83 protein-coding genes and 2 tRNA genes are annotated in these 100913 nt (G+C 53.4%); 21 read left to right on the top strand and 64 right to left on the bottom strand.

Going from position 1 to position 100913, the window contains the following annotated elements; all coding sequences use genetic code 11:
- Nucleotides 1-9: 9 nt before the first annotated feature.
- The 4 genes from INT21_RS01220 to guaB form a co-directional block, all read right to left on the bottom strand.
- Nucleotides 10-2553, bottom strand: coding sequence for a hypothetical protein (locus INT21_RS01220; RefSeq protein ID WP_226930557.1), 2544 nt, complete (start codon nucleotides 2551-2553; stop codon nucleotides 10-12).
- 74 nt (nucleotides 2554-2627) lie between these two features.
- Nucleotides 2628-3368: a hypothetical protein gene (locus INT21_RS20290; protein ID WP_226912859.1), complete on the bottom strand. Its 741-nt coding sequence runs from the start codon at nucleotides 3366-3368 to the stop codon at nucleotides 2628-2630.
- Between the two features lie 317 nt (nucleotides 3369-3685).
- Entirely contained in the window at nucleotides 3686-5263 is a 1578-nt protein-coding gene (gene guaA, locus INT21_RS01215) for a glutamine-hydrolyzing GMP synthase (RefSeq protein WP_120387289.1), read from the bottom strand.
- A gap of 96 nt (nucleotides 5264-5359) precedes the next feature.
- Nucleotides 5360-6829, bottom strand: a complete 1470-nt coding sequence (gene guaB / locus INT21_RS01210; RefSeq protein ID WP_038481789.1) for an IMP dehydrogenase — start codon at nucleotides 6827-6829, stop codon at nucleotides 5360-5362.
- Nucleotides 6830-7004: 175 nt separating this feature from the next.
- On the opposite strand from guaB, the gene xseA reads away from it, so the two are divergent.
- A complete protein-coding gene (gene xseA, locus INT21_RS01205; protein WP_193061484.1) occupies nucleotides 7005-8345 on the top strand; it encodes an exodeoxyribonuclease VII large subunit in 1341 nt (446 codons plus the stop codon).
- A gap of 3 nt (nucleotides 8346-8348) precedes the next feature.
- Here xseA and INT21_RS01200 read toward each other — a convergent pair whose 3' ends face one another.
- From INT21_RS01200 to INT21_RS01165, 8 genes are all read right to left on the bottom strand, one after another.
- Nucleotides 8349-9302 carry a MurR/RpiR family transcriptional regulator gene (locus INT21_RS01200; RefSeq protein WP_193061485.1) on the bottom strand — a complete coding sequence of 318 codons (954 nt, stop codon included), beginning with the start codon at nucleotides 9300-9302 and terminating at the stop codon, nucleotides 8349-8351.
- A complete protein-coding gene (locus tag INT21_RS01195) occupies nucleotides 9274-10305 on the bottom strand; it encodes a C45 family autoproteolytic acyltransferase/hydolase (protein ID WP_193061486.1) in 1032 nt (343 codons plus the stop codon). Before INT21_RS01195 ends, INT21_RS01200 begins: the two co-directional genes overlap by 29 nt.
- Nucleotides 10298-11026: a glutamine ABC transporter ATP-binding protein GlnQ gene (glnQ, locus tag INT21_RS01190; RefSeq protein WP_193061487.1), complete on the bottom strand. Its 729-nt coding sequence runs from the start codon at nucleotides 11024-11026 to the stop codon at nucleotides 10298-10300. Before glnQ ends, INT21_RS01195 begins: the two co-directional genes overlap by 8 nt.
- Nucleotides 11023-11679 carry a glutamine ABC transporter permease GlnP gene (gene glnP, locus INT21_RS01185; RefSeq protein ID WP_193061488.1) on the bottom strand — a complete coding sequence of 219 codons (657 nt, stop codon included), beginning with the start codon at nucleotides 11677-11679 and terminating at the stop codon, nucleotides 11023-11025. The genes glnQ and glnP overlap by 4 nt, the downstream gene beginning before the upstream one ends.
- Nucleotides 11680-11746: 67 nt before the next feature.
- On the bottom strand, nucleotides 11747-12484 hold the full coding sequence (gene glnH / locus INT21_RS01180) for a glutamine ABC transporter substrate-binding protein GlnH (RefSeq protein ID WP_193061489.1): 738 nt from the start codon (nucleotides 12482-12484) through the stop codon (nucleotides 11747-11749).
- A gap of 254 nt (nucleotides 12485-12738) precedes the next feature.
- Nucleotides 12739-14052: an amino-acid N-acetyltransferase gene (gene argA, locus INT21_RS01175; RefSeq protein ID WP_193061490.1), complete on the bottom strand. Its 1314-nt coding sequence runs from the start codon at nucleotides 14050-14052 to the stop codon at nucleotides 12739-12741.
- 146 nt (nucleotides 14053-14198) lie between these two features.
- Entirely contained in the window at nucleotides 14199-15464 is a 1266-nt protein-coding gene (locus INT21_RS01170; RefSeq protein ID WP_193061491.1) for an inorganic phosphate transporter, read from the bottom strand.
- A gap of 9 nt (nucleotides 15465-15473) precedes the next feature.
- The gene (locus tag INT21_RS01165) at nucleotides 15474-16154 is read right to left on the bottom strand and encodes a TIGR00153 family protein (RefSeq protein ID WP_089039040.1); all 681 of its coding nucleotides are present in this window, start codon (nucleotides 16152-16154) and stop codon (nucleotides 15474-15476) included.
- A gap of 135 nt (nucleotides 16155-16289) precedes the next feature.
- On the opposite strand from INT21_RS01165, the gene INT21_RS01160 reads away from it, so the two are divergent.
- Nucleotides 16290-17198, top strand: a complete 909-nt coding sequence (locus INT21_RS01160) for a CYTH domain-containing protein (protein WP_193084751.1) — start codon at nucleotides 16290-16292, stop codon at nucleotides 17196-17198.
- 29 nt (nucleotides 17199-17227) lie between these two features.
- The gene (locus INT21_RS01155; RefSeq protein WP_193084750.1) at nucleotides 17228-18151 is read left to right on the top strand and encodes an ion transporter; all 924 of its coding nucleotides are present in this window, start codon (nucleotides 17228-17230) and stop codon (nucleotides 18149-18151) included.
- 73 nt (nucleotides 18152-18224) lie between these two features.
- On the opposite strand, the gene INT21_RS01150 is transcribed toward INT21_RS01155, so the two are convergent.
- The 4 genes from INT21_RS01150 to INT21_RS01135 all read right to left on the bottom strand — a co-directional run bounded on the left by INT21_RS01150 (nucleotide 18225) and on the right by INT21_RS01135 (nucleotide 22696).
- Nucleotides 18225-19649, bottom strand: coding sequence for an esterase-like activity of phytase family protein (locus INT21_RS01150; protein ID WP_193084749.1), 1425 nt, complete (start codon nucleotides 19647-19649; stop codon nucleotides 18225-18227).
- 367 nt (nucleotides 19650-20016) lie between these two features.
- Nucleotides 20017-20793, bottom strand: a complete 777-nt coding sequence (locus INT21_RS01145; RefSeq protein ID WP_089039044.1) for a 5'-nucleotidase, lipoprotein e(P4) family — start codon at nucleotides 20791-20793, stop codon at nucleotides 20017-20019.
- A gap of 271 nt (nucleotides 20794-21064) precedes the next feature.
- On the bottom strand, nucleotides 21065-21688 hold the full coding sequence (locus INT21_RS01140) for an L-threonylcarbamoyladenylate synthase (RefSeq protein ID WP_193061495.1): 624 nt from the start codon (nucleotides 21686-21688) through the stop codon (nucleotides 21065-21067).
- Between the two features lie 63 nt (nucleotides 21689-21751).
- Entirely contained in the window at nucleotides 21752-22696 is a 945-nt protein-coding gene (locus INT21_RS01135) for a PHP domain-containing protein (protein WP_193061496.1), read from the bottom strand.
- 164 nt (nucleotides 22697-22860) lie between these two features.
- Between INT21_RS01135 and INT21_RS01130 the strand changes: the two genes are divergently transcribed.
- Both INT21_RS01130 and mnmC read left to right on the top strand, forming a co-directional pair.
- Nucleotides 22861-23160, top strand: coding sequence for a YciI family protein (locus INT21_RS01130; protein WP_038481742.1), 300 nt, complete (start codon nucleotides 22861-22863; stop codon nucleotides 23158-23160).
- 171 nt (nucleotides 23161-23331) lie between these two features.
- Nucleotides 23332-25350, top strand: coding sequence for a bifunctional tRNA (5-methylaminomethyl-2-thiouridine)(34)-methyltransferase MnmD/FAD-dependent 5-carboxymethylaminomethyl-2-thiouridine(34) oxidoreductase MnmC (gene mnmC, locus INT21_RS01125; protein ID WP_193061497.1), 2019 nt, complete (start codon nucleotides 23332-23334; stop codon nucleotides 25348-25350).
- Here mnmC and INT21_RS01120 read toward each other — a convergent pair.
- From INT21_RS01120 to ccmA, 13 genes are all read right to left on the bottom strand, one after another.
- Nucleotides 25344-25616: a YheU family protein gene (locus INT21_RS01120; RefSeq protein WP_193061498.1), complete on the bottom strand. Its 273-nt coding sequence runs from the start codon at nucleotides 25614-25616 to the stop codon at nucleotides 25344-25346. The genes mnmC and INT21_RS01120 overlap by 7 nt on opposite strands.
- Nucleotides 25613-27676, bottom strand: a complete 2064-nt coding sequence (gene ligA, locus INT21_RS01115) for an NAD-dependent DNA ligase LigA (protein WP_193061499.1) — start codon at nucleotides 27674-27676, stop codon at nucleotides 25613-25615. Before ligA ends, INT21_RS01120 begins: the two co-directional genes overlap by 4 nt.
- An 87-nt stretch (nucleotides 27677-27763) precedes the next feature.
- Entirely contained in the window at nucleotides 27764-29692 is a 1929-nt protein-coding gene (locus INT21_RS01110) for a cell division protein ZipA C-terminal FtsZ-binding domain-containing protein (RefSeq protein ID WP_193061500.1), read from the bottom strand.
- Nucleotides 29693-30575: 883 nt separating this feature from the next.
- Entirely contained in the window at nucleotides 30576-34067 is a 3492-nt protein-coding gene (gene smc, locus INT21_RS01105) for a chromosome segregation protein SMC (protein ID WP_193061501.1), read from the bottom strand.
- A gap of 33 nt (nucleotides 34068-34100) precedes the next feature.
- Nucleotides 34101-35348 (bottom strand): c-type cytochrome biogenesis protein CcmI, encoded by a 1248-nt coding sequence (gene ccmI, locus INT21_RS01100; protein ID WP_193061502.1) that lies wholly within the window; start codon nucleotides 35346-35348, stop codon nucleotides 34101-34103.
- Nucleotides 35345-35815 carry a cytochrome c-type biogenesis protein gene (locus tag INT21_RS01095; RefSeq protein WP_193061503.1) on the bottom strand — a complete coding sequence of 157 codons (471 nt, stop codon included), beginning with the start codon at nucleotides 35813-35815 and terminating at the stop codon, nucleotides 35345-35347. Before INT21_RS01095 ends, ccmI begins: the two co-directional genes overlap by 4 nt.
- Nucleotides 35806-36333 (bottom strand): DsbE family thiol:disulfide interchange protein, encoded by a 528-nt coding sequence (locus INT21_RS01090; RefSeq protein ID WP_038481718.1) that lies wholly within the window; start codon nucleotides 36331-36333, stop codon nucleotides 35806-35808. The genes INT21_RS01095 and INT21_RS01090 overlap by 10 nt, the downstream gene beginning before the upstream one ends.
- Complete coding sequence (locus INT21_RS01085) at nucleotides 36330-38348, bottom strand: heme lyase CcmF/NrfE family subunit (RefSeq protein WP_319022199.1); 2019 nt, start codon at nucleotides 38346-38348, stop codon at nucleotides 36330-36332. Before INT21_RS01085 ends, INT21_RS01090 begins: the two co-directional genes overlap by 4 nt.
- A gap of 52 nt (nucleotides 38349-38400) precedes the next feature.
- Complete coding sequence (gene ccmE, locus INT21_RS01080; protein ID WP_038481712.1) at nucleotides 38401-38910, bottom strand: cytochrome c maturation protein CcmE; 510 nt, start codon at nucleotides 38908-38910, stop codon at nucleotides 38401-38403.
- Complete coding sequence (gene ccmD / locus INT21_RS01075) at nucleotides 38900-39133, bottom strand: heme exporter protein CcmD (protein WP_193061504.1); 234 nt, start codon at nucleotides 39131-39133, stop codon at nucleotides 38900-38902. Before ccmD ends, ccmE begins: the two co-directional genes overlap by 11 nt.
- On the bottom strand, nucleotides 39133-39873 hold the full coding sequence (locus INT21_RS01070; protein ID WP_038481706.1) for a heme ABC transporter permease: 741 nt from the start codon (nucleotides 39871-39873) through the stop codon (nucleotides 39133-39135). The genes ccmD and INT21_RS01070 overlap by 1 nt, the downstream gene beginning before the upstream one ends.
- Nucleotides 39874-39887: 14 nt before the next feature.
- Complete coding sequence (ccmB, locus tag INT21_RS01065; protein WP_172422509.1) at nucleotides 39888-40586, bottom strand: heme exporter protein CcmB; 699 nt, start codon at nucleotides 40584-40586, stop codon at nucleotides 39888-39890.
- 48 nt (nucleotides 40587-40634) lie between these two features.
- Complete coding sequence (gene ccmA, locus INT21_RS01060) at nucleotides 40635-41255, bottom strand: cytochrome c biogenesis heme-transporting ATPase CcmA (protein ID WP_089039059.1); 621 nt, start codon at nucleotides 41253-41255, stop codon at nucleotides 40635-40637.
- Between the two features lie 260 nt (nucleotides 41256-41515).
- Here ccmA and INT21_RS01055 point away from each other — a divergent pair, with 260 nt between their 5' ends.
- Nucleotides 41516-41914: a LexA family protein gene (locus INT21_RS01055; protein WP_193061505.1), complete on the top strand. Its 399-nt coding sequence runs from the start codon at nucleotides 41516-41518 to the stop codon at nucleotides 41912-41914.
- Between the two features lie 27 nt (nucleotides 41915-41941).
- On the top strand, nucleotides 41942-42568 hold the full coding sequence (locus INT21_RS01050) for an IMPACT family protein (RefSeq protein ID WP_193061506.1): 627 nt from the start codon (nucleotides 41942-41944) through the stop codon (nucleotides 42566-42568).
- Nucleotides 42569-42684: 116 nt separating this feature from the next.
- Here the strand turns inward: INT21_RS01050 and INT21_RS01045 are convergent, their stop codons facing one another.
- The 3 genes from INT21_RS01045 to INT21_RS01035 form a co-directional block, all read right to left on the bottom strand.
- On the bottom strand, nucleotides 42685-44007 hold the full coding sequence (locus INT21_RS01045; protein WP_038481690.1) for a sodium ion-translocating decarboxylase subunit beta: 1323 nt from the start codon (nucleotides 44005-44007) through the stop codon (nucleotides 42685-42687).
- Between the two features lie 12 nt (nucleotides 44008-44019).
- A complete protein-coding gene (oadA, locus tag INT21_RS01040) occupies nucleotides 44020-45834 on the bottom strand; it encodes a sodium-extruding oxaloacetate decarboxylase subunit alpha (protein ID WP_193061507.1) in 1815 nt (604 codons plus the stop codon).
- A gap of 93 nt (nucleotides 45835-45927) precedes the next feature.
- Nucleotides 45928-46185: an OadG family protein gene (locus INT21_RS01035; protein WP_089039064.1), complete on the bottom strand. Its 258-nt coding sequence runs from the start codon at nucleotides 46183-46185 to the stop codon at nucleotides 45928-45930.
- A 127-nt stretch (nucleotides 46186-46312) separates the two neighbouring features.
- On the opposite strand from INT21_RS01035, the gene INT21_RS01030 reads away from it, so the two are divergent.
- Nucleotides 46313-47311, top strand: coding sequence for a tRNA dihydrouridine synthase (locus tag INT21_RS01030; protein ID WP_226912853.1), 999 nt, complete (start codon nucleotides 46313-46315; stop codon nucleotides 47309-47311).
- Nucleotides 47312-47462: 151 nt separating this feature from the next.
- Here the strand turns inward: INT21_RS01030 and INT21_RS01025 are convergent.
- From INT21_RS01025 to INT21_RS00990, 8 genes are all read right to left on the bottom strand, one after another.
- A tRNA-Arg gene (locus tag INT21_RS01025) sits at nucleotides 47463-47539 on the bottom strand.
- Between the two features lie 29 nt (nucleotides 47540-47568).
- Nucleotides 47569-47661: transfer RNA gene (locus INT21_RS01020), tRNA-Ser, on the bottom strand.
- A 124-nt stretch (nucleotides 47662-47785) separates the two neighbouring features.
- A complete protein-coding gene (gene csrA / locus INT21_RS01015; protein ID WP_009722197.1) occupies nucleotides 47786-47974 on the bottom strand; it encodes a carbon storage regulator CsrA in 189 nt (62 codons plus the stop codon).
- Between the two features lie 194 nt (nucleotides 47975-48168).
- Nucleotides 48169-49419, bottom strand: coding sequence for an aspartate kinase (locus INT21_RS01010; RefSeq protein WP_193061508.1), 1251 nt, complete (start codon nucleotides 49417-49419; stop codon nucleotides 48169-48171).
- A 97-nt stretch (nucleotides 49420-49516) separates the two neighbouring features.
- Nucleotides 49517-52126 carry an alanine--tRNA ligase gene (alaS, locus tag INT21_RS01005; protein ID WP_193068643.1) on the bottom strand — a complete coding sequence of 870 codons (2610 nt, stop codon included), beginning with the start codon at nucleotides 52124-52126 and terminating at the stop codon, nucleotides 49517-49519.
- A gap of 169 nt (nucleotides 52127-52295) precedes the next feature.
- Complete coding sequence (locus INT21_RS01000) at nucleotides 52296-52757, bottom strand: regulatory protein RecX (protein WP_193061510.1); 462 nt, start codon at nucleotides 52755-52757, stop codon at nucleotides 52296-52298.
- 42 nt (nucleotides 52758-52799) lie between these two features.
- Nucleotides 52800-53861 (bottom strand): recombinase RecA, encoded by a 1062-nt coding sequence (recA, locus tag INT21_RS00995; protein WP_193061511.1) that lies wholly within the window; start codon nucleotides 53859-53861, stop codon nucleotides 52800-52802.
- 89 nt (nucleotides 53862-53950) lie between these two features.
- A complete protein-coding gene (locus INT21_RS00990) occupies nucleotides 53951-54484 on the bottom strand; it encodes a CinA family protein (RefSeq protein ID WP_193061512.1) in 534 nt (177 codons plus the stop codon).
- 161 nt (nucleotides 54485-54645) lie between these two features.
- Between INT21_RS00990 and mutS the strand changes: the two genes are divergently transcribed.
- A complete protein-coding gene (gene mutS, locus INT21_RS00985; protein WP_193061513.1) occupies nucleotides 54646-57213 on the top strand; it encodes a DNA mismatch repair protein MutS in 2568 nt (855 codons plus the stop codon).
- Nucleotides 57214-57368: 155 nt separating this feature from the next.
- Nucleotides 57369-57692: a ferredoxin FdxA gene (fdxA, locus tag INT21_RS00980; protein WP_009722190.1), complete on the top strand. Its 324-nt coding sequence runs from the start codon at nucleotides 57369-57371 to the stop codon at nucleotides 57690-57692.
- A gap of 445 nt (nucleotides 57693-58137) precedes the next feature.
- Here the strand turns inward: fdxA and eno are convergent, their stop codons facing one another.
- The 12 genes from eno to pilM form a co-directional block, all read right to left on the bottom strand.
- Nucleotides 58138-59427, bottom strand: coding sequence for a phosphopyruvate hydratase (eno, locus tag INT21_RS00975; protein ID WP_193061514.1), 1290 nt, complete (start codon nucleotides 59425-59427; stop codon nucleotides 58138-58140).
- A gap of 70 nt (nucleotides 59428-59497) precedes the next feature.
- Nucleotides 59498-60367, bottom strand: a complete 870-nt coding sequence (gene kdsA, locus INT21_RS00970; protein WP_038481648.1) for a 3-deoxy-8-phosphooctulonate synthase — start codon at nucleotides 60365-60367, stop codon at nucleotides 59498-59500.
- A gap of 17 nt (nucleotides 60368-60384) precedes the next feature.
- Nucleotides 60385-62040, bottom strand: a complete 1656-nt coding sequence (locus INT21_RS00965; RefSeq protein WP_089039078.1) for a CTP synthase — start codon at nucleotides 62038-62040, stop codon at nucleotides 60385-60387.
- A 138-nt stretch (nucleotides 62041-62178) separates the two neighbouring features.
- A complete protein-coding gene (locus INT21_RS00960) occupies nucleotides 62179-63597 on the bottom strand; it encodes an FAD-dependent oxidoreductase (protein WP_193068642.1) in 1419 nt (472 codons plus the stop codon).
- 33 nt (nucleotides 63598-63630) lie between these two features.
- A complete protein-coding gene (gltB, locus tag INT21_RS00955) occupies nucleotides 63631-68088 on the bottom strand; it encodes a glutamate synthase large subunit (protein WP_193068641.1) in 4458 nt (1485 codons plus the stop codon).
- Between the two features lie 553 nt (nucleotides 68089-68641).
- Complete coding sequence (gene aroB / locus INT21_RS00950) at nucleotides 68642-69748, bottom strand: 3-dehydroquinate synthase (RefSeq protein WP_193084748.1); 1107 nt, start codon at nucleotides 69746-69748, stop codon at nucleotides 68642-68644.
- Nucleotides 69745-70311, bottom strand: coding sequence for a shikimate kinase AroK (gene aroK / locus INT21_RS00945; protein WP_193084747.1), 567 nt, complete (start codon nucleotides 70309-70311; stop codon nucleotides 69745-69747). Before aroK ends, aroB begins: the two co-directional genes overlap by 4 nt.
- Nucleotides 70311-72353, bottom strand: coding sequence for a type IV pilus secretin PilQ (pilQ, locus tag INT21_RS00940; RefSeq protein ID WP_193084746.1), 2043 nt, complete (start codon nucleotides 72351-72353; stop codon nucleotides 70311-70313). Before pilQ ends, aroK begins: the two co-directional genes overlap by 1 nt.
- Nucleotides 72354-72387: 34 nt before the next feature.
- A complete protein-coding gene (locus INT21_RS00935; RefSeq protein WP_193084745.1) occupies nucleotides 72388-72909 on the bottom strand; it encodes a pilus assembly protein PilP in 522 nt (173 codons plus the stop codon).
- On the bottom strand, nucleotides 72906-73532 hold the full coding sequence (locus INT21_RS00930) for a type 4a pilus biogenesis protein PilO (protein WP_193084744.1): 627 nt from the start codon (nucleotides 73530-73532) through the stop codon (nucleotides 72906-72908). Before INT21_RS00930 ends, INT21_RS00935 begins: the two co-directional genes overlap by 4 nt.
- Nucleotides 73529-74098: a PilN domain-containing protein gene (locus tag INT21_RS00925; protein WP_193084743.1), complete on the bottom strand. Its 570-nt coding sequence runs from the start codon at nucleotides 74096-74098 to the stop codon at nucleotides 73529-73531. The genes INT21_RS00930 and INT21_RS00925 overlap by 4 nt, the downstream gene beginning before the upstream one ends.
- On the bottom strand, nucleotides 74095-75156 hold the full coding sequence (pilM, locus tag INT21_RS00920; RefSeq protein WP_193061523.1) for a type IV pilus assembly protein PilM: 1062 nt from the start codon (nucleotides 75154-75156) through the stop codon (nucleotides 74095-74097). The genes INT21_RS00925 and pilM overlap by 4 nt, the downstream gene beginning before the upstream one ends.
- Before the next feature lie 193 nt (nucleotides 75157-75349).
- On the opposite strand from pilM, the gene INT21_RS00915 reads away from it, so the two are divergent.
- A complete protein-coding gene (locus tag INT21_RS00915) occupies nucleotides 75350-77878 on the top strand; it encodes a penicillin-binding protein 1A (protein WP_193061524.1) in 2529 nt (842 codons plus the stop codon).
- Nucleotides 77879-77957: 79 nt separating this feature from the next.
- Here INT21_RS00915 and INT21_RS00910 read toward each other — a convergent pair whose 3' ends face one another.
- The 3 genes from INT21_RS00910 to INT21_RS00900 are packed head-to-tail and all read right to left on the bottom strand — an operon-like array spanning nucleotide 77958 to nucleotide 81520.
- Nucleotides 77958-79970 (bottom strand): TRAP transporter permease, encoded by a 2013-nt coding sequence (locus INT21_RS00910; protein ID WP_193068640.1) that lies wholly within the window; start codon nucleotides 79968-79970, stop codon nucleotides 77958-77960.
- Nucleotides 79971-80003: 33 nt separating this feature from the next.
- Complete coding sequence (locus tag INT21_RS00905; protein ID WP_089039089.1) at nucleotides 80004-80516, bottom strand: DUF1850 domain-containing protein; 513 nt, start codon at nucleotides 80514-80516, stop codon at nucleotides 80004-80006.
- A 44-nt stretch (nucleotides 80517-80560) separates the two neighbouring features.
- A complete protein-coding gene (locus INT21_RS00900) occupies nucleotides 80561-81520 on the bottom strand; it encodes a TAXI family TRAP transporter solute-binding subunit (RefSeq protein ID WP_089039090.1) in 960 nt (319 codons plus the stop codon).
- A gap of 262 nt (nucleotides 81521-81782) precedes the next feature.
- Between INT21_RS00900 and csiR the strand changes: the two genes are divergently transcribed.
- From csiR to INT21_RS00860, 8 genes are all read left to right on the top strand, one after another.
- A complete protein-coding gene (gene csiR / locus INT21_RS00895; protein ID WP_089039091.1) occupies nucleotides 81783-82472 on the top strand; it encodes a DNA-binding transcriptional regulator CsiR in 690 nt (229 codons plus the stop codon).
- Nucleotides 82473-82555: 83 nt separating this feature from the next.
- The gene (locus INT21_RS00890; protein ID WP_083001338.1) at nucleotides 82556-83734 is read left to right on the top strand and encodes an acyl-CoA dehydrogenase; all 1179 of its coding nucleotides are present in this window, start codon (nucleotides 82556-82558) and stop codon (nucleotides 83732-83734) included.
- Nucleotides 83735-83756: 22 nt separating this feature from the next.
- Complete coding sequence (locus INT21_RS00885; protein ID WP_193068639.1) at nucleotides 83757-84971, top strand: CaiB/BaiF CoA transferase family protein; 1215 nt, start codon at nucleotides 83757-83759, stop codon at nucleotides 84969-84971.
- Nucleotides 84972-85210: 239 nt separating this feature from the next.
- Nucleotides 85211-86014, top strand: a complete 804-nt coding sequence (locus INT21_RS00880) for an EAL domain-containing protein (protein WP_193068638.1) — start codon at nucleotides 85211-85213, stop codon at nucleotides 86012-86014.
- Nucleotides 86015-86245: 231 nt separating this feature from the next.
- The gene (gabT, locus tag INT21_RS00875; protein WP_193084742.1) at nucleotides 86246-87520 is read left to right on the top strand and encodes a 4-aminobutyrate--2-oxoglutarate transaminase; all 1275 of its coding nucleotides are present in this window, start codon (nucleotides 86246-86248) and stop codon (nucleotides 87518-87520) included.
- 234 nt (nucleotides 87521-87754) lie between these two features.
- Nucleotides 87755-88774, top strand: a complete 1020-nt coding sequence (locus tag INT21_RS00870) for a TRAP transporter substrate-binding protein (protein WP_193068637.1) — start codon at nucleotides 87755-87757, stop codon at nucleotides 88772-88774.
- On the top strand, nucleotides 88771-89283 hold the full coding sequence (locus INT21_RS00865) for a TRAP transporter small permease (RefSeq protein ID WP_193068636.1): 513 nt from the start codon (nucleotides 88771-88773) through the stop codon (nucleotides 89281-89283). The genes INT21_RS00870 and INT21_RS00865 overlap by 4 nt, the downstream gene beginning before the upstream one ends.
- Before the next feature lie 24 nt (nucleotides 89284-89307).
- Complete coding sequence (locus tag INT21_RS00860; RefSeq protein ID WP_193068635.1) at nucleotides 89308-90612, top strand: TRAP transporter large permease; 1305 nt, start codon at nucleotides 89308-89310, stop codon at nucleotides 90610-90612.
- A 51-nt stretch (nucleotides 90613-90663) separates the two neighbouring features.
- Here the strand turns inward: INT21_RS00860 and INT21_RS00855 are convergent, their stop codons facing one another.
- From INT21_RS00855 to INT21_RS00835, 5 genes are all read right to left on the bottom strand, one after another.
- The gene (locus tag INT21_RS00855) at nucleotides 90664-90912 is read right to left on the bottom strand and encodes a YkoF family thiamine/hydroxymethylpyrimidine-binding protein (RefSeq protein WP_030069625.1); all 249 of its coding nucleotides are present in this window, start codon (nucleotides 90910-90912) and stop codon (nucleotides 90664-90666) included.
- 18 nt (nucleotides 90913-90930) lie between these two features.
- Nucleotides 90931-91752 carry an alpha/beta fold hydrolase gene (locus INT21_RS00850; RefSeq protein WP_193084741.1) on the bottom strand — a complete coding sequence of 274 codons (822 nt, stop codon included), beginning with the start codon at nucleotides 91750-91752 and terminating at the stop codon, nucleotides 90931-90933.
- Nucleotides 91753-91894: 142 nt separating this feature from the next.
- Complete coding sequence (gene dinB, locus INT21_RS00845; protein ID WP_193068633.1) at nucleotides 91895-92941, bottom strand: DNA polymerase IV; 1047 nt, start codon at nucleotides 92939-92941, stop codon at nucleotides 91895-91897.
- A gap of 262 nt (nucleotides 92942-93203) precedes the next feature.
- A complete protein-coding gene (locus INT21_RS00840; RefSeq protein WP_193068632.1) occupies nucleotides 93204-94679 on the bottom strand; it encodes a protein adenylyltransferase SelO in 1476 nt (491 codons plus the stop codon).
- 47 nt (nucleotides 94680-94726) lie between these two features.
- Nucleotides 94727-95575, bottom strand: a complete 849-nt coding sequence (locus tag INT21_RS00835; protein ID WP_193068631.1) for an NAD-dependent protein deacetylase — start codon at nucleotides 95573-95575, stop codon at nucleotides 94727-94729.
- 115 nt (nucleotides 95576-95690) lie between these two features.
- Between INT21_RS00835 and INT21_RS00830 the strand changes: the two genes are divergently transcribed.
- Both INT21_RS00830 and INT21_RS00825 read left to right on the top strand, forming a co-directional pair.
- Entirely contained in the window at nucleotides 95691-96863 is a 1173-nt protein-coding gene (locus INT21_RS00830) for a UbiH/UbiF/VisC/COQ6 family ubiquinone biosynthesis hydroxylase (RefSeq protein WP_193084740.1), read from the top strand.
- Between the two features lie 77 nt (nucleotides 96864-96940).
- On the top strand, nucleotides 96941-98137 hold the full coding sequence (locus INT21_RS00825) for an E22 family MetX-like putative esterase (RefSeq protein WP_089039100.1): 1197 nt from the start codon (nucleotides 96941-96943) through the stop codon (nucleotides 98135-98137).
- Nucleotides 98138-98249: 112 nt separating this feature from the next.
- Here the strand turns inward: INT21_RS00825 and INT21_RS00820 are convergent, their stop codons facing one another.
- From INT21_RS00820 to INT21_RS00805, 4 genes are all read right to left on the bottom strand, one after another.
- Nucleotides 98250-99212, bottom strand: coding sequence for a ribonuclease Z (locus tag INT21_RS00820; protein WP_193068630.1), 963 nt, complete (start codon nucleotides 99210-99212; stop codon nucleotides 98250-98252).
- A gap of 117 nt (nucleotides 99213-99329) precedes the next feature.
- Nucleotides 99330-99623 carry a HigA family addiction module antitoxin gene (locus INT21_RS00815; RefSeq protein WP_009722157.1) on the bottom strand — a complete coding sequence of 98 codons (294 nt, stop codon included), beginning with the start codon at nucleotides 99621-99623 and terminating at the stop codon, nucleotides 99330-99332.
- On the bottom strand, nucleotides 99623-99901 hold the full coding sequence (locus INT21_RS00810; protein WP_193068629.1) for a type II toxin-antitoxin system RelE/ParE family toxin: 279 nt from the start codon (nucleotides 99899-99901) through the stop codon (nucleotides 99623-99625). The genes INT21_RS00815 and INT21_RS00810 overlap by 1 nt, the downstream gene beginning before the upstream one ends.
- 161 nt (nucleotides 99902-100062) lie before the next feature.
- Complete coding sequence (locus INT21_RS00805; protein WP_193068628.1) at nucleotides 100063-100605, bottom strand: DinB family protein; 543 nt, start codon at nucleotides 100603-100605, stop codon at nucleotides 100063-100065.
- Nucleotides 100606-100913: the final 308 nt, after the last annotated feature.

Below are 100913 nucleotides of genomic sequence, written 5' to 3'. Positions count from 1 at the left end.
TGCAGCCGCTTAAAAAAGTGTCCGGAAAACTGTTGCCAGATCAATCTGATCAGCCAGCTTTTCGACACCCGCCTGCGGATCAATTCGCATCAAGGTCGACAACCAAAGAATACGCAGCGCAAACGGCAATTGTTGCTCCAATCTTTGGAGTGCCCGTTCTCGAAGTCTCTCAATTTCCGACGCATCCCCATGCTTCAAGATAATCCGTGTGACCTGCCGAAGCCTTTCGGTCATCCCAGTCGCGTTGTCGGCGCCATTGATCTGCTCCCCGCCGGCATCTAACCAAGATTCCAGCCGTGGAAGAAATAGTCTCGCTACTCTCTCAGGCGCGTAACCAATTCCTTGAAGCAGGCCTGAATGTCCATGCTCACCTAGCGGCTGGCTCAGTTCCCACGACAGTTCATTTCCAAGCGCCCGCTCCACAGCGTTTGGATGCGTGTCTACGAGACTTTCTATCCACTGAGGCAAGCCGTTCAGTTCAATCGGAGCGTACCGCGCGGCCAGCTCGGCTTCGGCATCGTTGAGTTTAGTTGCCCAGTCAGGGTCCTCCGCTTCGGCGTAGATCGAGGCCAGACCAAGCTGCCAACGTACAAGAAATGTATTGCGTTTTCCTTCGGGCCTTTCGCTAGGAAAAGTTGGGTGGTCATCACGCCAGATTTTCATCAACGCCCGGCGAAGCTTGTCGGCCGTTTCTTGATTGAATTGCTCTTCAATGAATCGCCGGTTCCAGCCTGACGATCGACTGTCCTCACCATCGTGACTCATTGTGCGCCACAAGTTCCAAGCAGTGTTCCAGCTCTGCTCTGTCGAAAATGCGTTTTCAGGCTGATTGGCAACCTCTCGCCAGAACTGAACCCAGCTCGCGTGGTTCTTTGCCTTTCGCCGCTCTTCTTGCTTATTTCTTTCAGCCTGCCTCTTTTCCCTGCGACGATGTTCTTTGTCGTGCTTCGATGGCTTCAGCCAGTCGTCAAGCCTTTGCACGAATGAAGGTTCATCCTCTATGAGAGGCCTCAGTCCCTCAACGTGTTCTTTCCATGTATCACGATCCGGCGACAGGCTGATGGCTGCCTCCAAGAGCATTGCGCGTTCACCCGCATCCCGGGTCGTGTCTCCAAGCGCCTCGCTCACCCAAGTCAGATCCCGGTCTGGTCTTAGCTGAACTGGTCCATCATAAACAGTTATCTCTGCGAACCGTCTCCAAGGATCTTTGATTTCATGGAGCGACTGCAGCAAACCATCCATAACCCAGAAAAGACGCGCACTGTCTACTGCATTCAGATTACTTAGCTTTTCGCGAAGCGGTTTGATCGGATCATCGTCACCATAGTCCCTTTGGTGTAATCGCAATGCGATTACACCAGCATATAGCCACTGCTCGTCTTGGCTTATATTGAGGCCGCGCTCACAGGTTGCGGCAAGTGACCCGATGAGATCCGGTCGATCGCTCGTGATATGTGGCCACTCCTTTTTCCATTTTAGCCCCTCTGAGATTAGAGCAAGAAGGCCATCACGAAGCTCCTCGAGGACAGAGGGCTCAAAGGCCGATGCAGCTATTAGGCGCGGAAGTTGCCAGTTAAGGCTTCCTGCCCTCCGCTTCTCTCGCTTTAGCCATCGAAGCGCCCGAAAAAGCTCTTCAACCGACATATATTTTGGGAAAAGACTCAGCACGGCACCACGCGATATTCTATCGGGCCAGAGATCGTCAGCATCCGCTATACGTGCGGCAATTGTGCCTAATCTCTCGTCATCAAGGGCTATTAAGGCGTCGATAGCCATTATGCGCTCGACCGTAGTTGCTGCAATGTCCTGAGTGATCTCGAATACGATGTCAGCACAAGCTTCTATGCGACCCGCCTCGATGAGGCTGATGAGGACTTTTCGCACATCCGGATTCTCTACCACTCCACTGCGCCAAATCCTGTCGATTTCTCCTGCCAACTCGTTAGATGTAAAGCGGTGGACCTGAATGTGAGGCACCTTAAGGCCTCTCCATCCACCAAGGCCGTAGCGCTCTGCGTAGGCGTGAAGAGCTTGATTTCGCTGAGTTTGCGTTAGCGACTCAGGGTCACCTTCATCTAGAAGCACAGCAGGTTCATTGTCCCGCAACAGTTCAAATATCTCGTGTACTTGTAAGGCCAACCATCCCACCACTGGCCGTTTGGACAGGCGAACGATTGTGCTACCTTTCGTCTCCGCAAAGAGAAGACGTTTAAGGGCTCGAAACGGCATACCTTGCCTTCGAAAAGCTATTAGCCGTTCCGCGGCAAGATACTCGGCAACAGAACGATGATGGAAGCGCACTCGGCCATAAGAAGCGAAGCCAAATAACGGACGCTCCAGCAGTGCTTTTCGTTCGTTCGGTTGCCAATCGGAGAGGATGATCGCGGGGTCGAGAGCAGCCTCATTGTCAACAGCGTCGGACGCGGCACTATGACGAATGGTTAGACGACGCGTCATCTGAACTGCGAGCGCGAGCCGGCTAGCTCCCTCAATCGCCCTGTCGACAGACAATTCCGCCGGCTCAGGCCTGTCTTCACGAGGAAGCAACTTCACGCGAACATTCGTAGCAACCTGATCGCGATGTGTTCGAATACGTTTATGCTCACGCCAGTCTGCGCACAACTCAATTAAGTCCTGAGGCCTGCGTGCAAACTCAAGGGCATTGCGACGTCGTAAGTCCTCAAAAGAAGATCAGGATCGCTCACTCCCTGGTGTCGACAAAAATCGACGATCTGTTCGTCCGATAGCGGCATTAAAGCTACAGACCGCCAATCGGGCGATTGATTTTTGCTTCTGTTGTCGTGTTGCTCCTGATGCTCTCGCATTGCGATCTTCGCAAATGCCTCTTCACCGGAGTCGTAAGTCGGCGCCAGAGGAACAGGCAGCACATTTCGGACCAACTGTTCGTCGAAGGGGATCGGCCGTGTCGTGATGACAACCCGCACCCGATGAAGCTGACCTCCGATACACTTTTTCAGACGTTTGAGCGCGCGCTCAAACGAACCCATCGTCAATTTCAGCTCATCAATCGAGTCCAAAAAAAATGTCGCCACCTCAGACTGTGAGGCAAGCCAAGCGTCCAGCCGGGCTTCTTCATCTGCATCTAACAGACTGCGAAGGTCTTCTGTTGCCAACGCCGCCAATTCAACGAAGAATGCAGGTTCTCCAGCAGCCCGAAGGCTCTCGGACTGTTTACGGCATTCGTAGGTTTTTCCTGCCCCTGCCTCTGAAATTATCAGTACACGTTTTGAATGCAGCAGCTCATCCCATGTAACGCCTCGGGCCCAGCCCAAGCCTACCAAGAATGATTGCTGGTCAGCCTCAGTAATTTTCCCATCAGGAATGTTTTTAAAGGTTCTTTTTATCATTATTGCTAATGCCACCTCTGAACTGTGTACTGATCAGTCTCGTATCTAATATCCTCTGTTACAGCCTCGGCCTCTTTAAAACCCAACTCATTGAAACGCATTAACTATATAGAAAGCCACTCAATGACGCGGAGTAACGACACCTACAAGTTTATAAATCGTTGTACAGGATCATTGAGCACTACAGACACAGACACATCCTTCTTGGTTATTCAGAGCGCTCCGAATTTACCAGCGCCAAAACACAAAAGCCCGCATATACACGGGCTTCCGGAGTGTTTATTGCCAATCACTACTGGTCTATGCCGAACGCGGGATCACTCCCACTCAATAGTAGCAGGCGGCTTGCTGCTCACGTCATAAGTAACCCGCGAAACGCCTTCCAACTCATTGATAATCCGGTTGGATACCTTCTCCAGCAGCTCGTAGGGCAGGTGCGCCCAGCGGGCGGTCATGAAGTCGATGGTTTCGACCGCGCGTAGCGCGATGACCCATTCGTAGCGGCGGCCATCGCCGACGACACCTACCGATTTAACTGGTAGGAACACGGCGAAGGCTTGGCTGGTCTTTTCGTACCAACCGGCGGCGCGCAGTTCTTCGATGTAGATGGCGTCGGCATCACGCAGGATGTCGGCGTACTCTTTCTTCACTTCACCCAGAATGCGCACGCCCAGGCCGGGGCCAGGGAACGGGTGGCGGTAGACCATATCGTAGGGCAAGCCAAGTTCGAGGCCGAGTTTGCGCACTTCGTCTTTAAACAGTTCGCGCAGCGGCTCGACCAGCTTGAGCTTCATGGTTTCCGGCAGGCCACCGACGTTGTGATGGGATTTGATCACGTGCGCTTTGCCGGTTTTAGAGGCGGCGGATTCAATCACGTCCGGGTAGATGGTGCCCTGGGCCAGGAAGTCGACGCCGTCGATTTTGCTGGCTTCTTCATCGAACACGTCGATAAAGGTGTTGCCGATAATCTTGCGCTTGGCTTCCGGGTCGTTTTCGCCCTTCAGCTTGCCGAGGAACAGCTCTTCGGCGTCGACACGGATCACCTTCACGCCCATGTGCTTGGCGAAGGTTTCCATCACTTGGTCGCCTTCGTTTTTGCGCAGCAGGCCGTTATCGACGAATACGCAGGTCAACTGGTCGCCAATGGCTTTGTGCAGCAACGCCGCCACAACCGAGGAGTCGACACCACCGGAAAGGCCAAGCAGTACATGGCGGTCACCCACTTGCTCGCGTACGCGCTGCACTTGGTCTTCGATGATTTGTGCAGGCGTCCAGAGTTTTTCAGCGCCGCAAATATCCAGCACGAAGTGCTCAAGAATGCGCTGACCTTGCAGGGTGTGGGTCACTTCGGGGTGGAACTGCACGCCGTAGAACTGCTTCTCTTCCCAGGCCATGGCGGCAATCGGGCAGCTCGGCGTGGAAGCGGTCACGGTGAAGGTGTCAGGCACCTGAGAGACCTTGTCGCCGTGGCTCATCCATACGTCTAGCAGGCCTTTGCCGCTGTCGGTATCGATGTGGTCTTTGATGTCTTTGAACAGCGGGGTGTCGCCGTCGATTTGAATCTGGGCGTAGCCAAATTCGCGCTGGTTAGAGCCTTCCACTTTGCCGCCAAGCTGCTCGGCCATGGTCTGCATGCCGTAGCAGATACCAAACACCGGCAAGCCCATTTCGAACACGCACGCCGGTGCTCGCGGGGAATCCAACTCGGTCACCGATTCCGGGCCACCGGCCAGGATGATGCCGTTCGGGTTGTATTCGCGAATTTCTTCTTCGGTGATGTCGAAGGCGCGGATTTCGGAGAATACACCGATCTCACGCACACGGCGGGCGATCAGTTGGGTGTACTGGGAGCCGAAGTCGAGAATCAGGATCTTATGGGCGTGAATGTCACTCATGGCGGGGTCTCGGTTAAGCGGTGTGGGTGCCGCTGTTAAGGCCAAAAAGCAAGCGGCGGGGCAATGCCCGCCGCGCCATTTAACTAAACGTGCTGGTTAGCTCACCCGGTAGTTGGGGGCTTCTTTGGTGATCTGCACGTTGTGAACGTGGGATTCGTTAAAGCCAGCGCTGGTAATTTGTACAAATTCCGGCTTGGTGCGCATTTCTTCAACACTGCGGCAGCCGGTGTAACCCATGGAAGCGCGCAGGCCGCCCATCAGTTGGTGAACGATAGCGCCCATCATGCCTTTATAGGGTACGCGGCCTTCAATGCCTTCCGGCACCAGCTTCTCGGCACCTTCGCTCTTATCTTGGAAGTAGCGGTCGGCGCTGCCCTGGTTCTGAGACATGGCACCCATGGAGCCCATGCCACGGTAGGCTTTGTAGGTACGGCCTTGGTAAAGCTCAACTTCACCCGGCGCTTCTTCGGTACCGGCCAGCAGGCCACCGACCATCACGGCGCTTGCGCCAGCGGCGATGGCTTTGGCTAAGTCACCCGAGAAGCGAATGCCGCCGTCGGCGATCAGCGGAATATCGAACTCTTTGAGCGCTTCTGCCACGTTAGACACCGCGGTGATTTGCGGAACACCAACGCCTGCCACAATACGTGTGGTACAGATAGAACCGGGGCCAATGCCCACTTTAACGGCGTCTGCGCCCGCTTCAGCCAGCGCTTTGGCGGCAGCGCCGGTGGCGATGTTGCCGCCAATCACTTGAATGTTCGGGAAGTTCTCTTTAATCCAGCGCACGCGGTCGATAACGCCTTTAGAGTGACCGTGGGCAGTATCAACAATGATCACATCGACACCGGCTTCGGCCAGCGCAGCAACGCGATCCGGCGTTTCCGGGCCAGTGCCAACGGCTGCACCTACCAACAAGCGGCCATCGCTATCTTTGGCAGCCATCGGATACGTGCGGGCTTTTTCGATGTCTTGGAAAGTTACCAAACCGCGCAGATGAAACTCGTCATCGACGATCAGCATTTTCTCGATGCGGTGTTCGCGCATTTTGGCTTTGCTGGTTTCAAGGTCGGTGCCTTCCTTGACGGTAACCAACCGCTCGCGGGGGGTCATGATGTCCGCTACGCTGTCGCCGTGGTTGGGCTGGAAGCGCATATCACGCTCGGTCACAATACCTACCAGGGTTTCGCCTTCTACGACGGGGAAGCCAGAAAACCCGTTCTCACGCGCCATCGCCAGCAGGTCATCCAGCTTCGCCTTAGGGCTAACGGTGACTGGATCTTTTACAATCACGCTTTCGTGCTTTTTAACCTTACGCACTTCAGCGGCTTGCTGACTCATGGTCATGCTCTTATGGATAATGCCGATGCCGCCTTCCTGAGCCATCGCAATTGCTAGACGCGCTTCGGTAACGGTATCCATTGCAGCGGAAAGCAGCGGGATATTGAGTGAAATATTGCGGGTCAGGCGGGTTTTGAGGCTGACATCCTTGGGCAGAATATCGGAGAAGCCGGGAACGAGGAGTACGTCATCGAACGTAAGTGCTTCTTGGGCCATACGTAGCATAGCGGCAACACCCTGATAGAAGAGGAAGTGGGGCGTGGAAAGTTAATCCCCTATTATAGCGTTTTGAGGGCCTTTCCAGCAATGTGAAGAAGGTTTTCAATCCAGACCAATGGCTAATAAGCTAGGATTCTTGCGAAAACTACCCACTCGCTCACTCTCTTTTTAAGGTTGCTCTATGCCCGATACACCACAAGCGCTTTCTGTTAGTCAGTTGAATCAGCGTGCCAAACAGACCCTTGAGCGCGATGTGGGCGAAGTGTGGGTAGAGGGCGAGCTTTCCAATGTTTCCCGCCCGGCGTCTGGGCATATTTACTTCACCTTGAAGGATGACCGGGCACAAATTCGCTGTGCGCTATTTCGCCAACGGGCGCGTTTTGTATCGGCGCCTATGCGTGATGGCGATCAGGTAAAACTACGCGGCCGGGTCTCGCTGTTCGAACCGCGCGGCGATTATCAGTTGATTGCTGACGCCGTACAGGCGGCGGGCTTGGGGGAACTGCTGGCAGCGTTTGAGCGCCTAAAAGCGCAGTTGGAAGGCGAAGGTGTGTTTGCCAATACGCGCCCCCTGCCCTTTCCTCCCCGCAAAATTTTGATATTGAGTTCCGCCAGCGGCGCAGCCATTCGCGATGTATTGGCGGTACTGGCGGCGCGCTGGCCACTGGCAGATGTCACGCTGATTCCGGTGCCTGTACAAGGCAACGAGGCCGCCCCTGCGATGATTTCGGCACTGGGGTTACTGAACCGACAGGCGCGCTTAGACCCTGACCAGGATGTGGTGCTGATCACCCGCGGCGGCGGTAGCTTAGAAGACCTGTGGGCGTTTAATAACGAGCATCTAGCACGGGCGATTTTTCACTCCCGCTTGCCGGTGATGTCGGCAGTGGGTCACGAAGTGGATGTCACCCTGGCGGATTTCGCCGCCGATATGCGCGCCCCTACCCCATCAGCAGCGGCCGAGCGTTTGGTGCCTGACCAACATGCGCTTAAGCAACAATTAATCCAGGCAGAAAACCGCTTACAGCGTGCCATGCAGGCACGCTTAGAGCGGGATAGCCAACGGCTGGATACCCTGCGCGCCCGCCTTCGCCACCCAGGCGAGCAACTTGAACGTCAACGCCAGCACGTTACCGCCCTTTGTCAACGGCTGCAGCGCGCCATACAGCAAACCGTTCAGCAGCAGCAAGTGCGGGTCACCCAGTTAAGCAAACGCTTAGCCAGCCAAGACATGGTGCGCCTGCACCGAACAGAGCAAGAGCGTGTTAGTCAGCTCCAGCGCCGTTTAGCCAGCGCTATGCAGCGAGCGCTGGAAGTGCGTCAGGCACGCTTGAGTAGCGCCGCCCGTGAACTAAATGCCATCAGCCCACTGGCGGTGTTGGGGCGCGGCTATGCCATTGCCCAGGATGAAAAGGGCCATGTCATTCGCCGGGCAGAGGACACCGCGCCAGGCCAGAAGCTCTCGCTACGGCTGGGAGAAGGCAGGCTAAACGTAGAAGTAAAGCGGCGCTACAAGCAGTAGCGCTCAGCGCATCTCAATATCCAGCTCGGTGATAAAGCGGTCCCGCCGCGAAATTGCCTTACCTGCGTCATCTCCTGACAGCGTGGCACAGGCATTAATCAGGCACTCCATGGCGGCAAAATAAGCCACCATGCTGTTGGAAATAAAGCTGCTTTCATGGGGCACCAGGATAGATACCTGGGCATACTCAACCAGTGCGGAGCTGGCGTAGTCGGTTACGGCCAAGGTTTGAATGCCATGAGCCTGCGCCATCCGGCACACATCCACCACTTGGCGCGTATAGGGCTGGCAACTGGCGGCAATCAGTACGTCACCTTCGGACATCGACGCCAGCCCTTCCGCAACCCCATTGGTAGCGTCGCTAAGCAGCGCTACATCAGGGCGCAACATGCCTAACCCGTAGGCTGAGAAACTGCACAGCGCATGAAACTGACGCACTCCGTACAACCGAACCCTGGGCGCATTGATCACTGTTCGGGCGAAAGTTTCAATATCATCATGCTTCACCCCTTGCAGAAAGCGGTCGATATTGTGCTTATTTTCAGCGCATAGCTGCTCCGCCTGGACATGCAAACTGCGCTTGTCGGCAGCCAACGCGCTGGCAGCATGGTCGCGGTAAAAAGAGGCAGAAGAGGTAAAGCTCGCGCTCAGCAGAACTCTTTGTAGATCGCTGAAACGGGCATAACCGAGAGAGCGTGCCAAACGAGAAATACTCGATGGGTTGACCTCTAGCCGACGAGCTGCCGAAGAAATAGACAGCAGCACCTGATCCCCCTGAAGGTCGATCAGGCGTGCCAGCACTTCTCGCGATTTGGGGCCAAGACGTAGCTCGCTCTCGCCCCGGGCAATGCTAAGCGCCAGTTCACGCAGACCGTCAACGGTTTCCGGGGGCTGGCGCTCAGCTATCGAGTGTTTAGAGGGCGAAGAGTCAACTTGCGAAGAAGAGTTTTCCGTCATAAGCGGGTGGCGCTCCAGGGCGATCATAAAGTTGCCATGCTACACCATCCACTTCAAGACGCATGACCGCCGTGACCAGAGTATTCTCGTGATCAGGGTCGTCAGCACTCAGTCGCAGAATGGGCAGGCCGCTGGCTTGTTGATCATGCAGGATAGCCAGCGGCGCAGTCTCTCCTTCCGCTAGCAGCTGATCTCCACGCTGCTGTCGGTCTCGTGAGGAATCAGTAACCCATTGCGATGCCAGACCACTGGGGTGATACAGCGCATGATTAGCATGCACGCTGGGGGCATTTAGCGCTATCTGGGCAGCATCCCCACCACCAAACTCAATACTCATCACCTCTCGCTGCCCGCATTCGGCAAGCGAAAAATGAAAGCCGCCGCACTCATTGTAATGCTGCAGCAGTGCCACGACACCGGCCACATTGGGTTGGCTTAAAGCCGCCCGGCCTAACACCATTCTTGGCACCCTGGGCGTCACATTGAGCAAGCGCAAATTATTGACCGCCTGCACCCAGCCCTGGCGGGTAAACGCCAGCGTGTGGCCCGGTATCGAGCCGGGATAGCAGAAAGCGGTAAACCCCTCTCCCATTGCTGATGTCACTTCAGCCATAAAACAGTGGCCACGGAAGAATGGCAGGCCATCCTCATTATGCGCCACCAGCGGCGTTTCTCCGGGGAGAACCAAGGTCGTGCAGCCGTCCGGTGCATGGGCCAACAGGTCACCCCGGCAGTTCCAGGCAAATACCGCTTCAATAGGTAGGCTAAGACCTTCCGCAAGCCCCTCTAGCTCTTCCCACACTTGAGGAAAATCACGCTGCGTATTGGCTGCCATGATAGCAACAGCGTTCCGGTGAATCGGGTCGTTAATTTCAGCCCAGATAGCGCTTGGCAGCAAAAAGCGATGCACCGCATCACGCCCTGCGCGCCCAAGGGCAACGCCGATGTCGCGTGGCTGCCCATTGATAATCTGCCAGCCAATAGAGCTCGTTTGTTTAGACATGGCGCAGAAAGTCCTTCATCCGGTCATTAGGCGGGTTATCAATGACATCAACAGGGTTGGCATCAACCGCAATTTTACCGTGTTCCATAAAAATCAAGCGCGTGCCAACCTGTTTGGCGAAGGACATCTCATGGGTCACCACCACCATGGTCATCTGCTCTTCTGCCAATTTCTGCATAACATTCAGTACTTCCTGCTTAAGCTCAGGGTCAAGCGCTGAGGTAGGCTCATCAAACAGCATTACTTTGGGTTTGATCGCCAACGCCCGAGCAATAGCGACCCGCTGCTGCTGCCCACCAGAAAGCTCATGAGGATAGTGTTTCGATTTATCCCCCAGGCCGACTTTTTCCAATAGCCCCTGGGCACTATTATCAGCCGCCTTACGTCCCATTTTGCGCACATGGCGTTGGCCAAAGGCCACATTTTCCAGCGCTGTCATTTGTGGAAATAGGTTGAATTGCTGGAAGACCATGCCCGCTTCCTGGCGAATTTCGCGCAGCGTTTTGTTGCCTCCCTTAACGCTCATGCCATCAACGAGAAGGTCACCCGAGGTGATCATTTCCAGCCCGTTAATACAGCGCAACAAGGTGGATTTTCCAGAACCGGATGGTCCTATGAGCACGACCACTTCGCCACGATTGATATCCAGATCAACCTTATCAAGTACCTTAAGCGGGCCAAAGTGCTTGGACACATTCTTGAATTCTATGATGGCGCTCATAAGATCCTCATCCGCTTCTCAACGATACGCAGCAGCAGCGACAACGTGCCGGTCATAATCAGGTAGAACACGGCAACCGCCGTCCATATTTCGACTGCACGGAAGTTAGCCGCCATGATTTCCTGGCCGGTGCGCGTCAGTTCGCCGACACCGATCACAATAAACAAGGAAGTATCTTTCAGGCTGACAATGCACTGGTTACCCAGCGGTGGAATCAAGCGGCGAAAGGCGAGCGGTCCAACGATATAGACCACCACTTTCCAGCGCGGCAAACCGATAGCACGTCCTGCCTCGGTTAATCCTTTTGAAATCGACAGCACTGCGCCACGCACAATCTCAGCAACGTACGCCCCAGCATTAATGACAATCGCAAGGATTGCTGTCGTCATCGGGTCAATGCGGATATCCACCAGCACCGGCAAGGCGAAATACAGAAACATCACCTGTACAACAATCGGCGTACCTCGAATAATTTCGACGTAGATAAACGCCAGTGTATTGAGGATATAGCCGCCGTAGGCGCGCATCAGGCCAATAACAGCCCCCAGCGTAATACCACCGATCAACCCCGTTACGGTGATATACAGCGTGATTTTTGCGCCATTGAGCAACGCGGGCAAAAACCCTATAACAATCGACCAATCGATATTCATCTAGACTCTCCTGACAATCCAACGTCAGCGGAGGAAGCCCTCCGCTAGTAAATAAAATTTCAGGAGATTATTCGTTGGGCGATTCGCCGAACCACTTCGCATAAATTTCGTCGTAGCGGCCATCTTCCCGCATAGCCGCTAATGCTTGGTTAACTGGCTCGACCAGCTCGCTTCCCTTGGGAAACGCAATGCCATACTCGTGCGCCATCATCTGCTCACCCACGGCTTTTACTTGGCCGTCACCAGCGGTGGCAATGTAGTAGAGAACATTGGGCGTATCATGCATCGCGGCATCAACGCGGCCGGTGCGTAACTCCAGGTAGGCATTGTCGATATTGGGGAACTGGCGTAGCTCGGTGTCGGTGAAGTTTTCCCGTGCATAGTCAGCAGCAGAGGTGCCGGTGCGAACGGCCAGCATTTTACCTGCTAAGTCTTCAGCACTTTCGATATCACTATCAATTGGCACCATGATGCGGAAGCCGCTTTCGTAGTAGCCATCTGAAAAATCAATCACCTCGGCACGGTCTTCACGGATAGTAATCCCCGCCAGGGCAACATCTAACTGGCCAGTCTGCAGGCCGGGAATAATGCCATTGAAATCCATTGGCCTTAGTTCGAACTCCAGCTCAAGCTCTTCGGCAATCATTGTCCACATATCGATATCAAAACCGACATATTCACCGTCTTGAGCAAACTCAAAGGGCACAAAGGCAGTATCAGTGGCAACCACTAGCTTGTCTGCGGCGGCAGTCGCTGCAGTGAGAGAAAATGCAGTAGCAGCCATTAACGTGGTTAGTGTTTTCATGGAGAAGTCCTCGTGACGTCGATGTTATTGGTTATGTGTGAGTGACGTAGCGTGTAGATAACGGTGTTGTTATTGGTTTGGTTTAGATGGGCTTGGATTGGCTTTGCTGGTTTTATCTACAAGCATATCTGCAAATATAATTGCACAAATACATAAAATGACCAAATATTTTCATTTATTTTTTACACGCATACGAAACCGGGTGTCGCAAAGACACCCGGCTCATCTAGATATTTCTCTTTAAGTAAGCGTTTTTAGGCTAGATTTTTCACCAACACCTTGGATTTTCGGGCGTGGTTGTAGGCTTCGCGTTTTAGCGGCGGCAGATCATCTAAGCTTGCAGCACGGAAGCCGTGTTCGACAAACCAGTGAGCCGTGTGGGTAGTTAACACAAACATTTCGGAAAGCCCACGCTGCCGGGCGCGGCGTTCTAACGCTTCCACTAAGCGCTCGCCGCGCTCACCGCCGCGATAGTTACCGTGCACCGCGACACAGGCCATTTCCCCCACCGTGGTGTCTGGAAAAACATGCAATGCTGCACAGCCAATCACCATGCCATCACGTTCGATGACCATGTAGTCGTCGATTTCGTGCTCTAGGCGTTCCCGCGAACGAGCCACCAACATGCCACGTCGCTCCAGTGGCTCCAGCAGCTCTAGCAGGCCAGCGACGTCGTTCAACGTGGCTGGGCGCAGTTGCTCGTAGCGGTGTTGGGTGATCATGGTGCCAACGCCGTCACGGGTGAACAGTTCCCCTAACAGCGCATCGTGGTTGCGCCAGGAAAGCAGGTGGGTGCGCGCCACCCCTTCTCTGGCGGCGGTGCAGGCGGCGTTCAAGTGGCGTGCCAGCTCACTGCCCGGTAACGCCTGTTGCAGGCGCGGCTCGGCCTCTGCCGGGGAAAGCTGGCGCAATAGTGCACCGTGTTCGTCTTCAAGCCCTTCCGACTCGCCTAATAGAATCAGCTTATCCGCTTTCAGCGCGACGGCAGCCTGTTGTGCGACTTCCGAGGCATCTAAATCAAACACTTCACCTGTGCTGGAGAAGCCCAGCGGCGGCAGCAGCACCAGTGAGCCTTTTTCCAACAGCCCTTCAATAGCGCTCGAACGCACTCGGCGGACTTCACCACTGTGATCAAAATCGATGCCTTCACGCACCCCTAATGGCTTAGCGGTCACCAAGTTACCGGAAATCACGCTAAGCTCTACACCGTGTAGCGGCGTGCTAGGCAGCCCCAAGGAAAGACGAGCTTCTAGCCATAAGCGCTGGTGTGCGGCCACCTGTTCCACGTGAGCCATCACCGCTCGATCAGCTACCCAGCGACCATCCACCCGTGTTGGCTCGACACCGGCAGCCGTCAATGCGTCATGCACTTGTGGGCGAATACCAAACACCACAACTAGCCGCACCCCCAGGGTGTGTAGCAGCGCTAAATCTTGAATCAGTTGCTCTCCTCGGCCAGACGCCATGGCTTCGCCCTCAATTAAGATGACAAAGGTTCGTCCCCGGTGCGCATTAATGTAGGGCGAAGCATTACGAAACCAATCAACAAAAGGGAAGCGTGTGTCCAAGGGCCGCTCTCCGGCAGCAGGTGAATGAAAGTATCAGCGTTTACTTTAACAGAGCATAAAAAACAGCGGCACCTTCTTGTGTAAAAGAAGATGCCGCTGTGCGTTTGGCCAAGCAGTCACGTATAGGGCGGAGTTACCCCTTGCTGTTAACCAAACATGCCTTTGAACATAAAGAAGAACAGAATAGCCAAACCAGCCCCGGCAGGTAGCGTAATCAGCCAGGACATGGCGATGGTGCCAATAACACGCAGGTTAAGCGCCGCCATACCCCGGGCAAGCCCTACGCCTAATATCGCCCCCACCAGTGTGTGGGTGGTTGAAATTGGCAGACCCGTGCCGGAAGCTAATACCACTGTGGTCGCGGCTGCCAGCGTGGCAGCAAAGCCACGGCTGGGAGTGAGTTCAGTAATACCGGTTCCCACGGTGGCAATGACTTTGTGGCCGTAAGTTACTAAGCCCACCACGATGCCAGCACCGCCCAGTACCAATACCCACCAGGGCACCAACGCAGAGCCTTCAATTTGGCCGCCAGTTTGTACCACGCTAATGACCGCCGCTAGCGGGCCAACCGCGTTCGCAACGTCGTTAGAGCCGTGAGCAAACGCCATGGCGCACGCAGTAAAGATCATTAATACGCCGAAGACCCGCTCAACATTGGCGTATCCAAAGTGATCGTTGGCATTTTTCTCAAACTTGATACGACGCTGCATCAACAGGCCTACACCCATGATCACAAGTCCTAACAAGATAGACAGCAGCAGGCTTTGACTAAAGGTCAGGTCTAGCCCAACGTGAGACAGACCTTTGGTTAGCGTGACCATCGCCACAATAAAACCAACCAAAAATACGTAGCCCGGCACATAGCGTTTGGCAGCCATAAAGGGATTATCATTTTCAAAAATCAGGTGGTGCACTGATTTGAACAGCACGAAGCCGATAGTACCCGCTAAAAGAGGAGAAACGACCCAGCTTGCTGCAATGGTGCCAACAGCGCCCCAATCAACCGTAGAGGCACCCAATCCCGCTACGGCAAAGCCCACAATGGCGCCTACAATGGAATGCGTCGTGGAAACCGGCCAACCTTTCATCGATGCTGCCAGTAACCAAGTACCCGCTGCTAGCAGCGCTGATAACATACCGTACACTAGTAACTGTGGATCTTCCTGGAGCAATTCTGGGTCAATAATGCCTTTACGAATGGTGTTGGTCACCTCACCACCCGCCAGCCATGCGCCTAAAAATTCAAAGACTACCGCAATCAAAATTGCTTGTTTGATGGTGATCGCTTTCGACCCCACCGAGGTCCCCATCGCATTGGCAACATCATTCGCGCCAACGCCCCAAGCCATAAAAAAGCCAAACAAACAGGCCAGGATGATAAAAATTTCACCGTGCTGGGCAATAATCTGCATGGGTACCCCTTAGCGTGCGGTCAAAATCTGTAGGCGGCTGCCCACGCGTTCAGCGCGATCAGAAACTTCACCGACCCACTCAATGATTTTGTAAAGGAAAATCACATCAACAGGCGGAAGTTGGCTTTCAAGCTCAAACAGTTGGCGACGTATCGCGATCTGCTGGCTGTCGGCTTGGTGCTCAAGTGTGTGCAGCTCACGGATCATATTCTGGATAACATCGGAAACATTGCGTCCAAAACCGGACTCAAGCAGCTCTTTCAGCTCTTCAAGCGCTTGGCGAGCCTGGGACACACACGCCACGCTGGTACGCATATAATCGCGCATGGGATCGGCCAGCTCATTGGGCACACGCATTTTACGCCCCAGCATAATGCCGGTAATGTCGCGCACCTTGTTGGCGATTTTATCCTGCACGCTGATAAGGTCGAGCAAGTCGGACCGCGAGACGGGAAGGAACATCGTATTGGGCAGGTTAAGCCGAAGCTCTGTTTTCAACGTGTCGGCGTCATGCTCTAAGCGGGTAACGTTTTCACGCAGTACAGCTGCGGTATCCCAATCACCGGCAAGCGATGCTTCGAAGAACGGCAACAGTTGGTCGGCACATTCATTGGCCTTGACGATGTGGGCCAGCAGCGGCTGGAATGGCGAGCGGCCAAACATCGCGGAAAAAGGGTTGGAGGTAACCATATAGCCTTTAGCCTGTTTTCGGGGAGCCTGGAAATGGCGGCGCCAGTATAAAGAGTGCGCTCGCCGCCGTCATGAAAAGTTCACAATGTCATGAAAAATTAATTGAAACGTCACAATACAAAGGTGGCTAATGTCATGAAAAATTCAACATCTACTGCTGATTCTGTTTCAGCGCCTACCGAAATAGAGCTTAAACTCGCCCTTGCGCCAGCTCAACTAAACACGCTGCTGTGCCACGCAGCACTAGCCGAAACACCCCAACGTCAACATCTGTCGAACACCTATTTCGATACCCCTGCGGGAGATATGGCGAATGCACGGATTGCCGTGCGCTTACGCCAAGTTGATGATCGCGTGCTGCAAACGGTGAAAACCGCCGGCCATGGTGGTGGCGGCCTTTCTACCCGACAAGAGTGGGAGTGGCAAGTTCCTAGCCCACAGCTTGACCAGCATGGCTTGGCCGCCCTTCCGCCGTTCAACGGTTCACTAGGCACCGTCATTTCCGCGCTACAACCTGCGCTGCGCACCGACTTTACCCGGCGCAGCTGGCAAATCGACTGGCAGGGCAGCCATATCGAGCTAGTGCTGGACGAAGGAGAAATTGTCAGCGGTGGTGCTCAAGCGGCTATTTGCGAGGTCGAGCTGGAACTCAAAGCGGGCGAACCAGAGGCGCTTTGGGCGCTAGCATTAACGCTCGCGGAAAGCGTACCGCTGCGCCCTTCGGATACCAGCAAAGCCGCTCGCGGCAATGCGTTAGGCGTGCAGCAGTGGGCGTTACCTGAAGCTGATGCACCGGCTGAATGGCTACACAGAGCCACAGTGGCGCTGGACGCCTACCACGACAGTGGTCTTGCGGAACACTTAACTATCGCACAGCAGGCATTAGCCACACTGGCGGCCCACCCGCAGTTGGATGATAGCTCCCGCCGCGATGCTCAGACACTGACCACAGCACTGACTGAAAATGGCCATCCAACGTCCGCTTATGGCGCTGCTGCGTTAACTCTGGCGCATCGCTTCGCCTATCAAACCACGTTACGCTAGAAACATTCAGCCCACTTCAGGATGTCGCGATGAGTTTTCAATTAACTCCCGGTGCAGAAGGACTGCGTGCTCGGCTTTTCCATATTATTTTCGAGTCCGATACGCCGGTAGCCAAAGGGTTTGATATTGCGCTGATTATCGCCATTCTAATCAGCGTGGCGGTCATTTTGCTGGACAGCGTAGATAGTTATTCCGAACGCTACGGGCACATTTTTTACTATGCAGAGTGGCTATTTACGCTACTTTTTAGCATTGAACTGGCGGTGCGGATTTACTGTTTAGAGCGCCCAACGATTTACCTCAAAAGCTTTTACGGTATTGTCGATGTGATTGCGATTATGCCAGCCTGGTTAGTCCTGCTGGTGCCTGGTGCGCACGGACTCGTCATCGTACGGGTACTGCGGGTGCTACGCATTTTCCGGATTTTGAGATTGATGGAGTTTATCGGCGAGGGGCGTTTACTACTCGATGCGCTTAAACGCAGTGTTCGTCAAATCCTGCTGTTTTTTAGCAGCATCATGATGGTCGTCATACTGTTTGCTGCACTGATGTACACCATCGAGTCACCAGAAGCCGGTTTTACCAGCATTCCTATGTCGATGTATTGGGCGATCGTGAGTATGACCACGGTAGGCTACGGCGATATTGTTCCCGCCACGTCGATAGGCAAAGCGATCACGATGATTCTGATGCTGTTGGGGTATTCGATTATTGCTGTGCCTACCGGGGTGTTTTCCGCCCAGGTTATCCGCTCTATTCGCGAAGACCGCTATTCAGAAGAAGCCTGCCCCGGCTGTGGCCATGACCGCCATGAAAAGCGCGCTCGTTACTGCCTGCGCTGTGGCACCTGGCTGGATGAAGACAGCGAAGACCCGCGTAAGAAAGCAGCAGACCAAAAAGAAAAAGATAGCCACGGGGGAGACGAAGACACAAACACGCCCCAGGACAGCTAACCCAAATAGCCAAACCCAGGGCGCGCAGTAATTCATTTAGGGAGATTATGTGATTGCTAGGCCGTTACGTTGATCAATCGGCGCTCAGATCGGCCTCGATAATAAACAGGCGGCCGCCATCCACAGTGTTGGCGTCCAGCATCTTCTGCTCAAGCTGACCATCGGTGGACCAGGTGGCGAAATCATCATCGTTCAGCACCCCCAGGCGTTGGTCATCAATCACCCATAGACCTTCCATTTTATCGTGGGGATAGTTGACTTCCGCCACCATATCCACCGCCAGAGACTTGCTCACTGGCTCAATTCCAGCGCTGGCCAGAGCGCCCCACCCCTGCTCTAGAACCACTTCTTCCAAGGTTTTGCCTGCCAAGGTTAGCCCCAGCTCGGCATCCTGTTTCAGGTCGCCGTTGGCTGAGACCGTTTCAAGATTGGTGCCCGAGGCAAGGTCAATGCGATAAACCTGCTTCTGAGCATCGGGCGCCGCAGCCTCAGCACCGTCGGGGCCACCGCTTAGAAAACGGCCATCTCGTTCAAGCACCAAAAACTCAGTGGCGCTCAGCGCAACAAGCTCCGAGTTGGAATTCTGGTTTTGCTCTTGGCGGTAGAGGTACTGTCCAGTCTCGCCCGAGTCCAGGTCCACTGTAACGATACGGGTGATATCCAGGTCTTTCACCGTACTGCCCGGGTTGTACAGAGTGGACTGCATAATACCTACCAGCGTTTTCTCATCCGGCGTGATAGCCAGCCCTTCCATACCTCGGTTGGCACGCCGATTGGCAAACTCTGCCGGCAGGTTCATCTCGACCCGGTCATCGTCGGCAAAGGGGTTGATACGACCGATTTCACGACCTTCGGCATCGAAGTGGACCATGTGCGGGCCATACTCATCGCTAACCCAGAAGGTGCCGTCCGATAGTGCCACCAGCCCTTCGCCATCCAGACCATAATCATCCAAGCGGATCGGATTAGTAACTTCATTATAGGGCTGGCTATCGTCCACTAGGATCGGTTGACCATTGGCATGGTAAGGGGTTTCACCCGTTCCACCGAGTGCCAAGCTGTTAGGCAGACCACTGATCTCGCTGCCATCAGGGCGCTTGAGCAGAGTGGTAGTAACCTGTTCGATCACACCGTTCGCTTGAAGCTCAAACAAGCCGATACGGGGCGTATAGTCCGGTGTCGGAAATATTTTCCCCTTGCCATAGTCACCAACAAAATTGGCATTGGGGCCGCGGTCAGTCAATGCATAGAAGCGCGTTGAATCCGTGGGATGAGCGGTCATTGCCGACCCAAAACCGCCATTACGGATCTCAAAAGCCTGCTGAGATTTGCCATCTAGTAGATCATCCCGTAATACGCTATGGGGAAGAAACACACCAGCGGCGGGGAAGCTGTCGAACACGGAGACATTGGCATCATCAGCGTTAGCGTTATCAGCACAGCCCACCAGTAGGGAGGACGTCAGTAAGGATGCCATAAAGAGCTTATGACGGTTCATTGGTTAGTTTCCTTATCGAATACAAGTTGACGCCCGTTGGCGTCTCAGCCGCCTCCACAGGCACAATTTCCAGCGTGACCCAGGGCAAGGCAAGTTACGAAAAGTCTAGTGGCAGGAATATCTAATGGGGGTAGCGCCGTCACAGCTGTCTAACTGAAACGCGCTCACACCGACAAGGTTCGATTTGTTATGGCATATCGCTATTGTTCACGGCCACCACGATAATTTAGTGACAACCAATGACAGGTGAATGACATGTTAGTGACTAGCGGCACGGGGACAACTTACGGGGTTAATAAGGAAAACGCCCTGGCTATTAACCAGGGCGTCTCCTCTATAGTAACGGCACGATGGAAGTGGTTACATTTTATTCGCTTTCAAACGGAGCTTCCCACGCGTTAAGCTCCGCGTCGCTCCAGCTTCCGTAACTGGCATTGGGGAAAACAATCCAGTCTTGACCAAAGCGCTCAGCGTGGTCGTTAACTAGGTCGCGCTGCTCTTCAAGACTTGCGTCGACAAAATCACCCGAGAAGTCATGCAGCGTATCGCCCAACTGCATCACCAACGTATGACTGTCTTCGACGATAGCGCGACGCTCAGTCTTGGGTGGGCCAAGTAGCATGACGCGCTCGTCAGATACCTGGGGAAGCTCTAATGCTTCCATAGTGGCCAGCGTATCCGCTTTATTTTCTTGGTAGCGATCCGACACATAGTAGATCGACACACCTTGCTCATCGGCAAATTCGAGAAAGTCTTTCGCGCCTGGGATCAAACGTGGCTCGCCCTCGCGCTCCCAATGCAACCAAGTATCCCAAGTAGTGAAGTCGTGGCAGGCCTGCATATCGCGCACTAGCAAAGCGCTATTATCGATGAGCGTCTCATCCACATCGGTAATGATGGCCAAATCGGCACCCTCACCATGCGCCTCAATTTGTTTTTCCAAGCGATAGGTCGCCAGCTCAAAGCCTTGGCGCTGTAAAGCAGTTATTTCTGCGGATTGCTGTTGGTAACGAAGCCCCATGGCGTACTCAACTTGATCACAAGCGCTAGCGTCGTCGGCTACTGCGTTCCCTGATAAAGGAAGTAGCGCCAAGCTTGCAAATGCGGTTGCAGTGGCAGCGTTGCGGTATCGAGATATCGTCATTAAGCAATCTCCTGTCAGTGATGGTTATCAGGTTAAGAGGGGAATCCCACACCATCCATCATTATTAATTATCAATAATAGACATAATCATCATAATTTATTTTTATTGGTCATTCAAATAAAAAAGATAGCGTGCTAAATGAATAAGTTGATACGCATATCATGTTCAACGATTTTTGTGGATTTTGGGTGATGAGGAGACAGGCGGGACGACAGCAACCCCCTCGTGACTTACCACCAGGAGGTTGCCAATACCAACTAGAGAATGGTGTTAACTCGTAAACGGCGTAATATCGCCGCGGCCTTCCCGCACAATTTTGGGCGGCAGCTCGCGCAGGTCAATCACACTGGTGGGGTCAAGGTGGCAGGCACCGCCGTCGATAATGGCATCAAGGTGTGAGCCGAAGCGGTCGCGAATCTCCTCAGGATCGCTCATTGGCAGGGTATCTCCTACCGGAATCAAGGTGACGCTCATCAACGGCTCACCCAACGCATCAAGCAGCGCGTGGGTAATGTGGTGATCAGGCACGCGCACGCCAATGGAGCGGCGCTTCGGGTGCAGCAACAGGCGCGGAACCTCTGTGGTGGCATCCAAAATAAAGGTGTATGGGCCAGGGGTATGAGCCTTCAGCAGCCGAAATACTGCGTTATCCACTTTCGCGTAAGTGCCAATCTCGGAAAGATCCGAACACATCAGCGTGAAATTGTGTTTATCGTCTAACGAGCGCAGCCATTTGATCTTTTCAATGGCTTTTTTTTCACCCAAGTGGCAACCCAGTGCATAGCCCGAATCCGTCGGATACGCGACCACACCACCTTTGCGGATAATATCTATCGCTTGATCAATCAAGCGTTTCTGCGGGTTTTCGGGGTGAATCTGAAAATATTGACTCATCGCTTGCTCCTGCCCTTGGGCATATCGTTGTCCATTTAGTTTCTAGGTTAGCCGATATGCGGTTTAAGACCCAGGACCTAACATACCACTGGGCGCATCGCGCAAATGAACTAAGCGCGGATGCTGCCAAATCGGCGGCGCAGCAGTGCGCGGTATTAAGCTCATACTACCGGGGGCGGCGTGGCTGCCAGGAAAATGAAAATCGCTGCCCATGGAGGCGTATAAATCGCGCTCCACTAATTGCCGAGCGAGATCGCGAGTGCTGTCTGGATTCTGCTGACCACTGACCAGCTCAACGCTCTGCCCACCTGCGGCTTGAAAGGTATCCATCAGCAAACCTCGCTTGCGCCGGGTAAGCCCATAGCGCAGCGGGTGCGCCAGCACCGCAACGCCGCCTGAGGCAACCACCCAGGCGACTGCGTCACTGATTTCCGGCCAATGAGCTTTTACATCGCCTTTTTTACCACTGCCTAAATAGCGCTTAAACGCGCCAGCCCAGTCATCAACCACTCCTTCAGCGACCAGCGCGCGGGCAAAGTCGGGCCTGCCTAAGGGGCGGTCGCTGCCTGCCTGGGCACGTGCCTTTTCGAGCGCGTCAGGTAAGCCCATTTTTTCCAGCCGCTCGGCAATCACTTCAGCACGTTTAATCCGTGCTTCGCGCTGCAGTGCAAGCCCTTCTACCAGAGGCCCCTGCAAGCCGCCGGGCATAAGCGCCACTACGTGGATATTAATTCCCTGCCAGCGCGTGGATAACTCACAGCCAGGCACCAGGCAAAGCCCTGCTTGCTGCGCCGCGATGTCAGCTTCTTCAATACCTTCCATGGTGTCGTGGTCTGTCAGCGACATGTGGGTAAGACCACGTGCAGCGCACAGCTTTACCAACTCGGTAGGAGTAAGCGCACCATCTGACGCGGTGGAGTGCATGTGTAAATCCACCGTATAACGCTGGTCGGCATCAAACACGCGGGGCAGGTTTACAGGAAGATAGTTCGCAGGAAGTAGGGGCATAAGCATGACGCCGTGTGGCGAGTTTGTCAGAATAGGGTGGTGTGAATAAAACAGGCACCCTGTTTTCCCTTAACGGTATACAGTCGCTCACCATGGTGCGCGCTTACAGGGGCGCGGTCAATTCAGTACGGAACAACCGTCCTAGCATTCAAGGAGTTATCCCCATGCTTTACGCTATTATCAGTGAAGATGTATCCAACAGCTTGGAGCGCCGTCTAGCGGCACGCCCGGATCACCTTGGTCGCCTGGAAAAGCTACGTGATGAAGGCCGTTTGGTTCTGGCTGGCCCCCACCCCGCTATTGATACCGATAATCCAGGCGATGCAGGCTTTAGCGGCAGCTTAGTCGTTGCCGAATTTGACAGCCTTGAGGACGCGCAAGCCTGGGCTGACGCCGACCCTTACATCATTGCGGGGGTCTATGCCAAGGTAATTGTTAAGCCATTTAAAAAAGTAATGCCTTGACCGATAGAGTCGAGTGTGAAGAGTCCGCCTTCTTTTTCACAGAGCCTGTGGAAAACTCTGTGAAAACTCGGCGGACGCTTTCCCCAAAGCTAGAGCTGATGCCCTTATCAACAAGTTGATCAATTTTTAACCTATCTTTAACACAAACTTCATCAGTACGGGGATACCCGCGTGACTCAACGCTCTACTGCCCTGCCCCCGCTCGCGGCGTTAACGGCTCCTTTACTCACTTGGAACGAGGCATCCCCCCATTCAGAGGCCTTCGACGATGTGTATTTTTCCAGGGAAGATGGCCGGGCTGAAACCGAGCACGTTTTCCTGGGGGCGAATCACCTTCCTAAGCGCTTTGCGGACTGGCAACACAGCCGCGCTTTTGTGATTGGCGAAACAGGCTTTGGCACCGGGCTTAATATGCTGTGCGCGTGGGACTGTTTTGAACAACACGCACCGAGCACTGCACGTCTTCATCTGTTATCCACCGAGAAATTTCCGCTTGACCGAGTGTCTCTTGAGCGCGCACTAAGCGCCTGGCCTTCGTTAGCAAATTATGCACAAGTGCTATGCGCCCAATGGCCTGAAGCCGTCAGCGGCATTCACCGTCTGCATCTCAACGAGCGAGTGACTCTCGATCTGCACTTTGGCGACACCACCGAACGACTGAAGCTACTCGACGGTCAAGTCGACGCCTGGTTCCTAGATGGCTTTGCTCCTGCTAAAAACCCAGAAATGTGGCAGCCTGAGCTATTCGAGGCCATGGCTGCACGCTCTCGCCCTGGGGCAACATTTGCCACGTTTACCTGTGCTGGTGTCGTTAAACGAGGGTTAAAAGCAGCAGGGTTTAGCTGGCAAAAGGTCCCTGGGTTTGGGCGCAAGCGGGAAATGTTAGCAGGCGATATCGACACACCGCCCAAAGACACTCGCCGCCAGTTAACACCCTGGTTCACGCCGCCTGCGGCAAGGCCAGCGAACCATGTGGCCGTCATTGGAGCAGGCATGGCCGGTTGCAGCGTGGCCGCAGCGTTAGCCAAGCGGGGAGTTCAGGTAACGCTCATTGAACGCGATGCACCCGGCGCTGGTGGCTCCGGCAATCGCCAGGGAGCGCTGTATGTAAAGCTAGCCGCGGAAACGAATAACCAAAGCCGGTTCTATTTATCAGGACTTCTCTACAGCCAGCGCTGGCTTAGCCAACGCCAGCGGGCGTCCTCCTCGTCACAGGAAACGCCGCTGTGGCAACCATGTGGCGTGGTACAACTGGCGTTAAGCGACAAAGAGACTGTTCGCCAGCAGCGCTTTATGGCACGCCACCCGCTGCCAGAAGCGGTGGTATCCGCTCAAACCGAGACGCTTGGCGAGCTGGCGGGTGTTCCGATCACAGCGGGGCACGGACTGTTTTATCCCCAGGCAGGCTGGGTGCGCCCCAAACTGCTCTGCGAACAGCTGCTACAGCACGTGAATATCACCTTGCACCAGGGGGAAGTGACAACCCTTCAGCCCGACGGTAAAGCTTGGCAGGTCGTGTTGGCCAGCGGCGAAACGCTGACCACTGATCACGTTGTGGTAGCCAATGCGTCGCTGGCTAACCACTTTGAACAAACCGCAGCGCTGCCGCTACAGCAGGTTCGCGGACAAGTGAGCGAAGTGAAGCTGCCCGAGGGCGTTCAAGGCCCGCAACGTGTGGTATGCGCGGGTGGCTATGTGTCGCCGCCAGTAGAAGGTGTGCTGACGTTTGGGGCCAGCTTTGTGCCTAATAATTCCACGAGCGACGTTACGACAGCAGACCATCAGCGCAACATTGATGAACTACGCCAAACACTGCCGGAATGGGTCGCCACCCTTGAAACGGCGGGCTTAACGCTAAGCCCCGACACGCTCGCAGGTCGTGCTGCGGTAAGGGCAGCCAGCCCTGACAAAAGCCCCTACGCGGGGCCAGCGCCCAATGCCGACGCATGGCAGCAGGATTACGCGGTGCTGCAAAAAGATGCTTCTAACGCGCCAGATACCCTAGGAGAGCACCATTCAGGGCTGTGGATATCTAGCGCACACGGCTCTCGGGGCCTTTCCAGCGCTCCACTCTGCGCCGAAATCATTGCCTCGCGAATGTGTGATGAGCCGATGCCGCTAGAGCTAACGTTAGTGGATCATTTACACCCTGGGCGACGGATTATCAGTGCGCTAGTACGCGCTCAGTAATCGCCCTCTTCCTCATCATCGGCAAGATCTCGCCCAAAGGAGCGCCATTGGGCGAGCGTCATCACCTCGGTCATTTCTAACTCAAGATCGTGAGCAATAATCAACTCGTGACGCTCAAGCTGCTGTTTAAGCTCGGCTACCCAGCCGCTCATACCTGCGCCGGTATCAGCTGTATCGTATCCTTGGCGTGTCACAAATGCTTCAAGCAAAGCATCCAGCGTTTCCGGCGGCAGCATGCGTGCTGGCACTTCAATAAAACGGCTCATTCACTCTGCTCCCAGGCAGCTAGACGCTCGATAAAGGTGGCTTCATCGATCACTTCAACGCCCAGTTGCTCTGCTTTGATTAATTTGCTGCCTGCGGCCTCGCCCGCTACCAAGCAGGTAGTTTTCTTGGAAACACTGCCGGCCACCTTAGCGCCTAACGCTTGCAGCCGCGCCTTACCTTCATCGCGGGTCATGCTGTCCATCGTGCCGGTGAGCACCCAGGTCTGCCCCTCTAAGGGTGTCGGGCCTTGCGTCACTTCACTCTCTTGCCAGGTGATGCCCGCATCAAGCAGTGCTTTCAGCGTTGCCAGATTATGCGGTTGACGGAAAAAAGTGTAAACATGGGCGGCGACAATCGGACCAACATCATTCACCGCTTCCAGCGCCGCTTGATCAGCGTCTTGCAAGGTCTGAAGTGTACCGAAGTAGCTGGCTAAATTTGCCGCTGTGGCTTCGCCTACTTCGCGAATACCCAAGGCGTAAATAAAACGTGCCAGCGTGGTGTGCTTGGCCTTATCCAGGGCATTTACCAAGTTGGTCGAGGACTTTTCCCCCATGCGTGGCAGCGTCTGAAGCTGCTCAGCGGTGAGATGAAATAAGTCTGCTGGCGTTTTCACCCAGTCCAGGTCCACCAACTGTTCAATCAGCTTCTCACCCAGCCCATCGACATCTAGCGCTTTACGGCTGGCGAAATGCTTCAGCGCCTCTTTACGCTGCGCGGCACAATAAAGCCCACCCGAGCAACGAGCGACCGCCTCGCCTTCCAGCCGTTCAATATCCGAACCACACACCGGGCAGTGCTCGGGAAAGGTAATCACGCGCGCCTGGGCAGGACGCTTGTCGATATCGACGCGTACCACTTGGGGAATCACGTCGCCTGCCCGACGAATGGCCACCGTATCACCAATCATGACACCTAAGCGGGTGATCTCATCTGCGTTATGCAGCGTAGCGTTTGATACCGTCACACCAGCAACGGTGACGGGCTCTAGCCTAGCAACCGGGGTAATCGCGCCAGTACGGCCTACCTGAAACTCCACATCGTTAAGGGTCGTGACTTCTTCCTGGGCAGGAAATTTAAATGCTACCGCCCAGCGTGGCGCCCGCGCCACAAAGCCAAGCTCCCGCTGGTGGCGCAGATCGTTTACTTTAATCACGACGCCATCGATGTCGTAACCCAATTGGTCTCGCTTTTCACCCAATTGCTCGCAGTAATCAGCCACCAGCTCAGGGCCATTGACAGTCCGAAGCTCCGTGCTGGAGCGAAAGCCCCATGCCTTAAGCCTTGCCATTTGCTGGCTATGAGTTGTCATTGGGCTACTGCTAAGCTCACCATCGCCAAGATTCGTCATATCGAGCCGGGCAACTTGATAAGCATGAAACTCTAATGGGCGCGTTGCGGTAACCCGCGGATCGAGCTGTCGCAGACTGCCAGCCGCCGCATTACGCGGGTTAGCAAATACCTTGCTGCCTTCTTCCCTCGCTCGATCATTGAGTGCTTCAAAGCCCGCATGGCGCATAATAACTTCGCCGCGTACTTCTAATAACGCTGGAATGTTGTCGCCCATTAGCTTTAACGGAACAGACCGCAAGGTGCGCAAATTCGATGTAATGCCTTCTCCGGTACGGCCATCGCCACGGGTTGCGCCACTGACCAGTACGCCCTGCTCGTACACTAACGATACCGCAGCACCGTCGAGCTTTGGCTCACAGCTAAACTCAACGCTATTAGCCTGACACTCCAAACGTTCAGCGACACGCTCGGCAAACGCAGTAATATCATCACGGCTAAATGCGTTATCCAAAGAAAGCATGGGAATCGCATGAGCGACTTCAGGAAACCCTTCCGCTGGCGTGGCCCCTACGCGCTGGGTAGGGGAATCCGGTGAGATTAAATCGGGATACTCAGACTCCAATTGCTTCAACCGCTGCAGCTTGCGGTCGTAATCTGCGTCGGTCAGCTTAGGTTCATCTAAGATGTAATAGCGGTAATTAGCGTCGTCCAAATCGGCACGCAGTTGGCTAATCTCTTCCAGCAGTTTTTTCTCAGGCTGACTCATTCAGTTGTTCCGGCATACAAAAACAGGTGTTTAGTAACAAAAACACCCGCCTTCCTTAGGAAGGCGGGTGTAAACGCAACGCGATGCTTAACGCGCTTGCAGTTGGCGCTGCAAGCGATGGCGACGTTCAAACTCATGAACGCGCTGCCTTGCAAACTCAATGGTTTGCGCCGTCATTACGCTACGGTTTTCATCTTTAAGCTCACCGCCCATATGGCGTACGACAACCATCGCCGTTTCGACCATCGCTTCAAACGCTGCTGAGCTATCTTCAGCGCCGGGCAGCGGCATCAGGAACGTAATACCAGGGGTCACAAACTCATCCATTTCTTCAATGGGGAACGTACCAGGCTTAAGTACATTCACCATTGAAAATTGCAGTTCGCTATCGAAGCTTTCTGTTTCAAAACGGTGAAAGACACCCATCTCACGGCTGTAGCGAAGACCGCAGGCCATGATTAGCTCAAGCAATTTACCGCCATCAAAACCTTCAGGCTCCCGCGAAAGCACACTGATCACGACCATTTCAGAAGCGTCGGTGAGTGCATCTCTGGCCCGCTCGCTATTAACATCGTGGCGTAACGCTTTTTCTAACGTCGGGTGTGTACGAACAACATTATCCCGATGGCCCGTTTCAGGCACATAATCGTCGTAGTCATCAACATCGTGATAACTCTCGTCGTGCGCAGAAATCGTCGGCTCATTATATTGCGCAGCCTCGCGCTCCGCGGCAGCGGTCATCGCAGCGGCCTCACGCGCTTCGGCTTGCTCTTGAGCAATACGCGCTTTTTCAGCGTCGGCTGCCTCTTTTGCTTCACGGCGCTGCTGCGCCTCAAGCGCTTTACGCTCGGCTTCAAGTGCTTTACGTTCTGCTTTTTGCTTGGCTAGTGCTTCCGCACGTTTCGCCTTCTCTGCTTTCTTACGCTCTTTCTCTTTACGACGCTCAATCAAACGACGTTTAAAGGAACGTCCAATGCCTTCGAAGTCGACCAAGCGGTATTCATCAACCTCATCGTCGTCTAGCTCTCTGTCTTCACCGGCAGTATCTGCACGTAGTTGACGCCGCTTGGGCGTGTCAGCAGCATGTTGTACTGCGTCTTCAGGTTCAACTCTTAGCGTCGGTTCTGCTTCTGCAGTCGGCTCAGCTGCAGCACTGGGCTCTTCCGAGGCGTTCTCGATTGAAGCATTTACGGTTGATGCAATTTGCTCATCAGTTCCAGCTGATACCGCCTCTAGGCGGCTGTTAGCTTCAAGATTTTCAGCTTCTTCGTATTGAGCCGTTGGCTGCTCTTTATCAACACCCACTTGCTGGCCTTGCTGGCCGCTAACGCCTGGCTCGTAATGCTCGGTTGGTTCAGATACTGGCTGTGAATCGTGGCTATCAGGGCGATAGGCTTCAGCTGTAGAGGCAAGCTTGCTACTCGTCGTTTGGCGAGTAGCATCTGTGTGCTGAGTTTTATTGCTAACAGTATTGCTGGGATTCTCATCAGCCATAAATATGCTAGGCTCCCGGCGCTCGGGTTCAGGAATTGCAGACATGCCTAACGTGTGCTCGGCTGAAGCAGTGTCTGGCTGAACGGATGTATGACTCGTCGACGTGGGATGACCGACAGCAGAAGGCGGTGCATGTTTTCGAGGCTCATTTTTCCGAGACCACGAAAAATGCGCATTGGCTTTTGACTTGGCCGAACTGGCAGAGTTGGAAAAAGAACGGCGAAAATCAGACAGTACTTTGGAAGGCCCTGGGTGCTCTTGGCGTTCCAGCTTAGGTTTTTGACCAAGGTTACTGTAGTCAGCAGGCTTAACGACCCGAGCACCACCGTTAGGCAGCTCCCAGTTTATTTCCGCTTCTTTGACTTCATCATTAAATTCTTCGAATTTAGCGGCTGGCAAGTCTTTGACTGCTTGATCCAGACGGGGCACACGGCGTTGGCGCTGAAGCCTTCGCACACCGTCAACGACGATGAGCGAAACCAGTGCCAGTCCTAGAATGATTAACCACTCTCTTAATTCCATGTCGAGCATTCCATGGGTCAATATACCGGTTGCAAAGGCGCAATGCCTTAATGACGTAACATATCCGAAATTAGCTAATTATCATCAAGCATAGCGCGGTTGCTACGAAAAGGGCCACTTTTTGCAGATTTTCACGCTTTAACACCCCTATAAGGTGTGTTTTAGGCCAAATCTTTGACTATATCAACTAAGAAAAGTGCCATTTTAGCGCTAATTTATCCCGACAGGACACATCGTCACATCATCGTCTGCTTTCTACAGGGAGAATTTCGCTCCCTTGCTCGCCTTTTCACACCGCAATATGACAAGCCCACATTCAAACTTACGTAACGAAACGCCACTGCTCTTCTGCCAAATTGCCCAGCCAACTGCTGTTCGATCAAAAGCTATTCTGTTACAAACCTATCTTACAAACCTGCCTCACCAAAAAATCCGTCGTAACAAACAGCATTTAATAGCTAATGAAATCATAGCATATATGTTTTAAACCCTTAACTAACGCTGTACAAAGATAATGAAAGTTCACATTCCAGATTTGTCCATTTTAGATCGACGAACATGCTTAGCGGCACGATACGCTTTAGCAGAAGCAGCCCCCCAGCGTCATGATCAAAGCAGTTAATCAGAAACTGAGAAAAAATATAAATCACTGATCAACAATGAATTTTATAATCAAAAGATAAAGAAAGAAACGCTATTAATAGCCACTAATGAGCATACTCTGGGATAGCTAAGCAAAAGCAGCACGACTCATTATCCATTCAACTCACAACCCGTCACAGGCTTCCTCATCCACCATTTTTGCATATTTCCCGAAGCATTTAAGGGGTGAAAATTCGTTTTGTTCGCCACCATTGGGGCCTCAAACTTGCCGAGAAAGCACTTAATCAACCAGCGCTGCAGCCTCATCAATCCCTACCGAAACAAGCCTGGACACACCAGGCTCCTGCATGGTGACACCCATCAATCGTTCGGCCGCCTCCATAGCAATTTTATTATGGGTGATATAGATAAACTGAACACTTTCCGACATTTCTTTAACAAGTTTGGCGTAGCGCCCTACGTTGGCATCATCCAGCGGGGCATCGACTTCGTCCAACATACAGAAAGGCGCGGGGTTCAACTGGAAAATTGCGAAAACCAACGACAGTGCAGTTAACGCCTTTTCTCCCCCTGAGAGTAGGTGAATAGTACTGTTTTTCTTACCTGGCGGCCGCGCCATAATTGCCACACCGGTTTCCAGCAAATCATCCCCGGTAAGGGTTAGCCAAGCAGCTCCCCCACCGAAAACCCGTGGAAATAGCGTTTGTAGACCCGTATTAACCTGGTCAAATGTTTCTCGGAAGCGAACGCGAGTTTCCTGATCGATACGTTTAATCGCACGCTCTAACGTTTCTAATGCTTCGGTAAGCTCAGCATGCTGAGCCTCCAAGTAGTTACGCCGTTCGGCTTGCTGATCGTACTCTTCGATCGCCGCAAGGTTAATGGCGCCTAAACGGCGAATCTTATCTGTGGTGTTTTCCAACCGCTCCTGCCAAGCAGTTTCGCTGGCGTCGCTAGGCAAGTGCTCTGCTAGAGCATCGGGATCATGGCCTAGCTCTGCTAATTGCTCATCTTGGGTAGCCGCTTTCAGCGCCAGCGCTTGTACATCCATACGCCGCTGCTGTAACTGTTCACGACTTTGTTCCAAGTTGCGCTCGTGCTGCTGGCGAGCCAGCTCGTCGTTGCGCAGCTGCTCTGCCAATGCCTGAGCTTGCTGGCGGGTATCATTCAGACGCCGCTCCTGCTGCTCGCGCTGGTGTAGCAACTCCTCTAATTCTTCGGCAGCCAATTCGTCTGGCTCTACCAGCATTTCTCGTGACTCTTCTAACTCAGCAATACGCAGCGAAAGGCGCTCTTCACTATCGCTACTACGACTTTGCTGGGCTCGCAGGCTATCCCGCTCAGCGTTCAATCGCTCTCGCTCTAGCGCCAACGCCTGCTGACGCGCCTTCATGGGAGCATGTTGTTGATTTAACTGGTCACGCTGCTCACGTTGGCGACTGCGCTGTTCAGCGCTGGTTTCACGGGCTTCGGCAGCAGCTTCTAACTGTTCCATCGCAGCATGCCATCGAGCACGCTGCTCTTCTAAAGTGAGCGTTAACTCCGCCTCATCCTCTTGTAGTTGGGCGAGTTCATCATCCAACTCAGTGGCGCGGCTCTCTAAATGTTCCAGGCGCTGAGCTAGCCGCTGCTCTTTCACCGCAAGCTGTTGGAGCGAAGCAGCGTGGGCACGTTCTTGCTCGGCCTGCTGCTCACGGGTTTGCTCTAGCACTTCAATGGCTTCGCTAGCGGCTTCGCACTGCTCATCCAGCAACGCTAACGCGTCTTCATCCTGGGTAAGGCGGGCGTCTAATTCGTCAAACCGACGGCGTGTCACCAGCAGTGCATCAACACCTTCACCATTGGCCTGTTGGTGCAGCCAGCCGCGTCCACGCCATACGCCTTCGCGGCTGACAACACTCTCTCCAGGCGTCAAATTACCTAGTAGTGTCTCAGCATCTTCGTTCGTTTCTGCGAAGTGAATACTTGCTAACCATTCGCCTAACGCACCTGCCCCCGACACCAGCGAATCCAAGCGCTGCGCGGATGTCGCTGGCCGCTCAGCCTGGTCGATTAAGCACCAATCAGTGGCTAGGGCATTAGGCAGCGCGTTTAGCTGGTTCGCAGACACTAAACGGGCATTTAACCACGGCGCCAGCAGCCAGGAAATCACTCGCTCCCAGCCAGATGTAACACTAATCGCTTCACCAAGACGTGGCGCATCGGCTAAGCCGTGAGCCGCTAATGCATCGCTCAGATCTGGGTCGTGATCAGCCAAGGCGGCATCAATTAACGCCTTCAATGACGCGAGTTCGCCTTGATGTTGACTTAGTTCAGCACGCTGCTGATCACGCGCCTGGGTGGCCTGCTGATAAGCGGCTTTGGCATCGCTATAGCGCTGTTGCCAATGGTCACGTTCGGTTTGAAAGGCTTCAGCGCGCTGTTCAGCCTCTTCCCGCTGGGCTTGGCATTCAGCGTGTTCATTGCGCAGTTCAGCGACATCGGCAAGTTCGCCACGCTGCTGACGGCGGCGCTGGTTCTCCGCCTGCATACGCGCAATACGCTGCTCTAAATCGCGTAATTGGTCTTGGCTACGGTCCGCTTCCCGACTGGCATCGCGCCAGTGATTTTCTGCATCGGCCCACTGCTGTTCGGCAGTTTCAAGAGCAGGAGTCGCATCCGATAAGGTTTGCTCAAGTGTTTCTAGCTGCTCTTCAAGGGCTTCATGCTCTGGTAGCAAGTCCTCTAAACGAGCCTCTATCGCGCCAAGTCGCTCTTGATCGCCTTCGCTGACTCGGCGCTGTTCATCAAGGTCGCGGCGCGCCGTTGCTATATCGCTCGCCAATTGAGCTTCACGACTGCGGCGATGCGCCTGATCCTGCTCCAAGCGGGCAATCCGGGTGGTGGTTTCAAAAAACTGCTGCTGGTGGCGTTCTAGTACATCGGCAAGTTCATCGTGCTGTTCGCGCGCTTGTTCCAGGCGCGTTTCACACTGACGTACGCCAAATACGTCTTTCTCAACCGCAATTTCCAGCTCGCGCACTCGGCTTTCTTGGTGAGATTGCTCAGCACGCAATGCGCGTCCGCGTACTAACGCCAGCTCGCCTTTTAGCCGGTACTCCTGCTGCTTTAACTCTTGGTAGCGCTTGGCTGCTTCTGCCTGACGTTTAAGGCGTTCGAGCTGTTTGTCCAACTCTTCACGGATATCATCCAGGCGTTCCAAGTTCTCCTGGGTGCGGCGCATACGGTTTTCGGTTTCCCGGCGACGCTCTTTATATTTTGAAATGCCCGCAGCCTCTTCCAGCGTGGCACGCAGGTCATCGGGGCGTGCTTCGATTAGCCGTGAAATCATCCCCTGGCCGATAATGGCGTAAGAACGCGGGCCTAAACCAGTGCCCATAAACAGATCAGCGATATCTCGCCGACGACACTTTTGACCATTAAAGAAGTAATTGGATTGGCCGTCGCGGGTGACTAAGCGCTTTACCGCAATTTCTGAGTACTGCGCGTAAACGCCCCCCATGCCACCATCGCGGTTATCGAATTTGAGCTCGATAGAGGCTTGGCTGATCGGCTTACGACCGGTGGAGCCGTTGAAGATAACATCAGCCATCGATTCACCGCGCAGGGTTTTAGCTGAGGATTCCCCCATTACCCAGCGCACCGCATCGATGATATTAGATTTGCCACAACCGTTTGGCCCAACGATGGCGGTCATATTGCCATCGAAGGGCACCGTTACTGGATCGACAAAAGACTTGAACCCAACAAGACGAATAGAGGTTAAGCGCATTGCGACCCTTAGCTGCAGTTGTTTGCGTGGACGTTATTCAAAAACGCGGTCAATAACAACATTTGCCGCATCATCCTCACTAATAGGTCCAACGCTTACGCTCTCCAGATCGCCAAACAGATCACCAGGCTGAGGGGTCGCCTGACCAGATTGCGAAACGCGAACGACTAAGCGTGCTTCACGCACCTGGGAGATTTGCGCTTGGGGTGACATGGCCGCGTCGTCATCCAGCACAACAGTTATGGGAAGCTCTGACACCTGGGCACGAATAACAGCCAGCGGCGGCAGCTCGCCTTGCATGTCTCGAGCAGTAATAAACACGCTAGCATCGTCACTGACGTTATTCATCAGTGCTTCGTCTAATGAAACAGTCACACGCACGCCCTGGCTTTGGGCGGCCTCAACCGCCGCTGCTTCTGGCTCTACCCCTAAACGCTCTTGAGCAACGCGAATACCTTCGCGCAAGGAGGATGCCGTTTCGGGATCTTCTATGTTTGCGACAGCACGACGCCAGTGGTCTACCGCTGTTTCATAGTTACCATTATCAAACGCATGAATGCCAAGCAAGCCGAGCACTGTGGGCTGGCGTGGGTCTTGCGCTAGCGTCTCATCCACTAGCGACTGTACCTCGGGAGTCAGTTCACGTTCCGCCATAAAAAAGCGCAGTTGAGCAAGTTGCGCTAACAGCGGAGGAATCCGCCCTTCAATAGCAATCAACCGCTCTAACGCATCGGCTGCTTTATCGGCCTGACCGGTTTCACGGTAAAGCGGAAACAGTGAACTCCACACATTGGGATTATTCGGCTGACGCTCGGCTTCTGCTTCCATGCGCTCTAAATACATGACCAGTGAGCCATCGGGGTCGTTTTGCACTTCTTGCTGAATAGCGTAAAGCGTTAAATCGCCTTCCGCGCCGTTTTGCTGATACCAAAACGTACTCGCTCCCACCACGGCCACCATCACCAAGGGGATAGCAAGCCTGCCTGCCGTCGCCGTTTTTAAGGGGCGTTTAGTACGGCTGGCGGTGTCTTCCAACAGGCTACGCTCTAGCTCCAGGCGGTCTTCTTTAAACCGCTCCTCATCCATATCGCCACGTTCGTGAGCAGCTTCCAAGGAGGCCAAACGACGCTTAAAAATCGCCACGTTTTGCTCATCAGCGGTATCGTTAGCTTCGAAGTGATCTAGCTTGTCGCGTAGCGCGCGGGCATCGCGCATCGGCGCTATCAATAACCAAAGCGCGGGGAGTAATAGTAAAGCAATCGCAATCCACAGCGGTGTCATGAAGACCTCTCGCGGTTAATCAGGGCATCCAGGCGGGCACGTTCTTCGGCGCTAAGCGCTTTCGCTGAGGCATTACGACGAGCGCGAACCATCATCACGACAACCACGACGCCGAGCAGCACCAAACCTATCGGCAACCCCCACAGCAGGTAAGTGCGGTTTTCTAAACGCGGGTTATAGAGAATGTACTCTCCAAACCGCTGCACCATGTGGTTAACAATCTCGATATCCGATTGACCATCCTGGAGCAATTGATAGACACGTTCACGCATGTCCGCGGAAATTGGCGCATCAGAATCATCGATTGCCTGGTTCTCACACAGAGGGCAGCGCATCGAAGCGGTGAGATCATGGTAACGCTGCTCCGTAACAGGATCGTCGAACTCACGTATCTCAATCCCGCCGGCCAACGCGCCGCTAGTCAGTGTCAGCAGCGTGACGGTAAGCATTAAGCGTATTAGCGCCATTTTTCCACCTCCGGCAGAATGCGTTCACGAACGTCTTCCGGCGACACGTAACCTTTGTGGTGGTAGCGAATGACACCGTCAGCATCAACCAAGAAAGTTTCCGGCGCACCGTAAACCCCCAGATCAAAGCCAAGGCTACCATCGGGGTCAAACACATTAACTTCGAAGGGATCCCCAAACTCGCTCAAGAACTCCAGCCCTTTTTCGCGAGTATCACGATAGTTAATGCCGACCATGCGAATGCCCTGATCAGCCAACTCCAGCAACTGCGGCATTTCCTGCTTACAAGCAGGGCACCATTCGCCCCATACATTCACCAAGGTGACATCGCCAGTTAACAGGGTTTGATCAACTTGGCGATTTTCATCGCGCAGTGTCGTGGCTTCAAAGGTAGGAAACTGCCTGGCCATTAGCGCCGAGTCGCGGTGCGAAGGGTCGCGCCCTAGCCCTTGATAAAGGAATAAGGCAATCCCCAGAAAGCCAATCGGTAGTAGTAAAAGCAATAGACGACGTGTCATACCATAGCTTCCTTCGACGTTGCAGACTCAGACGTTGCAGAAGCCGGGCTAGCAGGCGCTTTGCGCGATACGACACGACGGTACCGCTTATCAACTATCGCCAGAATGCCACCGAAAGCCATCAACAACGCACCGAGCCATAACCAGCGTACAAACGGTTTGTATTGAACACGCATAGCGTAGCTACCATCGCCAAGGTCTTCCCCCATGGCGACATAGAGGTCGCGGAAAAGCCCGGGGCGAAGCGCCACCTGGGTCATTGGCATTCTGGTAGCGAGATAGAGGCGCTTTTCTGGACGCATCACAAAGCTGCGTCCAGAGTCGCCACGCTGCACTTGAATGATAGACGTGTCTGCCAGGAAGTTCGGGCCCCGGCGATTTGCCAGTTCCGTCATGGTGAATTGATAACCTGCCACTTCAACAGTCGTGCCCGGCGACATCCGCACGTTGCGTTCGATGTTGTAATTGGAAACAACGGCCACGCCAACAATGGTGACCGCAATGCCCACATGACCAAGCACCATGCCCCAATATGCTAACGACAGCTTGCGCAGCCCCGCCAAAAAGGAGCTGGCATGGCGGACTTTATTGAACACGTCACGCACGATAGGCAGTACGATCCAGAGCGCCGAAACAATGCCCAAGGAGACCCAAAGATTCCACTCGCCGCCATATAGCAACGGCATAGCACCGCCCAGGACCAGTGCAGCGGCGCCTGACAGCCAAAGCTTACGCCACAGTTCACTGGCACTCATGCTTTTCCAGCGGGCGATCGGGCCCAGTCCCATAAACATGCACATCACCACCGTTAGCGGTACAAAAAGTGCATTAAAGTACGGAGGCCCTACGCTGATTTTACCTAACCCAAGGGAGTCCAAAATTAGCGGGTAGACCGTCCCTAACAGTACGGTGACCGTCATAATGACCAGTAGAATATTATTGACCAACAACAACGAGTCACGGGATAACCAATTAAAGCCGACTTTATGGCTCACACGGGGCGCGCGCAGCGCAAATACCAGCAGCGACAGCGTTACGGTAATCGCCAACAGCATTAAGATAAAGAAGCCGCGGGAAGGATCGTTAGCAAACGCGTGCACTGAGGTCAGCACGCCAGAACGCACCAGGAACGTACCCATTAATGACAGCGAGAAAGTTGAAATAGCCAGCAGTACTGTCCAACTTTTAAACGAACCGCGCTTTTCAGTGACCGCCAACGAGTGCACCAGCGCCGTTCCCGTTAGCCAGGGCAACAATGAGGCGTTTTCGACTGGATCCCAGAACCACCAGCCGCCCCAGCCCAGCTCGTAATAAGCCCACCAACTACCTAGCGCGATGCCTACGGTTAGAAATGCCCAGGCCACATTAGTCCAGGGACGTGCCCAGCGGGTCCAGGCAGCGTCTAAACGCCCACCTAGCAACGCAGCAATGGCAAATGCAAATACTACCGAGAAACCGACATACCCCATATACAGCATCGGGGGATGCACAACCAACCCGAAGTCCTGTAGCAGCGGATTAAGATCAGCCCCGTCTTGAGGCATATTCGGCAGTAGCCGCTCAAATGGATTGGAGGTCATCAAGATAAACAGCAGGAAGCCAACGCAGACCATTCCCATGACGCCTTGCACTCGCGCCACCATATCGCGCGGCAAATCGCCGGAAAATACTGAAGCGGCATACCCCCAACCAGCCAGCATTAAGCTCCACAATAAGACCGAGCCTTCATGATTTCCCCACACGGCACTAAACTTGTAGTACCAGGGCAGTAGCGAGTTGGAATTATTGGCAACGTTCGCCACGCTGAAGTCATCCAGCATATAACTGGCTGTTAGGCATAAATAGGCAATGGCAATAAACAGGAACTGCCCTGTTGCCATGGGCTTGCCATAAGCCATCCACAGCGGGCGCCGAGTGGCCGCGCCTGCCAGCGGCATCACAGCTTGTATCACGGCCATCAACAGGGCAATGACCAGAGCAAAGTGGCCTATTTCAGGAATCATTTTGATGAACATGCGCGCTCCGAATTAGCAGTGGGCATAACCGCCTGCTTGACACGATAAGACATTAATAATCGCTTGCTTGGGGGGTGCCTTCCTGCTCCAAACGCTTACCCACCTCAGCCGCTTTTGCCTGATAATCTGCCGGGGAGTAACCTGCTTCTTCTAATGCTTGCGCCACTTCGGGCGGCATATAATTTTCATCGTGGCGGGCTAGGACTTTATCGGCATATAAGCGCCCATCTGTCTGAAGTTCTCCTACCACGACCACCCCCTGCCCTTCACGGAAAAGATCCGGCAGGATCCCGCTGTAGTAGACCTCCAAATCATCGACGTAATCCGTCACGGTAAACTCAACATCAAGGCTTTCAGGATCACGCGACACCGATCCCTCTTTAACCATTCCGCCCGCGCGAATTTGGCGTTCCATGGGCGCATCGCCCTGAGCAATCTGTACCGGGCTAAAAAATAAATTGATGTTGGAGCGCAGCGCATAAAGTGTCAGCCCCACCGCTATCGCGGTTAATGAAACCAACCCTAAAATAACGAACAGCTTCTGTTTACGTTTAGGCGTCATGACGAACGTCCCTTTGAGCAGAGTTAACTGGTGCTTGCGCGGCCTGGGAGTGGGCGTTTTGGCGGCGCACACGGCGCTTCACGCTTTTCAGCAGTTGGCTGCGTTCGAGGCGCGCATGCCAAACTATCACCAGCATCAACAACGCAGTAATGCCCCAAGCAGCCCACACATAAAGCCCGTGGCCACCCATGGCAAAAAATTCATTAAGTGAGGAAAAAGCCATTATCTCACCTCCTCTACTAGCTCTTGCACCCAGCGCTTATTGGTTTCACGGCGCAGTATTTCACTGCGCGTACGCATCAGGGTTAACGCTATAAAAAAGCAGTAGAAACCGAGTACCATAATGAGCAGCGGTGCCCACATTTCCATGGGCATTGCCGAACGTCCGGTAATCGTAAACGAGGCAGGCTGGTGCAGGGTGTACCACCAGTCCACCGAATATTTGATGATCGGAATGTTAATCACGCCCACCATCGCCAGCACTGAGGCTGCACGAGATCCGCTATCGCGACTACTGAAAGCACCGCGCAGTGCAATGACACCTAAATACAAAAACAGCAAAATCAGCATGGACGTCAAACGCGCGTCCCACATCCACCAGGTTCCCCAGGTAGGCACTCCCCATACTGCGCCTGAAAAAAGTGCCACAAAGGTCATCGCCGCACCTAATGGCGCCATCACTGTGGCCGCCATATCGGCTACTTTGATTTTCCAGACCATAAATACCAAGCCTGAAATTGCCATTGAGACAAAAATGGATTGAGCTAGGAAAGCGGCAGGAACGTGGACATAGATAATCCGAAAGCTATTGCCCTGCTGATAATCCGCGGGAGCAAATACCAGCCCCCAAACGCTTCCCAGCAGCAACAGGAGCACCGCCGCTGCCCAGAACCAGGGCTGAAGCTTGGCGCTAATCGCGTAGAACCACTTGGGTGATCTCAGTTTATTTATAAAGGCCCACATGGTGTTTTCGTCCTTTAACCGTTGATGCTGATGCGTAGCGAGGCGGCAATAGCCCAAGGTGCTAGCATTAACGAAATCGCTAAAAGTGCGCCCAAAATAGCCAGATGCGCCGCGATACCATCGCCTAAAATAGCGGCCTGCACGGCGCCAGCGCCAAAAATAAGCACTGGAATATAGAGCGGCAGCACCAGCAGTGACAGCAATACACCGCCGCGAGCTAATCCGACGGTCAGCGCGGCGCCAATGGCACCAATCAAGCTGAGGCTTGCGGTTCCCAATGCCAGCGATAGCGCTAAAACCATGTAACTACCGGCAGGAAGTGCCAACATGATACCTAAAATCGGCGCCATAAGTGCCAAAGGCAGTCCTGTCAGCAGCCAGTGAACAGCAACTTTGGCAAGGCTAAGCGCCGCCAGCGGCTGAGGGGCTAACAGTAGCTGCTCCAAACTGCCGTCGTCGTAGTCGCTCCGGAACAGACTATCCAGAGAAAGCAATGCCGCCAGCAATGCCGCCACCCACAGCAACCCAGGCGCTATTTCTGCCAGTAACTGGGGATCAGGTGAAATGCCGATCGGAAAGAGCGTAATCACCAAGGCAAAGAACACCAATGGGTTAAGCACTTCACCACGACGACGTAGCAACAGCGTTAGATCTCGCTTAAAGGTGGCACTAATGGCAACCATGAGCCCACCGGAAGGCGCATGCATCGACATTTCTGGGATGCCTGTCGTGGCGTGTGAGCTTGGCAACGCTGTCTCCTTCTACCCCAGTTGAACGCGCCTAAGCACGGATGATGCGGTTAACTCATGATGTGTCGTCACTAAGACACAGCCTCCCGCGTTGGCATGCGCAACAAGCTGCGCTTCTAGTGCTGCCACTCCATGGCGATCAATGGCTGTAAAAGGTTCATCCAGGACCCACAAAGCCCGCTTAGTAAGCGTCAGTCTCGCAAGGGCAATTCGCCGCTGCTGCCCAGCGGAAAGCTGTCCTGCGGGTACATCTTCAAAGCCACTAAGCCCAACCTGTGCCAGCGCTTCTTCACGCTGGTAATCGTCGCCTTTTTCGCCGCTAAGCGCTTGGTACCACGCTAAGTTTTCCAGCGGAGAAAGCCCCGCTTTTATGCCAGGGGCATGCCCTAAATAGAGTAGATTGGCGAGAAAATGTTCACGCACCTCGCGCATTGAGTCGCCATTCCAATAAATGTCGCCATGGTAGTCGCTCAACTGGCCTGAGAGAATTTTCAACAGTGTCGTTTTTCCGCTCCCGTTAGGGCCTTCAATGCGCACTATTTCACCACGTTGAATATCAAGATCTAGCCCCTCAAACAGCCAACGATCATCGCGTTCACAGGCTAGCTGTCGGGCTTGTAGGCAGAGGCTCAAGGATATCTCCAGGCACGTAGATTTTGCGTCGAACTCTACACGGAAAGCCCCTTTCTCGCCAGTCGCTCTCTGCGGTCAGGGGTCGCATCACACTTCAACCAATCTTCGCTTAAGAACAATAGACAATGCAGAGCACTAGCACTGTATGCAAAAACAGGTCTATACTACAAATACTGTATGAAAAAACACTACCGATTATAAACACAGCAATCTGCTCAATTACACGCCTAGGGAGCGGGCGCTGCATTGGAGAAAACTGCATGACGATGACAATGCCAACACCCTTGAACATAACTCAACATGCGCTATCTCAAACGACGTCGAATACAGGACGCCCTGCTTATTCGGCGCCTCGTGTAACACGGCGCAACACGTATGCGCTTCGCGTGCGCGGCAACAGAATGCGTGAATGCAATCTATTCGATGGCGATGTCATCATTATTCGCCGCTATCAACAAGGTAGCCATCAAGAAACCGCTATCGCGACGATAAACCAGCGAGAAGTTGCCCTAAAGCAACTTTCCATTAGTCGGCTTGGCGTTCACTTATGGCCCGAAGATGCAGCCATGCCTGCCGTCTTCCTGCATAATTGTGATATTCAAGTGCTGGGAATGGTGATGGGCGTCGAGCATGGCGCTAACAACACTCGGCACCACTAATTCGCCACCCGCTTTAGGGAGCATCGATTGCGTTACCGAGTTCCAGACCTAGCATCCGCCACATGGCATACCGCTGAAATTGAGGTTGAAAAAAGTCGCTTCCTCACGTGGATATGCCATGCACCCAACACAGCTGACTATCATGCAATGCTACAGGCAGCAAAAACCGCTCACCCCAACGCAAGTCATCACTGCACGGCCTTTATTGCTGGCCCTCCTGGTGAACAAACGCACATAGGGTTCTCTGATGACGGCGAACCCGGCGGCACAGCCGGCAGGCCCATGTATCAAGCTTTGCTCGGCAGCCAGATGGGTGAAATAGGCTGTGTGGTGATTCGTTACTTTGGCGGCACCAAGTTGGGCACGGGTGGACTCGCCCGAGCTTACGCACAGTCGGTTAACGCCGGGATTGAAACATTACCTACCCGCGAAGTCGTCGAACGGGATAACTACCAGCTGCGTGTCAACTTTGCCCATGAAGCCGTCGCGCGCGCTTGGTGTGACGAGCAGAAAATTCCCGTCCAACAGGCAGAGTACGATGGCAACGGCGTATGCCTCACGATTGGCTGGCCAAGAGATGAGGCCTTAAATTTCACTACGCTTGAAAATCGTCTAAAGACAGCCCTCGATATTCAAAAAGTGCCGCCACAATAAGATTATTATATCGCTGACAAAAAAACGCGACTTACGCGAGCAATTGCTCGGTAAGTCGCGTTTTAGTCGCTAACCATTACGTAACGATAACTGCGCAATGGCACTGCTAGCGGGTTTTAACCTAAGTATTTAATCATCACACCCGCCGCAACAGCAGAACCGATAACACCTGCCACATTAGGACCCATGGCATGCATTAGCAGGAAGTTATGCGGGTTCGACTCCAAGCCAACCTTATTAGCCACTCGCGCGGCCATCGGCACTGCCGAAACACCTGCGGCACCAATCAGCGGATTAATCGGCATTTTGCTGACCAGGTTCATCAGCTTCGCCATCAACACGCCTGCGGCCGTGCCAATACCAAACGCCACAATACCCAGGCCCAAGATACCCAGCGTTTCGAATGCCAGAAAGCTATCTGCCATCAGCTTGGAACCAACCGATAGCCCTAAGATAATCGTCACGATATTGATCAGAGCGTTTTGCGCTGTATCCGATAAGCGCTCAACCACACCGCACTCACGCATCAAGTTACCAAAGCAGAACATCCCTAACAGCGGCGCTGCATCAGGTAGGAAAAGCGCGACGGCAATCAATAGCATCAGCGGGAAAACGATCTTTTCCAGCTTGGATACCGGACGCAGCTGCGTCATCTTAATTTGACGCTCTTTCTGCGTGGTCAGCAGGCGCATAATCGGCGGTTGAATCAGCGGCACCAGCGCCATGTAGGCGTACGCCGCTACTGCGATAGCACCCAGCAACTCAGGAGCCAATACGCTTGATACATAAATAGACGTTGGACCATCAGCACCGCCGATAATACCAATGGCGGCCGCTTGATTAAGGGAAAAGTCCATCACCCCCAGCGAGGTCAGCATCACAGCACCAAACAGTGTGGCAAAAATGCCAAACTGAGCAGCCGCGCCTAAAAAGAGCGTCCGCGGGTTAGCCAGTAACGGGCCGAAGTCGGTCATGGCCCCCACGCCCATAAAGATAATCAGTGGCGCAATACCAGAGGCAATCGCTACTTTATAGAAGTTATAGAGCATCCCATCGCTATAACCTACGCCAACCGCAATATCCTTTGCCGCACGTAATTGATCGGGAGCCGCTGCGTCGTGGGCAATCGCTTTAAGCGACTCTCGCCAAGCTTCTACACCACTTAATGGATCAAGGGTAGCCCCCAGTACGGAAGCTATCTGCTGCAGCACAGCAGGTTTTGCCACCTCAATCGCTTGATCGAGCGCTGAGATTGCCAAGCCCGCCTCAGGGATATTGGCAAGAATGCCGCCAAACCCAATTGGCACCAGCAGCAACGGCTCAAACTTCTTGTGAATGGCAAGATAGAGCAGCCCAAGCCCTACCAAAATCATGGCCGCCTGACCAAGCTCAAGGTTATAAAGCCCCGAGCCCTCCCATAAGGTAATTAGTTTTTCCATTGCCAAATGCCCTTAAAGCTCGATCAGCGAATCGCCGACGGTGACGCTGTCACCCTCGCTGACGTTAACTTTCGATACGGTACCGGCACTACTGGCGCGCACTTCGGTTTCCATTTTCATGGCTTCCAAAATAATCACCACATCGCCATCCGCTACTTGGTCACCCGGGCGTACATTGACCTTGAAGATATTGCCAGCAAGCGGTGCATCAATGCTTTCTCCACTAGATGCAAGCGTTTCCTCTTGGGGTGCGTTAGTACTCACTGCCGCCTGTTCCTGCACCGCGCCTATCTCGCCACCTTCAGACACTTCCACTACAAACGCTTTGCCATTGAGCTTAACGGTGTACGTTTCCGGGCCACTCGAAACCGCTGGCGCTTTGTTTGCGGCTTTTGCCGGTACGTTAGCGCTTTTCGCCTCAGCCACTTGAGGGGCAGGTTCGAAGGCATCCGGGTTGTCACGATTTTTAAGGAATTTCAGACCAATTTGCGGGAACAGCGCGTAGGTCAGCACGTCATCTATTCCCTGCTCGCCGCCGGCAATACGAATGCTGTCTGCGCTCGCTTTTTCTTTAAGCTCGGCAGCTAGTCGATCCATTTCTGGCGACAAGTTATCTGCCGGGCGGCAGGTGATCGGCTCGCCGCCTTCAAGCACGCGTTTTTGCAGCTCAGCATTAAACGGCGCGGGCGCGGAGCCGTACTCACCTTTTAACAGTGCCTGAACTTCTTTGGAGATGGACTTGTAACGTTCGCCCATCATGACGTTCATCACAGCTTGAGTACCCACAATCTGGGAGGTCGGCGTCACCAGAGGAATAAAGCCAAGGTCTTCGCGTACGCGGGGGATTTCACTCAACACGTCGTCTAGCTTATCGCCAGCGCCCTGCTCTTTAAGCTGGCCTTCCATGTTGGTGAGCATGCCGCCAGGCACTTGGGCAATCAAAATGCGTGAGTCAATACCGCGCAACGAGCCTTCGAACACCGCGTACTTTTTGCGCACTTCACGGAAATAGCTGGCGATATCTTCCAACAATTCCAGGTCAAGGCCGGTATCACGATCGGTATCTTTGAGCATGGCCACGACAGACTCAGTCGGACTATGACCATACGTCATGGACATGGAAGAGATCGCAGTATCGACATTATCGACGCCTGCCTCGACGGCTTTCAAAATTGTCGAGGTCGACAACCCGGTAGTCGCATGACAATGCAAGTGAACGGGAATAGACAGCTCTTTTTTCAACCGCGTGACAAGATCATAGGCAATATAAGGCGTCAGAAGCCCCGCCATATCCTTGATAGCCAGTGAGTCAGCGCCCATTGCGGCAATGGTTTTAGCGAGCTCTACCCAGCTATCCAGGGTATGTACCGGGCTAACCGTATAAGAGATGGTGCCTTGCGCATGTCCACCTACTTGGCGAACCGCCTTGATAGCACGCTCAAGATTACGCGGGTCATTCATCGCGTCAAACACGCGGAACACATCAACCCCGTTAGTCTTGGCGCGCTCGACAAATTTATCAACCACGTCATCGGCGTAGTGGCGATAGCCTAATAAGTTTTGGCCACGCAACAACATCGCTTGAGGTGTATTCGGCATCGCCTCTTTCAGTGCCCGAATACGCTCCCAAGGGTCTTCACCCAAATAGCGAATGCATGAATCAAACGTTGCTCCACCCCAAGTCTCTAATGACCAATAGCCAACATTGTCGAGTTTTTCGGCAATCGGTAGCATGTCATCAAGACGCAAACGGGTGGCAAACAGCGATTGATGGGCATCGCGAAGAACAACATCAGTGATCCCCAGAGGACGTTTTGTTTCATTCATGGTCGTGGCTCACAATTTTCACGTTATGGATTTGTAGTAAATTTAACAAAATAAATAGTAATTGAGCGGTAGGATAGCTACAAAACTAGGGCCTTACTTACGGCGCGAAGAACGATAACGGTGCACTGCAGCACTAATCACTGCCCTGACTTCATCATCCTGGCCTTTCGGTGCAGATGGTTTTGCATTATTTCGACCGCTTGGCGCTGCTATAGGAGCAGGCTGAAAACGGCTAATCAACTTCGACATTAGCGTAACGCTAATTACCAAAACCGTAAGAAAAACAAATACAAAACCCATACCCAACCCCATAAGGGCAAGCCCTTCCTGGAGCAACTCTGACTCTTGCATACCGCATTCCCCCTCTTTCAAATGCTTTTCGGCACACCAATAGCCTCTAAAGGCGCTTGGCGCAGTGAGGCTAATACACTAACCTGCCACATCCAGGATAGATTGCAATCGCGCCATAGTGGAAGTCATGGTTGTTAATTTACTACATAAAGGCAGGATAGGCCTAGCGCCTATGGAAGGTGTCATCGACGCCTTAACGCGTGATTTACTGACTCAGCAGGCAGGTTTTGACTGGGCAGTGACTGAGTTTGTCAGGGTGGTCGACACACGACTCCCCCCTCGCGTGTTCTATAAACATTGCCCCGAACTGTCAGCAGGCAGCGTCGCCACCCCTAGCGGCGTTCCCGTGCATTTGCAGCTTTTGGGATCAGACCCCGTGGCGCTAGCCAGCAATGCGCAACAGGCGCTCTCGCTGGGCGCTATCAGCGTTGACCTTAACTTTGGCTGTCCCGCCAAACTGGTTAATCGTCATGATGGTGGCGCATCGCTACTTCGCCAGCCAGATCGCGTCTATCGCGCCGTAAAAGCGGTCGCCGAAGCATTAGACGGCGAAATTCCAGTGACGGCTAAAATCCGCCTTGGCTTTTCTGATCGTCGCTTAGCAGTCGCTTGCGCCCAGGCCACAGAAGCTGGCGGCGCTGCACAGCTTGTTGTCCATGGCCGCACACGAGATGAAGGCTATCGCCCACCTGCACATTGGGAGTGGATTGGCAAAGTTCGCCACCAGGTATCAATCCCTGTCGTTGCAAACGGCGATATTTGGACACTAGAGGACTACTGGAAGGCTCGCACGCTATCAGGTTGCGAGGATGTCATGCTTGGCCGTAGCGCTCTCTCAGACCCATGGCTTGCAGCTCGCATACGCCATTGGCAGCGCACAGGAGAGCGCCTCCCTGACACCACCTGGACAATGCGTGCCAACGTGCTAAAGCGATACGCCGACTTACAGCGGCGACAACTACCAGATCGAGTAGTAGTGTCACTCGTCAAGCAGTGGCTAGCACAAATGCGCCAAGGCAATAGCGAAGCGAATCATCACTTTCAGCGCCTGAAACGCCTTACGGATCTCGATACACTGCTTAACAACCTGATTCCCAGCACATCACTTTGCTGCGAGCCCGCATAAGTCGCTTCGGCATTAAATTAGAATAAAAAAAGCGCCCTTCTGCTGTGCACAGAAGGGCGCTTTAAACGATCGCAAGACCAAAGTACGAGCCACCATGGCCAGGCTAGAAAAGAAAAAACCCGCTTTCAATAGAAAGCGGGTTTTTCGAATTTGGCGCGCCCGGGAGGATTCGAACCTCCGACCCCCTGATTCGTAGTCAGGTACTCTATCCAGCTGAGCTACGGGCGCTTATCCAAATTGATGTTGCTTTATGCAGTTGGCGGAGAGAGAGGGATTCGAACCCTCGATAGGGCTATAAACCCTATACTCCCTTAGCAGGGGAGCGCCTTCAGCCACTCGGCCACCTCTCCTCAACGGCACGGCGCGAATATTACCGATTTTGACGACTGCTGTCCAGCCCTACGCCAATTTTTTTCGCACCGCTCCGTAGTTACCGCTTAAACGCCTTGTAGTAGACGCAACACAGACAACCATTTACTCAGATTCGCTTTCGCTGTTGCGTTCACGCTGAATGCGTTGGTAAATCTCTTCACGGTGAACCGCAACGTCTTTTGGTGCGTTAACACCAATACGTACTTGATTACCTTTCACACCTAACACTGTAACGGTGATCTCATCACCTATCATCAGTGTTTCGCCGACACGGCGGGTTAGGATGAGCATGGCTGATCTCCTTCTCAGACGTTTTTATACAACGGGATGTGTCCGCTCAAAGCGGCACCACACTATTATGCGGTATGGGTGCCGCCACCACCAATGGCTCAAGCTCCTATGACACCCTAACCTCCCGTTGAAAGAAAGCTCACCACCACACGGCAGCAAGTATCCTTCAGCGTAGAAGGTTTAGTGCGCAATTGTTATTCAGATTCGATATCAGACCTATCTAAACCGAATGCTTTGTGCAAGGCATTAACCGCAAGCTCCATATGCTTTTCATCAATAACGACGGAAATTTTAATTTCAGACGTGGAAACCATACGGATATTGACGTTCTCGTCGGCCAAAACACGGAACATTTTAGAAGCAACACCGGCATGAGAGCGCATACCAACACCCACAAGCGATACTTTGGCAATGTTGTCATCGCCACGTAGCTCGCCGCCACCCAAGTCAGGAATTACTGTCTCTTCAAGTAACTTCTTGGTCGCTTTGTAATCGCCTTTAGCAACGGTAAAGGTGAAGTCGGTGTAATCACCAGCAGGCGCCACGTTTTGCACAATCATATCGACTTCGATATTGGCATCGGCGATAGGACCAAGAATACGCGACGCGACACCTGGCACATCAGGCGTATTCAACAGGGTTAATTTAGCTTCGTTTTTAGTAAAAGCGATACCGGAGATTAGCGGTTCTTCCATAGCGTCCTCGTCTTGGTCTGCGTCTGCAACAATTAGGGTGCCGGGGCCATCTTCAAAGCTCGACAGCACGCGAAGTGGTACGTTGTACTTGCCCGCAAATTCGACGGCGCGAATCTGTAGAACTTTGGAGCCCAGGCTTGCGAGTTCAAGCATCTCTTCCACGGTAATGCTCTCAAGGCGCTGAGCCTTGGAACACACGCGAGGGTCTGTGGTGTAAACACCATCAACATCGGTGTATATCTGACACTCATCAGCACCAAGCGCCGCAGCAAGCGCAACACCTGTGGTATCAGAACCACCACGCCCAAGCGTCGTAATATTGCCGTCTTCATCGACACCCTGGAAGCCAGCCACCACAACCACTTTGCCTTTATCAAGGTCAGCTTTCAGGTCATCGGTTTCAATGCGCCGAATACGTGCTTTGGTGTGGGCGCTATCGGTGTGAATGCCGACTTGAGCCCCCGTATGAGAAGTAGCAGAAACACCTATCTGCTGAAGCGCCATTGCCATCAGCGAAATGGTCACCTGCTCGCCCGTTGAGAGCAGCATGTCCATTTCACGCGGCGCTGGGTCATCATTGATTGCGTTTGCCATATCCGTCAGGCGGTTGGTCTCTCCGCTCATCGCGGACACCACCACTACAACTTGGTGGCCTTGATCGCGAAAGCCTTTAACCTTTTCCGCCACGGCCTTGATACGGTCGACAGAGCCCACAGAGGTGCCGCCGAACTTCTGTACGTATAATGCCATATGCCGTTTTTTCCTATAGGTTCGGGAATGGAGAGTGAGTATTGTTATTGCTATTTAACAAAAAGCCGGTAGCAAATAGTGCCACCGGCCTTTGTAATTAGCTAAGCGTATTTTCCAGCCAAGCCGGCACGCTGCTTAATGCTGCTGGCAAGGCATCGGGTAAACTTCCACCCGCTTGAGCCATATCCGGGCGACCACCACCCTTTCCACCTACCTGCGAAGCCACATGATTGACTAATTCACCCGCTTTTACGCGGCCGATTAAGTCCTGGGTAACCCCAGCAATCAAGCTCACCTTACCTGCCGCGGTATCCGCAACCCCAAGCAGGATAACGCCTGAGCCAAGCTTGTTTTTCAACTGATCAAGTACGCCACGTAAATCTTTACCCGAAACACCCTCAAGCTGGGTGACCAGTAACTTAACACCGTTGATCTCTTGCACCTGGCTAAGCATGTCACTGCCCGCAGCGCTTGCCAGCTTCGCTTTAAGTTGCTCAAGCTCTTTTTCCAGCGCGCGGTTACGCTCAACCAGCGATTCAACCCGAGCTTCCACTTGCTCGGGCTTGGTTTTCAGTCGTTCGCCAAGCCGCTGAACACGAGCTTCCTGCTCACGGAAGTAAGCCAGCGCATTTTCACCGGTAATCGCTTCAATACGACGCACGCCAGAAGCGATACCTACTTCGCTCACCACATGGCAACAACCAATATCACCACTACGGTTCACGTGAGTACCACCACACAGCTCGATAGAGAAGTCATCAGCGCCAATGGTCAGCACCCGCACGTTATCGGCATACTTAGCTTCAAATAGCGCGGCCGCCCCTTTTGCCTTCGCCTCTGCAAGGCTCATCTGCTCCGTTTTGGTCGGCGCATTCGCTAAGATCTGCTCATTTACCAGCCGCTCTACTTCCGCTATTTGCTCTGCGGTCATCGGCTCGAAGTGGCTAAAGTCAAAGCGCAGGCGCTCTGCGTTTACCAGTGAGCCTTTTTGCTGAACATGATCACCCAGCACCATACGCAGTGCTTTATGCAGCAAGTGAGTCGCCGAGTGATTACGGATGGTCGCGCTACGCAAGCTGGCATCCACCTCGCCTCGCACGTTAGCGCCGACGCTCAACGCGCCATCGACCATAATGCCTTGGTGAAGGTGGTGGCCACTCTGTTTCTGCGTGTCGGTTACCTGGAAGCGACCGCCATCAACATATAAGTAACCGGTGTCGCCCACCTGGCCGCCCGATTCACCATAGAATGGCGTACGGTCCAGTACAACAGTGCCTTTCTGGCCAGCTTCCAGAGCCGCTAACGCATTACCTTCGCTATCCACGATGGCAGTAACTGTCGCTTGGTCGGCCAGATGTTCGTAACCTGTAAACTGGGTTTCACCCTCCAGGTCAATAGCAGCGCTGTAGTCAGCGCCAAACTGGCTGGCCGCCCGCGCACGTTCACGTTGCGCTTCTAGCTCGCGCTGAAAACCGGCTTCATCCAGTGTGACTTCACGCTCACGGCATACATCCGCCGTCAGGTCGAAGGGGAAACCGTAGGTATCGTAAAGCTTAAAGACGGTTTCGCCAGGTAGCATGTCACCCTGCAGCTCTTCAAGCGCCGCATTCAACAGCCCCATGCCATGGTCCAACGTGCGAGCAAACTGCTCCTCTTCTTTAAGCAGCACGCGGGTAATTTGTTCGCTCGCTTCACGCAATTCAGGATAGGCGTCGCCCATCTCAGCATCTAGTGCGGTTACCAGCTTGTGGAAAAACGGCTCGGAAGCACCCAGTTTATGCCCATGGCGAATCGCCCGGCGAATAATCCGACGTAGCACATAGCCGCGCCCTTCGTTGGAAGGCAGAACGCCGTCTGTAATCAAGAAGGCACAAGAGCGAATATGGTCGGCAATCACGCGTAACGAAGGCGTCGTGGTGTCACCATGGCCTGTCGATTCAGCAGCAGCTTTCAGCAGGTTTTGGAACAGATCGATCTCGTAGTTGGAGTGAACGCCCTGCATTACAGCAGCCACCCGCTCCAAGCCCATTCCCGTATCGATAGAAGGCTTAGGCAGCGGATTCAATGTTCCAGCGGCATCACGATCGAACTGCATGAACACCAGGTTCCAGATTTCGATGTAGCGATCGCCATCTTCTTCAGGGCTGCCAGGCGGGCCACCCCATACTTCTGGACCATGATCAAAAAAGATTTCAGAGCTGGGGCCACAAGGACCGGTGTCGCCCATTTGCCAGAAATTATCTTCATCAAGCTTTGAGAAACGCTCAGGGTCAATGCCAATCTCATCTTTCCAGATACGCTCGGCTTCATCGTCACTGATATGCACCGTGACCCAGAGCTTCTCTTTGGGCAGGCCCAACGTTTCCGTCAGAAATGTCCAGGCAAAGCGAATGGCATCACGCTTAAAGTAGTCACCAAAGCTGAAGTTACCCAGCATTTCAAAAAACGTGTGGTGACGCGCCGTGTAGCCAACGTTATCTAGATCGTTGTGCTTACCGCCAGCACGCACGCAGCGCTGGGCTGACGTGGCGCGTACATAGGGTCGCGGGTCACGGCCAAGAAAAACGTCTTTGAAGGGCACCATGCCTGCATTGGTGAAGAGCAGCGTCGGGTCATTGCCCGGCACTAGAGAGCTGGTGGGCACAATAGTATGCCCCTGCTTTTCAAAAAAAGATAAAAAGGCCTGTCTGATCTCTGCGCTTTTCATAGGGTATCCGTGACAAGAAAGCATGATGCCCCAGGGCGCTATCGCCGCCACCCGCTGGGGTCGCAAAAGGTGCATTATAACGCAGTTGTCAAACGACTAAAGCCGCAGTTAGTGGCAGAACTAAAACAGAGGGTGAAAAAACACCCGGAGAAGGCTTATATAAGGGAAGTTACAAGCAAGACAACGCGTAGCGGATTTGTTCAAAATTAAAGCCGCGTGTGGCGAGAAAACGCTCGCGTTTAGCACGCTCTTTGGGAGTATCACCTGGCGAGGAAAAGCGCCGAGCCAAGGTATCGCGAGCTAGCTCAAACCAATCTACGGCCTCGCGCTCTTCTACTGTGGCAAAAGCCGTCGTTGACGTTTCTTGATCTACGCCCCGCAGGCGCAGTTCGCCCTTAATGCGAATAACCCCTTGCCCACGAAGAATCCGTGAACGTATAAAGCTTTCAGCAAAACGTTCATCGGACTGTAAGTTCTGCTCTTCTAAGCTATTCAGACAGACATCAATCTCATCAGGCTGAAATGATTTTTGCTGCAACTTGCGCGCTAGCTCAGCACGAGAGTACTCGCGCCGAGACAGCATTTGAATCGCTACTTCACGCGGCGTTAACTCACCGCTGGAAGAAAACATAGCGTTTACTCAACGGTTTAGAGAACAGCATCATAAAGAGGCTTACAGCAAATCATCATCGCTCTCAGCGGCAACATCTGCCTCAGGAGCTTCTTCTTTTTTTACATCCGGGGGAGCAAGCAGTTGCGCTCGGATTTGCGCTTCAATCTCTTCCATGGTTTCAGGGTGCTCTTCTAAATACTGAGCTGCATTGGCTTTGCCCTGACCAATCTTTTTGCCTTTATAGCTGTACCACGCGCCCGCCTTGTCTACCAAGCTGCACTGGACGCCCAGATCAATCACCTCGCCCGCATGGTAGATACCCTTACCGTAGAGAATTTGGAACTCAGCCTGGCGGAATGGCGGCGCCACTTTGTTTTTAACTACCTTCACACGGGTTTCGTTACCAGTAACTTCATCACCCGATTTTACGGAGCCTGTACGCCGAATATCCAGGCGTACGCTGGCGTAGAATTTAAGCGCATTACCGCCGGTCGTGGTTTCGGGCGAACCGAACATTACGCCGATCTTCATGCGGATCTGGTTGATAAACACCACTAAACAATTGGCGTTTTTGATATTACCGGTAATTTTACGCAATGCCTGAGACATTAAGCGTGCTTGAAGACCAACGTGGGAGTCGCCCATTTCGCCTTCGATTTCAGCACGCGGCGTTAATGCAGCCACGGAGTCGATCACGATCACATCTACCCCGCCGGACCGTACCAACATGTCGGTAATTTCCAGCGCTTGCTCACCGGTATCAGGCTGGGAAACCAGCAAGTCGTCTAGATTAACCCCGAGCTTTTCTGCATAGCTTGGGTCCAGAGCGTGCTCTGCATCGACGAACGCACATACTTTGCCCTGTTTTTGCGCCTGCGCAATGACTGACAGGGTCAGAGTCGTTTTACCTGATGACTCTGGGCCATAAATTTCACATACGCGCCCAAACGGCAACCCGCCGATACCAAGCGCAATATCAAGCCCCAATGAACCGGTGGAGACAGACGGCATTATTACGCGCGGTGCATCGCCAAGGCGCATAACGGTCCCCTTACCAAACTGGCGATCAATCTGGCTAAGTGCAGCATTTAGCGCTTTGGTGCGGTTGTCATCCTGAGCCATGCAGAAATTCCTCATTACAAACTGTATAATTAGCCAGTAGTATGCCAAAGATTAGCGGCTAAACAAATCCTCAGCACCATATTTAATGTTTATTTCTTTTCACTGCCGTTGGCCTGGGCCGTCAAGCGCGCAACTAGGCCTGCCAATGCTTCACGTACGGCTTGTTCGCGTACCGCCTGTCGGTCGCCGTGAAAGTGGAAACACGCTGCCTGTTGGCTTTCTGCACTGCCCCAGGAAAGCCATACGGTACCAACAGGCTTCTCTTGACTGCCACCATCAGGGCCCGCCACCCCACTGACGGCAACCGCTAAATCAGCCCCACTTGCTAAGCAAGCCCCCTTAACCATTGCATTAACTACTTGCTCGCTGACCGCGCCATGGGCTTCGATAAGCGTCTCGGGCACATCCAACATACGCGTTTTAGCAGCATTGGAGTAGGTTACGTAGCCTGCTGTAAAATACGCAGAGCTACCTGCCACAGAGGTAATTGCGCTGGCGATACCGCCGCCTGTACAGGACTCTGCTGTGGAAACTTCAACCCCAAGCTGCTGACACAGCCTTCCCAACCGCTGAGCGAGCAGTGATAGGTCAAGATTCTTCAGGCTTGAAACGCTAGGTGCCATGGTGACTCCTTCATGTGAGACCTCAGTTCAGCGTAGAATACCGTGTTTAACTTTCTCAAAGAAATTGCTCAAAGAAATTGCCCAAAGAAGTCGTTTAAAGTAACTGCCAAAGAACATGCCGCAAGCTGAGACTGCTTGCGCAACGCTCAACCAGGACGCCCATGTCACAGGCCAGCCCCGCTCATACGCCAATGATGGCGCAATATCTTAAGATCAAACGCGATCACCCAGAGGTACTTCTGTTTTACCGGATGGGGGATTTTTACGAGCTATTTTTCGATGATGCCAAGCGCGCCGCAATGCTGCTGGATATCACCCTTACCCAGCGCGGCCAATCAGGCGGTAAACCTATTCCTATGGCAGGCGTGCCCTACCATAGCGCTGAAGGCTATTTAGCCCGTTTGGTGTCAGCTGGTGAATCCGTCGCTATCTGCGAGCAAATCGGCGACCCTGCCACAAGCAAAGGCCCCGTTGATCGACAAGTAGTGCGCATTGTCACCCCTGGCACGCTTCACGATGAAGCCTTACTGGATGCTCGCCGAGATAACGTGCTGGTCGCTGTTGCGCCCGGCAAAGATGGCTGGGGCCTTGCATGGCTGGAGCTTTCTAGTGGGCGCTTCAATGTCTTGGAAGTAGAAAGTGAAGCCGAGATGCAGGCAGAGCTAACCCGCCTGTCGCCTGCCGAACTGTTAGTGCCCGAAAGCTTGACCTTGCCCGACGCATGGTCACAAAAGCGCAGCCTAAGACGCCAAGGGGAGTGGCTGTTTGACTTAGACAGCGCCACGCGCAGCCTGTGCGATCAATTTGAAGTCCAGGATTTACGCGGCTTTGGTTGTGCGCACTTAACCAGCGCACTCATCGCGGCGGGCGTACTAATCGATTATGCCCGAGACACCCAACGTTCACGACTGCCCCACGTAACGGCCATTAGCGTCGAAAACCGCGATGATGCCGTAGTGATTGACGCGGCCAGTCGGCGCAATCTGGAAATTGATATTAATCTCGGCGGCAACAGCGATAACACCCTGGCCAGCGTGTTAGACACCTGCACCACCGCGATGGGTTCGCGATTACTAAAGCGCTGGCTTAACCGCCCGCTGCGCCAGCGTAATGTCGTGGAAGGACGTCACGCTGGCGTGGCGTTGCTCTCTATTGAAGCAGCTTACCTACCGCTACGCGATACGTTGAGTGATGTAGGCGACGTCGAGCGCATCCTGGCCCGCGTCGCACTGTATAGCGCGCGCCCTCGGGATTTGGCGCGCCTGCGCGACGCCCTGGTAACGCTACCCGCACTTGAGCAATTGCTAAGCGAAATTGATAGTGGTAGCGCTATCGATGGTCTTAAACCTCACATTCGCCCCTACCCAGAAATAGCCGATACCTTAACTCGCGCGTTGGTTGAGAATCCTCCGGTAGTCATTCGCGATGGCGGCGTGATTGCGAACGGCTTTGACGCCGAGCTAGATGAGCACCGTGGCATGGCTGAGAATGCCGGTGAGTACTTAGTGCAGTTGGAGCTGCGCGAGCGCGAACGCACTGGCCTGGCCAATTTAAAAGTCGGCTATAACCGGGTTCATGGCTACTTTATTGAACTACCTCGCTCTCAGGCTCAGCAGGCGCCCGCCGACTACATCCGTCGTCAAACGCTAAAAAATGCTGAACGCTTTATTATTCCAGAACTTAAAGAGTTTGAAGATAAAGCACTCTCGGCCAAGTCCAGAGCCCTCACGCGTGAGAAGTGGCTCTACGAACGCCTGATGGGTGAGCTCAACGCGGCGCTTCACGCACTGCAAAACACCTCGCGGGCATTGGCTGAACTTGACGTACTCTGCGCCTTTGCCGAGCGTGCTGAGGCACTCAATTGGGTAAGGCCCCAGCTACGGGATGCCACTGGCCTTAGAATTACCGCTGGACGGCACCCCGTGGTCGAACATGTCAGCGATACACCGTTTGTGCCCAACGATGTCACGCTAACACCTGATCAGCACATGCTGATTATCACCGGCCCCAACATGGGCGGTAAATCAACCTATATGCGCCAGACCGCGCTCATCGCGCTGTTGGCGCATAGCGGCAGCTTCGTACCCGCCGATAGCGCTGAAATAGGCCCTGTAGATCGTATTTTTACCCGCATAGGCTCGTCAGATGATCTAGCGGGTGGTCGCTCTACATTTATGGTAGAAATGACCGAAACCGCTAATATTTTGCACAATGCTACCGAACATAGCTTGGTGTTAATGGATGAGATTGGCCGTGGTACCAGCACTTTTGACGGCCTTTCACTGGCCTGGGCAAGTGCTGAATACCTAGCCGAAGCAAAGGCACTCACCCTATTTGCCACGCACTATTTTGAAATGACCGCACTGCCGGAACAAGCCGAGGGTGTGGCAAATATTCACCTAACAGCCACCGAGCACGGCGACAGCATCGTGTTTATGCACCGTATCGAAGCGGGTCCTGCGAGTCAGAGCTATGGCTTACAGGTAGCCCAGTTGGCAGGTGTTCCCAACCATGTGATACGCAGAGCCCGTGAAAAACTAATGGCCCTCGAGCAGCGCGATGTGGATGAGTTGCAGCGCCCAAGCGGCGCTTCTACAGCACCGCAACAAAACGACTTGTTCGCCAGCGCACCGCACCCGGTGGTGGAAGCGTTAGGCAAGGCCGATGTAGACGATTTAACACCCCGCGAAGCGCTAGCGCTGCTATATCAGTGGCGAGAGCTACTGTAATGGTATGAAAGGAAAGCCATGAGCGCTTGCCGCCGCGTAAGGGCACCACTAGAATGTCGCCCATACTGTTTTATCTTATAAGAAACGGCCGATTTATAACCATTAACTATTGACCACGACCGGGAAGCTCCCGGTCCCGCAAGAGGGATAGCAAGATGACGTTTGTCGTTACCGAGAACTGCATCCAGTGCAAATACACCGACTGTGTTGAAGTCTGCCCGGTCGACTGCTTCTACGAAGGCCCCAACTTCCTGGTCATTCACCCAGACGAGTGTATTGACTGCGCCCTGTGTGAACCGGAGTGCCCCGCAGAAGCTATCTTCTCAGAAGATGAGCTACCGGATGGCCAAGAGCAGTTTATAGAAATTAATGCTGAATTAGCCGATGTATGGCCGAATATTGCCGAGAAAAAAGATCCGCTGCCCGATGCAGAAGAGTGGGATGGCAAAACAGGTAAGCTGGAGAAGCTCGAACGCTAATCTTAGAAGCCACGCATTTTCAGACCAGCGTTCGCGCTGGTTTTTTTGTGTGCCACGGGCTGGGCATACAAAAAAAGGCGGCCCGTAGGCCGCCCGCTCCAAGCACTTCCTCTGACCACTCCCTGTGTCAAACTCCTCAGATAACATCCTTGCCAGAACCCACATCACTGTGTCACCTAGCGTATCTGACCTGCATCCCGTTGCATCCTGCCTGAAGCATCCTTGCCTCCCCTGTCCTGAATGCATTGTGGCAGAAAGCCATCACAACTCAAGCAGACCAAAACGGCAACGGGCGAGCCACTGCGGCTCGCCCGTTATCAAAAACTCATAAAAATCAAAAACATAAACTAAAACAAAAAAGCAATTAAGCGATTAGCGCCGGCATTTGTAAGATATCTCTTACAAAATCTTGAGACATCTCTTACACGCCGACGCCCATTTGCGCTTACTGCCCTTTAATGGCTTTCAAGCCAGGGTAAGCCACATCGCCCAACTCCGCTTCGATGACGAGCAGGCGGTTATATTTCGCGACGCGGTCGGAACGACACAGAGAGCCCGTTTTAATTTGGCCTGCACAAGTGCCCACGGCCAAATCGGCAATCGTGGTATCTTCAGTTTCACCACTACGGTGTGAAATAACCGCGGTAAAACCAGCGTCCTGGGCCATTTTGATCGCATCCAGCGTTTCAGACAGCGAGCCAATCTGGTTGAATTTGATCAGAATCGAATTACCAATTTGCTCGTCGATACCACGCTTAAGAATCTTGGTATTGGTAACAAACAAATCGTCGCCAACCAGCTGTACTTTGTCGCCTAGCTTGTCAGTCAGTGCTTTCCAGCCCGCCCAGTCTGATTCATCCATACCATCTTCGATGGAAACGATCGGATAGTCCGCACAGAGGCCCGCCAGGTAATCGGCAAACCCTTCGGCATCGTAGCTTTTACCTTCGCCGGAAAGGTTGTACTGGCCATCTTTGTAGAACTCGGAAGACGCGCAGTCTAGCGCCAAGGTAACGTCTGTACCCAGTGCGTAACCGGCATCAGCAACAGCTTGCTTAATGATCGCCAGGGCATCTGCGTTAGATGCCAAGTTAGGAGCAAAGCCGCCTTCATCACCCACGGACGTAGAAAGACCTTTAGCAGACAGTACTTTTTTTAGCGCGTGGAAAATTTCCGCACCCATGCGTAGGCCTTCACGGAAGTTTGCCGCGCCTACTGGCTGTACCATGAATTCCTGGATATCAACGTTATTATCGGCGTGCTCACCACCGTTAAGAATGTTCATCATCGGTACCGGCATGCTGTACTGCCCCGGCTGGCCATAAAGCTCGGCAATGTGCGCATATAGCGGCACACCTTTAGCGTTGGCAGCGGCTTTAGCGGCAGCCAGCGACACCGCCAGAATGGCATTCGCGCCCAGATTCGCCTTATTTTCAGTGCCATCCAGGGCTAACATTGCGTCGTCCAGCCCACGCTGATCACGCGCATCCATTCCTAACAATGCAGCACTGATTTTGCCATTCACGGCCTCAACGGCTTTTAAAACGCCTTTGCCAAGGTAGCGTGTCTTGTCGCCATCGCGCAGCTCGAGCGCTTCGCGGGAGCCTGTAGAAGCACCGCTGGGCGCACATGCTTCACCTACGGCGCCACTTTCCAGGCGAACCATGGCCTGAACGGTCGGGTTGCCGCGGGAATCAAGCACTTCTAGTGCGCTGATTTCAACAATTTTGGTCATAACAGTGTCCTTTGGTTGTCAGTCTAATGGATGATTGTGGGTCCAATGTATACCATATTTGCCGTCGCGGTTAACGGATGGTCAAAGGCGTAAACCCCTTCACCAAGGCATCTAGCTGCGAAAGCTGAGTCAAAAATGGCTCTAATTGATCTAATGGCAGTGCGCAGGGTCCATCGCACTTAGCATTATCTGGGTCAGGGTGAGCTTCTAGGAAGATCCCCGCCAAACCAACGGCCACACCCGCACGAGCCAACTCTGCCACTTGGGCACGACGGCCATCGGCACTGTCCGCACGGCCACCTGGGCGCTGCAAGGCATGGGTGACATCGAAAAACACCGGGTAACCGGTCTGTTTCATATCGCCAACGCCCAGCATATCCACCACCAGGTTGTTATAGCCGAAGCTGGTACCACGCTCGCATAGCATCAGACGATCGTTACCGGCTTCCTGAAACTTGGTGAGGATATGGCGCATTTCGTGAGGTGCTAGAAACTGCGGTTTTTTGATATTAATCGCCGCGCCGGTGTTAGCCATCGCCACCACTAGATCGGTCTGGCGGGCAAGAAACGCCGGCAACTGAATTATGTCAGCGACTTCAGCCGCAGGCTCTGCCTGCCAAGGCTCATGAACGTCGGTAATGATGGGCACGCCATAGCGCGCTTTAATATCCGCTAGAATCTGCAAACCTTTTTCTAGCCCAGGTCCACGATAAGAGTGGATAGAACTACGGTTCGCTTTATCAAAGCTTGCCTTAAAGACATAAGGCATTCCGAGCTTTTGCGTCACATTAACGTAGGCCTGCGCCACTTCATCAGCAAGCGTCGCTGACTCCAGCACATTCATGCCGCCCAATAACATTAGCGGCAAAGAATTGCCGGCGGTTAGGCCGGCAACGTTAATATGACGCTCTGGAAAGGATGATTGAGAAGTCGAAGACATGTTATTCGCTCTCCCTCTTATTCCTGAGTCGTTGTATGAGCGCGCGTACGTGCCGTTTTGTGCTCTAAGGCAGCATTAACAAACCCAGAGAACAGCGGGTGTCCGTCACGTGGTGTCGAGGTAAACTCCGGATGGAACTGACACGCCACGTACCAAGGGTGGTCAGCCAGCTCGACGACTTCTACCAAGGACTGATCGACGCTCTTGCCAGAAATGACCAGGCCTGCCTGTTCTAACTCATCAATAAACTGGTTATTGACTTCAAAGCGATGGCGATGACGCTCGACAATCTCATCAGCACCGTAGGCTTCACGAGCTTTGCTACCAGATTTCAAGTGGCAGACCTGACCGCCTAGACGCATGGTGCCACCTAAGTCAGATGCAGCATCACGCAGCTCGATCTTACCTTCAGCGTTAATCCACTCGGTAATCAGGCCCACCACGGGGTGCTTGGTGTCGTGGGTAAACTCGGTAGAGTTAGCATCTTCCCAGCCAGCCACATTGCGGGCAAATTCGATGACCGCTACCTGCATGCCCAAACAAATACCCAGGTAGGGAATGTTGTTTTCACGCGCGAACTGAGCGGTAAGAATTTTGCCTTCCACACCGCGCTCGCCAAAGCCGCCAGGTACCAGGATGGCATCTTTGCCAGCTAGCCGCTCGGTACCGTGACGCTCGATATCTTCGGAGTCGATATAGTCGACATTGACCTTAATACGTCCTTGAATGCCCGCGTGAATAAGCGCTTCGTTGAGCGACTTATAGGCGTCCAGCAGTTCCATGTATTTACCGACCATGGCAATGCTCACCGACTTCAGCGGATTCAACTTGGAATCCAGCACCTTGACCCATTCGGAAAGGTCGGCAGGCTCTGCTTCCAGACGCAGCTTATCGCAAACAATGTCATCTAGGCCGTGCTCGTGCAGCATCAGCGGAATCCGATAAATAGTATCGGCATCCTGTAACGGTACAACGGCACGCTCTTCCACGTTAGTGAACAGGGCGATTTTACGGCGCTCGCTCTCTTCGAGCTCTACTTCGCTACGGCAAATCAAAATATCCGGCTGGATACCAATCGAACGTAGCTCTTTGACGCTGTGCTGAGTCGGCTTGGTCTTGGTCTCGCCTGCCGTCTTGATATACGGCACCAGCGTAAGGTGCATGTAAATCGCCCGACTAGCGCCAAGCTCACTACGAATCTGACGAATAGACTCTAAGAACGGCAGTGATTCGATATCACCCACCGTGCCACCGATTTCTACCAGCGCCACATCAAAGCCTTCACCGCCAGCATAGACGCGCTGTTTGATTTCATCGGTAATATGAGGGATGACCTGAACGGTACCGCCCAAGTAATCACCACGGCGCTCTTTGCGCAGTACATTTTCGTACACGCGCCCCGTCGTGAAGTTATTCCCTTGGGTCATTTTGGTGCGAATAAAACGCTCATAGTGCCCTAAGTCCAAGTCCGTCTCGGCGCCATCTTCGGTGACGAACACCTCGCCGTGCTGGAAAGGACTCATGGTGCCCGGGTCCACGTTGATGTAGGGGTCGAGCTTGAGCATGGTGACCTTAAGGCCGCGGGCCTCTAGAATCGCCGCCAGCGAGGCCGACGCGATGCCCTTGCCAAGAGAGGACACAACGCCGCCGGTCACGAAGATATATCGTGTCATGGAAAACCTGTCGAAACGTGATCAAAAGGCGTAACAGAAAGCCACACCAGGATGGGATGACAGAATAGCAGAGTACGCCTAAAGGCTCAATTTGAACTGCAGGTGGCAGAGGGGCGAAGACGCCCCTCACTATCAAAACTAAACCCCCAGGTAATCCAAAATCCCCTCAGCAGCCTGACGGCCTTCGTAAATCGCGGTGACCACCAGGTCAGAGCCACGCACCATATCGCCACCGGCAAAAATTTTCTCATTGCTGGTTTGGTAGGCGTACTGGCCATGCTCTGGCGCTTTTACGCGATCGCGCTCATCGACCTGGATGTTGGCGCTATCAAACCACGGTGCCGGGCTTGCCTGAAAACCGAAAGCTACCACTACTGCGTCGGCGGCAATAATTTCTTCAGACCCAGGCACGACTTCAGGGCGTCGACGGCCGTTTTCATCGGGCTCACCCAAACGGGTACGCACGACCTTCACCCCTTCGACCCGCTCTTCACCTACCACCGCAACCGGCTGGCGGTTGAACAGAAACTCAACGCCCTCTTCTCGCGCATTAGCAACTTCACGGCGGGAACCGGGCATGTTTTCTTCATCACGGCGGTAAGCGCAGATCACGCTGTCGGCATGCTGGCGAATAGAGGTCCGATTACAATCCATCGCCGTATCGCCACCGCCAAGCACCACCACACGTTTACCTTCCATCGAGATAAAATCGTTAGGATCTTTTTCAAAGCCTAAGCGACGATTAACGTTGGCGATCAGGAAATCGAGCGCTTTATACACGCCAGGTAAATCTTCGCCGGGGAAGCCACCTTCCATGTACTTGTAAGTGCCCATCCCCAGGAAAACAGCATCGTATTCCTGCAGCAGCGTATCGAATTCGATGTCGGTACCAATTTCGGTATTCAGACGAAACTCGACGCCCATCTCTTCAAAGACGGCGCGGCGACGCTCCATCACGTTCTTTTCCAGTTTAAATTCTGGAATACCGAAGGTAAGCAGACCACCAATCTCGGGATACTTATCAAATACGACGGGTTTAACGCCATTACGTGCCAAAATATCAGCGCAACCAAGACCCGCAGGCCCCGCGCCTACGATGGCGACCTTCTTATCGGTCCACTCCACCTTAGACATATCCGGACGCCAGCCCATCGCAAACGCGGTGTCGGTAATGTACTTCTCTACCGACCCAATGGTAACCGCACCAAAGCCATCGTTCAGCGTACAGTCGCCCTCACACAAACGATCTTGCGGGCACACGCGGCCACATACTTCCGGCAGCGAGTTGGTTTTGTGTGAAAGCTCGGCGGCTTCAATAATATTGCCTTCCACCACTAGCTGAAGCCAGTTGGGAATGTAGTTATGTACCGGGCACTTCCACTCGCAGTACGGATTGCCGCAGTGCAGGCAACGGTGCGCCTGGCTCGCCGCATCGGTGGGCTTAAAGGGCTCGTAAATTTCAGCGAACTCTTTTGAGCGTGTGTGCGCGGCTTTTTTCTGTGGGTCTTGACGACCCACATCAACAAACTGGAAATCGTTATTTAAACGGTTAGCCATGATTTCTCTCCTCGAAGCGTAGGCTCTGGCGGGTTATTCCGGCTGACGCCGAGATTGATTCAGCAAACTACCCAAACTTGCCGCTTTTGGCTTCACTAGCCAGAAGTGGCGCGCGTAGTCGCCGAAGTCTTCCAGAATCGCCGCGCCTCGAGCGGAGCCTGTCGCCGCAACGTAGGCTTCAATCATTTCACGCAAATGACGACGATACGCTTCCATCGCTTCGGTATTGACCCGGTGAATCTCGACCAGCTCGTGGTTGTACTTGTCCACAAAGGTACGGTCTTCATCTAAGACGTAAGCAAAACCACCGGTCATACCCGCGCCAAAGTTAACGCCCGTTTCACCCAATACGCAGACCAAGCCCCCAGTCATGTATTCACAACAGTGGTCACCTGCGCCTTCAATAACAGCAGTAGCCCCAGAGTTACGCACCGCAAAACGCTCACCCGCAGTACCTGCGGCAAACAGCGTGCCGCCCGTCGCACCATACAGACAGGTGTTACCGATAATGGCGGTTTTGTGGCTTTCAAACTGGCTAACCTTGGGCGGCACAATCACAATGCTGCCACCGTTCATGCCTTTGCCCACGTAGTCGTTGGCATCGCCTTCGAGATAGAGGTTTAAGCCACGGGCGTTCCACACCCCGAAGCTTTGACCAGCCACCCCGGTAAAGCGCGCAGTGACCGGGGCTGATTCCAAGCCGTCTTCACCGTAGCGTTTGGCAATCGCGCCAGAACTCAATGCACCTACGCTGCGGTCACAGTTAGTAATGGTGAAATCAAACTCTCCGCCAGACTGGCTCTCAATAGCCTCTTTCAACGCGTCTAGCACTTCCTGGTTTTTGGCGCCGGGATCGTGAGGCACATTACGACTCACCTTACAGAACTGCGGTGCATCTGCAGGCACAAAATCATTCGAAAGCAGCGGGGTTAGATCCAATTTACGCTGAGCGGCCGTATTGCCTTCCAACACTTCAAGCAGATCGGTGCGGCCAATCAGGTCCGTCAACTGGCACACCCCTAGCATCGCCATCAGTTCACGCACTTCTTCAGCAATAAAGCGGAAGTAGTTTTTGACCATATCGACAGTGCCGCGGAAGTGCTCGCCACGCAGGAAATCATCTTGCGTTGCTACGCCGGTGGCGCAGTTATTCAAGTGACAAATACGCAGGTACTTACAGCCCAGCGCCACCATCGGCGCCGTACCAAAGCCAAAGCTTTCAGCCCCCAGAATCGCCGCCTTAACGACATCCAGACCCGTTTTGAGACCACCATCGGTCTGCAGGCGAATCTTGTCGCGCAGGCCGTTAATACGCAGTGCTTGGTGCACTTCGGGTAACCCAAGCTCCCAAGGAGAGCCCGCATGTTTGATAGAGGTCAATGGGCTTGCCGCGGTACCACCGTCGTAACCAGAAACAGTGATCAGATCCGCGTAGGCCTTCGCCACACCAGTGGCAATAGTGCCAATGCCTGGCTCAGAGACCAACTTTACGGAAACCTGGGCATCTGGATTGACTTGCTTGAGGTCGAAAATCAGCTGCGCCAAGTCTTCAATCGAGTAGATATCGTGGTGTGGCGGCGGTGAAATCAGCGTCACACCAGGCACCGCGTAGCGCAACCGGGCAATCAACTGGTTCACTTTACCGCCCGGCAGCTGACCACCTTCACCGGGTTTGGCACCCTGAGCAACTTTGATCTGCAGTACTTCCGCATTGACCAAATAGGCCGGGGTAACGCCGAAGCGGCCAGAAGCAATCTGCTTGATTTTCGAACTACGGATAGTGCCGTAGCGGGCAGGGTCTTCACCACCCTCACCGGAGTTGGAGCGCCCGCCCGCCTCGTTCATCGCTTGGGCCAACGCCTCATGGGCTTCTGGAGAAAGCGCACCTAGCGACATACCGGCGCTATCAAAGCGCGGAATCAGCGCCTCAATCGGCTCAACATCCTCTAATGGAATGGGCGTTGCAGCAGGCTTTAGCTTAAGCAAGTCACGAATCGTGGCAACCGGACGCTCGTTGACCAACTGAGCAAATTTTTTCCACTTTGCGTAGCTGCCTTCTTGCACCGCCGCCTGAAGCGACTTCACGACATCGGGGTTGTAGGCGTGATATTCGTAGCCATGAACATACTTCAGCATACCGCCTTGAGAAATGCCTTTGCGGGCAATCCAGGCATCCTTCGCCAGCAGCTCTTGCTGCATTTGCAGCTCAGCAAAGCCAGCGCCCTGAATGCGGGATGCCATGCCGACAAAGCAGGTATCCATGATCTCATCGGACAGCCCCACCGCTTCGAACAGCATAGAGCCGCGGTAGGAAGCTAACGTTGAGATACCCATCTTCGAAAGAATTTTGAACAACCCTTTCTGCAGACCTTTGCGGTAATTCTCACGAGCATCGGCAGGGTTGCCTGTTAGCTCACCGGTGCGATGCATATCCGCCATCACTTGATAAGCAAGCCACGGGTACACAGCCGTTGCGCCCACGCCAAACAACACGGCCATTTGGTGGGCATCCCTTGCAAAGCCGGTTTCCACCACAATGTTGGCGTTCGGCCGCAGCGCCAAACGACCAAGATGAGAGTGAACGGCTCCCACCGCTAAAGCCGCCTGGATGGGCAACTGTCCTTTGGGAAGGTCAGCATCGGTCAACACCAGAATCACCTTGCCCGCTTTTACCTGCGCTTCAGCTTCCTGACAAAGCAAGGTGACTGCCCGCTGCAAACTGGTGTGCTCCGGGTCGTACCCGAGTGACAGCGTGTGGCTAGCAAAGGCAGGATCATCCTGGCTGACCAGCGCAGTAAATTTACGCGGTGACAGCACGGGTGTTGTCAAAATCAAACGGTGGGCATGCTCAGGCGTTGCCTTAAAGACGTTCAGCTCCGCACCACAGCAGGTCTCCAGTGACATAACAATCGCTTCACGCAGGGGGTCGATCGGCGGATTGGTCACCTGGGCAAACTTTTGACGGAAGAAATCAGTTAGCAGACGCGGACGGCTAGACAACACCGCCATGGGGGTATCATCACCCATCGAGCCAACCGCCTCCTGGCCACTTTCTGCCAGCGGGCGCAGCACCTGATCACGCTCTTCAAAGCTCACCTGGAACATTTTCTGCTGAACATTAAGTGCGTCAGTGTCCATTGTCTGGAAACGCGCAAGCTCAGTCAGCGCTGACTCTAGGTAATTGGCTTCCTGCTTGAGCCAGCGCTTATACGGATAAGCTGACTTCAGGCGGTTATCAATATCCTGGGTGTGCAGCACTTCGCCGGTCTGAGTGTCTACCGCCAGCATCTGGCCTGGGCCAACGCGCCCCTTAGCGACGACGTCCTCAGGGCGATAATCATAAGTGCCAATCTCAGACGCTAGCGTAATGTAGCCATTCTTGGTAATCACCCAGCGTGCGGGACGAAGGCCGTTGCGATCCAGCATACAAACAGCTTGGCGACCGTCGGTCATTACCACACCGGCCGGGCCATCCCAAGGCTCCATGTGCATGGAGTTGTATTCATAGAACGCACGTAACTCGGCGTCCATGGTTTCAACGTTTTGCCAAGCAGGCGGCACCATCATACGCACCGCACGATGCAGTTCCATACCGCCAGTTAGCAGCACTTCCAGCATGTTATCCATGCTTGAGGAGTCTGATCCAGTGGTATTAACAATTTCCTCAAGCTCAGCAATATCAGGCAAGCGCTCGTTAACAAAATTGGCTTTACGGGAGTTCGCCCAGCCGCGGTTGGCTTCAATCGTATTGATCTCGCCATTATGAGCCAGCAGGCGAAATGGCTGGGCCAGCGGCCAGCGCGGTGCAGTGTTAGTAGAGAAACGCTGGTGGAACACGCAAATGGCGGTTTCCAGACTTGGATCATTCAGGTCTTTGTAGAATGCCGGCAAATCTTCCGGCATGACCAAGCCTTTATAGGAAACAACTTCTGATGAGAGCGAAGCTACATAAAAGTCTTCATCGCTACGTAGCGCTTGCTCTGCATAACGGCGCGCCATAAACAGATCGACATCGAAGCGATCACTGCCTAAATCTCCACGACTAGCTGGCTGAACAAACAGCTGCTCAATTCGCGGCAGACAGTCCAGTGCCATCGGACCACATACGCTAGAGTCGGTGGGCACTTCGCGCCAGCCCAATACCTCTAAACCACGGCTGCTTAGTTCGCGCTCAAGGGTTTCTTTAGCATGAGCGGCACGTGCATCGTCATCTGGCAAAAAGATGACGCCTACAGCAAAGCGCTCGCCAAGCTCCGCATCAAGCGCTTGCTTCGCGGCAGCGCGCATGAATTGCACCGGCATTTTCAACAGCAAGCCGCAACCGTCGCCGGTTTTGCCGTCTGCCGCAATACCGCCGCGATGGGTCATGCAGGTAAGTGATTCAATAGCAGTTTTCAGCAAGTCGTGGCTGGCCTGCCCTTCCATATGGGCAATAAGGCCAAAGCCACAGTTATCGCGAAACTCGCCAGGCTGGTGAAGACCTCTATTCATGGGCGTGCCTCTAGTCAGCGTATTTATTTAGCAGTGTTTTCATGTTATCGTAACGGGTTTTTCTTATTTTTTACTTCTTACTGCCCATTAAAAACAGGGCATTTCCCGCTTCCACCGCTTCAAGAAAAGGTCGCTCAGCATAGCGATTTGCCTGCGTGTAGCGCAATCACCCAGAACCTGCCAATCCTTAAAAAACCTTGTCAAATCTTGCATTTGCATTCGCGCTTAATAAAAAAAACATATTAACTTCAACCACTTGCAAAGCAACTAAACGATGTTTAAACGATCATAACACGTAATTAGACTTTAGTATCAAACGGCTCAAAAAACCCATGCCGATAGCGCATAAGGCATACGGATTACATACAGAACGATCATCACTTAACGGCCAGACAACAAAAAACCCACGCGATGGTGGGTTTTCCGTGCAGCTTTGTTTGTAAAACTGTTTAGCAATACGGTCTATCAGTACTGTTTAAAAGTACCGTTTATCAGCACTGTTTATCCATAAGGGCTGTCGATTGTTTATCTATACGCTAATACGCCTCGGCATTTAGTCGCGCGGATAGTGATGAAGCAGCTCACGCAGCATATCAGGCGGCGTGGCGTCACTTACACAGGCGTCACCCAGTGCATTGAGCAGCACCAAACGTAGACGAGTATCAATATTCTTTTTATCTAGCTTCATGCGAGCTAAAAAGTCGTCAGTTGACATTCCGGCAGGCGCAGCTAGTGGTAGTCCAGCGCTTTCAACAACCGCCTTAGCACGCGCGAGTGCATTGCTATCTATCCAGCCAAGCTGATGCGAGAGCGTTGCTGCCATCGCCATGCCTGCACCCACGGCCTCACCGTGTAACCAGTTGCCATAACCTTGATGGGCTTCAATAGCATGACCGAACGTGTGGCCCAGGTTCAGCAACGCGCGAACGCCCTGCTCAGTTTCGTCATCCGCCACAATGTCGGCTTTAATCTGACAACTTTGAGCAATCGCTTCAGCAATCACTGCAGGCTCAACACTACGTAGCGCCTGCATATGCTCCTCTAACCAGCTTAGGAAGCGCTCATCACGGATTAACCCGTACTTGATCACTTCTGCCAAGCCTGCGGAAAGCTCCCGGCTAGGCAGTGTGGTCAAAGTGTCGATATCCACGATCACGGCTTTTGGTTGCCAAAACGCACCTATCATATTTTTACCCAGCGGGTGATTAACACCGGTCTTCCCACCCACCGAAGAGTCTACCTGGGATAATAACGTAGTAGGCACCTGAATAAAGGCAACGCCACGTTGATAAGCTGCCGCTGCGTAACCGACCATATCGCCAATCACACCGCCCCCTAAGGCAATCAGCGTACAGCGACGATTAAAGCCCGCCTCTAACAGCGCATCCCAAATCCGGCTTACCTGCTCGATGGTTTTATACTGCTCCCCGTCAGGCAGCACTACCGTGCGAATATCTAAATGACCAGGCAGACCGGCGCAAAGCGTTTCTAAATAAAGCGGTGCGATAGTCTCATTGGTGACGACCATCACCTGCTGACCCGCAAGATACGGCTCCAGCACATTGGCGCGCTTTAGCAGCCCGACGCCAATATGGATCGGGTAGCTACGCTCACCCAATGCGACGGTTAGCGTACGTTGGGCACTTGTCATTTCAGTCATTGTGATACCTTTTTACTTTGAGCCCGCGCAATTTCCAGAGGGTCCACCATGCGATGGACACGACGCAGAATTTCGTTGACTACCGCACGTGGGCTGCGCCGATCCGTGCGCACCGTAATATCCGATGTCGCTCGATACAGCGGATCTCGTGTGGCGAACATGTCGTTCAGCACCTGTTCGCGATTATCACACTGTAATAGCGGTCGATTTCGATCTTTAGCAGTGCGCTTCAGTTGCTGGTCAACGGTGGTCAGCAAATAAACCACGGCGCCTCGCTCACGCAGAGCACGTCGATTCTCTTCGCGCAGCACTGCGCCACCGCCGGTAGCCACTACCACACCAGATAACTGAGTGAGCTCGTCAATCATCTGACTTTCGCGCTGACGAAAGCCAGGCTCACCTTCAACGTCAAAAATCCAGGGGATATCCGCACCACAGCGGTCTTGTATGGCGTGATCGCTGTCAAAGAACGAGCGCGACAACTCAGACGCGAGTAAGCGGCCTATCGTGCTCTTGCCAGCCCCCATGGGGCCAATTAAAAAAATATTGGGTAACTCTTGCATCAGCGAACCGCCAAACCATCATCAAGTAGTCGTGGAGTAATAAAGACCAATAACTCTACCTTTTCATTGCTCTCTTCGGTATAGCGGAATAGCCGCCCAAGCCAAGGAATATCTCCTAGCAGCGGTGTTTTCGCTATTTGGCTCAACTGCTCTGTTGTCAAAATACCGCCTAACACTACCGTTTGCCCATTATCGACCAGCACTTGGGTCTCTATCTGGTTGGTATCAATCGGCGGTTCACCACCAAACTCACTTTCCCGGAAGCTATCGTTTTTAATCACCAAATTCATAATGATGCGGTTATCCGGAGTAATTTGTGGCGTTACCTCCAAGGAAAGCTCGGCCTCCTTGAACTCTGTATCTGGATTCCCTTCTGTATCTACGCTCTGAAAAGCACGCTCTTCGCCTTGACGAATAATAGCTGTTCGTTGGTTAGCTGTGATCACTCGGGGTTGAGAAATCGTCTGGCTTTTGCCCTCACTTTCCAACGCTCGCAGCTCAAGATCTAGCAGCACGTCCCCTGATAGATAACCAAAACTAAACCCCGTATTGGCAGCCGCCGCTGAACCTAGATCGACTGCGAGGCCACCCTGGGCACGGTTAATGTTGTTAGGGTTAAGGTTACGCCGAGAAAACGTACCATCATCGTTTTCTAAAAAGCCGCGAGTACTCGACACGCCCCAGTTAATCCCTAGCTCCCGAGACGCTGTATCTCGGGCAATGACAATTCTTGCCTCAATTTGCACCTGACGGACGGCGACATCCAAGCGATCTAAAGTGCCGATAATAGTGCGCACCTGCTCTGCAGTATCTTGCACCAGTAACGTGTTAGTACGCTGATCAATACTGACTCGCCCTCGGTCAGTTAACAGCCCAAAGCCGTCGCCACCACGTAACAGCTGGGCAAGGTCTTCGGCGCGGGCATATTTTATTTCAATAAACTCAGTGACTAACGGCGCAAGCGTTTGGCGTTGGTTGCGTGTCTCTATCTCTTGTCGTTCAAGAGCCGCTAGCTCGCTGGCAGGCGCCACTACGATCACATTACCCCGTTCCCGGCTTGCCAGCCCTTGGCTTTGTAAAATCAGCGCTAGCGCTTGATCCCAGGGAACATCGTTCAAGTTAAGCGTAATGCGTCCGGCAACGCTATCACTGGCCACTAGGTTTAGGCCAGTAAACTCTGCCAGAGTAGCCAGCACTGCACGCACTTCAATATCTTGAAAGTTCAGGCTTAACCGCTCTCCGGTGAAAGATATTCCCGGCTGTTCTCGCTGCTGTGTAGCTTGACTCACCGGCTGCACTTCAATCGTCAACGTACGCCCGCTTTGCGATGAAGCCATCGCGATGGGGCCGTTCGTTTGTAGCTCCAGCCGCACATCACGCTGCCCAAGATGAGGGGTAATACGGGTAACCGGCGTCGCAAAATCAGTGACATCGTAAACTTGGTTAAGCGCATCAGGCAGCACCACATTACGCAGCTCCGCTATAATGCTGCCCTCACTACCTTCACGCACGTTAGCGACCACGCCAGCACGATTAAATGTCACCACGGCACGCCCTGCACCATCACCTCCACGCCGGAAATCAATATTTTCAACACGCACCCCCTGGATGGACGGGGAAGGCTGGATAGCGTTAGTCGCTTGGGGTGCCGACATAGACACAGAACTACCTGATGCTAGTGTGACCCTTAACTGTTCACCGACTACTCGAGCGGTGTAATCAAGGGATTCATTCGAATCAACCACGAGACGCGTCCGACCACTGCCCTCTAACACCGTCACTTGTTCAACAACACCACTACTGACGCCGATACGGCGCTGGGCAAGTGCACTTTGCGTATCCGCCAGATCCAGCGCTAGACGAGGAGGTGCATCTAATCGATAGCCACTTAGCTGGGCAACCCCGCCACTGAACTGCAGCACTAGCTCTACATCACCGCTATGGGTTTGGCGCACATCGACATTAGTAAGCACTGATGCCACGCAGACCGATGGCACTACCGCAATTAATAACAGCAACGTTCGATAACATATAGCAGCCATAAGCGATATCCATATCTGATAGCGAGTGAAGAAGCTATTCCTCAAGGGTGAGCGTTATCTGGCGTTGTTGCCACCCTTGCTGAGGGCTAAAAACACGTTCAACAATAGTGATTCCTTGTGGTTCAATCTGGTTAATAAGGCCATGGTTGGTGCCTAAATAATCACCTTCTCGAACACTAACAACCTCCCCCTCGGGAGGCTCAATCAATGCAACTTGCTGCTCCCCCATACGTAGCGTACCCACTAAGCGCAACGTCTGGAGTTGAAAACGCTCTAAAGGCTCTTGAGCGCGCTGCTGTTCGGGGGCAAACTCGCTCACTGCCTGCTCCACTTGCAATACGTTTTCGCGCACATCCTCCGGTGCTAAGAAGGGGCTGCGCGCATCACTAAAGCGATAATCAACCGACTGATACGTTGGCAATGCCTCCACTACCTCGGACGCTTTCCCATCAGCAGTACGGCGTATTTCTGCAAGGGTTTGATCTAGCTGCCCCAGCTGAGGGTCACTGCAGCCAGCTAAGCCAGCAATACACAGCAGGCCTACCAAACGCTTCATGGTGCAGCCTTTTCGCTGTAAGTGCGTGCAAGCAGCGACATGCGTAGCGTGTCACCATTCTGATCAACAGGCGCTAGTGTTAAATCGTGCTGGGTAATAATTCGCGCCAAATCGCTAATATCCGAAACAAACTGCGCCAATGCATTGTAATCACCGCGTACCTGTATATCTAAGGGGTGCTCTATATAGTGCGTGTTACTCACCGTAGGTCGCAAACGGATAGTTTCAATGGTTAGTCGATTTTCGATAGCGGCATCACTGATGCTATCTAATAAAGAAGGAATTTCTGCACTGGTCGGCAACATCGCCTGCATCTGCACCATTTGATCTTCAAGAACAGTCAACTGACTGCGAATATCCGGCAGAAAAGCGGCTTCAGACGCCTTGCGTCGATACTCGGCCAGCAGGCGCTCCTCTTGACGCTGCTCTGCTGCGAGCGAATCGCGAGCCTCCCCCACCAGCCACCCGTTGATAGCTAATAGAGCAACTAAAAAAACAAGTACCGCTATCACGGCTTTAAGCAGCCAGGGCCACTCACCTGCTTCTTTGATATCCAACGATTGCCATTCAACGTTTCGCAGGCGCTGCCAGTCATTTTTTATGCGTTCACGGATGGGCGTCATGGTGCCGCCTCCATGGAAACGACTTCTTCAGGAGACAGTTGCCTTACTTCAAACTGGAAAACACGCCGACCGCCATCTTGGCCACTAGCAACCTCGGAAAACAGCGGTACGCCTAACCCTGGTATAGCTGCAATTTGGCGTAGTTGCTCAGAGACCTGACGTTCATTACTGGCAACCGCTGAAAGACTGATTTGCTGTCCGCTACGTGACAGACGCTGATAGACAACCCTATCTGCGACGCTAGCAGCAATATCGTTAAACAGCCTCACTGTACTCATGCGTTCGTTATTAAGCGTGTGGAACAGCGCCAGTTGCTCTTCCAACCGCCCGATATCGCTCTGATAGCGTTGTACATCAGCGATTTCATTGTCTAACTGCTCAATACGAGTAGAGATATGGGCATTGCGCTGCTGCTGGGCAGCTAACTGCTGTTGGTATACGTGCAATACCACAACGCCACACGCCACGCCCAGCAGCAACATAAACAACATAACACCGTAAAATTGCCGCGTCCGTCTCTCTCGCCACCCCTCACGCCAGGGTAAAAGATTAATATTAATGCTCATTGGCTAACTCGCATCGCTAACCCACCCGCCGTTAGCATCGCTGGGGCAGCGTTTCTTAACGCTTCTTCACTGAGTCGTTTGTTAATGCGTAAACGCTGCAATGGGTTGGCGATACTCACCGACATACCGCTATCATCAGCAATACGCTCAGCGAGGCCTGGAATGACACTAGAACCACCCGCGAGTACAGTATGTTGCACCTCATGCTGACGACCCGCGGTGTAATAAAGCTGCAGCGAGCGTCTCCCCTGCTGTATCACCGTTTCTATAAAAGGCGTGAGCACTTTCTCTTGGTAGTCGCTAGGTAGACCACCACGCTTTTTAGCAACGCCCGCCTCTTCTATGCTCATGTTGTAATACTCGCGGATGGCATCTGTTAGCTGGCGTCCGCCAAACGCTGTATCACGGCTATAAACGATATGCCCACCCCGTACGACATGGAAGGCGCTCATATTGGCTCCGATGTCGAATAGCCCCACACAAGCAGTTGAGTCGTTTGCCACGTTTGACTGCTTACGTAGCTCGGCCAATGCGCGCTCTAAAGCGAACGTCTCTACATCGACAGCGGCAGGCTCCAGCCCCGCACGCTCTAGCGTTTCGGTAAGCAGAGTCACGTCTTGCTGACGACACGCTACTAATACAACTTCTTGCTGGCTCTCATCGAAAGGAGCAGGACCTAGACACTGAAAATCAAACGCCACCTCACTGAACGGAAAGGGAATATAGCGGTCAGATTCGGCGGTTATTCGCTCTTCGATCTCCTCTTCGCTTAACGAAGCAGGAAAAGTAAGCGTTTTAGTAATGGCAGCGCTCGCTGGGACGGCCACTGCTGCTTTACGAGTAAAGGGCTTTGCATGCTCGACAGTACGCCGAAGCACGCTCGCCACTTCATTAATGTCGCGGATGCGGCGCTCAACAACTGCACCTTCTCGCAGCGGTTGAACAGCGTAGCTGTCTACTTGGTAGTTATCGTTAGACTGTTTGAGCTCTAACAGCTTGACAGTCGCCGATGTAATATCGACTCCAATCAACCCTTTACCGGGCTTGAGTAAACGCATCCTGGGTTCGGCCCCGCCTGCCTATCGTGCGAATTTTGAGGTTACATGATTTTTAGTGAAGTCACACGCGAATGGCATTACGGCATATCAACACTGGTGACTGCTGCCTCGCCTTCCTATAATGGCAGCCAATTGCGTGATACGGTCGTTTAGTTACCGTGTCTATTCTCCTTTTCACGGGTGCACTCTGTTCATGACGTTTTTTCGAACCCTCATCCTGTCACTTTTTTCGCTAATCGTTGCGCTCATTGGCGCCACCGTGTTGGCAGTGGTGGGCGCCGCTATCTATTTTTCCCCTGGCCTGCCTGATGTGCGCCAGCTGCAAGATTTCGAGCTACATACACCGCTTCGCATCTTCACCAATGATGGCAAACTCATTGGTGAATTTGGCGAAGAGCGCCGTATGCCCGTCGACTTCGCTGATATCCCACAGGATATGATCAACGCACTGATCGCAGCGGAAGATGCCAGTTACTTTGATCATGCAGGCGTTGATCCTCGTGGTATCGCCAGGGCGGCGGTTGAACTGATCCAGAGTGGCGGCTCCATTCAGTCTGGCGGCTCGACCATTACCATGCAGGTTGCGCGTAACTATATGTTGACGCTTGACCAGACATTCACGCGGAAAATTCGCGAGATTCTGCTTGCCCTACAAATGGAGCAGATTCTTGATAAAGATGAAATCTTCGAGCTCTACGTCAACAAGATATTTCTCGGTCATCGCGCCTATGGCATCGCAGCCGCATCAGAAACTTATTATGACAAGCCATTGGCTGAATTAACGCTGGCTCAAACGGCAATGATCGCGGGACTGCCTAAAGCACCCTCAGCCTTTAACCCACTGGCTAATTCAGAACGCTCGCTTATTCGCCGCAACTGGATTCTGTTCCGCATGCGCGAGCTAGGACATATTGATAATGATGCTTATCTAGCGGCTGTGCAGGAGCCGGTGACAGCCCGCCGGCACTACACCCAAACCGAAGTAGACGCGGCTTATGTTTCAGAAATGGCTCGCCAATATGCTATCGAACGATTTGGAGATAAGGCGTATACCGGTGGCTACCGAATTTACACCACGATTGATAGCGAAATGCAGCCCTATGCTCACCAAGCATTAGCAAATGGCCTGCTGGCTTACGACCTTCGCCATGGCTGGCGAGGCTCAGAACAGCAAGATATCGCAGCCAGCTTGGTAGAAGCTCAAGAGCAAACCGCTACTCAAGGGCTTGAAGAGGAACTTTCAGAATCACCGGAAATTCGTCAAACCGCTCGCCAAGCAGCTGAGCGTAGCCAAACACAAGTTGAGGGTGTCGATGGTGACGTCAGCAACTGGCTGCAGGTATTAGAGCGCACGCCCAACTATGGCCTGCTTCAGCCTGCGATTGTGGTTGAGAGCAGTGGCCGTGAAATGCAGGTACTTACTCGCGGTGGCGAACTGCAAACGATTGCCTGGAGCGGCCTAAACTGGGCACGCCCCTATTTGAGCCCACGCAGTCGTGGTGCCGAACCAAGTAGCGCAGATCAAATTGCTGTTCGCGGCGACTTAGTCCGCGTGATTGAAAACGAAGATGGATCGCTACGCTTGTCGCAGCGCCCCGACGCCGAAGGTTCCTTGGTTGCACAAGATCCACGCACTGGCGCTATTTTAGCCTTACAAGGCGGGTTTGATTTTAATGCCAGTAAGTTCAACCGTGCCATCCAGGCCCAGCGTCAATCCGGCTCCATCTTTAAACCGTTCATCTATCTTGCTGCCCTAGAAGATGGCGGTATGAACGCAGCAAGCGTGGTCAATGATTCCCCCGTCGTACTAGATGACGGTAGTAATTCATTATGGCGCCCAGTCAATTCAAGCCGTGATTTCCTAGGCCCGATGCGCTTGCGAACAGCGCTTGCTCGTTCGCGTAACTTGGTCACCATCCGTGTGCTTCAAGCTACGGGATTGGACCATACTATTCGCTACCTAGAAGGATTTGGCTTCTCCCCCGACCGCCTACCACGCGGGCTGTCACTCGCCTTGGGCAGCGCCAGTTTAACGCCCCTGGAAATGACCAACGCGTATTCCGTTCTTGCCAACGGTGGTTTTCAGGTCGCGCCATGGTTTATTGAACGCGTCACGCGTAACGATGATGAGGAACTTGTGGATGAAGCAACGCCTCAGGTTGCCTGCCCTAGCTGCGCTGAGGGGCAGGAAACAGTTGAAATCGACGGCAAGGAGTACCCAGTAGCTGCTCGGGTCGCTGACCCTGCTGCTGTCTATATTCTGCGCGACATGCTGCGTGACGTCATTACGTCTGGCACCGGTCGTGGTGCTCTTAGCCTGAACCGCGACGATATCGTCGGCAAAACGGGTACCACCAATAACCAGCGTGATGCCTGGTTCGCAGGCTTTAACAGCGACTTAGTGACCACAGTATGGGTAGGAAAAGATAGCAATGAGTCCACCGCTGAATATGGCTCTAACGCAGCACTACCTATCTGGGTTGACTTTATGGGCGATGCACTAGAAGGCACCCCATCAGCGATCCCCGAACGCCCGGATACTGTTGTTAGCGCACGGGTAGACCCCTCCACCGGATACCGCTTGGCGGATGGTCAGTCAGGGGGCATTTCTGAGCTCTTCCACCGTGACCATCTTCCCGGCTACCAGCAACGTCGCATTAGTCGTGAACTGGAAGAAGCTAGTGGCTCGCAGGGGTCTGGTACCGCAGAGTCCATTTTCTAAGCCGTACCTGCACAAAGCAAAAGCCCGGAGACCATAAGGTCTCCGGGCTTTTTTTATGGCTCACATTAACGCCCTGCGATTAGCCGTCCATCGGCAGACGTTCTCGCTTGCTGGCAAACCAGTTGGCACCAATCGCGGCAATCATCACCACCACGCCAGCAATTTCCGTTAGTAGATTTGGGTAGAAAACCCCGAAAATAGCAGCGCCAATCGCCAAACGCGGTAACCAAGACATTTTGGTAAACAGATAACCTTCAAGCGCGGCAGCAAATGCACACAGCGCCAGAATAGCAATCAGCGCATTCCAAACCACCACTGGCACGGGGCCACCAACAATGATTTCTGGATTAAACACCATAAATAGCGGAATTAAATAGAGACCTTTGGCAAATTTCCAAGCTTGGAAGCCAGTCTCCATGGGTTTACTGCCTGCAATTGCTGCCCCCGCAAAACCGGCCAGGGCAATCGGCGGTGTCACATTGGAGTCTTGGGAGTACCAGAACACCACTAAGTGAGCAATCAGTAGCGGCACTCCAAATTCAGCGGTCAACGCTGGGCCCACCAGCACAATCAAGACAATATAGCTCGCGGTAACTGGCAGCCCCATCCCCAAAATCAAGCTTGCCAGCAACACCATCACCAACGCCAACACTAGGTTGCCGCCAGAAAAAGCCAGCATCATTGAGGAAAACTTCAATCCTAGCCCTGTCAGGCCCACAACGCCGACAATAATCCCCGCCACGGCACAAGCCATAGAAACCGCAACGGCATTCCGCGCACCCAGCTCCAATCCCTGAACCAACTTAACTAGCCCCGCCCACACCACGCCTTTGGTACGGCTCATGGTTACCGGCTGACCTTGCTTGGGAGCAATAAAGAAGTACCAAAGCGCATAGCGAAGAACCGCCACAGCGATGATGGTGACGACGGCGTAATACCCCACGCGCATTGGCGACATACTCATCGCAAGCAGCCACACTAGCACCGCTAGAGGAAGCAGGAAGTGCCAGCCATCTTTCATGACTTGGCGCATTTGCGGAAGCTCACTTTTCGCCAATCCCTGCATTCCCTGCTTCAATGCAATGATATGGACAAATAGATACACCGTTGCAAAGTACATAATCGCTGGAAGAATGCTGACTTTAACGATTTCCAAATAGGGCGTATTGGTATATTCCGCAATTAAAAATGCCCCCGCCCCCATTAAAGGCGGCATAATTTGCCCACCGGTAGAGGCGGCTGCTTCTATTCCTCCCGCCTGCTTTGGCTGATAGCCCAGCTTTTTCATCAGCGGAATGGTAAATGCCCCGGTGGTCACCACGTTGGCAATCGCACTACCCGAAATAGAGCCCATACCGGCTGAAGCCAGCACGGCAGCTTTCGCAGGGCCGCCCCGCTGGCGGCCAGTGGCAGCATAGGCCATATCAATAAAAAACTTGCCAGCGCCAGTGCTTTCCAAAAAGGCACCAAAGAGTACGAATATAAAGATGTAGGTCGCCGCAACTCCCAAAGGCAAACCAAAGATGCCTTCTTGTCCTAAATAGAGCTGCCCTGCGACGCGCTCCAAGGTATAGCCACGATGCTCTAAAATGCCGGGCATCCATTCGCCTAGCCATGGCAGTTCACCCCTAGGTCCTGCAAATGCGTAGATAATGGCAAGCAGGCCGATCACCGTCATGCCAAACCCAACGGCTCGACGGCTTGCTTCCAACACGGTAACCGTCGCAATACAGGCCACTAAAATATCGGTGTCACTCCAGAAGCCGGCTCGATTGATAATCTCATCTAAAAAGAGCACCAGATAGCCACCGGTAGTCAAAGCCCCAGCGAAGAAAATTAGATCAATGCCCCACCCCAGCACTCCACGTTTGCGCGTTGGCCCAAACACAGGAAACATCAAAAATGCCAGCAACATAATCAACGCTAAGTGAATACTGCGCTGATAGAAAAGCCCAAGGGGCTGGATACCAGCAGAATAGAGCTGGAAGAGTGAAAGCCCCACCGCAACCACGGTGATACACCACAGAACCATGCGGGGCTGCATCGCATTCGCGCCGGGCATCACAACCGGCGGTGGAGTGGATTCGTTCATGAACGTCCTCGGAAGCGTTAACTACTATCGTTTTTATTCACGCGGAGCGGTGCTAGGTGATAATAATTGGATAATCACACGTTGCCCGGCTGCGTACTCACTTAAACTCACCGGTGAATGCTCACCATTCGGCCACACCACTTGGTGATTGACGGCAGGAGAACCGACTCTTAATGCATAACGGTTATTTGCTACGGGCTCATTAATAGCATTAATCCAATAACCGCCCTCACCATCTGAGACTTGTTCCCCACGGCCAAAGATATGACCAAGCCCTGCGGCAAAGTCTGGTTGATGACTACGCTCAAGTTGCATAACGCCTGCCGCATTACGATAACAATCCAGTACCGTAAAGTGCTCAACAGAGTGTCGCCACTGGATACACCAGCGGCCTTCTGAAGGCACCAGCGCATCCACTAGAACATCGCCTTGTTCAGTCACTACAGCTAAACGCATAGACGCATTCACCGAAGCGGGGGAAGCCCCCACTTCGGTGAGCGGTAGACATGCAAAAAGTAGCGCCATCAGTCGTTGTTGCCACTGCATGGCAATATCCTTATGGCAATGTCTATGGCAAGACCCTTTAACCGTTAAGGGCGCAGACGATCAGGAATATCCGCTCCTACTTCTTCAAAGTAGCGAATTGCCCCCGGGTGCAACGGCACAGGCGTAGAGTTCATGGTGAACTCAATGGTGGTGTCGTTGGCGGCCGGGTGAACAGCAATCAGCTCATCGGTGTTTTCAAACAGTAGCTGAGTCAGTTGGTAAGCAAGCTCTTCGTCCATATCAGAATTCACCACCAAGACGTTAGGAACACCGATAGTCTGAACAGACTCGTCCATACCGTCATACATACCCGCTGCCAGCTCGTAGGGGGCGAACACTGCCTCCGCTTCCTGTGCATTGGCAACTTCTTCATCGGAGAGGCCAATTAAGCGGATATCACGGGTAGCGGCAAGGTTAAGAATAGAACTGGTGGGAGGACCAACGCTCCAGAAACCGGCGTCGATATCACCATCACGAATGGCATCTGCGGTTTCGTTAAAATTAAGCCGCTGAGGGGTAAAATCTTCATAACTAATGCCGTTGGCTTCCAAAACGGCACGCGCATTTAGCTCGGTGCCACTGCCTGGTGCACCCACGGAAACACGCTTCCCGGCCAGGTCAGCAATGGTCTCGATATCCGACTCAGCCAGTGTTACCAACTGCACCGCATTCGGGTAAACAGAGGCCAGAGCACGGGTATTTTCAATCTGACGACCGTCAAAGTCGCCGCTGCCGTTATAAGCCTGATAAACCGTGTCTGCCAGCGCTAGCGCCAAATCGGCGTCGCCACGCATAATCAGCCCCATATTTTCAACTGAGGCACCAGTAACCTCAGCAGTCGCCTGAGCGCCTTCAATATGGTTATTAATCATTTCAGCGAAGCCACCGCCGATCGGATAATAAACCCCGCCGGTACCGCCGGTCGCGATTGAAAGCTGTTGCGCACTGGCTGGAAGTGCAACAGCCAACAAGGATGCTGCCACTGTATATTTTAGAGTTCGCATAAGCGCTTCCTCCGTCCTGTTTGGACTTATAAGTATGGTTGACGATAAGGAGGTGTGAAGTCCCAGCCTCTGGTTACCGTAAACGGCAAGCAAACGCGGTGCAATGACGTTAGCACGGCTTTAGCGTGAGATGCTAATGCAACGCTATTCGCCGATGGCATCCGTATAAATGTCGTTACCTGTGCTAAATGTCTAGAATTTATTGATAATAGCGATTAGTTAATGCAGATCGCCACGTCCAACGTTGGCCTAAGGAGATATCATGGAGCACGATGCGCCGCGCCCGAACCTAGCCATCAGTGCCTATCGCGCCCTGAAGCACGACATCATTCGCGGCCGTTATGCGCCTGAAGAGAAGCTTTTAATGAGCCGCCTCAAGGAGTATTACGGCGCCAGTACCGGCCCTCTACGCGAAGCGCTTTCCCAATTAGTTGCCGACCGCTTGGTGATTGCGATTAGCCAACGTGGCTATCGCGTTGCCCCCATGTCGCTGGCCGAGCTGAACGATATTTACGACGCACGCGCTCAGTTAGAAGGCTTGATTTTGCGCCTGGCCATTGAGCGCGGCGACGACGACTGGGAAGCCAACGTCCTCGCCACCGCTCATCGGCTAGCTAAAGTGACCGAGGTCAGCTCCCCCGATGAGCTGCTTGATGGCTGGGATTTGCGCCATAAGGCATTTCATACCGCCATTGCTAGCGGCTGCAACTCGCCACACCTGTTACAGATGCGCGACACGCTGTTTGATCAGGTAGAACGCTACCGCCACCTGTGGTTGCAGGAAACGGTGATGTCCCCCCAGGCACTTGAAATCAAAAGACAAGAGCATGCCGCCTTGGTAGACGTCATCCTGGCTCGTGATACAGAGCAAGCGGCCAACCTCATGCGTGATCACTTAATGACACCGGTCCCGATTATTACCCGTGTTCTCGAGGAACGAGGGATCAATTAAATTGTTTATTTTAAAATGTAGATATTTCAATAAAACGACGATACATTGGATCGTATCAAAATGACTACGTAGGAGTTCACGCCATGACCCGTTTCAACTGGGACGACCCGCTGCTGCTCGAACACCAACTCACCGATGAAGAGCGCCAAATTCGTGATGCAGCTCACGACTACTGCCAGGAAAACCTGCAGCCACGCGTGCTGAGTGCTTTTCGTGAAGAGCGCTTTGATCGTGAGATCATGAGCGAGATGGGTGAGCTTGGCCTGCTGGGTGCAACCGTCGCCCCGGAATATGGCGGCTCAGGCGTGAATCATGTGGCCTACGGACTCATTGCCCGCGAAGTAGAGCGCGTTGATTCAGGCTACCGCTCAGCCATGAGCGTACAGTCATCACTGGTGATGTATCCGATTGAAGCCTATGGCTCTGAAGAGCAGAAGCATAAATATTTACCTAAGCTCGCCAGCGGAGAAATGGTCGGCTGTTTTGGTTTAACCGAACCTGACCATGGCTCAGATCCTGGTTCAATGATCACTCGAGCAGAAAAAGTTGACGGCGGCTACCGCTTAACCGGTGCAAAAATGTGGATTACCAACAGCCCGATTGCCGATATTGCGGTGGTTTGGGCAAAGTCCGCCGCCCACGACAATCAAATCAAAGGCTTTATTGTTGAGCGCGGTACCGAAGGCTTCAGCACACCCAAAATTGAAGGCAAAGTGTCACTTCGCGCCTCCATCACCGGTGAAATCGTACTGGACAATGCCTTTGTCCCTGAAGAAAACCTATTGCCTAACGTTAGCGGTTTAAAAGGTCCCTTCGGTTGCTTGAATAAAGCGCGTTATGGCATTGCCTGGGGCGTTATGGGCACCGCCGAGTTCTGTTGGCATGCCGCACGCCAATACACCTTAGACCGCAAACAGTTTGGCCGCCCGCTGGCTGCAAATCAGTTGATCCAGAAGAAACTCGCAGACATGCAAACCGAGATCACCCTGGGCTTACAGGCAGCGCTACAGGTAGGTCGCCTGATGGATAGCGGCAATTGGGCACCGGAGATGGTCTCACTCATCAAACGCAATAACTGCGGTAAAGCGCTGGATATCGCTCGCCAGTCTCGCGACATGCACGGCGGCAACGGCGTTTCCGATGAGTACGGCGTTATTCGCCATATGGTGAACTTGGAATCAGTAAACACCTACGAAGGCACTCACGATGTACACGCCTTAATCTTGGGTCGTGCCCAGACCGGTATTCAGGCATTTTTCTAAATAGCGACAAGTGAGGCACCTAATGAGCACAGCAGCCAAGCCACTAGCAGGCATCAAAGTACTCGATATTTCACGTGTACTGGCTGGCCCGTGGTGCGGGCAAATGCTCGCAGACATGGGGGCTGATGTGATCAAGGTAGAGCGCCCCGTCAGCGGAGATGATACTCGCCACTGGGGCCCTCCATGGCTCTCTGGCAGTTCAGAGTCGGCCTACTACCTCTGCGCCAACCGAGGCAAGCGCTCGGTCACCGTCGATATGGCCAAGCCTGAAGGCCAGGCATTGATTAAGCAGCTCGTCGCCACCTCCGATGTGTTACTTGAAAACTTCAAAGTGGGCGGTTTGAAAAAGTACGGTCTGGACTATGAGAGCCTGAAGGCACTGAATCCTCGGCTTATCTACTGTTCAATCACCGGCTTTGGCCAGGAAAGCCCTTACGCACACCGCGCCGGTTACGACTTCATGATTCAGGCAATGGGCGGCATTATGAGCCTGACTGGCAAGCCTGATCATGAGCCCGGCGGTGGCCCCGTCAAAATCGGCGTTGCCTTTACCGATATTTTCACCGGCCTATATGCCGCCAATGCCGTTCTGGCAGCGCTTTACCAGCGCCGCGATAGCAACGTTGGATGTCATATTGATATGGCGTTGATGGACGTGCAGGTGGGCGTACTGGCGAACCAGGCGCTCAACTACTTAACCTCCGGTCAAGTACCTCAGCGGCTGGGGAATGCACATCCCAATATCGTTCCCTACCAAGCATTTGCCACTGCCGATGGCCATATGATTGTTGCCGTCGGTAATGACGAGCAGTTTAAGCGTTTCTGCCAAGTGATCGATCAGCCAACGTTGCCGCTGGACCCAAGGTTCGCCACCAACGGCGCACGGGTGCAGTACCGCACTGTATTGGCTCCTCTACTGGAAGCCGTATTACTAACGCAGAAAACTGATGAATGGCTGGCTGCCTTTGAAGCCGCCAGTGTGCCTAGCGGGCCAATCAACACCTTGGATCGCGTCTTCGACGATCCCCATGTCAAAGCACGTGGCTTGAAGCAAACGCTTCCCCACAGCCAAGCCGGTCACGTCGATTTAGTCGCAAATCCTATCCGTATCAACGGCGAGTCTATCAGCGCCCAGACTCCCCCACCCTCACTGGGTGAGCACACACAGCAGGTGCTTGACGAGCTTGGCATTACCAGCGAACAGCGCCACGCACTGCAACAAGCTGGCATTATTTAACGCTCGTTATTCTCCCTTTTTCATATCTACTTAACGATTCATCTTAGCGCCCGCCTGGGCGCTTTTTTGTCGGTTCGGCGCACCTGTCAATTTCTATACAAAACCTATACGAAAAGCTCACAAGCGACTAAACTGACTTCGTCTATGATTAGATAGTTAAAAAAAATTTTAAATTAACCGGCAATGGCTAACGTAAATTGGCCAGCGAGTAACTTGGCGCACTGCTATAGGGGGATTTCATGGGTCACTGCGCACGGGTAGACGGTAGCTGCAAACGATGCGAGGGGGACCTTCCTTTTGATTTCACTATGGCCTTTCAACCGATTGTAGACGTGTCACTTGCTCGCGTGGTGACACATGAGGCGCTTGTCAGAGGGATTAATGGCGAATCTGCCTGGAGCGTTATCTCTCAGGTGACTGACGGCCTACTGTATCGGTTTGATCAAGCTTGTCGCGTTAAAGCGATTGAGATGGCAAGCGCTTTGAATATGCCAACGGCGTTATCAATCAACTTTTTACCCAATGCTGTCTACGAACCGGAAGCCTGCATTCAAGCAACGCTTGATATTTCTCGACGCGTTGGATGGCCAATGGAGCGGCTAATTTTTGAAATCACTGAAACCGAACGCGTACGTGACCGCCAGCACCTGCGCAATATCATCGAAGCCTATCGCGAGATGGGCTTTAAAACAGCCCTTGATGACTTTGGCAATGGCTATGCCAACCTAGATCTGTTGACTGACCTAACACCGGACAAACTCAAAATCGACCGCGAGCTGGTGATGAACTGTGACCATGATACGCGTCGCCAAGCGCTGCTCAACTCCATCATTTTGCTAGCTAAAGAGTTGAACATGACGCTCATTGCCGAAGTAGTAGAAACACGCGAAGAAGCATTATGGCTAGCGCGGGCGGGCATTGTTCGTCAACAAGGCTTTTTCTACGCCAAGCCGGCTATTAATTCCTTAGGCCCAGACCTAACCTCACAATTATTAGACTTAAGAGAAGAGGTGTGCGCAGGCTTAGAAGCATCAAGCTACTGATGCAGACCTGTTACCTACTGACTATTACCGATTGTCTTTTAACTACTCCCCATTAACTACTATCTTTTAATCAGCGTCTTTTAACGACTGTCTGTCACTTGCTGTCTGTCACCTACTACCCATTACCCCTCTATATAACGAATTTGAAACAATGACGACCGAACCTGTCACATAAACAGTGACACTGCACATTTCTCACAGGCACCATCCAACACCCAAAGGAGTTGAGCCATGAGCAACGCCGAGCTAAACGAACTGAAGCAGAAGTATGTCGCAGCGGGCGCCGCCAGCCCCGCCACTGCTTTTGCAGATCGCGCTGAGAATGCTGAGATCTGGGACGCCGACGGCAACCGCTTTATCGACTTCGCGGGCGGTATTGGCGTTTTGAACGTAGGGCATCGCCATCCTAAAGTGGTTGCTGCGGTGAAAGCCCAGCTGGATAAGCTCATGCACACCTGCCAAACAGTGATGCCTTATGAAGGCTATGTAAAAGTTGCTGAAAAACTTAGCCACCTCGTACCGGTTCGCGGCCACGCCAAAGTAATGCTGGCTAACTCCGGTGCAGAAGCGTTGGAAAATGCCGTTAAAATTGCCCGCGCTGCCACCGGCCGCTCTAACGTCATTTGTTTTGACGGTGGTTATCACGGCCGAACGTTCTACACCATGGCCATGAACGGCAAAGTAGCTCCCTATCAAACCGATTTTGGCCCGATGCCAGGCACGGTCTTCCGCGCGCCTTATCCGGTGCCCTACCACGGCGTCAGCGAAGACGAAGCCCTTCGTGGTCTGAAAATGACCCTGAAAACCGACGCCAACCCAAAAGACACCGCCGCGATTGTCTTGGAGCCGGTGCTTGGCGAAGGCGGCTTCTATCCTGCATCTAAAAGTTTCCTGGAGAAGATCCGCGAAATTTGCGATGAGCATGGCATGCTGATGATCATCGACGAAGTGCAGTCTGGCTTTGGCCGAACCGGCAAAATGTTCGCCATTGAACACAGCGGCGTTGAGCCGGACATCATGACCATGGCGAAAAGTATGGCTGACGGTATGCCAATCTCTGCGATTGTCGGCACCGACAAGGTCATGGACGCCTCAGGCCCCAACTCTCTGGGCGGCACCTATACCGGCAGCCCTACCGCCTGCGCCGCTGCACTGGCCGTGTTGGAAGTCTTCGAAGAGGAAAATATTCTTGAGAAAAGCCGAGCGCTGGGTGAAAAGCTAGCAGCGCGTTTTGGCGAGTGGCAGACCAAGTTCGACTGCATTGATCATGTGCGCAACATGGGCGCTATGGCGGCATTTGAGCTGGTCTCGAACAAAACGGATCGCACGCCCAATCCAGAACTTGCCGCAGCGCTGTGTAAGAAAGCCCGTGAGGAAGGGTTGATCCTGCTCTCCTGCGGCATGTACGGCAATACGATTCGCTTTTTGATGCCTGTCACGATTGAAGACAGCGTCCTCAACGAAGGGCTGGATATTATCGAATCTTGTTTGGAATCGCTGGTTTAGCAGTTAGTAGCGCCAACATAGACGCCGCCCAATCGGGCGGCGTTTGACTATTTCTTGTATACGTAGTGCAAGAACCAGTGCAAGAACCAGCACAAGCCAAAGCCCCCCCCTCCCAGACCGATTTCAACCGCCCTGTCGCTATTCAGTCCCTTCTCGTCGCTATTAGAAATAGTTGGCTGGTCAATGACTGTAGTTTAAGAAATATCTTCAATAATAAACAGTGGGGAAGATTGCATGATTTCTAAAACTACTATGAAAAACAGCAGTTTTAAACCGGTCAGTAAAGCGTCCATGGTGTTAGGTATGTTGCTGGTTAGCGGCTACTCCTATGCACAGTCAATCAATATGGATTTTTCTAATGAATATAACGCTACGTCAATACATGCTCAGGGAGATGCTTACTTTATTGATAAAGTAAAAGAGCTAACAGATGGCGATATAGGTATTACGCTGCATACGGGGGGAGCATTAGGTTTTAACTCAGGTGACCACTTTTATGCTGTCGCCGATGGAGCCGTTGATATAGCCGATACATTATCGGGCACCATGAGCGGGATCGATTCTATTTTTCTGCTCTCTTCCTTACCGTTTATTGTAGAAGACATCGAAGATGCACGGCGCCTATATGAAATAGCTAAACCCTACTATGAAGAGGTATTTGAAGATAATGATCAAATATTACTCTATGCATCTCCCTGGCCACCCAGCGGTATCTGGTCAAAAACAGCAATAGCCAATCAGAGCGATCTTGAAAATTTGAAAATCCGTACCTTTGATCGCAATGGAACGGAGACCTTTCGCAACGTGGGAGCTTCCCCTGTGAGTCTGTCCTGGGGCGATGTGGTGCCGCAGTTGGCGACCGGCGGCATCAGCGCGGTATTAACCTCGGCAGAAGCCGGCGCCAACGGCAGTTTCTGGGAACATCAAGATCATTTTTCAGCGGTTCAATATGCCATTCCGCTTAATATGGTCCATATGAATAAGGCCGTATTTGATTCATTGAGCGCTGAACAGCAACAAGCCCTTCTTGAAGCAGCCAACCTGACCGACCAGCATAACTGGGCGGCGGTTGAGGTCCGTACCGAAGAAAACTACCAGACGCTTGGCGAGCATGACGTAGCTATCAGTGACCCCGTCTCAGCTGATTTGCTGAATGCCCTCTCTGAAGCATCCACCAGCGTTGTTGAGAACTGGCTTGAAAACACCGGTGATATGGGTCAGTCAATTTTGACTGAGTTCAGAGGCCAGCAATGATCTTGCTAAAAGGCATGGAGCGTATCTCCATGCTGCTTAATAGGATCGGTGCAGTGATTGCTATCATGCTGATTGTTTACATGCTGGGGCATATTCTGCTGGAGATAGCACTGAGATTTTTTGGCCACTCCACCTATATCCTGGATGAGTATATTGGCTATGCAGTCGCCACCATGTCTTTTCTGGGCCTTCCTTATGTGCTTGAAAAAGGAGGGCTTATCAGAGTCTCCCTGTTACTTGAGCGGATCCCGGTAAATAGGCGGTGGCCGCTTGAGTTTTTCAGTAGCCTATTAACTGCCAGCTGCTTTTTATGGATATCTACGTTCTGGTTTCAGAATGTTCAGCGAAGCTTTAGCCGCGGTGTGGTCAGTGAAACACTCGCGGAAACGCCTATCTGGATACCTGAAGGCGCCATACTGATTGGCATGTGGCTGATCTCTTTTTCGCTTCTTGTCAGAGCCTTGAAAATACTGATGCTGCGCTCTCAGTACTTGCCTGTAGCTGAATAAGATTTAACTGATGGGAAGTGACTCATGGACATTTTTTGGACGGCTATCGGCGTTGCGTTTCTGCTGCTTTTCTTACTGACCATGGGGACATGGATTTTTGCCGCCATGCTGGCAGTTTCCATTGGCTCTCTCTGGCTGTTTGGAGATTTCAGTGCAGACCGCATTGGCCTGATTTTATCGCGAATTTTATACCGAGCTAGCAATAGCTGGGAGTTATCTGCGATTCCCCTGTTTATTCTCATGGGAGAATTGATATTTCGCTCCAATATCTCTGAGCGCCTGTTTAAGGGTTTGGTGCCGATTACCAGCCACTTGCCTGGCGGAATTCTGCATACCAATGTTTTGGGTTGCACCCTGTTTGCGGCGGTGAGCGGTTCAAGTGCGGCGACAACGGCCACGATTGGTAAAATTACCACGCAAGAGCTGAAACAGAGAGGCTACGACAGAAACCTATCCATTGGCTCATTAGCGGGTGCCGGTAGCCTGGGTCTATTGATACCACCATCGATTGTGATGATCGTCTATGGTGTTCAGGCCGAAGTATCCATCAGTCAGCTGTTTATGGCGGGCGTGGTGCCCGGGCTGTTGATAGCCTTTCTATACAGCTGCTATATCGGCTTCAGATCATGGATGGCGCCATCATTAGCACCGAAGAGTGTGATATCTGATCAGACGATCTGGCAGTCCTTTGTATTGCTGCTGCCCATATTGGTGCTGATCTCCATCGTGATTGGATCAATCTATAGCGGTATTGCAACGCCTTCAGAGGCGGCAGCGGTGGGTGTCGGCGCCACTTTGCTGCTATTAGGGTTTGAAAGACAGTTAAACATCAGGCTGTTTGTTGATGCATTTCGTGGAACGCTAATAACGTCGATTATGGTCTGTAGCCTTCTCATCGCGGCCACGCTTTTATCCACGGCGATGGGGTATCTACACCTGCCGCGTGAGTTGGCCGGATGGATTGCCGAGCAGGACTTCAGCCCCATGGTGCTGCTGTTTGCCCTGGCCATTTTCTATATCGTGCTGGGGCTGTTCCTGGATGGCATTTCGATTACCGTGATGAGCCTGCCAATCACGCTGCCGATTGTCTTGCTAGCGGGATTTGACCCCATCTGGTTCGGTATCTTCCTGATTATCATGATTGAGCTTGGACAAATTACGCCGCCCGTCGGTTTCAATCTCTTTGTGCTGCAAAGCCTGACAGGCGAAAGTATCAGCCGCGTGGCATGGGCTTCGCTACCATTTTTCCTGCTCATGTGTGTAGCTGCACTGCTTGTCAGTATCTGGCCACAAATAGCTCTATGGTTGCCCAGCGTCATGGCCGGTTAAGTGCAGGTAGCTGTTAAAAAATGCCGCCCGATCCAATCGGGCGGCGTTGCTTTAACGCGGACGTCGGTCGCCTTCGAGGAAATTAGCCGTAAAGACCGCTTTGCCGTGAGTCTCGAACGACCACTTCATGACATCGCTTAAAGCGGCCATCACCGCATCGAATTCTCCGAACACTTGGGTACTCATTCGATTAGGGTGAACTTCTAATCCTGTCGCTTCCAAACGTTTTACCACGTCTTTCACCACTGGCTTAAAATCATCGGCCAGCGGGTAATAGCTTAGCTGTACGGAAAGATACATCCTGCCTCCTTATACGCTTTATGCGCGCTTACTGGCTCCCTGTGAAAAGCGCTGCCATGCCGCCAGTATGGCCGCCCGCGTTTCATCAGGATGTTCCATAGGGAACATGTGAGTACCAGGAACCTCGCTGATAGCTAACCCACGACGCTGAAGCCGCTTGACCCGTGTGGGGGTGAGTAAATGCGACTCCTGCCCTGCTACCAGATGGATTGGCACACCGACGCGACGTGGCAATCCCGACAGGTGATCCGGCAGATGGCGAAATATCTCTACCTCAATACCTGGATCGAAGGTTAGCTCAGCGCTACCGTCATCCAGCAAGCGCGTGCCTGCTTCAATGTAGTCGTTCAATGCCTCTGGGGTAAAGCGGCGAAATAACCCACGGCGGCGCAGCGAGTCAGCCATTGCTTCTCGGCTAGGCCACACACTGCGCCGCCCCTGGGTTTTACCAGCGGGGGTGATGCGGTCCATAAAACCAAATCGCTTCGCCGCTTTCATCACCCAGGCATCCGGCCCCAGCATCAACGGCGGGTCAAGCATAATGACGCCGCAGAAGCGTTCTGGCTGTTTATCTGCCGCCATGGCCATCAGCGTACCGCCTAACGAGTGACCAACACCCAATAACGGCGCGTCTGTAACCGGCAAGTAGCTCAACAGTTCATCGACTAAATTGCCCCAGTTATGGTTCACCGGGTAATCCGGGTGATGACCCAATCGATCTAGCGGATGGAGGTCAAACGACTCTGCCAGTGGTTCCAGCAGCGTGCGATAGCTTAAGCCAGGAAAGCCATTCGCATGGGCAAACACTAAACGAGGGCGTTGGGTGGCATGGGCAGACATGGTTAGCTCGCAAGGTAGGAAGACAGGAAAGTAGCGTGGCAGAGCACCCACGCTAACTAGCTAGCAAGTAGACAAACTATCATACGTCTGTTTTAACGCGCCTTTGTATGAGCGTCAATCGACATAAGTATTAACAGGCTAATTAAAACAGCGAGAGTTGCTGGACGGTGGCTTCTTCTGCCAAGCGGTAGCCCACGCCTAGTAGCCGAACTGGCTTCTCCCCTCGTGCCCAACCAATAGTCAGCAGGGATTCGAATTGCTCCTGGTTGGGTGCGGGGTCGGCGTGCTCCACTGTCGTTTGGGTAAAGTCATTGAATTTTATCTTTACCATTAACCCGCGCACGGCGGGCGCGGGGTCTAGTCTGGCATAGCGCTGCTCTAAGTCGTTGAGAAGACCGGGTATCTGTTGGCGACAGGCTTCCAGGGTGGGTAAGTCCTGGGAGTAAGTTTGCTCGGTGCTGATCGATTTCCGCTCACGATGAGTTTTCACTGGTCGCTCGTCGCGCCCAAAGCTAAGCTCGAACAGCCGATGCCCGAAGCGGCCAAACTGTTCGACCAGCTCAGTGAGCGGACGAGCCCGCAAATCTGCGCAGGTTTGAATACCCAACCCCGCCAATTTTTCAGCCGTGCGCGGCCCTACCCCGTGGATTTTCTTGACCGGCAGTTGCTGCACAAAGCCATCGATATCGTTCGGCGTGATCACAAACAGACCATCGGGCTTGCGCCAGTCGCTGGCAATTTTGGCAAGAAACTTATTGGGCGCGACGCCTGCCGAGACGGTAATGCCTACTTCCCGCTTTACTCGTTGGCGAATCGCTTCGGCCATGCGGGTGGCGCTGCCGTTGCACAGGGAAACATCAGTAACGTCTAAAAAGGCTTCATCTAGCGAGAGCGGTTCAATCAGTTCGGTCACATCGCGATAAATCGCAAACACTTGACGCGCCACCGCTTTGTATTTGGCCATATCACCGCGGATCACGGTCAAATGTGGGCAGCGTTTGAGTGCCTGCGCCATGGGCATGGCCGAGTGGATGCCAAATTCGCGGGCGGGGTAGTTACAGGTAGCGACAACCCCGCGCTGCTCAACGCTGCCACCTATCGCAATAGGCACATCGTTAAGCGCTGGGTTGTCGCGCATTTCAACCGCTGCGTAGAAGCAGTCACAGTCGCAATGAATAATTTTGCGCACAGGTTGCCCTTGCCTCCGCCCCTACCTGTAAATAATCACAGTTTACCACAAGAGCGATGTGAGCAATGACATCACTGATGTGCTAGGCGGAACAGCTCTTCGCGGGGGCGCTGTGACCCCGTCCGTGGGCGCTACTTTCGCCATCTGACCGCCAAGGATGGCGGGAATGCCGGAAAAGTCGGGAACTGTTTTCCGGCCATGGCGAAAGACCCCCGCTATGAGCTATTACCGCCGTGATGGCTTACTTTTCAGCTTGGGTAAATCAAGTACCGCAAAACGTTCTTAGTACCTGCTCGTTTTCCGTTGCGGGGGCTGCAAGGCGGCGTGCTTCTGCGGATTCATCAAAGGGCTGGGTGACCACCGCAAGTAAGCTGTGAAACGGCGTAAAATCGCCTTCATAAGCCGCATCAATAACTTCCTGAATGCGGTGATTGCGGGGAATAACAACCGGATTAGCACGCCGCATAGCAGCTAAGCGCTTGCTGTCTTGGCTGGCAACCTGTGCGGCTTGCCACTTATCTAGCCATGCCGCCAACTCATTCGGCTGAGTCGTCAGCGCCAGCAGTGCTTCCTTGTGCGTTTCACTTGCAGTGCTGGCGTAATGCGTCAGCGCATCAAAGGTGGCGGTCATATCCATCCGCCCCTGGTGCATCTGGCTTTCCAGCGCTTCCATTAGCGTTACCGCTTGGTCGCTGTCTGCTGCAAGGCCGAGCTTATCTGCATGCAGGCGGCGCTGCTCGGTATCAAACAGTGGCCCAAAGCGGCGGATGATATCGGTGGCCTGCTCGACGACGGTATCGCCCTCTTCGCGCATCAGCGGCAGCAGCGTTTCGGCAAAGCGGGCTAGGTTCCATTGAGCAATGGCGGGCTGGTTATCAAAGGCATAGCGCTTGCCTTGATCAATCGAGCTGTAGACTTTTTGCGGGTCAAACTGCTCCATAAAGGCACAGGGGCCGTAATCAATGGTTTCTCCGGCAATGCTGCAGTTGTCAGTATTCATCACGCCATGAATAAACCCAAGGCTCATCCACCGCGCCACCAGCGCTGCTTGGCGAGCAACCACCGCCTCTAACAAGGCTAAATAAGGATCATCTGCACTAGCGGCATCGGGATAGTGGCGCTCAATCACATGGTCGGCCAGCGCTTTCAGGGCAGCTTCATCTCTGCGTACCGCAGCAAATTGAAAGGTGCCCACACGAATATGACTGCTTGCCACGCGGGTAAAGACTGCGCCGGGCTCAGGCAGTTGGCGCACGACTCGCTCGCCGGTAGAAACGGCGGCTAACGCACGGGTAGTGGGTACGCCCATTGCAGCCATAAATTCACTGACCAGATACTCCCGCAGCACCGGCCCCAGCGGCGAACGACCATCACCACCACGGGAAAATGGCGTGCGCCCGCTGCCCTTGAGCTGCACGTCGCGCCGTATGCCATTCTGGTCGACGACCTCCCCCAGTAACAATGCGCGGCCATCGCCCAGCTGCGGTACAAAGTTACCAAACTGATGCCCAGCGTAACCCAGCGCCCGTGGCTCTGCGCCCGGCGGTAGTTGGTTGCCACTAAACCACTGGGCAAGGGTGGCATCATCAGGCTTACTCTTCAGCCCTGTCTTAAACCCCAGCGTTTCTGCCAGGCGCTGATTAAATGCAATCAGCGTGGGCTGGCTCACTGGCGTGGGCTGGCAGGCCATCCACAGTGGCTCGGGAAGCGTTGCAAACTGGTGTTCAAATGACAGCACGGGCGACTCCGCTGTTGGTGACAATCGTTGCCTAATACCCTAGCACTTTAGTCAAGTAAACGCTGCTGCAAACAACCGACAGCATGCTCTAACACTGGCGTTAACGGCGCACGCCACTGGTGGGTTAATAGCGCATCGGCGCGAGTGACGCCCAACGACAGCGAGGCCACCGGCAAACCCATGGCGTGGGCATCACGGCAGAAGCGGTAGCCGGAATACACCATCAACGAGGTGCCCACAGCCAGTACGGCATCGGCATTTTGCAGCCCTGCTTGGGCAGCCAAGCGCCGCGCTGGCGGCACCACATCGCCGTAATAAACAACCTGGGGCTTTAAGATGCCTTGGCAGCGCGGGCAATCCAGCACCTTAAACGTCGAAAAATCAGTTTCTAAATCCGCATCGCCGTCGGGCGCATGGTGGGCATCTAGCGCTGCAAAACGCGGGTTCATCCTGGCCATTTCGCTGTGCATGGCGTGACGCATAAGTTGATAACCGCATGTCATGCACGCCACCACGTCTGCTCGTCCATGCAGATCAATGACCTTGCTGGAACCCGCCCGCTGATGCAGACGGTCTACGTTCTGTGTCACCAGCAGCTCCACGTGGCCCATGCTTTCAAGCGCCGCCAACGCCTTATGCGCACCGCTCACTTGGGCTTCACGCATGGCTTTGAAGCCGATCAACGCCTGCGCCCAATAGCGCTGGCGTACGGCAAGTGAGGCCATAAAATCGCCATGCTGTACCGGTGGCGGTCGCTTCCACTGCCCATCGGCATCGCGGTAATCAGGAATGCCGCTGTCGGTGCTTACTCCCGCGCCAGTAATCACCCACAGTTTAGGGTGGCGCTCAATAAACTCCGCCAGCGCCTCCCCCGCCTGCGCGATGCTATCTGTCATTTCCACGGCCTGCGTCAATGGATCACCCTATGCAACACTGCGACAAGTAACCGATACTGTATGACAATAAAGGGGTATGCAATATGCCCTCGTTATTCAACGTAAGGAGTGTCTCATGCAGTGGGATCACGAGATTATCATTGTCGGCGGTGGCATGGTGGGTGCCGCGCTAGCGGCCCGTTTAGGCCATACCGGCATGTCGGTTGGGCTGGTAGAACGCGGCAGCGCCCCCACCCCGCTTAGCGGCGATTATGACCTGCGTATCTCCTCACTTAATGCCCGTTCGCTGGCGTTTGTAAAAGCGAGCGGCACCGTGCTTCCCGAAGAGCGCTGCTGCCCGTTTCGCCATATTGATGTCGCCAACCAGGATGGCTCCGGCCATTCGCTGTTTTCTGCCCAAGACAGCGGCATGGACGACTTCGGCATTTTTATCGAAAACCGCACTCTACAATATGCGTTGTGGCAACGTTTAGAGAATCTTCCCAGCGTGACCTGCTACACCCAGTGCGCACCGCTCAGCACCATGGCGGCCAGCACCGGCCGCATGCTGGAGCTAGATAACGGCAAAACCTTAAGCGCCCGTTTGATTGTTGGCGCAGATGGTGCGCATTCGACGCTACGAGAACTTGCTGGCATTGCCGTTAGTAGCTACGACTACCATCAGCGGGCGATGATTATTAACGTGGAAACCGAGCTACCCCAACAGGATATTAGCTGGCAGTGCTTCACCCCCACCGGCCCGATTGCCATGCTTCCCTTACCAGGCCATCGTGCATCGTTGGTGTGGTATGACAGCGACGAAGCCACCAAAGCCCGTGAACAGCTCTCCAACGACGCCCTAAAAACGACCGTTGAAACAGCCTTTCCCAAGCGGCTAGGCAAGCTAACCCGTGTGGTCGCAAAGGCGAGCTTTCCAATTAGGCGCCAGCACGCCAAACGCTATATCGGTAAGCGCTTAGCCCTGATTGGCGATGCCGCCCACGTGGTGCATCCGCTGGCAGGGCAAGGGCTGAATATTGGCCTGCACGATGCCGACACACTGGCAGAGCTGGTCATCAAGAGCCGCGACCCAGGTGACTCTATCAGCCTGCACCGCTTCGAATGCCAGCGCCGCTTGGCCAACCAAGCCATGATTGCCGCCACCGACAGCTTCCATCACTTGTTTACCGGTGCAAAACCGCTACGCCAGCTGGGTGATCTCAGCCTACATCTTGCCGAACGCGTACCGCTCGCCAAACGCATGATGATGCAACAAGCTAACGGGCTAAACCCATTTAAAATGCGCTAAAGCCGACTACGCTATGAGGGTGGCAACGCAGCCGTTGCCAACAATAATCATAACAATCCCTCATTTAAGGAAGGCGTATGGTTCTCAAGCAACGACACTCTTTATTAACCGTGGTGACAGTTACCAGCCTCGGATTACTTGCAGCATCACCGCTACTGGCCTGGGATGGCGTCGTCGAAAAGCAAACCTTCGAGATGCAAGACTTCACCACTCAAGGCGGCGAGATGATTCCCGAACTTGCGGTGGGCTGGGAAGCCTACGGTGAATTAAACGACGCTCGTGACAATGCCATTTTAATTACCCATTTCTTTTCTGGCACCAGCAATGCAGCAGGTCGTTATGACCCGGATGGCGAGCCAACCGGCTATTGGGATGCCATCATCGGCCCCGGTAAGCCACTGGATACCGACGAGTACTACATTATTGCGTCCGATACGCTGGTGAATCTCAACGCCCACGACCCCAATGTCACCACCACTGGCCCCGCCTCTATTAATCCAGACACCGGCGAACCGTGGGGAATGGATTTTCCTGTGGTAACGATCCGTGACTTTGTCGAGGTACAGCGTGCGTTGTTAGAGAGCCAGGGCATTGAGTCGCTACACGCGGTCATGGGTGCCTCGATGGGGGCGCTTCAAGCGTTTGAATGGGCCAGTGCTTACCCTGACAAAGTGGATAGGTTGATTCCCGTTATCGGTGGCGGCGTTACCGACCCCTGGTTGCTGGCAACGCTTAGCGCTTGGGCGGCGCCCATCCGCTTAGACGCCAACTGGAATGAGGGCGACTACTACGATGGCGAGCCACCCACCGATGGCCTTAAAGAAGCGCTCAAGATCGTCACCCTCAACGCCAATCACTGGCAGTGGGCCAACGAAACCTTCAACCGCGATTGGGCCGACGAAGAGCGCGACCCCGCTCAAGATATCAACGCTCGCTACGCCATTGAGCAAACGCTGGATGATGTCGCCGCCGCCCGCGCCGAGCTTTCCGATGCCAACCATCTGCTGTACTTGGTTCGCGCCAACCAGCTCTTTATGGCGGGCCACGGTGATTCACTAGAAGAAGGACTGGCTGCCATCGACGCCCCGACGCTGATGCTGTATAGCGAAAACGACCTCGTCTTCGCCCCCGAAGGCGTGCGCCGCACTGCCGAGCTGATAGAAGCCGACGGCACCGAAGTGACGCTTGAAACCCTGGAAGGCAACCGCGGTCATTTAGATGGCGTCGTCTCCATCGACCAAGCCAGCGAAACGCTGCGGGAGTTTTTGAAATAGCTTTTGAAATAACGAAGTGAGCACTGGCTTCCCTGGAAGCCAGTGCTTGAAGACTACGAAGCGTTGCTAATCGCCCAGTTTCGGTATCACTACTGATACACGCGCGGAAAAACTACTCGCCCACCATCTCAGAAAAGTAACCCGTTTTTTCCAAGCTGTATTCGCCAAAATCCCGCGCCAAGAAAAGCGAGCCGGAATAGGCGCCCTCAGCTTCTTTGCGAATGTCCTCAATGGACGGCGATGCATGGGCACCTAACTGATAACGAGGGCTGAAGTGTGTCAGCACCAAATTAGGTAGCTTTATCGATTCGGCAAAAGCTGCGACAAGCTTGGCGTAGCTATGCCCCACATCACCGACCTTCTCAGCCATCTCTTCGGTATAGGTGGCCTCATGCACCAGCACCTGCGCCTCTGCACACGCCTCGTTCAATAAGTCAGGTTGATCATTATCCCCAGCGATCACTACTTTCCTGGGCGTGTTCTTGAAGATTAAATAGTCATGGCTTCTTAACGGCTCACCTGCAAACTCAATATCAACCCCTTGCTTTAACTGCCCCCACAACGGCCCTCTTGGAATCCCCTTTTGCGCTAGCTTTTCCATGTCCAGGGCAGCATCAACCTTTCGCTCCGTAAACGCATAGGCATAAGACGCCACCCGATGTGAAAGGCTGAATGTCTCAACCGCGATGTTCTCAAACTCAACGCTTGGCAGGTCGTCTGAGGCGATAAACTCCAAGGCAAAAGGTAAGCATAGCTGCGTCACCTCACAGGTTTCCGCCAACCAAGTTTTGATACCTGCGGGCGCAACAATGGTCAGTGGCGCTTTCCGGCCACCCATGGCGGCACTCGCCAAAATGCCCGGCAGCCCGTAGCAGTGGTCGCCATGCACATGGGTAATCAAGATGGCTTTCAACGAATGGAACGACAGCTTGGTACGCAAGACCTGATGCTGGGTGCCCTCACCACAATCAACCAGGTACCAGCCCTTCCCTTTGCTTTCACGCAAGGCGATCCCGGAGACATTTCTTTGTTTGGTGGGCACACCAGCGGAAGTGCCGAGGAAGAGTAGGTTCATATCGCGTCCGTGCTTTCTCTTTAGAAACCTGAACCTAGTCTGGCGGCATACAGATTTCCAATAAGTTTGGTTGCTCAGCTTTTTACGACAGGATGCCAACGACAACAGTCGCAATCGCTAAGCGGCCTCAAAATCCAATGGCTGCAGGTCGTCCAAATTAATTGTGCTGCGAGCCATCCATAGGTCGTACATGTCCTGCATTGATAGCCAGCTCTCCGGGGTACGTCCGAGAACCTTCGACAAGCGCAAAGACATTTCGGGGCTAATGCCACTATCCCCTTTAAGCAACCGTGACAAGGTGGATGGTGAAACGCCCAAGTTGGAAGCAAGCTGACGGGAGCTGATACCAAAAGGTTCTAGGTACACTTCCCGAATAAATTCGCCGGGATGCGGCGGATTATGCATCGTCATTAGTGATAATCCTCATAATCAAGAATGTACGCATTGCCATCTCGAAATTCGAACGTCATGCGCCAATTTCCGTTGATCCAAATTGACCACCGCGCTGTGTCTCTCCCCTTCAAAGGGTGGAGCCTAAAACCAGGGATATCCATATCTTCTACTGACACGGCCGTGTCCAGAGCGGCAAGCTGCATACGCAATTTCTTGGCATGATCCGCCTGTATACCAGAGGTGCTACCACTAGCGTAGAAGCGCTTGAGTCCCTTGTGGCGGAATGATTTAATCATAAACACATCATAGCTTGTTGCGCACCGCGCAACAAGCAGGCTTATATTATTTGAATTACCCGAACCCGAGCCAACAACTTACCCTTTCGGGATTTAGAGTAGCGATAATCTAATTTTTCCAGTGTAGGGAATCGCTCTAGGATTCGTCAGTACATACCTGGCTATACATGGGTTTCCTCTGGGATATGAACCAACAGGTCAGTAACCCCGATATCCACCCCCGCCTGAGATAGCAAAGTAGAAACTTGCCCACGATGGTGAGTTTGATGATTAAAGAAATGAAGCACCAAGCTCGAGTATCGTTTATTTGCAGGAATCCCTTTGCTATTGCGATAGCTGAGAACGACATCCAGGTCACCGTCGGATAGTTCGGTTACCCAATCAATAATTCGCTGATCCAACCAGCGTCGGTGTTCAGATAGACGACCAAAATCTTCAAAGGCAATCTGATCTAGCCTGGTCGGCTTTGGAAGATCAGCGACCTCGCGCAAAGGGGCCACACAGGAAGGATGTGTAGCAAACCGTTTGAGCCAGATAGTGTCAGCCACGAGGATATGATTCAGGGTTCCTAAGATGGAACCGAAGAAGGCCCCACGGTCTTTGGCTAAATCAGCGGCGGAGAGGTGGCCTGCAGCCTCATAAACCTTTGAGTTCATCCACTGATTGTAGGAAGCCAGCATTGCAAAGTGATCTTTAAGGCTCATCCGAGGTGCCTCTCAGGTATAACGCCCAGCTCAGCGGGCAATTGAAGCGAAGTTTAAATCGTTCCACTATCGCTGATTGTTTAGTGCCACACCCTATTCATCGCTGCTGTGTTTGTCCTTATTTTTGCGCATATTCTTGGAGCAATTCGGGAAACTTTTCCTGCGGTGGAAACTTACAAAAACTATGCTCTGCGCCAGTGGAAGCCCACTCCAGTTTTTCATCTGTGTAAGTTTCAATAAATGGTTTGTAGGTTCGAGAATCCTCTAGCCTGGATTTCTCATAGTACCTCAGCCAGTACCGCACTCAG

The sequence above is a fragment of the Halomonas sp. 3F2F genome, assembly GCF_014897805.1.
GTDB lineage: Bacteria > Pseudomonadota > Gammaproteobacteria > Pseudomonadales > Halomonadaceae > Vreelandella.
The sequence above is the reverse complement of the archived record's forward strand: the minus strand, read 5'-3'. Positions and strand labels throughout refer to the sequence as shown.

Bases quoted from the DNA above. Each gene is read 5' to 3' on its own strand.
- mutS (WP_193061513.1), top strand. From the start codon at position 54,646: ATGTCACAGGCCAGCCCCGCTCATACGCCAATGATGGCGCAATATCTT.
- eno (WP_193061514.1), bottom strand. From the start codon at position 59,427: ATGACCAAAATTGTTGAAATCAGCGCACTAGAAGTGCTTGATTCCCGC.
- kdsA (WP_038481648.1), bottom strand. From the start codon at position 60,367: ATGTCTTCGACTTCTCAATCATCCTTTCCAGAGCGTCATATTAACGTT.
- gabT (WP_193084742.1), top strand. From the start codon at position 86,246: ATGAGCAACGCCGAGCTAAACGAACTGAAGCAGAAGTATGTCGCAGCG.
- pilQ (WP_193084746.1), bottom strand. From the start codon at position 72,353: ATGGCTGCTATATGTTATCGAACGTTGCTGTTATTAATTGCGGTAGTG.
- INT21_RS01070 (WP_038481706.1), bottom strand. From the start codon at position 39,873: ATGTGGGCCTTTATAAATAAACTGAGATCACCCAAGTGGTTCTACGCG.
- INT21_RS01120 (WP_193061498.1), bottom strand. From the start codon at position 25,616: ATGAGCCGTTTTATTGAAGTGCCAGCACGCATGCTGCCGCCGGAAACG.
- INT21_RS01010 (WP_193061508.1), bottom strand. From the start codon at position 49,419: ATGGCATTATACGTACAGAAGTTCGGCGGCACCTCTGTGGGCTCTGTC.
- ccmB (WP_172422509.1), bottom strand. From the start codon at position 40,586: ATGTCGATGCATGCGCCTTCCGGTGGGCTCATGGTTGCCATTAGTGCC.
- INT21_RS00900 (WP_089039090.1), bottom strand. From the start codon at position 81,520: ATGCGAACTCTAAAATATACAGTGGCAGCATCCTTGTTGGCTGTTGCA.
- INT21_RS00935 (WP_193084745.1), bottom strand. From the start codon at position 72,909: ATGAAGCGTTTGGTAGGCCTGCTGTGTATTGCTGGCTTAGCTGGCTGC.
- INT21_RS00925 (WP_193084743.1), bottom strand. From the start codon at position 74,098: ATGAGCATTAATATTAATCTTTTACCCTGGCGTGAGGGGTGGCGAGAG.
- smc (WP_193061501.1), bottom strand. From the start codon at position 34,067: ATGCGCTTAACCTCTATTCGTCTTGTTGGGTTCAAGTCTTTTGTCGAT.
- INT21_RS01170 (WP_193061491.1), bottom strand. From the start codon at position 15,464: ATGCAGATTATTGCCCAGCACGGTGAAATTTTTATCATCCTGGCCTGT.
- INT21_RS01140 (WP_193061495.1), bottom strand. From the start codon at position 21,688: ATGAGTCAATATTTTCAGATTCACCCCGAAAACCCGCAGAAACGCTTG.
- INT21_RS01150 (WP_193084749.1), bottom strand. From the start codon at position 19,649: ATGAACCGTCATAAGCTCTTTATGGCATCCTTACTGACGTCCTCCCTA.
- ccmE (WP_038481712.1), bottom strand. From the start codon at position 38,910: ATGACGCCTAAACGTAAACAGAAGCTGTTCGTTATTTTAGGGTTGGTT.
- INT21_RS00910 (WP_193068640.1), bottom strand. From the start codon at position 79,970: ATGAACGAATCCACTCCACCGCCGGTTGTGATGCCCGGCGCGAATGCG.
- INT21_RS00855 (WP_030069625.1), bottom strand. From the start codon at position 90,912: ATGTATCTTTCCGTACAGCTAAGCTATTACCCGCTGGCCGATGATTTT.
- INT21_RS01135 (WP_193061496.1), bottom strand. From the start codon at position 22,696: ATGCCCCTACTTCCTGCGAACTATCTTCCTGTAAACCTGCCCCGCGTG.
- glnH (WP_193061489.1), bottom strand. From the start codon at position 12,484: ATGAAAACACTAACCACGTTAATGGCTGCTACTGCATTTTCTCTCACT.
- glnP (WP_193061488.1), bottom strand. From the start codon at position 11,679: ATGAATATCGATTGGTCGATTGTTATAGGGTTTTTGCCCGCGTTGCTC.
- INT21_RS01085 (WP_319022199.1), bottom strand. From the start codon at position 38,348: ATGTTCATCAAAATGATTCCTGAAATAGGCCACTTTGCTCTGGTCATT.
- INT21_RS00960 (WP_193068642.1), bottom strand. From the start codon at position 63,597: ATGGCTAACCGTTTAAATAACGATTTCCAGTTTGTTGATGTGGGTCGT.
- alaS (WP_193068643.1), bottom strand. From the start codon at position 52,126: ATGAAAAGCGCAGAGATCAGACAGGCCTTTTTATCTTTTTTTGAAAAG.
- INT21_RS00885 (WP_193068639.1), top strand. From the start codon at position 83,757: ATGAGCACAGCAGCCAAGCCACTAGCAGGCATCAAAGTACTCGATATT.
- INT21_RS00880 (WP_193068638.1), top strand. From the start codon at position 85,211: ATGGGTCACTGCGCACGGGTAGACGGTAGCTGCAAACGATGCGAGGGG.
- ccmI (WP_193061502.1), bottom strand. From the start codon at position 35,348: ATGACACCGCTGTGGATTGCGATTGCTTTACTATTACTCCCCGCGCTT.
- INT21_RS01165 (WP_089039040.1), bottom strand. From the start codon at position 16,154: ATGGTTACCTCCAACCCTTTTTCCGCGATGTTTGGCCGCTCGCCATTC.
- INT21_RS01095 (WP_193061503.1), bottom strand. From the start codon at position 35,815: ATGGCGCTAATACGCTTAATGCTTACCGTCACGCTGCTGACACTGACT.
- gltB (WP_193068641.1), bottom strand. From the start codon at position 68,088: ATGAATAGAGGTCTTCACCAGCCTGGCGAGTTTCGCGATAACTGTGGC.
- INT21_RS01000 (WP_193061510.1), bottom strand. From the start codon at position 52,757: ATGTTTTCTTCCAGCGGTGAGTTAACGCCGCGTGAAGTAGCGATTCAA.
- INT21_RS01130 (WP_038481742.1), top strand. From the start codon at position 22,861: ATGCTTTACGCTATTATCAGTGAAGATGTATCCAACAGCTTGGAGCGC.
- INT21_RS00965 (WP_089039078.1), bottom strand. From the start codon at position 62,040: ATGACACGATATATCTTCGTGACCGGCGGCGTTGTGTCCTCTCTTGGC.
- glnQ (WP_193061487.1), bottom strand. From the start codon at position 11,026: ATGAGCGCCATCATAGAATTCAAGAATGTGTCCAAGCACTTTGGCCCG.
- INT21_RS00870 (WP_193068637.1), top strand. From the start codon at position 87,755: ATGATTTCTAAAACTACTATGAAAAACAGCAGTTTTAAACCGGTCAGT.
- recA (WP_193061511.1), bottom strand. From the start codon at position 53,861: ATGGCTCAGGATGACAACCGCACCAAAGCGCTAAATGCTGCACTTAGC.
- INT21_RS01195 (WP_193061486.1), bottom strand. From the start codon at position 10,305: ATGTCTAAACAAACGAGCTCTATTGGCTGGCAGATTATCAATGGGCAG.
- INT21_RS00820 (WP_193068630.1), bottom strand. From the start codon at position 99,212: ATGAACCTACTCTTCCTCGGCACTTCCGCTGGTGTGCCCACCAAACAA.
- INT21_RS01030 (WP_226912853.1), top strand. From the start codon at position 46,313: ATGGTTGTTAATTTACTACATAAAGGCAGGATAGGCCTAGCGCCTATG.
- xseA (WP_193061484.1), top strand. From the start codon at position 7,005: ATGCCCGATACACCACAAGCGCTTTCTGTTAGTCAGTTGAATCAGCGT.
- INT21_RS00835 (WP_193068631.1), bottom strand. From the start codon at position 95,575: ATGACAGATAGCATCGCGCAGGCGGGGGAGGCGCTGGCGGAGTTTATT.
- INT21_RS01160 (WP_193084751.1), top strand. From the start codon at position 16,290: ATGAAAAATTCAACATCTACTGCTGATTCTGTTTCAGCGCCTACCGAA.
- pilM (WP_193061523.1), bottom strand. From the start codon at position 75,156: ATGCGTTTACTCAAGCCCGGTAAAGGGTTGATTGGAGTCGATATTACA.
- csrA (WP_009722197.1), bottom strand. From the start codon at position 47,974: ATGCTCATCCTAACCCGCCGTGTCGGCGAAACACTGATGATAGGTGAT.
- INT21_RS01110 (WP_193061500.1), bottom strand. From the start codon at position 29,692: ATGGAATTAAGAGAGTGGTTAATCATTCTAGGACTGGCACTGGTTTCG.
- INT21_RS00905 (WP_089039089.1), bottom strand. From the start codon at position 80,516: ATGCAGTGGCAACAACGACTGATGGCGCTACTTTTTGCATGTCTACCG.
- INT21_RS00815 (WP_009722157.1), bottom strand. From the start codon at position 99,623: ATGACGATGCATAATCCGCCGCATCCCGGCGAATTTATTCGGGAAGTG.
- INT21_RS20290 (WP_226912859.1), bottom strand. From the start codon at position 3,368: ATGATAAAAAGAACCTTTAAAAACATTCCTGATGGGAAAATTACTGAG.
- aroB (WP_193084748.1), bottom strand. From the start codon at position 69,748: ATGACTGAAATGACAAGTGCCCAACGTACGCTAACCGTCGCATTGGGT.
- INT21_RS00915 (WP_193061524.1), top strand. From the start codon at position 75,350: ATGACGTTTTTTCGAACCCTCATCCTGTCACTTTTTTCGCTAATCGTT.
- INT21_RS01090 (WP_038481718.1), bottom strand. From the start codon at position 36,333: ATGACACGTCGTCTATTGCTTTTACTACTACCGATTGGCTTTCTGGGG.
- INT21_RS00830 (WP_193084740.1), top strand. From the start codon at position 95,691: ATGCAGTGGGATCACGAGATTATCATTGTCGGCGGTGGCATGGTGGGT.
- ccmD (WP_193061504.1), bottom strand. From the start codon at position 39,133: ATGGCTTTTTCCTCACTTAATGAATTTTTTGCCATGGGTGGCCACGGG.
- INT21_RS00805 (WP_193068628.1), bottom strand. From the start codon at position 100,605: ATGAGCCTTAAAGATCACTTTGCAATGCTGGCTTCCTACAATCAGTGG.
- INT21_RS01045 (WP_038481690.1), bottom strand. From the start codon at position 44,007: ATGGAAAAACTAATTACCTTATGGGAGGGCTCGGGGCTTTATAACCTT.
- guaA (WP_120387289.1), bottom strand. From the start codon at position 5,263: ATGAGTGACATTCACGCCCATAAGATCCTGATTCTCGACTTCGGCTCC.
- INT21_RS01035 (WP_089039064.1), bottom strand. From the start codon at position 46,185: ATGCAAGAGTCAGAGTTGCTCCAGGAAGGGCTTGCCCTTATGGGGTTG.
- INT21_RS00810 (WP_193068629.1), bottom strand. From the start codon at position 99,901: ATGATTAAATCATTCCGCCACAAGGGACTCAAGCGCTTCTACGCTAGT.
- csiR (WP_089039091.1), top strand. From the start codon at position 81,783: ATGGAGCACGATGCGCCGCGCCCGAACCTAGCCATCAGTGCCTATCGC.
- INT21_RS01155 (WP_193084750.1), top strand. From the start codon at position 17,228: ATGAGTTTTCAATTAACTCCCGGTGCAGAAGGACTGCGTGCTCGGCTT.
- INT21_RS00990 (WP_193061512.1), bottom strand. From the start codon at position 54,484: ATGGCACCTAGCGTTTCAAGCCTGAAGAATCTTGACCTATCACTGCTC.
- INT21_RS00865 (WP_193068636.1), top strand. From the start codon at position 88,771: ATGATCTTGCTAAAAGGCATGGAGCGTATCTCCATGCTGCTTAATAGG.
- INT21_RS01200 (WP_193061485.1), bottom strand. From the start codon at position 9,302: ATGACGGAAAACTCTTCTTCGCAAGTTGACTCTTCGCCCTCTAAACAC.
- INT21_RS01055 (WP_193061505.1), top strand. From the start codon at position 41,516: ATGACGATGACAATGCCAACACCCTTGAACATAACTCAACATGCGCTA.
- fdxA (WP_009722190.1), top strand. From the start codon at position 57,369: ATGACGTTTGTCGTTACCGAGAACTGCATCCAGTGCAAATACACCGAC.
- INT21_RS00860 (WP_193068635.1), top strand. From the start codon at position 89,308: ATGGACATTTTTTGGACGGCTATCGGCGTTGCGTTTCTGCTGCTTTTC.
- INT21_RS00825 (WP_089039100.1), top strand. From the start codon at position 96,941: ATGGTTCTCAAGCAACGACACTCTTTATTAACCGTGGTGACAGTTACC.
- ligA (WP_193061499.1), bottom strand. From the start codon at position 27,676: ATGAGTCAGCCTGAGAAAAAACTGCTGGAAGAGATTAGCCAACTGCGT.
- INT21_RS00930 (WP_193084744.1), bottom strand. From the start codon at position 73,532: ATGACGCCCATCCGTGAACGCATAAAAAATGACTGGCAGCGCCTGCGA.
- guaB (WP_038481789.1), bottom strand. From the start codon at position 6,829: ATGCTACGTATGGCCCAAGAAGCACTTACGTTCGATGACGTACTCCTC.
- aroK (WP_193084747.1), bottom strand. From the start codon at position 70,311: ATGCAAGAGTTACCCAATATTTTTTTAATTGGCCCCATGGGGGCTGGC.
- oadA (WP_193061507.1), bottom strand. From the start codon at position 45,834: ATGAATGAAACAAAACGTCCTCTGGGGATCACTGATGTTGTTCTTCGC.
- INT21_RS00890 (WP_083001338.1), top strand. From the start codon at position 82,556: ATGACCCGTTTCAACTGGGACGACCCGCTGCTGCTCGAACACCAACTC.
- INT21_RS00850 (WP_193084741.1), bottom strand. From the start codon at position 91,752: ATGTCTGCCCATGCCACCCAACGCCCTCGTTTAGTGTTTGCCCATGCG.
- INT21_RS01145 (WP_089039044.1), bottom strand. From the start codon at position 20,793: ATGACGATATCTCGATACCGCAACGCTGCCACTGCAACCGCATTTGCA.